Source organism: Micromonospora sp. NPDC003197 (genome assembly GCF_053590565.1).
Genome location: NZ_JBSFTE010000008.1, coordinates 57046 through 172104, shown reverse-complemented (window position 1 = coordinate 172104; position 115059 = coordinate 57046). Strand labels below are relative to the sequence as shown.

General features: G+C 69.5%; 99 protein-coding genes and 4 pseudogenes (2 of these 103 cut by a window edge). 58 read left to right on the top strand and 45 right to left on the bottom strand.

Features of this window, described 5'->3' with window-relative positions; translation table 11 throughout:
- A protein-coding gene (locus ACWDV4_RS11730) for a hypothetical protein (protein WP_449977063.1) crosses the window boundary here: on the top strand, positions 1-212 show its end. 1429 nt of this gene lie to the left of the window's left edge; 212 of the gene's 1641 nt are visible here — the last part of the coding sequence; its start codon lies beyond the left edge, outside the window; it ends in the stop codon at positions 210-212.
- A gap of 103 nt (positions 213-315) precedes the next feature.
- On the opposite strand, the gene lexA is transcribed toward ACWDV4_RS11730, so the two are convergent.
- Positions 316-1101: a transcriptional repressor LexA gene (lexA, locus tag ACWDV4_RS11725; protein WP_449977060.1), complete on the bottom strand. Its 786-nt coding sequence runs from the start codon at positions 1099-1101 to the stop codon at positions 316-318.
- 619 nt (positions 1102-1720) lie between these two features.
- Between lexA and nrdR the strand changes: the two genes are divergently transcribed.
- The 4 genes and pseudogenes from nrdR to ACWDV4_RS11705 all read left to right on the top strand — a co-directional run bounded on the left by nrdR (position 1721) and on the right by ACWDV4_RS11705 (position 6872).
- Complete coding sequence (nrdR, locus tag ACWDV4_RS11720) at positions 1721-2272, top strand: transcriptional regulator NrdR (protein WP_449977222.1); 552 nt, start codon at positions 1721-1723, stop codon at positions 2270-2272.
- 67 nt (positions 2273-2339) lie between these two features.
- Positions 2340-4319 (top strand): annotated as a pseudogene (locus tag ACWDV4_RS11715) (vitamin B12-dependent ribonucleotide reductase); the annotation flags it as partial.
- Positions 4293-6518: a TSCPD domain-containing protein gene (locus ACWDV4_RS11710; protein WP_449977220.1), complete on the top strand. Its 2226-nt coding sequence runs from the start codon at positions 4293-4295 to the stop codon at positions 6516-6518. The pseudogene ACWDV4_RS11715 and the gene ACWDV4_RS11710, both read left to right, overlap by 27 nt.
- A 129-nt stretch (positions 6519-6647) precedes the next feature.
- On the top strand, positions 6648-6872 hold the full coding sequence (locus tag ACWDV4_RS11705) for a hypothetical protein (RefSeq protein ID WP_449977058.1): 225 nt from the start codon (positions 6648-6650) through the stop codon (positions 6870-6872).
- 277 nt (positions 6873-7149) lie between these two features.
- Here ACWDV4_RS11705 and ACWDV4_RS11700 read toward each other — a convergent pair whose 3' ends face one another.
- Positions 7150-12648: an ATP-binding protein gene (locus tag ACWDV4_RS11700; protein WP_449977055.1), complete on the bottom strand. Its 5499-nt coding sequence runs from the start codon at positions 12646-12648 to the stop codon at positions 7150-7152.
- A gap of 303 nt (positions 12649-12951) precedes the next feature.
- Positions 12952-13626, bottom strand: a complete 675-nt coding sequence (locus ACWDV4_RS11695) for a C39 family peptidase (protein ID WP_449977052.1) — start codon at positions 13624-13626, stop codon at positions 12952-12954.
- Positions 13627-13895: 269 nt separating this feature from the next.
- On the opposite strand from ACWDV4_RS11695, the gene ACWDV4_RS11690 reads away from it, so the two are divergent.
- From ACWDV4_RS11690 to ACWDV4_RS11680, 3 genes are all read left to right on the top strand, one after another.
- Complete coding sequence (locus ACWDV4_RS11690; protein WP_449977049.1) at positions 13896-14189, top strand: DUF5522 domain-containing protein; 294 nt, start codon at positions 13896-13898, stop codon at positions 14187-14189.
- An 11-nt stretch (positions 14190-14200) separates the two neighbouring features.
- On the top strand, positions 14201-15400 hold the full coding sequence (gene lhgO, locus ACWDV4_RS11685) for an L-2-hydroxyglutarate oxidase (RefSeq protein WP_449977046.1): 1200 nt from the start codon (positions 14201-14203) through the stop codon (positions 15398-15400).
- 131 nt (positions 15401-15531) lie between these two features.
- Positions 15532-16083, top strand: a complete 552-nt coding sequence (locus ACWDV4_RS11680) for a hypothetical protein (RefSeq protein WP_449977043.1) — start codon at positions 15532-15534, stop codon at positions 16081-16083.
- Between the two features lie 40 nt (positions 16084-16123).
- On the opposite strand, the gene ACWDV4_RS11675 is transcribed toward ACWDV4_RS11680, so the two are convergent.
- Positions 16124-16807 (bottom strand): metal-dependent transcriptional regulator, encoded by a 684-nt coding sequence (locus ACWDV4_RS11675; RefSeq protein ID WP_449977041.1) that lies wholly within the window; start codon positions 16805-16807, stop codon positions 16124-16126.
- Positions 16808-16905: 98 nt separating this feature from the next.
- Here ACWDV4_RS11675 and ACWDV4_RS11670 point away from each other — a divergent pair, with 98 nt between their 5' ends.
- From ACWDV4_RS11670 to ACWDV4_RS11660, 3 genes are all read left to right on the top strand, one after another.
- A complete protein-coding gene (locus ACWDV4_RS11670; protein ID WP_449977038.1) occupies positions 16906-17772 on the top strand; it encodes a sulfurtransferase in 867 nt (288 codons plus the stop codon).
- A 112-nt stretch (positions 17773-17884) separates the two neighbouring features.
- Positions 17885-19066, top strand: a complete 1182-nt coding sequence (locus tag ACWDV4_RS11665) for an acetoin utilization protein AcuC (protein ID WP_449977035.1) — start codon at positions 17885-17887, stop codon at positions 19064-19066.
- 112 nt (positions 19067-19178) lie between these two features.
- On the top strand, positions 19179-21761 hold the full coding sequence (locus ACWDV4_RS11660) for a bifunctional acetate--CoA ligase family protein/GNAT family N-acetyltransferase (protein WP_449977032.1): 2583 nt from the start codon (positions 19179-19181) through the stop codon (positions 21759-21761).
- 61 nt (positions 21762-21822) lie between these two features.
- Here the strand turns inward: ACWDV4_RS11660 and ACWDV4_RS11655 are convergent, their stop codons facing one another.
- Positions 21823-22176, bottom strand: a complete 354-nt coding sequence (locus tag ACWDV4_RS11655; protein ID WP_449977029.1) for a DUF2568 domain-containing protein — start codon at positions 22174-22176, stop codon at positions 21823-21825.
- Positions 22177-22269: 93 nt separating this feature from the next.
- The gene (gene sigB / locus ACWDV4_RS11650) at positions 22270-23259 is read right to left on the bottom strand and encodes an RNA polymerase sigma factor SigB (RefSeq protein ID WP_449977217.1); all 990 of its coding nucleotides are present in this window, start codon (positions 23257-23259) and stop codon (positions 22270-22272) included.
- A gap of 297 nt (positions 23260-23556) precedes the next feature.
- Here sigB and ACWDV4_RS11645 point away from each other — a divergent pair, with 297 nt between their 5' ends.
- Positions 23557-24345, top strand: a complete 789-nt coding sequence (locus ACWDV4_RS11645) for a sporulation protein (protein WP_449977026.1) — start codon at positions 23557-23559, stop codon at positions 24343-24345.
- 148 nt (positions 24346-24493) lie between these two features.
- Here ACWDV4_RS11645 and dtd read toward each other — a convergent pair whose 3' ends face one another.
- Together dtd and ACWDV4_RS11635 are read right to left on the bottom strand one after the other, a co-directional pair.
- Positions 24494-24916: a D-aminoacyl-tRNA deacylase gene (gene dtd, locus ACWDV4_RS11640; RefSeq protein ID WP_449977025.1), complete on the bottom strand. Its 423-nt coding sequence runs from the start codon at positions 24914-24916 to the stop codon at positions 24494-24496.
- A gap of 42 nt (positions 24917-24958) precedes the next feature.
- Positions 24959-26440: a DUF7782 domain-containing protein gene (locus ACWDV4_RS11635; protein WP_449977022.1), complete on the bottom strand. Its 1482-nt coding sequence runs from the start codon at positions 26438-26440 to the stop codon at positions 24959-24961.
- Positions 26441-26661: 221 nt separating this feature from the next.
- Here ACWDV4_RS11635 and ACWDV4_RS11630 point away from each other — a divergent pair, with 221 nt between their 5' ends.
- Positions 26662-27267, top strand: coding sequence for an HhH-GPD-type base excision DNA repair protein (locus tag ACWDV4_RS11630; protein ID WP_449977019.1), 606 nt, complete (start codon positions 26662-26664; stop codon positions 27265-27267).
- Positions 27268-27457: 190 nt separating this feature from the next.
- Here the strand turns inward: ACWDV4_RS11630 and ACWDV4_RS11625 are convergent, their stop codons facing one another.
- Together ACWDV4_RS11625 and ACWDV4_RS11620 are read right to left on the bottom strand one after the other, a co-directional pair.
- On the bottom strand, positions 27458-27769 hold the full coding sequence (locus ACWDV4_RS11625) for a hypothetical protein (RefSeq protein ID WP_449977016.1): 312 nt from the start codon (positions 27767-27769) through the stop codon (positions 27458-27460).
- A 13-nt stretch (positions 27770-27782) separates the two neighbouring features.
- Positions 27783-28070: a hypothetical protein gene (locus ACWDV4_RS11620; RefSeq protein ID WP_449977014.1), complete on the bottom strand. Its 288-nt coding sequence runs from the start codon at positions 28068-28070 to the stop codon at positions 27783-27785.
- Between the two features lie 108 nt (positions 28071-28178).
- Between ACWDV4_RS11620 and ACWDV4_RS11615 the strand changes: the two genes are divergently transcribed.
- Positions 28179-28535, top strand: a complete 357-nt coding sequence (locus ACWDV4_RS11615; protein WP_449977214.1) for a DUF3099 domain-containing protein — start codon at positions 28179-28181, stop codon at positions 28533-28535.
- A gap of 117 nt (positions 28536-28652) precedes the next feature.
- Here ACWDV4_RS11615 and ACWDV4_RS11610 read toward each other — a convergent pair whose 3' ends face one another.
- A complete protein-coding gene (locus ACWDV4_RS11610) occupies positions 28653-29552 on the bottom strand; it encodes a carbohydrate kinase family protein (RefSeq protein ID WP_449977012.1) in 900 nt (299 codons plus the stop codon).
- Positions 29549-30484 (bottom strand): pseudouridine-5'-phosphate glycosidase, encoded by a 936-nt coding sequence (locus ACWDV4_RS11605; RefSeq protein WP_449977010.1) that lies wholly within the window; start codon positions 30482-30484, stop codon positions 29549-29551. Before ACWDV4_RS11605 ends, ACWDV4_RS11610 begins: the two co-directional genes overlap by 4 nt.
- 70 nt (positions 30485-30554) lie before the next feature.
- On the opposite strand from ACWDV4_RS11605, the gene ACWDV4_RS11600 reads away from it, so the two are divergent.
- From ACWDV4_RS11600 to ACWDV4_RS11590, 3 genes are all read left to right on the top strand, one after another.
- Positions 30555-30791 (top strand): DUF3039 domain-containing protein, encoded by a 237-nt coding sequence (locus ACWDV4_RS11600; RefSeq protein WP_449977007.1) that lies wholly within the window; start codon positions 30555-30557, stop codon positions 30789-30791.
- A gap of 40 nt (positions 30792-30831) precedes the next feature.
- Positions 30832-31584 (top strand): trimeric intracellular cation channel family protein, encoded by a 753-nt coding sequence (locus tag ACWDV4_RS11595; RefSeq protein ID WP_449977004.1) that lies wholly within the window; start codon positions 30832-30834, stop codon positions 31582-31584.
- 258 nt (positions 31585-31842) lie between these two features.
- Complete coding sequence (locus ACWDV4_RS11590; RefSeq protein WP_449977002.1) at positions 31843-33567, top strand: DEAD/DEAH box helicase; 1725 nt, start codon at positions 31843-31845, stop codon at positions 33565-33567.
- Between the two features lie 120 nt (positions 33568-33687).
- Here the strand turns inward: ACWDV4_RS11590 and ACWDV4_RS11585 are convergent, their stop codons facing one another.
- Positions 33688-33921 carry a DUF7455 domain-containing protein gene (locus ACWDV4_RS11585; RefSeq protein ID WP_036374862.1) on the bottom strand — a complete coding sequence of 78 codons (234 nt, stop codon included), beginning with the start codon at positions 33919-33921 and terminating at the stop codon, positions 33688-33690.
- 244 nt (positions 33922-34165) lie between these two features.
- The gene (locus ACWDV4_RS11580; RefSeq protein ID WP_449976999.1) at positions 34166-35758 is read right to left on the bottom strand and encodes an RNA polymerase sigma factor; all 1593 of its coding nucleotides are present in this window, start codon (positions 35756-35758) and stop codon (positions 34166-34168) included.
- Between the two features lie 287 nt (positions 35759-36045).
- Between ACWDV4_RS11580 and ACWDV4_RS11575 the strand changes: the two genes are divergently transcribed.
- Entirely contained in the window at positions 36046-36873 is an 828-nt protein-coding gene (locus tag ACWDV4_RS11575) for an inositol monophosphatase family protein (RefSeq protein WP_449977212.1), read from the top strand.
- Positions 36874-36995: 122 nt separating this feature from the next.
- Here ACWDV4_RS11575 and ACWDV4_RS11570 read toward each other — a convergent pair whose 3' ends face one another.
- Positions 36996-37511 carry a LytR C-terminal domain-containing protein gene (locus ACWDV4_RS11570; protein ID WP_449976998.1) on the bottom strand — a complete coding sequence of 172 codons (516 nt, stop codon included), beginning with the start codon at positions 37509-37511 and terminating at the stop codon, positions 36996-36998.
- Positions 37512-37950: 439 nt separating this feature from the next.
- Here ACWDV4_RS11570 and ACWDV4_RS11565 point away from each other — a divergent pair, with 439 nt between their 5' ends.
- Both ACWDV4_RS11565 and ACWDV4_RS11560 read left to right on the top strand, forming a co-directional pair.
- Complete coding sequence (locus ACWDV4_RS11565) at positions 37951-38247, top strand: DUF4193 domain-containing protein (RefSeq protein ID WP_449976996.1); 297 nt, start codon at positions 37951-37953, stop codon at positions 38245-38247.
- A 169-nt stretch (positions 38248-38416) separates the two neighbouring features.
- Positions 38417-39295, top strand: a complete 879-nt coding sequence (locus ACWDV4_RS11560; RefSeq protein WP_449976993.1) for a hypothetical protein — start codon at positions 38417-38419, stop codon at positions 39293-39295.
- A 74-nt stretch (positions 39296-39369) separates the two neighbouring features.
- Here the strand turns inward: ACWDV4_RS11560 and ACWDV4_RS11555 are convergent, their stop codons facing one another.
- Positions 39370-39870 carry a DUF3093 domain-containing protein gene (locus ACWDV4_RS11555; RefSeq protein WP_449976991.1) on the bottom strand — a complete coding sequence of 167 codons (501 nt, stop codon included), beginning with the start codon at positions 39868-39870 and terminating at the stop codon, positions 39370-39372.
- A gap of 83 nt (positions 39871-39953) precedes the next feature.
- On the opposite strand from ACWDV4_RS11555, the gene dut reads away from it, so the two are divergent.
- The 4 genes from dut (at position 39954) to ACWDV4_RS11535 (ending at position 42575) form a co-directional block, all read left to right on the top strand.
- A complete protein-coding gene (gene dut / locus ACWDV4_RS11550) occupies positions 39954-40439 on the top strand; it encodes a dUTP diphosphatase (protein WP_449976989.1) in 486 nt (161 codons plus the stop codon).
- Between the two features lie 79 nt (positions 40440-40518).
- The gene (locus ACWDV4_RS11545; protein ID WP_449977209.1) at positions 40519-41196 is read left to right on the top strand and encodes a DUF3710 domain-containing protein; all 678 of its coding nucleotides are present in this window, start codon (positions 40519-40521) and stop codon (positions 41194-41196) included.
- Positions 41197-41425: 229 nt separating this feature from the next.
- Complete coding sequence (locus tag ACWDV4_RS11540; protein WP_449976986.1) at positions 41426-41806, top strand: OB-fold nucleic acid binding domain-containing protein; 381 nt, start codon at positions 41426-41428, stop codon at positions 41804-41806.
- 91 nt (positions 41807-41897) lie between these two features.
- On the top strand, positions 41898-42575 hold the full coding sequence (locus ACWDV4_RS11535) for a DUF3159 domain-containing protein (protein WP_449976984.1): 678 nt from the start codon (positions 41898-41900) through the stop codon (positions 42573-42575).
- 11 nt (positions 42576-42586) lie between these two features.
- Here ACWDV4_RS11535 and ACWDV4_RS11530 read toward each other — a convergent pair whose 3' ends face one another.
- Positions 42587-43279: a potassium channel family protein gene (locus tag ACWDV4_RS11530; RefSeq protein WP_449976982.1), complete on the bottom strand. Its 693-nt coding sequence runs from the start codon at positions 43277-43279 to the stop codon at positions 42587-42589.
- A 2-nt stretch (positions 43280-43281) separates the two neighbouring features.
- On the bottom strand, positions 43282-43947 hold the full coding sequence (locus tag ACWDV4_RS11525; RefSeq protein ID WP_449977206.1) for a potassium channel family protein: 666 nt from the start codon (positions 43945-43947) through the stop codon (positions 43282-43284).
- 253 nt (positions 43948-44200) lie between these two features.
- On the opposite strand from ACWDV4_RS11525, the gene ACWDV4_RS11520 reads away from it, so the two are divergent.
- Positions 44201-46291, top strand: a complete 2091-nt coding sequence (locus ACWDV4_RS11520; RefSeq protein ID WP_449976979.1) for an APC family permease — start codon at positions 44201-44203, stop codon at positions 46289-46291.
- A complete protein-coding gene (locus ACWDV4_RS11515) occupies positions 46288-47643 on the top strand; it encodes a class I SAM-dependent RNA methyltransferase (protein WP_449976976.1) in 1356 nt (451 codons plus the stop codon). The genes ACWDV4_RS11520 and ACWDV4_RS11515 overlap by 4 nt, the downstream gene beginning before the upstream one ends.
- Positions 47644-47700: 57 nt before the next feature.
- Here ACWDV4_RS11515 and ACWDV4_RS11510 read toward each other — a convergent pair whose 3' ends face one another.
- The gene (locus ACWDV4_RS11510; protein ID WP_449976974.1) at positions 47701-47838 is read right to left on the bottom strand and encodes a hypothetical protein; all 138 of its coding nucleotides are present in this window, start codon (positions 47836-47838) and stop codon (positions 47701-47703) included.
- A 202-nt stretch (positions 47839-48040) separates the two neighbouring features.
- On the opposite strand from ACWDV4_RS11510, the gene dxs reads away from it, so the two are divergent.
- Entirely contained in the window at positions 48041-50008 is a 1968-nt protein-coding gene (dxs, locus tag ACWDV4_RS11505) for a 1-deoxy-D-xylulose-5-phosphate synthase (protein WP_449976972.1), read from the top strand.
- Positions 50009-50105: 97 nt separating this feature from the next.
- Here the strand turns inward: dxs and ACWDV4_RS11500 are convergent, their stop codons facing one another.
- Positions 50106-51296: a hypothetical protein gene (locus tag ACWDV4_RS11500; protein ID WP_449976970.1), complete on the bottom strand. Its 1191-nt coding sequence runs from the start codon at positions 51294-51296 to the stop codon at positions 50106-50108.
- A gap of 202 nt (positions 51297-51498) precedes the next feature.
- Here ACWDV4_RS11500 and ACWDV4_RS11495 point away from each other — a divergent pair, with 202 nt between their 5' ends.
- Both ACWDV4_RS11495 and ACWDV4_RS11490 read left to right on the top strand, forming a co-directional pair.
- Positions 51499-53427, top strand: a complete 1929-nt coding sequence (locus tag ACWDV4_RS11495) for a hypothetical protein (protein ID WP_449976969.1) — start codon at positions 51499-51501, stop codon at positions 53425-53427.
- Positions 53428-53484: 57 nt separating this feature from the next.
- Positions 53485-55416, top strand: a complete 1932-nt coding sequence (locus ACWDV4_RS11490) for a hypothetical protein (protein WP_449976967.1) — start codon at positions 53485-53487, stop codon at positions 55414-55416.
- Between the two features lie 45 nt (positions 55417-55461).
- Here the strand turns inward: ACWDV4_RS11490 and ACWDV4_RS11485 are convergent, their stop codons facing one another.
- Positions 55462-57306 carry a hypothetical protein gene (locus ACWDV4_RS11485; protein WP_449976964.1) on the bottom strand — a complete coding sequence of 615 codons (1845 nt, stop codon included), beginning with the start codon at positions 57304-57306 and terminating at the stop codon, positions 55462-55464.
- A 104-nt stretch (positions 57307-57410) separates the two neighbouring features.
- Between ACWDV4_RS11485 and ACWDV4_RS11480 the strand changes: the two genes are divergently transcribed.
- The gene (locus ACWDV4_RS11480) at positions 57411-58706 is read left to right on the top strand and encodes an outer membrane protein assembly factor BamB family protein (RefSeq protein ID WP_449976963.1); all 1296 of its coding nucleotides are present in this window, start codon (positions 57411-57413) and stop codon (positions 58704-58706) included.
- 79 nt (positions 58707-58785) lie between these two features.
- Here the strand turns inward: ACWDV4_RS11480 and ACWDV4_RS11475 are convergent, their stop codons facing one another.
- Complete coding sequence (locus ACWDV4_RS11475; protein ID WP_449976960.1) at positions 58786-59973, bottom strand: C39 family peptidase; 1188 nt, start codon at positions 59971-59973, stop codon at positions 58786-58788.
- A gap of 212 nt (positions 59974-60185) precedes the next feature.
- Here ACWDV4_RS11475 and ACWDV4_RS11470 point away from each other — a divergent pair, with 212 nt between their 5' ends.
- Positions 60186-60872: a response regulator gene (locus tag ACWDV4_RS11470; RefSeq protein WP_449976958.1), complete on the top strand. Its 687-nt coding sequence runs from the start codon at positions 60186-60188 to the stop codon at positions 60870-60872.
- Positions 60869-62041 (top strand): annotated as a pseudogene (locus ACWDV4_RS11465) (sensor histidine kinase); the annotation flags it as partial. The gene ACWDV4_RS11470 and the pseudogene ACWDV4_RS11465, both read left to right, overlap by 4 nt.
- 274 nt (positions 62042-62315) lie before the next feature.
- Here ACWDV4_RS11465 and ACWDV4_RS11460 read toward each other — a convergent pair.
- Positions 62316-62564, bottom strand: coding sequence for a hypothetical protein (locus ACWDV4_RS11460; RefSeq protein ID WP_449976955.1), 249 nt, complete (start codon positions 62562-62564; stop codon positions 62316-62318).
- Positions 62565-62916: 352 nt separating this feature from the next.
- A complete protein-coding gene (locus ACWDV4_RS11455; RefSeq protein WP_449976953.1) occupies positions 62917-63486 on the bottom strand; it encodes a DinB family protein in 570 nt (189 codons plus the stop codon).
- A gap of 160 nt (positions 63487-63646) precedes the next feature.
- Here ACWDV4_RS11455 and ACWDV4_RS11450 point away from each other — a divergent pair.
- Positions 63647-63999, top strand: a pseudogene (locus ACWDV4_RS11450) (transposase); the annotation flags it as partial.
- On the opposite strand, the pseudogene ACWDV4_RS11445 reads toward ACWDV4_RS11450, so the two are convergent.
- A pseudogene (locus tag ACWDV4_RS11445) lies at positions 63969-64349 on the bottom strand (helix-turn-helix domain-containing protein); the annotation flags it as partial. The pseudogenes ACWDV4_RS11450 and ACWDV4_RS11445 overlap by 31 nt on opposite strands.
- Before the next feature lie 129 nt (positions 64350-64478).
- Between ACWDV4_RS11445 and ACWDV4_RS11440 the strand changes: the two are divergent.
- On the top strand, positions 64479-64952 hold the full coding sequence (locus ACWDV4_RS11440) for a hypothetical protein (protein ID WP_449976951.1): 474 nt from the start codon (positions 64479-64481) through the stop codon (positions 64950-64952).
- Between the two features lie 58 nt (positions 64953-65010).
- Here ACWDV4_RS11440 and ACWDV4_RS11435 read toward each other — a convergent pair whose 3' ends face one another.
- Together ACWDV4_RS11435 and ACWDV4_RS11430 are read right to left on the bottom strand one after the other, a co-directional pair.
- Positions 65011-67077 (bottom strand): 3-hydroxyacyl-CoA dehydrogenase NAD-binding domain-containing protein, encoded by a 2067-nt coding sequence (locus ACWDV4_RS11435; RefSeq protein WP_449976949.1) that lies wholly within the window; start codon positions 67075-67077, stop codon positions 65011-65013.
- A gap of 114 nt (positions 67078-67191) precedes the next feature.
- Entirely contained in the window at positions 67192-68385 is a 1194-nt protein-coding gene (locus ACWDV4_RS11430; protein ID WP_449976946.1) for a thiolase family protein, read from the bottom strand.
- Between the two features lie 220 nt (positions 68386-68605).
- Between ACWDV4_RS11430 and galE the strand changes: the two genes are divergently transcribed.
- Entirely contained in the window at positions 68606-69619 is a 1014-nt protein-coding gene (gene galE / locus ACWDV4_RS11425) for a UDP-glucose 4-epimerase GalE (protein WP_449976944.1), read from the top strand.
- A gap of 68 nt (positions 69620-69687) precedes the next feature.
- Here galE and ACWDV4_RS11420 read toward each other — a convergent pair whose 3' ends face one another.
- Entirely contained in the window at positions 69688-70368 is a 681-nt protein-coding gene (locus tag ACWDV4_RS11420; RefSeq protein ID WP_449976941.1) for a response regulator transcription factor, read from the bottom strand.
- Positions 70359-71684, bottom strand: a complete 1326-nt coding sequence (locus ACWDV4_RS11415) for a sensor histidine kinase (protein ID WP_449976939.1) — start codon at positions 71682-71684, stop codon at positions 70359-70361. Before ACWDV4_RS11415 ends, ACWDV4_RS11420 begins: the two co-directional genes overlap by 10 nt.
- A gap of 168 nt (positions 71685-71852) precedes the next feature.
- On the opposite strand from ACWDV4_RS11415, the gene ACWDV4_RS11410 reads away from it, so the two are divergent.
- From ACWDV4_RS11410 to ACWDV4_RS11400, 3 genes are read left to right on the top strand one after another with little or no spacing between them, the layout of a single operon-like run.
- Positions 71853-72677 carry a hypothetical protein gene (locus ACWDV4_RS11410; protein ID WP_449976937.1) on the top strand — a complete coding sequence of 275 codons (825 nt, stop codon included), beginning with the start codon at positions 71853-71855 and terminating at the stop codon, positions 72675-72677.
- Positions 72678-72687: 10 nt separating this feature from the next.
- The gene (locus ACWDV4_RS11405) at positions 72688-73590 is read left to right on the top strand and encodes an ATP-binding cassette domain-containing protein (RefSeq protein ID WP_449976934.1); all 903 of its coding nucleotides are present in this window, start codon (positions 72688-72690) and stop codon (positions 73588-73590) included.
- Complete coding sequence (locus ACWDV4_RS11400) at positions 73587-75218, top strand: hypothetical protein (protein WP_449976932.1); 1632 nt, start codon at positions 73587-73589, stop codon at positions 75216-75218. Before ACWDV4_RS11405 ends, ACWDV4_RS11400 begins: the two co-directional genes overlap by 4 nt.
- Positions 75219-75293: 75 nt before the next feature.
- On the opposite strand, the gene ACWDV4_RS11395 is transcribed toward ACWDV4_RS11400, so the two are convergent.
- The gene (locus ACWDV4_RS11395) at positions 75294-76610 is read right to left on the bottom strand and encodes a ribonuclease D (protein ID WP_449976931.1); all 1317 of its coding nucleotides are present in this window, start codon (positions 76608-76610) and stop codon (positions 75294-75296) included.
- A gap of 801 nt (positions 76611-77411) precedes the next feature.
- Here ACWDV4_RS11395 and ACWDV4_RS11390 point away from each other — a divergent pair.
- Positions 77412-78164: a S1C family serine protease gene (locus ACWDV4_RS11390; RefSeq protein ID WP_449976929.1), complete on the top strand. Its 753-nt coding sequence runs from the start codon at positions 77412-77414 to the stop codon at positions 78162-78164.
- A gap of 75 nt (positions 78165-78239) precedes the next feature.
- The gene (locus tag ACWDV4_RS11385; protein ID WP_449976927.1) at positions 78240-79073 is read left to right on the top strand and encodes a hypothetical protein; all 834 of its coding nucleotides are present in this window, start codon (positions 78240-78242) and stop codon (positions 79071-79073) included.
- Between the two features lie 160 nt (positions 79074-79233).
- Here the strand turns inward: ACWDV4_RS11385 and ACWDV4_RS11380 are convergent, their stop codons facing one another.
- Complete coding sequence (locus tag ACWDV4_RS11380) at positions 79234-79806, bottom strand: DUF3000 domain-containing protein (protein ID WP_449976924.1); 573 nt, start codon at positions 79804-79806, stop codon at positions 79234-79236.
- Between the two features lie 166 nt (positions 79807-79972).
- On the opposite strand from ACWDV4_RS11380, the gene hemE reads away from it, so the two are divergent.
- From hemE to hemQ, 3 genes are all read left to right on the top strand, one after another.
- Positions 79973-81049, top strand: coding sequence for a uroporphyrinogen decarboxylase (gene hemE / locus ACWDV4_RS11375; protein ID WP_449977204.1), 1077 nt, complete (start codon positions 79973-79975; stop codon positions 81047-81049).
- Positions 81050-81190: 141 nt separating this feature from the next.
- Positions 81191-82657, top strand: coding sequence for a protoporphyrinogen oxidase (gene hemG / locus ACWDV4_RS11370; RefSeq protein ID WP_449976922.1), 1467 nt, complete (start codon positions 81191-81193; stop codon positions 82655-82657).
- A gap of 8 nt (positions 82658-82665) precedes the next feature.
- Positions 82666-83370, top strand: coding sequence for a hydrogen peroxide-dependent heme synthase (gene hemQ / locus ACWDV4_RS11365; RefSeq protein ID WP_449976920.1), 705 nt, complete (start codon positions 82666-82668; stop codon positions 83368-83370).
- A 27-nt stretch (positions 83371-83397) separates the two neighbouring features.
- Here the strand turns inward: hemQ and ACWDV4_RS11360 are convergent, their stop codons facing one another.
- Together ACWDV4_RS11360 and ACWDV4_RS11355 are read right to left on the bottom strand one after the other, a co-directional pair.
- Positions 83398-84294 (bottom strand): TrmH family RNA methyltransferase, encoded by an 897-nt coding sequence (locus ACWDV4_RS11360; RefSeq protein WP_449976917.1) that lies wholly within the window; start codon positions 84292-84294, stop codon positions 83398-83400.
- 285 nt (positions 84295-84579) lie between these two features.
- Positions 84580-85434, bottom strand: coding sequence for a MerR family transcriptional regulator (locus ACWDV4_RS11355; protein ID WP_449976914.1), 855 nt, complete (start codon positions 85432-85434; stop codon positions 84580-84582).
- 267 nt (positions 85435-85701) lie between these two features.
- Between ACWDV4_RS11355 and ACWDV4_RS11350 the strand changes: the two genes are divergently transcribed.
- Together ACWDV4_RS11350 and ACWDV4_RS11345 are read left to right on the top strand one after the other, a co-directional pair.
- Positions 85702-86577, top strand: coding sequence for a helix-turn-helix domain-containing protein (locus ACWDV4_RS11350; RefSeq protein WP_449976913.1), 876 nt, complete (start codon positions 85702-85704; stop codon positions 86575-86577).
- A complete protein-coding gene (locus tag ACWDV4_RS11345; RefSeq protein WP_449976911.1) occupies positions 86574-86810 on the top strand; it encodes a DUF397 domain-containing protein in 237 nt (78 codons plus the stop codon). The genes ACWDV4_RS11350 and ACWDV4_RS11345 overlap by 4 nt, the downstream gene beginning before the upstream one ends.
- 105 nt (positions 86811-86915) lie before the next feature.
- On the opposite strand, the gene ACWDV4_RS11340 is transcribed toward ACWDV4_RS11345, so the two are convergent.
- The 7 genes from ACWDV4_RS11340 to msrB all read right to left on the bottom strand — a co-directional run bounded on the left by ACWDV4_RS11340 (position 86916) and on the right by msrB (position 93308).
- The gene (locus ACWDV4_RS11340) at positions 86916-88400 is read right to left on the bottom strand and encodes a glycerophosphodiester phosphodiesterase (RefSeq protein ID WP_449976908.1); all 1485 of its coding nucleotides are present in this window, start codon (positions 88398-88400) and stop codon (positions 86916-86918) included.
- Between the two features lie 52 nt (positions 88401-88452).
- Complete coding sequence (locus ACWDV4_RS11335) at positions 88453-90849, bottom strand: ATP-binding cassette domain-containing protein (RefSeq protein WP_449976905.1); 2397 nt, start codon at positions 90847-90849, stop codon at positions 88453-88455.
- A gap of 204 nt (positions 90850-91053) precedes the next feature.
- Positions 91054-91464 (bottom strand): VOC family protein, encoded by a 411-nt coding sequence (locus ACWDV4_RS11330; protein ID WP_449976903.1) that lies wholly within the window; start codon positions 91462-91464, stop codon positions 91054-91056.
- A gap of 5 nt (positions 91465-91469) precedes the next feature.
- Positions 91470-91919, bottom strand: coding sequence for a helix-turn-helix transcriptional regulator (locus ACWDV4_RS11325; RefSeq protein ID WP_449976900.1), 450 nt, complete (start codon positions 91917-91919; stop codon positions 91470-91472).
- Complete coding sequence (locus ACWDV4_RS11320; protein WP_449976898.1) at positions 91916-92401, bottom strand: GNAT family N-acetyltransferase; 486 nt, start codon at positions 92399-92401, stop codon at positions 91916-91918. The genes ACWDV4_RS11325 and ACWDV4_RS11320 overlap by 4 nt, the downstream gene beginning before the upstream one ends.
- Before the next feature lie 97 nt (positions 92402-92498).
- Positions 92499-92759, bottom strand: coding sequence for a Prokaryotic metallothionein (locus ACWDV4_RS11315; RefSeq protein ID WP_449976895.1), 261 nt, complete (start codon positions 92757-92759; stop codon positions 92499-92501).
- Positions 92760-92894: 135 nt separating this feature from the next.
- Positions 92895-93308, bottom strand: a complete 414-nt coding sequence (gene msrB / locus ACWDV4_RS11310) for a peptide-methionine (R)-S-oxide reductase MsrB (protein ID WP_449976893.1) — start codon at positions 93306-93308, stop codon at positions 92895-92897.
- A gap of 112 nt (positions 93309-93420) precedes the next feature.
- Here msrB and ligD point away from each other — a divergent pair, with 112 nt between their 5' ends.
- Complete coding sequence (gene ligD / locus ACWDV4_RS11305) at positions 93421-94449, top strand: non-homologous end-joining DNA ligase (protein ID WP_449976891.1); 1029 nt, start codon at positions 93421-93423, stop codon at positions 94447-94449.
- Positions 94450-94478: 29 nt separating this feature from the next.
- Here the strand turns inward: ligD and ACWDV4_RS11300 are convergent, their stop codons facing one another.
- A complete protein-coding gene (locus ACWDV4_RS11300; RefSeq protein ID WP_449976889.1) occupies positions 94479-95810 on the bottom strand; it encodes an MFS transporter in 1332 nt (443 codons plus the stop codon).
- A 100-nt stretch (positions 95811-95910) separates the two neighbouring features.
- Between ACWDV4_RS11300 and ACWDV4_RS11295 the strand changes: the two genes are divergently transcribed.
- The 9 genes from ACWDV4_RS11295 to ACWDV4_RS11255 all read left to right on the top strand — a co-directional run bounded on the left by ACWDV4_RS11295 (position 95911) and on the right by ACWDV4_RS11255 (position 108852).
- The gene (locus ACWDV4_RS11295) at positions 95911-96552 is read left to right on the top strand and encodes a TetR/AcrR family transcriptional regulator (protein WP_449976887.1); all 642 of its coding nucleotides are present in this window, start codon (positions 95911-95913) and stop codon (positions 96550-96552) included.
- Between the two features lie 74 nt (positions 96553-96626).
- Positions 96627-97982 carry a flavin-containing monooxygenase gene (locus tag ACWDV4_RS11290; protein ID WP_449976885.1) on the top strand — a complete coding sequence of 452 codons (1356 nt, stop codon included), beginning with the start codon at positions 96627-96629 and terminating at the stop codon, positions 97980-97982.
- Positions 97979-98797 (top strand): SDR family NAD(P)-dependent oxidoreductase, encoded by an 819-nt coding sequence (locus ACWDV4_RS11285; protein WP_449976883.1) that lies wholly within the window; start codon positions 97979-97981, stop codon positions 98795-98797. Before ACWDV4_RS11290 ends, ACWDV4_RS11285 begins: the two co-directional genes overlap by 4 nt.
- Before the next feature lie 107 nt (positions 98798-98904).
- On the top strand, positions 98905-102093 hold the full coding sequence (locus ACWDV4_RS11280; RefSeq protein WP_449976880.1) for an FtsX-like permease family protein: 3189 nt from the start codon (positions 98905-98907) through the stop codon (positions 102091-102093).
- Complete coding sequence (locus tag ACWDV4_RS11275; RefSeq protein ID WP_449976878.1) at positions 102090-104762, top strand: FtsX-like permease family protein; 2673 nt, start codon at positions 102090-102092, stop codon at positions 104760-104762. The genes ACWDV4_RS11280 and ACWDV4_RS11275 overlap by 4 nt, the downstream gene beginning before the upstream one ends.
- On the top strand, positions 104759-105766 hold the full coding sequence (locus ACWDV4_RS11270) for an ABC transporter ATP-binding protein (RefSeq protein WP_449976876.1): 1008 nt from the start codon (positions 104759-104761) through the stop codon (positions 105764-105766). The genes ACWDV4_RS11275 and ACWDV4_RS11270 overlap by 4 nt, the downstream gene beginning before the upstream one ends.
- Positions 105763-106443: an ABC transporter ATP-binding protein gene (locus tag ACWDV4_RS11265; protein WP_449976873.1), complete on the top strand. Its 681-nt coding sequence runs from the start codon at positions 105763-105765 to the stop codon at positions 106441-106443. Before ACWDV4_RS11270 ends, ACWDV4_RS11265 begins: the two co-directional genes overlap by 4 nt.
- Positions 106444-106660: 217 nt before the next feature.
- A complete protein-coding gene (locus tag ACWDV4_RS11260) occupies positions 106661-108577 on the top strand; it encodes a LamG-like jellyroll fold domain-containing protein (protein ID WP_449976870.1) in 1917 nt (638 codons plus the stop codon).
- Between the two features lie 56 nt (positions 108578-108633).
- Complete coding sequence (locus tag ACWDV4_RS11255) at positions 108634-108852, top strand: DUF6767 domain-containing protein (RefSeq protein WP_449976868.1); 219 nt, start codon at positions 108634-108636, stop codon at positions 108850-108852.
- Positions 108853-109040: 188 nt separating this feature from the next.
- On the opposite strand, the gene ACWDV4_RS11250 is transcribed toward ACWDV4_RS11255, so the two are convergent.
- A complete protein-coding gene (locus ACWDV4_RS11250; RefSeq protein WP_449976866.1) occupies positions 109041-109499 on the bottom strand; it encodes a GNAT family N-acetyltransferase in 459 nt (152 codons plus the stop codon).
- A gap of 64 nt (positions 109500-109563) precedes the next feature.
- Here ACWDV4_RS11250 and ACWDV4_RS11245 point away from each other — a divergent pair, with 64 nt between their 5' ends.
- Positions 109564-109872, top strand: a complete 309-nt coding sequence (locus ACWDV4_RS11245; RefSeq protein ID WP_449976863.1) for a hypothetical protein — start codon at positions 109564-109566, stop codon at positions 109870-109872.
- 25 nt (positions 109873-109897) lie between these two features.
- Here the strand turns inward: ACWDV4_RS11245 and ACWDV4_RS11240 are convergent, their stop codons facing one another.
- Both ACWDV4_RS11240 and ACWDV4_RS11235 read right to left on the bottom strand, forming a co-directional pair.
- Positions 109898-111529, bottom strand: a complete 1632-nt coding sequence (locus tag ACWDV4_RS11240; RefSeq protein WP_449977203.1) for an alpha/beta hydrolase — start codon at positions 111527-111529, stop codon at positions 109898-109900.
- A gap of 34 nt (positions 111530-111563) precedes the next feature.
- Positions 111564-112655, bottom strand: coding sequence for an ATP-dependent DNA ligase (locus ACWDV4_RS11235; RefSeq protein WP_449976861.1), 1092 nt, complete (start codon positions 112653-112655; stop codon positions 111564-111566).
- A 181-nt stretch (positions 112656-112836) separates the two neighbouring features.
- Between ACWDV4_RS11235 and ACWDV4_RS11230 the strand changes: the two genes are divergently transcribed.
- Together ACWDV4_RS11230 and ACWDV4_RS11225 are read left to right on the top strand one after the other, a co-directional pair.
- Positions 112837-113049, top strand: a complete 213-nt coding sequence (locus ACWDV4_RS11230; protein WP_449976859.1) for a hypothetical protein — start codon at positions 112837-112839, stop codon at positions 113047-113049.
- Between the two features lie 41 nt (positions 113050-113090).
- A complete protein-coding gene (locus ACWDV4_RS11225; protein WP_449976856.1) occupies positions 113091-113522 on the top strand; it encodes an SRPBCC family protein in 432 nt (143 codons plus the stop codon).
- Between the two features lie 148 nt (positions 113523-113670).
- Here the strand turns inward: ACWDV4_RS11225 and ACWDV4_RS11220 are convergent, their stop codons facing one another.
- Positions 113671-115059, bottom strand: the 3' portion of a protein-coding gene (locus ACWDV4_RS11220; protein WP_449976853.1) for a right-handed parallel beta-helix repeat-containing protein. Its footprint extends 135 nt past the window's final position; 1389 of the gene's 1524 nt are visible here — the last part of the coding sequence; the start codon falls outside the window, past its right edge; its stop codon occupies positions 113671-113673.

Below are 115059 nucleotides of genomic sequence, written 5' to 3'. Positions count from 1 at the left end.
ACGGCGGTTCATCCCCCGGCGGGGTGTACGGGGGCAGTCAGGCTCCGGGGCGTACGCCCTCGGGCGGTTACCACGGCGACGGCCGACCGGCCGGTGGTGGGCGTGGCCCCGGCTCGGGGCGGCCGGGAGGCGGGCGCGGTCCTGACGACGGCGGCCGGCGCGGGCCGAACCCACCCGAGCCAGGCGGCTACCGCGACGAGCGTTATCGCTGACTTGGTAGCGGCGCGCCGAGCTACGTTCGGCGCGCCGCCCCAACGGTTGCCGATCCGGATCGCGGACGGGTCCGGTCGTCGGTCAGAAGAGTCGGCTCGAGGGTCAGATTCGGCGTAGTACCGCCACCACGCGGCCCATGATGGTCGCATCGTCACCGGGGATCGGGTCGAATGCGGAGTTCTGCGGCATCAACCAGACGTGCCCGTCCCGACGGCGGTAGGTCTTGACCGTCGCCTCACCGTCGAGCATCGCCGCGACGATGTCTCCGACGTCCGCCGTCGGCTGCTGGCGCACGACCACCCAGTCACCGTCGCAGATCGCGGCGTCCAGCATCGAGTCGCCCTTGACCTGGAGCATGAAGACCTCGCCCTCGCCGACGAGCTCGCGCGGCAGCGGGAAGATGTCCTCCACCGCCTGCTCTGCGAGGATCGGCCCACCAGCGGCGATCCGACCCAGCATCGGCACGTACGCCGGCTTGGGTCGCTGTGACCGGCTGTTCTCGTCGTCGAGCAGGTCGCTGGGTGGGCGTACGTCCACGGCCCGGGGGCGGTTGGGGTCGCGCCGCAGGAAGCCCTTCCGTTCCAATTCCTTGAGCTGGTAGGCGACGCTCGACGGGGAGACCAGTCCGACCGCCTCGCCGATCTCGCGAACGCTCGGCGGATAGCCGTGGCGTTCCACCCAGCTGCGGATGAACTCCAGGATCCGGCGCTGCCGGGTGGTCAGGTCGGTGCTGGCCGGGTCGGGAAATGTACTCACCACGGGGGTGACGGCCCGCAGCGTCGGCTCGGTGCTCCGGGCCCGGGCTCCGCTCCGACGGCGTGTGGTCACGGTGTCGGCGACGGTCTGCGGTGAGTGGTCCTGCCGGCTCGTCCGGTCGTCGGTCGACACGTCCGTCCTCCCTGGTCGGCGATGAATGCCTCGGCGGCTCGTGGTGCGTGATGGCAACGTGACGTCGGATCGCCGAATGAGCGGGCCGACGTTGGTTGTTCACGACCGTATAGGTGAGATCGGCTATTTTCAAACATCTGTACGACCTGCTGCGGCGTGTCGCAGGTCAAACGCCCACATTCGAACACCCGTTCTGATACGCCAATCGTACGTCGGGCTGTCCGGTTGGCGGTATTTGCCAGTAAGGGTCGACGTTTGTTTGCTCGCGGCAGGCCGATTGCCCAGCGGTAGCCGCGATTGTCCGGCGGCAGGCCGCGGGCGTTCTGTGGTGGGGCGAGGTTGTTTTGTGGCCATGGGTAACCGTCCGTTGGCCTGGGGTGTTGGGAGGGTGAAAGGCATGTCACGCCCACGCGGGTCAACTTGACCGGAAGTCCTCTGCGGCTTACGGTTCAAACCCAAGATGTAGTAGTCACAGGCGTGTAAGTTGCCCACTGGTTGGGGTTAACTACCCACCGCTCCCGCGTACAGTCAGCCCAACGGCGTACCACCATACCGGTGTCGCCGAGGCTTCCGGCTGCCCGGCGGGCGGTACGCCGTGCGCTAAGCGAGGAGGTCGATGATGCGGTGCCCGTACTGCCGCCATGCCGATTCCCGGGTCGTCGACTCGCGCGAGGCCGACGACGGTCAGCTGATCCGCCGCCGGCGGGCCTGCCCGGAGTGCGGCAAGCGGTTCACCACGGTCGAGGAGGCGGTGCTCGCCGTCGTCAAGCGCAGCGGGGTCACCGAGCCGTTCAGTCGGACCAAGATCGTCGGGGGGGTCCGCAAGGCCTGCCAGGGGCGACCCGTGGACGAGGATTCGATCGCCCTGCTCGCCCAGCGGGTGGAGGAGACGGTACGGGCCAAGGGGGCCGCCGAACTCCCCAGCCACGATGTGGGGCTGGCGATCCTCGGACCACTGCGCGAGCTGGACGAGGTCGCCTATCTGCGCTTCGCCAGCGTCTACCGCTCGTTCGACTCGCTGGCCGACTTCGAGCGCGAGATCGAGATGCTGCGAGCCGCTGCGGTGGCCCGAGCCCAGGCTGCTTCGGCCGACCAGACCGCGCCGACGGCCGGAGCCGACGCCGGGAGTGAACCGGCCGCCACGGCACCGGCCGCTGGTCGTACCAATTAGTTTCCGTTCTTTTTGATCAAGTCGATTGCGCGGCGGTCGGCCGCGCGCACGCGAGGGGGCGAATGAGATGGCGGGGGAAGGCGTGACAACAGGTAAGGGACGATCCCGGGCCGCGACGGGCCTGAAGGTCGAGCGGGTCTGGACCACCGAGGGGGTGCACCCGTACGACGAGGTGGCGTGGGAACGTCGCGACGTCGTGATGACCAACTGGCGGGACGGCTCGATCAACTTCGAGCAGCGCGGGGTCGAGTTCCCCGAGGCGTGGAGCGTCAACGCGGCCAACATCGTCACCACCAAGTACTTCCGGGGGGCCGTCGGTACGCCGGAGCGGGAGTGGTCGCTGCGGCAGCTCATCGACCGGGTGGTGAAGACCTACCGGGCGGCGGGGGAGCAGCACGGCTACTTCGCCAGCCCGGCCGACGCCGAGGTGTTCGAGCAGGAGCTGACCTGGATGCTGCTGCACCAGGTGTTCAGCTTCAACTCGCCGGTCTGGTTCAACGTGGGCACCACCTCGCCCCAGCAGGTATCCGCGTGTTTCATCCTTTCTGTGGATGATTCGATGGATTCCATCCTCGACTGGTACAAGGAGGAGGGGCTGATCTTCAAGGGCGGCTCCGGCTCCGGGGTCAACCTGTCTCGGATCCGGTCCTCCCGGGAGCTGCTCTCCAGCGGCGGCACCGCCTCCGGTCCGGTCAGCTTCATGCGCGGTGCGGACGCCTCGGCCGGCACCATCAAGTCCGGCGGGGCCACCCGGCGGGCGGCCAAGATGGTCATCCTCGACGTCGACCACCCGGACATCGAAGAGTTCGTGGTGACGAAGGCGCGCGAGGAGGACAAGATCCGCGCGTTGCGGGACGCCGGGTTCGACATGGACCTCGGTGGTTCGGACATCGTCAGCGTGCAATACCAGAACGCCAACAACTCGGTCCGGGTATCCGACGAGTTCATGCGGGCCGTGGACGAGCACGGCAAGTTCGACCTGCGCGGCCGGCTGGACGGCTCGGTCATCGAGACCATCGACGCCCGCGACCTGTTCCGCAAGATCTCGCAGGCCGCCTGGGAGTGCGCCGACCCGGGCCTGCAGTACGACGACACGATCAACGACTGGCACACCTGCCCGGAGACCGGCCGGATCACCGCCTCCAACCCGTGCTCCGAATACCTGCACCTGGACAACTCCTCGTGCAACCTGGCCTCGCTGAACCTGATGAAGTTCCTGCGGGCCGACGGCGGGTTCGAGGTGGAGAAGTTCGTCAAGTCGGTCGAGTTCGTCATCACCGCGATGGACATCTCGATCTGCTTCGCCGACTTCCCGACCGAGCGGATCGGTGAGACCACCCGGGCGTACCGGCAGCTCGGCATCGGCTACGCCAACCTCGGCGCGCTGCTGATGGCCTCGGCCCTGCCGTACGACTCGGAGGCCGGTCGTTCGCTGGCTGCCGCGATCACCTCGCTGATGACCGGTACGGCGTACCGCCGCTCGGCTGAGCTGGCCGGCGTCGTCGGCGCGTACGACGGCTACGCCCGTAACGCCGAGCCGCACAAGCGGGTCATGCGCAAGCACGCCGCCGCTAACGACGAGATCAAGCCGACCGGTGTGGTGGCCACCGAGATCGTCCGCGAGTCGACCAAGCAGTGGCAGCTCGGCAACAAGATCGGTGAGGTAAAAGGGTACAGAAACGCCCAAGCTAGCGTACTTGCACCAACTGGGACAATAGGTCTTATGATGGACTGTGACACCACCGGGGTCGAGCCGGACCTGGCGCTGGTCAAGTTCAAGAAGCTGGTCGGCGGCGGCTCGATGCAGATCGTCAACCAGACTGTGCCGCGCGCGCTGCGCAGCATTGGCTACCCGGAGGAGCAGGTCGAGGCGGTCGTCGAGTACATCGGTGACCACGGCCACGTTGTTGACGCGCCGGGCCTGAAGACCGAGCACTACGCCATCTTCGACTGCGCGATGGGCGAGCGCTCGATCGCGCCGATGGGCCACGTACGGATGATGGCGGCGGTCCAGCCGTTCATCTCCGGTGCCATCTCCAAATGCGTTGTCGGCGAGACGCTGATCGCCTCGGGTGAGGGGCTGATCCGCATCGGCGGCCTGCACCGGGGGGAGGCCGAGGACACCTTCCGCGCGGAGAACCTGGAGATTTCTTCGCTAGATGGTTACCGCAAGACCGACGCCTTCTACTATGGCGGCGTCCGTCCGGTGCGTACGGTGACCCTACGGTCGGGGCACACCGTAACCGGCACCTTCCCGCACCGCCTGCTGACCAGCGGCGATGAAGGCCTGACCTGGAAGACGCTGGGCGAGATCCAGCAGGGCGACTTCGTGGCCATCCAGTACGGAGCCGAGATGTGGGCGACACTGCCGGCCAGCCTGCGGGACATCGAGGTGTCCGCACCGTACGGCAACCAGAAGACGGTGACGCTTCCCCAGGAGATGAGCGAGGAGCTCGCCTTCCTGCTGGGTGCCTACGCTGCGGAGGGGCACACCACCCGCAGTACGTGGACCGTGACGATCACCAACTCGGTGGACGCGGTGCTGGAGCGGGTGCAGGCCGCGTGGCGTGACCTGTTCGGAGTGGCCGCCCGCATCGAGCGGCAGCCCGGCAAGTGCCCGGCGGTAGTGATGTCCTCGAAGGCCGTCGTGGAGTTCATGACGGCGTTGGGTTGTGGCTCGCGGGCATCGGAGAAGCGTATTCCGGATGCCGTGCTGCGTTCGCCCCGCTCGATGGTGCTCGCCTTCCTGCAGGGGCTGTCGTTGGACGCCTACGTGACCACCGCCACCGCACCCAAGTGGGCGATCTGCCTGGACAGCCCCGCCCTGCTGGACGATCTGCAGGCGGTGCTGACCAACTTGGGTATCGTCCACGGTCGGGTCAGCAAGTACAACGCCGAGTACGACAAGTCGTACGACGAGGTGTACGCGGCGGGATTCCAGGGCCAGCTCATGGCGAGCCTGGTGCCGTTCCTGGAGCCGGACAAGGCTACCGCTGCGGCGCGGTACCTCACCGAGTCCTACGGCTCAGGTACGGCGGATGTGGTGCCGGGGATTACCGGTCACGAGTTGTACGAGTTGATCCCGGCCGGTAAGCCGGGCCGCAACGGCGTCCGCGGTCAGCGGAGCGACTTCGCGTTCCTGCTCGACCCCCGTACAAAGCAGGTCACCCGCCGGACGGTGGAGCGAGTCGCGAGCCTGCCCGGCGTGGAACTACCGAAGTGGCTGCGTCAGGTACTCGAGGGCAACCTGCACTTCTCGCCGGTGGCCGCTGTGGTGGACGCGGGCGAGCGCGAGGTGTTCGACCTGTCTGTGCCGGAGACCCACGCATTCGTCGCCAACGGCATCATGAACCACAACACCGTCAACATGCCGGAGGCGGCGACGGTCGAGGACGTCGAGCAGATCTACTTCGAGGGCTGGAAGCTGGGCCTGAAGGCGCTGGCGATCTACCGGGACAACTGCAAGGTGGGCCAGCCGCTGTCAGTTGCCAAGCCGGCGAAGGCCGCCGAGGCGGCGAAGACGACCGAGGTGGTCTCGGCAGGGGCGGAGAAGACGGTCGAGAAGGTCGTCGAATACCGGCCGGTGCGCAAGCGGCTGCCGAAGAAGCGCCCGTCGTCGACGGTGTCCTTCTCGGTCGGCGGGGCCGAGGGCTACCTCACCGCGTCCTCCTACCCGGACGACGGGCTGGGCGAGGTCTTCCTCAAGATGTCCAAGCAGGGCTCGACGCTGGCCGGGGTGATGGACGCCTTCTCGGTGGCCATCTCGATCGGCCTCCAGTACGGCGTGCCGCTGGAGACGTACGTCAGCAAGTTCACCAACATGCGCTTCGAGCCGGCCGGGATGACCGACGACCCGGACATCCGGATGGCGGCCTCGGTGATGGACTACATCTTCCGTCGGCTGGCGCTGGACTTCCTGCCGTACGACGAGCGGGCCGAGTTGGGCATCTTCACCGCTGCCGAGCGGGCCGCGCAGGTCCGGGCGGAGGCCGAGGCGGAGAGCGGGTTGGACCTGACCGCGATGGCCGCGTCTGCGCCGGTGGCCGAGAAGTCCGACTCGGCGGCCGAGGTCGAGGTGGTCGCGGCCAGGCCGGCACCGCAGGTGGGTTCCTCCACCGAACTGCTGGAATCGGTGATCGGCAAGGCCGCCGACGCGCCGCTCTGCTTCACCTGCGGTACGAAGATGCGTCCGGCCGGTAGCTGCTACGTCTGCGAGGGCTGCGGCTCCACCTCCGGCTGCAGCTGAGCCTGATCAAAGGGATGTCCCCCGGACTGTTGACGTCCGGGGGACATCCCTTTGCTGTATGACGCAACAGACGCGTGTGCTGATCGATGCTCCGCAGGGACAGTTGCGGGATTCATCATTATCTTCGTTGTGTCGCTCGAACCTCTTGTGCTGACCGTGGATCTGTTGCTGGACTCGGCGCTGGCTGAGGAGCCGGTCGACCGGCCGTATGCCGTAACGACGCTGCTCCCCTACCTGGGGCAGTCGCAGTTGGAACGGGTGTGGGCGTTGGGGATGGACACCACCATGCAAGTCCAACGCGCGCGAGTGTTCAGGGAACTGGTGGATTATCTGGATGCGAGCGCGTGGGGGTAGTGCGTGAGGTCGCGCTGGTTCCGATGGCACTGGCCATGCCACACGACGATATCGAGGGACTGGCAGCCCTGGCCCCGAGACTCGACGGTGCCCAGCGGGATTCGACTAGCCGTAACAGGATTCACGTTACGAGGGCCCGGCTACTCCACGATGCTGCAGAGGCCCACCGCGCCGAGTCATAGCCGTTCAGCGCAGCAGATTTGCTGGCCACCTTTAGCAGCTGACCCTGAGCTGGGGGCCGTGCCGTGCTGGTCGAGCACGGCACGGCACGTACCACTCAGTGCCGGCGTAGTCGGGACTCGATCGCCTCGATGACGCGCGGGCGGAGTTCGGCGGCCCGGATGACGGCGTCGACCGAGCCGACCTTGACCGCGCGTTGGATGTTGTGCACTCGGTCGAACTCGGCGGCCACCTCGCCGAGCTTCTCCGCGCGGACCGACGACCGGAGTTCGTCGAGCTCGGCGGCCAACGCGGCGCGGTCGGCACCGGAGGCGGCCCCGACGCGGTCCGCCAACTCCCGTACCCGGGGGTCGGCGGCGGTGCGGGCGTTGACCTCGCCGGAGAACACCACTGCTGCGGCGGGGGCACCACCGAGCACCGAGGCGAACGACCCTTCCAGCGCGAGTACGGTCATGTTCGGGTTCAGTGCCTTGGAGAAGACCACGAACGCGCCGCCGTGGTAGCGGGAGATCACACAGAACACGATGGGCCCACGGAAGTTCACGATCGCGCGGCCGATCTCGGCGCCGTACTCCAGTTGGAGCTTGCGCATCGATTCGGGCGAGCCGTCGAAGCCGGAGAGGTTCGCCAGCACCACCAGTGGCCGGTTGCCACTGGCCGTGTTGATCGCCCGTGCGGCCTTCTTGGACGACTGCGGGAAGAGCGTGCCCGCGGTGTAGGTGTCCGGGCCGTCGGTGGGTGGGAAACCACGCCGGGGCACCGACCGGGATTCGATGCCGAGCAGGCACACCGGCATACCGCCCAGGTGTACGTCCTGCACCACTGCGGTATCCGCGTCGGCCATGCCCGCCCAGCGTTCCAGCACCGGGTGGTCCTGGTCGGAGAGCGCCCGCATCACCGTACGGATGTCGAATGGCTTCTTGCGGTCCGGGTTCGCCTCGGCGGAGAAGATCTCCCCGACGGTGGTGAAGTCACTGTCCGCCACGGCGTGCGGGAAGGTGGAGATGTCGCGGTCGACGGGGTCGGTGCTGGTCGCCCGTCGGGGCGCGTCCTCGCCGGGGGCGACGTACGTGTGCTCGTAGTGCGCCATCAGTACGTCCCGGGCGGCGGCCAGGTTCGGGGCCCAGTATTGTGCCTGCCCGTTCGGGCCCATCACCCGGTCGTAGCCGCCGATGCCGAAGTTGTCCTCGGCCGAGACGCCCCCGGAGAAGTCGAGCGACTGCTTGCCGGTGAGCACCATCGCCGAGTCCGGCGTCATCACCAGGATGCCCTTGGTGTGCATGAGCATCGTCGCCTCGGCGTTCCAGTACGGCTGCGCGCCGACGGTGATGCCCGCGACCACAATGTTGATCTCGCCGCCGTCCTGGGTGAACTCGACGATCCGCTTGAGCGCCGCAGCCACCCAGTCCATGTTCTCCGTGCCCGAGGACATGGAGATCCGGGCCCCGGAGGAGAGCGCGTACCACTCCAGCGGCACCCGCATCCGCTCGGCCAGGTCCAGCGCGGCGATCACGCGACGGCACTCCGGTTCCGACAGTGCACCGAGTGACTTTGTCGGGTCACCGAGCAGCACGACCCGGATGACGCCCTGCGGGTGTTGCGGGGTTGGCGTGGTGACCACCCCGGCGACGATCGCCGCGCTGTTGCGCCCCTTCGGCCGGTCGACCGGCACCAGTGCCGGAGCCGAGCGCAAACCATCGGGCGACACGTGGTCGTCGTCGAGGTCGTACTCGACGAAGTCGCCGAGCATCCCGGTCAGCTCGTACGGGTACACCGCGTTGCGGCTGCTGGCCCGCAGCACCTTCTGCCGGTAGTCGTCGAGCGGTTCGACCGGCTCGTCCGACGGCTCGCCGATGGTCAGCTCGGCGCCACCGGTGGCGTTGAAGGAGATCCGGATAGCGATCTTGGTCAGCTCGCTGGTCTGCTGGTCGCGCTGCCGGGCGATGAAGAGGATCTCCTCCAGTCCGGCACCTGCGGTCGTCGGTCGTACCCGCCCGGCGATCATCTCGATCTCCTCGCGGGTGAGGTCGATCGGCGGCCAGACGTAGACCACGATCCGGTTGGTGTGGAACCGCTTCTTCGACGGCCGCTGCGCCTGCGCCCGACGGATCGAGTCGAGACAGGTGGCGATGGTGTCCTCGGCGGTCGGCAGGGCGATCAGTCGGCCGTCGTGCTCACGCAACTCGGTCAGGTCGCGTACCTGGGCGAAGGCGACGAGCCGGTCGTCGGCCGGGTTCTCCCGGGCCACGCACTGGAAGAGGTATACCTCCTCGTCGGACGAGCGCAGCCGGGTGAGGTCGAACTTGCTCAGCCGCTCCAACTGCATCCGCTGCGCGATGTACGGGTGCAGGCCACGGATCAGCCGATCCTCGACCATTCCCGTCGTCGCCGGGCGGAACGTGAAGTGGTGGTGCATCACCGCACCGCTTCGGCCCGCGACGGTGGTGGTGAGCCGGCGGACCTGGTGCGGCAGCGGGCACGCGTCGATGACCTCGTGTAGGGCGGCGGCCGTCGCGTCGAGGTCGGCTGGCTGCTTCTCCCAGGCCAGGTAGATGTCGGCGTCGATGGCCTTCTCGTCGGTGGCCAGTTCGGCGAGGCCACGCAGCACGCTGTCCAACGCGTCGAAGCTCACCGCGGCGGAGACCACACACGAGTCGGCGCGCTCGGCGACCACGAACGTGCAGCCAGCGGCCACCCTGGTCCGGACGCTCACGAGGCCCTTGTTGCCGTAGTACCGCCGGGTCAGCACCTCCAACATCACCGCGTTGTCCAGGTCGGTACGGACCAGCCGTTGGCCGAGTAGCCGTACCAGTGGCTCGGTGCTGCGTACCATTTCGGCGATGCGCTCGGTGCGGTCCGCCGCGCCGGGGTGTGCGTCCAGGTGGCGCAGGTGCCGGCGGACGTCGGCGTAGACCCGGGCCCGGTTGCGGCGCAGCAGCGGCTGGGCGAACCAGGCGAACACCACGCCACGGGCGAGGTCGGCCACGACGGGGAAGCGGACCTGTGTCGCGGCCACCAGCCGCTCCAGCGCGAGACCGGCCGGCTCGCGCAGCACCTCGTCCGGCGGCGACTCCCGCAGCCAGGCACGCAGCAACGTCGCCACGACCGTGGCGTCGACGGACGCGCGTTGCTGGGCAAGGAAGATCCGGAACACGGCGGCTTCGAGCGCGGGGGAGCGTTCCAACTCGGTGACCCCGTAGTGCCCGAGCGCCTTGGCGAGCCTGGCCTGGAAGGTTGCCGGCAGCCCGGCCCGCTCCACGTCGAGGCACCGCAGATAGGCGTGGAAGTGCTCGCGGGCGCTGTGTACGTGCCCGTCACCGCCGTCGTCGCCGGCCGGCCGGTTGCGGCTCAGTTCGGCGAGGTCGGCGAAGAGGTCGACGAGTTCGAGTTCCTCGGTCAGCGGCCGGTAGCCGTCGGCGATGCCGGTCTGGCGTGCGTTGAGATAGTCATCGAGCACTCGGCGCTCGTCGTGTGGGTCCACATCGAAGCCGAGCAGCAGACTGCGCAGGTCCTCTTGGCCTCGGGTGGTGCGGGCGCGCGTCGGAACCGCTGCCGGCGCGGTGGGCAGGTCCAACTCGACGGTGGTGGTCTGCGGATCGTCGGTGGTTTCGGTGCTGTCGTCGGTGAGTGGCTCCAGCCGGAGCAGTGCGGCACCGGCCTCCACCTGGCTGCCCACGGACACGGCACATTCCTTGAGCCGCGCCCTGAACGGTGCCCGCAGCACCGTCTCCATCTTCATGGCCTCCACCACCAGCACCGGTGCGCCCGCCTCGACCTCGTCGCCGACCCGCAGCGGGGTGGCGACGACCAGCGCGGGCATGGGCGAGCGGACGACGCCGCCCTCGTCCCGACTGACCCGGTGCGTGACGCCGTCCACCTCGACCAGGTGGATCGGCCCGTGGGTGCCGGTGAGCAGGTGATGACGGCTGCCGTTGACGACGACCTGCCCGGTGTGCCGGTCGAAGCGGTCGAGATCGACGTCGGCGGTGTGCACCTCGCCGCCGGCCTCGATACCGACGCGGAACCGGTGCGCACCGATCCGCGCGACCCGGACGCGGTAGCCGACGCCCCGCAGTTTGAGGTCCAGTGGACGGCCGCTGGAGTGCTGCACCTGCGGGCGTCCGCCGGCCGCCGTCGACAGCAGCCGCTGTCGTTCGACCCGCTCCTCCTCCTCGTACGCCTCGATGGCGGCGGCGGCCAGCGCGACGGCGGAGTGCCGGTGCGAGACGAGTCGACCCTCGCCGCGTACCCGGTCGATCCAGCCGGTGTCGGCGCTGGCGTCGATCACCTCGGGCTGGTCGAGCAGGTCGAGTACGAAGCTCTTGTTGGTCGCGCCGCCCTCGATGACCACCGTGGTCTGCGCCATCGCCCGGCGCAGCCGCCCGAGTGCCTCGTCCCGGTCCCGCCCGTAGGCGATGATCTTCGCGATCATCGAGTCGAAGTCGGCGGGGATGGTGTCACCCTCGCTGACCCCGGTGTCCACCCGGATGCCCGGACCGGCGGGCAGGTCCAGCCGCGCGATACGGCCCGGTGACGGTGCAAAATCGCGGTCGGGGTCTTCGGCGTTCAGCCGAGCCTCGATGGCGTGCCCGCGCTCCACCGGCGGCTTGCCTTTGAGCCGGCCGCCGGCTGCCACTCGAAGTTGCGCCTTGACCAGGTCGAACCCGGTGGTGGACTCGGTGATCGGGTGCTCGACCTGCAGGCGGGTGTTGACCTCGAGGAACGCGAACAGCTTGTCGCCTGGGTGGTAGAGGAACTCGACGGTCGCCGCACCGCAGTAACCGACCGCGACGGCCAGGCGTTCGGCTGACGCCTTGAGTTCGGCTACCTGCGCCCGGCGGAGTACCGGGGATGCCGACTCCTCGATGACTTTCTGGTTGCGCCGCTGCACCGAGCAGTCGCGCACGCCGAGTGCCCACGCGGTGCCCTGGCCGTCGGCGATTACCTGGACCTCGACGTGCCGGGCACCGGTGACCAGGCGTTCCAGGAACACGACGCCGCTGCCGAACGCCCGCGCCGCCTCCTGGCTGGTGCGCTCGTACGCGTCGGCGAGCTCGGCCTCGTTGGTGATTACCCGGATGCCGCGTCCGCCGCCGCCCGCGGTTGCCTTCAGCATCAGCGGGTAGCCGACCTGGGCTGCCGAGGCCAGGGCGGCGTCCAGGGTCTCGACCGCGCCCCGGCTCCACGGTGCGACCGGTACGCCGACCTCCTCGGCGATCAGCTTCGCACCGATCTTGTCGCCCAGCTTGCGCATCGCCTCGGCGCTCGGCCCGACGAAGGTGACGCCGATCTGGTCGCAGAGTTCGGCGAAGGCCGGGTCCTCGGCGACGAAGCCCCAACCGACCCAGGCGGCATCGGCTCGGGTCTCCACCAGCGCCCGTTCCAGCACCTTCAGGTCGAGGTACGGCCGCGCGGAGGCGGGACCGAGGTCGTACGACAGATCCGCTTCGCGGACGAACGTGGCCGTCCGGTCGACGTCGGTGTGCAGGGCGACGGTCTCGATCCGGGTCCCGGTTTCGGCAGCCAGCTCCCGGACGGCGTGGATGAGCCGCATGGCGGCCTCACCACGGTTGACGATGGCGACACGAGTGAACACCCGAACGAGCCCCTCCGGTAGACCAACGATGTGCGCGCCGTAACACGGCGCCCCCCAGCACTGTTCACCCTTCCGTCTACCGGCTGGCAGCACCATGTCGCGGACAGCGAATGCTGCCCGGCCCATGTTGTAGGAAACGACCAAAAATCGTTGGCTGTCTACGCCCGGTGGTGGCGACGTCGTCCGGTGACCGGGGCAAAAGAAGCGTGCGTAACCGGGGAGAAGAAGAACGACCGGGGAGCCGGCGGGAAGCCAGCTCCCCGGTCGCGGGGTGTCGTACGACGGGCGTCGGCCCGGCCTGGGTCAGGAGGAGTAGCCGCGTTCGGCGATCCAGTGAGCCAGGTTGATGGTGCTCATCCAGTAGGTGCCGTCGCCCTGCGGGGCGGCCGGGTCAGCGACCCGCACCTTGCGCCCCTCGTCCTGGTAGCCGACCACGGTGACATAGTGGCCGCCCGGGTAGGAGCGGGTGGTTCCGTTGGTGTCGGTGCCGCTACCCCGTACGTTGGCGATGACGGCCTTGTCCTGGTCGATGGCTTCGGCGACGTCAGCCTGGAGGCGGTCCATCTCGGCCGGGGTGGCCGACGGCCCGGGGATGGCGGTGGTCTTGTAGTCCTTGCCGGTGACTTCCTCCAGCACCCGGGTGGTGTCCTCGGCGGAGTTGGTGCCGCTGGGGGTGGTGCCCAACTTGCGGGCCATGTCGTCCTGGCTGTGCGTGTGGCCGTTGGCGCTGGCCGCGATCCGGGCGGCGGCGGGGCCGCAGTAGTAGTAGTTCTCCTGGGCCCGGTACTCGTACCGGAGTTCCTTCTCCTTGGCCGACTCCTTGGCCGACTTCTTGGCGGTGCCGACACTCGGCGCGGCTTGTGCGGCGGCCGGGCCGGTGAGCGCGGCGGCGGTGACGGCGATGCCGACGGCGGTCAGTGCGGTCTTGGCGCTGGTGGCCCTGGTGATGGCCGGGAGCCATCGGGTGAGGCTGGTCACGATGGTTGCCCTTCCGTCCGGGGGATGGGAACTTGTCCCGGCTCGGCGAACACCGGTCCGGGGTACGGCGAACGCCCGGGCGGGTGCTCGGGCGTCACAGAGAGTGCAACCAGCAGCAGCGGTCCGCCATTCCAGGAAATTCCAGGAATGTTGCGCAATGTAGTGATCGGAGAGTGGCGGGGAAGTAGCCCACCCGGGCCGCAGGGCGGCTGGGCCGCAGCCCAACAGCCCGTCCGGGCGGCCGGGGGACATACCGTACGGTTGGCCGCATGCGGGGTGAGCAGGGACGGCGACTGCCGCTGGCGCCGCGACCGCTGGACCAGCCACATCCTTGCCGGCTGGCGCCGGACCACCCAGCCCGGGACCTGATTCTGGTGGCCCACGCCGCCGCGCTCGCCGCCGGCGAGGCTGGCTACCCCGATCCGGACACCGGCCTCTTCGTTCTCACCGCCGGCTTTCTGGCCCGTCGTGGGACCTGTTGCGGCCGGGGGTGCCGGCACTGCCCGTACGTCGCAGACGGGCCGGTCGGTGAGCGGACAGCCACCTTCCCGCCGGACCGGTAGCCTCCTGGCCCATGTCGAGGTACGTGGTGATCGGCGGGGGCATCGTCGGGCTGGCGACCGCGCATCGGATCCTCCTGGATCGGCCGGATGCCGAGGTGACCGTGCTGGAGAAGGAGCCGCGCCTGGCCGCCCACCAGACCGGCCACAACTCCGGGGTGATCCACGCCGGGGTCTACTACCGGCCGGGCAGCCTGAAGGCGCGGCTCTGCGCGGCCGGCAGTCGGTCGATGGTCGAGTTCTGCGCGGAAAACGACATACCGGTACAGATGTGTGGAAAGCTCATCGTTGCCACGGACGAGGGTGAACTGCCCAGACTGCGGGCGCTGCACGAGCGGGCGGTCGCCAACGGGCTGCCGGTACGCCTGATCGGCCCGGCCGAGGCCACTGAGCACGAGCCGGCCGTACGGTGTGTCGAGGCGCTGCACGTGGCCTCGACCGGCATCGTCGACTTCACCCGCGTCAGTCAGGCATTGGCAGGGCGAGCCGAACAGGCGGGCGCCCGGATCCGACTCGGGACTCGGGTCACCGGGATCGTCACCCGGGGTGACGAGCAGGTGATCCAGACCGCGGCTGGTGACGTGGTGGCCGATGTGCTGGTCAACTGCGCTGGGCTGCACGCCGATCGGGTGGCCCGGCTGGCCGGCGTGACCCCTTCTGCGTCGATCATCCCGTTTAGGGGTGAATATTACGAATTGCGGCCGGAACGGCGGGACCTGGTCCGAGGCCTGATCTATCCGGTACCGGACCCGAGGTTTCCCTTTCTCGGCGTACACCTCACCCGCATGATCGACGGCGGGGTGCATGCCGGCCCCAATGCCGTACTGGCGCTGGCCCGGGAGGGCTACTCGTGGCGGCGGATCGACCCGCGCGCGGTGGCCGAGCTGGCTACCCAACCGGGGCTGTGGCGACTGGCCCGCCGCCATCTGCACTACGGACTGACCGAGGTACGCCGTTCGCTGTCCCGTCGCCGGTTCGCGCGCAGCCTGGCCCGGCTGGTGCCCGAGCTGACCGAGCGGGACCTGATGCCCGCCCCCGCCGGGGTACGCGCTCAGGCGGTCGCCGCCGACGGCACGCTGATCGACGACTTCCTCATCGTCACCCGCCCCCGGCAGGTACACGTGCTCAACGCGCCGTCGCCAGCGGCGACCAGCTCGCTGGAGATCGCCCGACACATCGTGGCCCAGCTGCCGATCGACGGCTCAAATCGCTGAGCAGGGCGGTTGCCCGACGGTCGGCCAGCCGTGGAGACCGGGCTTTCGCTGTCGCCGGGCAACCCGTACGGTGTGCCACGGACCTACCGGCCAGGTGACCGTCGTGGCCGGTGCGAGCGGGAGGTACGGGTGTGCGCGGGCGGCTCTGTCTGATCGGTGCCGGGGTGGTCATGCTCGCCGGCTGTGGCGGCGAGGACGCCTCGCCAGCCCGGGTCGCCGTGCCCGTGCCCGAGGCCGTCGAGTTGCCGGCGTCCAACGCGGGCGGAGCGTGCGAGCTACTGGACTATCCAACCGTCGAGCAGGCCCTCAGCATCCGGTTCGATGTGGCGGCGGCCAGTCAGCGCAAGCAGACGTACACCTGTGTGTTGCGGACCGAGGCGGCAGACCAGCCCGACTTGACGCTGTCGGTCACCGACATCTCGATGGACGCCACCGGGTTCAAGGCCGACCTGGTGCCCCAGGGCGGGGCGTCCGTCAGTGGGCTGGGTAAGGCGGCATACCAGTTGACCGTGGCGCCGGCCGACGAGCACGGCGCGACGGCAGAGATCGGTTGGCTGAGCACGGACGGTCGGCCCGCCAGCCTTCACCACACGCTTCCCGCCGGCCAGGGACGGGACGCGGCTAAGGAACTGCTGCCCGCTCTCGTGGCGCTAGCCAAGAAGATCGACACCAGTAAGCTCTAGCCGCGCCGTCGACGAAACAATTAGGCGGCGGCCCCGCCGATCAGTGGGTGGCGACGAAGACGCGGGAGGCGACCTCGCGGGGGAGCCGGATCTTGTCGCCCGACCGGTTGATCGTTACCCCGTCGCGCTCCTGAGCGACGGTCACGGTCGCGCCCGGGTCGACACCTGCGGCGTGCAGCTGGCGTAGGACGTCGGCGTCGGTCTGCACGCTCTCGCAGATGCGACGCACCACGACCGGACCGGACAGCCCCGGGAAAGCCAGGTTGCGTTCACTGTCGGCGGCTTCGGTGCTGAGCGGGACGGAGTCCCCGAGCGCCTCAAGGCCGGGGATCGGGTTGCCGTAGGGCGACCGGGTGGGGCGGTTGAGCAGGTCGTAGACCTTCTTCTCCACCGCGTCGCTCATCACGTGCTCCCAGCGGCAGGCCTCCTCGTGGGCCTCCTCGTAGGGCATCCCGATCACGTTGACCAGCAACAGTTCGGCGAGGCGGTGCTTGCGCATGACGGCCACGGCGTTGGCCCGCCCGAGGTCGGTGAGTTGCAGGCTGCGGTCGTCCTCCACGGTCAGCAGGCCGTCCCGTTCCATCCGGGCGACGGTCTGGCTCACGGTGGGCCCGCTCTGGCTGAGCCGCTCCGCGATCCGCGCACGCAGCGGCGGCACCCCCTCCTCCTCCAGTTCGAGGATGGTGCGTAGGTACATCTCAGTGGTGTCGACAAGGTCGTTCACGTCAGCGGCCTCCTAGCCGTCGATGCTACCTCGCGGTACGGACATAAACCCGCAGCCGAAACGGGGGTTGTGCGCGCCGATGGTGTTGACTGGACAGCATGTCCGAATCCGATGACCTTCTGGTCTCCCCGAGCGCCCTCGCCGCGGAGCTGGTCACTGCCGATCCGCCCACCATCCTTGACGTCCGGTGGCGGCTCGGCGGTCCGTCCCAGCGCGACGAGTACGCCGTCGGGCACCTGCCCGGGGCGGTCTTCGTGGAGTTGGACGAGTTGTGCGGCCCGGCCGGGGTCGATGGGCGGCACCCGCTGCCGGATTCGGCAACACTGCGCGACGTGCTGCGAGCGGCCGGCGTACGGGCCGGGCATCCAGTGGTGGTCTACGACGGTGGCGAGGGTCTGCCGGCGGCCCGACTCTGGTGGACCCTGCGCTGGGCCGGACACCAGCAGGCCCGGATCCTCGACGGCGGATATCCGGCCTGGCAGGCGGCGGAGCTCCTGGTCAGCACCGACCTGCCCGAACCCGAACCGGGCGACATCGAAATTCGACCCGGTGCGCTGCCGGTGCTCGACGCCCGGACCGCCGCCGACCTGGCCGTCGACGCGGACGCCGTACTGATCGACGTGCGGGCACCCGAACGGTTCCGGGGCGAGACCGAGCCGATCGACCCGGTCGCCGGGCACATCCCGGGCGCGGTCAACCTGCCGGTGAACGAGCTGACCGGGCCGGACGGCCGCTGGCCTGACGTTGCCGAACTCCGGTCCCGGTTCGCCCGGGTCGGGGTCGCTCCCGAGGTACGCGTCGGCGCGTACTGCGGTTCTGGGGTGACTGCCGCGCATACCGTGTTCGCCCTGCACCTGGCCGGCCGGCCAGACGCCGCCCTCTACGTCGGCTCGTGGAGTGACTGGGTCACCGACCCGTCCCGCCCGGTGGCCACCGGACCCGCCGACGAGTCGCCGGCCACCTAGCGACTCACACCGCCACGACCCCCCGCCACCTAGCGACCCGCGCCACGCGACGCACCGCCCGGCGGCGGGGCGTACCCCCGGGGTCACCGGTCCGACGTGCGACGATGTGCCCATGTCGGACGGCACTGTGGTGATGTGGGACGAGGCGTTACTGGCCTACGACCTGGGTGACCATCCACTCGATCCGGTCCGGGTCGAGCTGACCATCGCACTTGCCCAGGAGTTGGGTGTCCTCGACCGGCCCGGCGTGCAGATGATGGCACCGTCACCGGCCGACGAGGCGGCGCTGAGCCGGGTGCACCGGCCGGAGTACCTCGACGCGGTGCGGGCCGCGCCGGACGACCCCTTCTTCTCCGGCTACGGCCTCGGTACGGCGGACAACCCGATCTTCGACGGGATGCACGAGTCGAGTGCCCTGATCGCCGGGGCCAGCCTGACCGCAGCCGAACTGGTCTGGCGTGGCGAGGCGCGGCGGGCGGTCAACGTGGCCGGTGGGCTGCACCACGCCATGGCCGGCCGGGCAGCTGGGTTCTGTGTCTACAACGACCCGGCGGTGGCCATCGCCCGGCTGCTGGACCTGGGGGCCGAGCGGGTTGCCTACGTCGACGTCGACGTGCACCACGGCGACGGGGTGCAGCAGATCTTCTACAACGACCCACGGGTGCTGACGGTCAGCCTGCACGAGACGCCGCTGGCGCTGTTCCCGGGCACCGGCTTCCCGGACGAGACGGGAGCCCCCGGTGCCGAAGGCAGCGCGGTCAATCTGCCCCTGCCGCCGAGCACCAGTGACGCCGGTTGGCTGCGCGCCTTCCACGCCGTTGTTCCGTCGGTGTTGCGGGCGTACCGGCCGCAGATCCTGGTGACCCAGTGTGGGGTGGACAGCCATCGCGCCGACCCCTTGGCCGACCTGCGGCTCTCGGTCGACGGGCAGCGCGCCAGCTACCTGGCGCTCCGGGCGCTCGCCGACGAGTTGTGCGAGGGCCGCTGGGTGGCTACCGGAGGTGGTGGGTACGCCCTGGTTGAGGTGGTGCCCCGGGCCTGGACCCATCTGCTCGCGGTGGCTACCGGCGAGCCCCTCGACCCGGCCACGCTGACCCCACCGGACTGGCGCAAACTGGCCCAGGTACGCCGGCCGCACCGGGAGGTGCCGCTGCGGATGACCGACGACGCGGACATCTCGTACGAGCCGTGGCAGCCCAGCGGCGAGCCGGATGCGGTGGACCGGGCCATCATCGCCACCCGTAAGGAGGTGTTCCCGCTGCTCGGTCTCGACCCGCACGATCCCCGGGACTGACCAGCACACGTCACAGATCACCTCAGGTCACTGCTCACCCCAAGTCACTGTTCACCCCACTCCCAGGACTGATCACCCCACCCTGGAACCGGTCACCCCGTACACCCCGACCATGGCTACGGAGGCTGAATCCGCCATGGACCGCTCCGCGAACGTCCTGCTCAGCGATGGCACCACCGTCCACCTGCGGCAGATCCACCCCGACGACGCCCCCGCCATCGTGGCGATGCACTCCCGGTTCTCCGAGCGCACCCGCTACCTACGTTATTTCTCGCCGTACCCGCGCATCCCGGACCGGGACCTGCGGCGGTTCGTGACCGTAGACCATCACGACCGAGAGGCGTTCGTGGTGCTCTCCGGCGAGGACATTCTCGCCGTCGGTCGCTACGACCGGCTCGGGCCGGAGGCTGTCGAGGCGGAGGTGGCCTTCGTGGTGGAGGACGCCTACCAGGGGCGGGGCATCGGGTCCGTACTACTGGAGTATCTGGCCGACGCCGCACGGCAGGAGGGGATCACCCGGTTCGTAGCCGAGGTGTTACCGGCCAACGCGAAGATGCTCCGGGTCTTCGCCGACTTCGGCTACCAGGTGACCCGTCAGTACGCCGACGGGGTGGTGCACCTGACCTTCCCCATCGCCCCCACCGAGCAGTCGCTGGAGGTGCAGCGGGACCGCGAACACCGTACCGAGGCCCGGTCCATCGCCCGGCTGCTGAATCCGCGAGCGGTCGCGGTCTACGGTGCCAGCAGCAGCGGGCAGGGGGTGGGCGCGGCGGTCCTGGGCCATCTGCGCGACGGCGGCTTCACCGGCGAGATCGTGCCCGTACACCCGCACGCGGACCGGGTCGGCGGGCTGCCGGCGTACCGGTCGGCGGGGGACGTCGAGTTCGACATCGACCTGGCGGTGGTCGCGGTACCGACCGAGGCAGTGGCCGACGCGGTCGCCGACGCCGGCAGCGCCAACGCGCACGGGCTGGTGGTGATCTCATCCGGCTTCGCCGAGTCCGGCCCGGCGGGAGCACTCGCGCAGGAGGCCCTGCTCCGGCAGGCGCACGCCGCCGGCATGCGGGTGGTCGGCCCGAACTGCCTGGGCATCGCCAACACCGACGAGCGGGTACGCCTCAACGCCACCCTCGCCCCGGCGTTGCCCGGTGCCGGGCGGGTCGGCTTCTTCAGCCAGTCCGGCACGTTCGGGGTGGCGTTGCTGGCCGAGGCGGATCGGCGCGGGCTTGGCCTGTCCAGCTTCGTCTCGGCGGGTAACCGGGCCGACGTCTCCGGCAACGATCTGCTGCAGTACTGGCAGGACGATCCGGGCACTGACGTGATCATGCTCTACCTGGAGAGCTTCGGAAACCCGCGTAAGTTCGCCCGGTTGGCCCGGCGGATCAGCCGGACGAAACCGGTGGTGGCGCTCGCCTCCCCGGCGCGCGAGCCGGGCTCGGCTCCGGGAACGGCCGTCGGACCGGACGCCAAGGCGGTGACCGAGTTGTTCGCCCGGTCCGGGGTGATCCGGGTGGACACCGTGGCCGAACTGTTCGACGCCGGGGTGCTGCTGGCCAACCAGCCGCTACCGGCCGGCCGGCGGGTCGGCATCGTCGGGAACTCCTCGGCGCTGTCCCGGCTGGCCGCGACCGCCTGTCGGGCCGGCGGGCTGACCGTCGCCGAGGGGCATCCGTTGGATGTCGGCTCCGAGGCGGGCGTCCCGGTCTTCGCTGCCGCACTCGACGCCGCGATGGCCGACGACGGTGTCGACGCCCTGGTCGTGGTCTTCGCCCCGCCGCTGCCGGGCCGCGCCGCCGACGAGGACGTCGACTTCGCCTCAGCGCTGGCCGGGGTGGCCCTGACCGGGGACAAACCGATCGTGGCAGCCTCCCTGGTGGACCGGCTGCCGGCCGGTGTGCCGGCGTACCCGTCGGTGGAGGAGGCGGTACGGGCCCTGGCCCGGGTGGTCGGCTACGCCGACTGGCTCCGGCGACCACCGGGCCAACTGCCCGAACTGTCCGATGCGGACCCGATGGCGGCCCGGACGGCGCTGGCCGAGGACCGCCCGGCGCTGGCCGAGCGGCTGCTGCGGGCGTACGGCGTGCCGGTCGTACCGTCGACCCGGGCAGGCTCGGCTGCGGAGGCGGTTGCGGCGGCGCGGCAGTGGGGGCTGCCGGTGGCGCTCAAGGCGGCCCGGGAGGGGCTGCGGCACCGGCTCGACCTGGGCGCGGTCCGCCTGGAACTGGCCACCGAGGCAGCGGTACGCCGGGCGTACGGCGAACTGGCCGGGCTGTTCGGCACCGACGTGCTGGTGCAGCCGATGGTGGCCCCGGGCGTCGCGTGCGTGGTGGAAATGGTCGAAGATCCAGCGTTCGGTTCGGTGGTCGGGTTCGGGCTGGGCGGGGTGGCGAGCGAACTGCTCGGAGATCGGGCCTGGCGGGCCGCGCCGCTGACCGACCGGGACGCGGCCGACCTGATCGACGAGCCGCGAGCCGCGCCGCTGCTGCACGGCTACCGGGGAGCCGAGGCGGTCGACCGGGCCGCGCTGACGAACCTGCTGCTGCGGGTGGGCCGGCTGGTCGACGAGCACCCCCAGGTGCGGGCACTGACCCTCAATCCGGTGCTGGTCCGGCCGCAGGGACTGTCGGTGCTGCACGCCACGGTACGGGTGGACGCGGCGGCGATACGTCCGGACACCGGCCCCCGGCGCCTGTGACCAGCTAGCGGTGTCGTCTGATCGGCTAGCGGTGTCCTGTGAGCAGAGTGGTGTCGCCTGATCAGCGCGTGGCAGCGTCGCCCGACTTTCGGTCCAGCCACCAGAGCACCAGCCGGTCCCCGGCGGCGAGGAGGGCGAGTGCCGCCCCGAGCCCGGGGAGGCCGGCGGTGACCAGAGCCAGTGCGCCGCCACCGAAGACGCACCACTCCGGGATCAGGCGGAGCGGGTCGGGCAGCACCTTCCGGCCCTTGGGGGCGACCCAGCGGGCCCAGATGGCCACGGCGGCCAGCGGGAGCAGTACGGCGAGGAGCAGCCGGCCCCAGACCGGGGCCGGGGCCTGCCATCCGCCGTACGCCAGCGCCGCCAGCGCGGCCAGTTCCAGCAGGAAGCGGAGGCCCAGAGCAGCGGTCATCATGCCAGCAGTCTGGCAGGGAAACTGTGTGCCAGGGAAACTGTCGGGCAGCCCCAGCCGGGGAGAGCAGGGGCCGCCACCAGTTCGGTTCCAGGGTCAGCTGGCGTACGTCTCCAGCCGCTGCGCCCGCGACGGTTGGCGGAGCTTGAGTAGCGTCACCTTCTCGATCTGGCGGATCCGCTCACGGGAGAGCCCGAACTCGCGACCCACCTCGTCCAGGGTGCGCTGCCGACCGTCGTCGAGCCCGAAGCGCAGCCGGATCACCGCCTGCTCCCGCTGCGACAGGGTGGCGAGGACGATCTCCACCTCGTTGCGAAGCTGCCCCTGGGTGGCTGTCTCGCCCGGGTCGCTGCTCGGATCCACGGCAGCCACGAAGTCACCCAGCGCGCTCTCGCCGTCCTCGCCGACGGCCTGGTCCAGGCTGACCGGCTCCCGGTCGTAGGAGATGAGCTCGATCACCTGGAACTCAGCGACGCCGAGGGCAGTGGCGATCTCGGCGACGGTGGGTTCCCGGCCCAGGGTGGTGGCGAGGTCCCGGCGGGTACGCACCATCCGGTTCACCTGCTCGACCATGTGCACCGGGATGCGGATGGTGCGGGCCTGGTCGGCCATGGCGCGGGTGATGGCCTGGCGGATCCACCAGGTGGCGTAGGTGGAGAACTTGTAGCCCTTGGTGTAGTCGAACTTTTCGACGGCGCGGATGAGGCCGAGGTTGCCCTCCTGGATGAGGTCGAGGAAGGCCATGCCCCGCCCGGTGTAGCGCTTGGCAATGCTGACCACCAGCCGCAGGTTCGCCTCCAGCAGGTGGTTCTTGGCGGCGCGACCCTGGTCGACGACGATCCCCAGCTCCGTACGCAAGGGCTCCGCCACCGAATCGGTGAGCTTCTCCTCGGCGTAGAGGCCGGCCTCGATTCGCTTGGCGAGCTCGACCTCCTGTACGGCGGTGAGCAGCTTGGTCCGGCCGATGCCGTTGAGGTAGGCCCGGACCAGATCGGCCGAGACGCCGCGCTCGTCGGTCGCGTCAAGATCGACCAGGTGCTCGTTGGCGATCCTGCCGGCATCGGCGTCTACCGCCGATCCCACCATGACGGCCGGCTTGAGTTCTTTCTCGGTCATCTGCAGGACCATCTCCAGTCGCCTCCCCGTGTCGGCGTGGCACGCGCTAGCACGAACCGCGCTAGTGGGTACCAGCTTGGCCGGTGAGGCGTGAAGCTGAGGTGAGGAGACGGCCGACGTGGCATGAATCCGGTATCAGACCGGAGGTCATTCGTCCGTTCTGGTGGCGTATCCGGGTAATGTCCAGCGAAGATTCGGCTTGCCGTCGCCGATTACTCTGCCACCCGTTCGCCACTGAGACACCACAGGAAAGCAACGGAGGACGTGATGGTCTTCAAGAGATTGATGCAGGCGATGGGCGTTGGCGGTCCGTCGGTGGAGACCGTGTTGAGCAACCCCAACTGCCGGCCCGGCGGATATCTGGAAGGGCAGATCCACGTCGCCGGCGGCGACCACGCGGTGGACATCGAGTACGTCGCACTGGGCCTGGTGACCCGCGTCGAGGTGGAGAGCGGCGACAGCGAGTACGACACGACCCAGGAATTCCACCGCCAGCGGATGACCGGCCCGTTCCGCCTGGAGGCGGGGCAGCGCCACGACATCCCGTTCCGGTTCGACGTGCCCTGGGAGACGCCGATCACCGAGGTCTACGGCCAGCACCTGCACGGCATGACGATGGGGCTGCGGACCGAGCTCGAAGTCGCCCGCTCCCTCGACAAGGGGGACCTCGACCCAGTGGCGGTGCATCCGCTCCCGGCCCAGGAACGCATCCTTGACGCGCTGCTGCGGCTCGGTTTCCGGTTCAGCCGGGCTGACGTCGAACGGGGCCACATCTACGGCGTACAGCAGACGCTGCCGTTCTACCAGGAGATCGAGTTCTACCCGCCACCCCAGTACGCCCGCGCGATCAACCAGCTGGAACTGACCTTCATCGGTACGCCCCAGCACCTCCAGGTCGTACTGGAGATCGACAAGCGGGGTGGAGTGTTCACTGAGGGACGGGACGCGTTCGGTCGGTTCACTGTGGACTATGCCACCGTCGAGCGGACCGACTGGGTGGCCCAACTCGACGGCTGGCTGCGACAGTCCATCCAGAAGCGCGGCCTGTTCTTCTGATCTGGAGTGTCGGGCCCGGCTACGGTCGAGGTGCGCCACGTCAGCTGCCGGTCGAAATGGCCACGAGTCAGCTGCGGTCGGTGCGGGCCACGTCGGCTCTCCGGCCAAGATGGGTCCGCTGGCCCGGTGCCAGCGGACCCGGTCTGGTTTACAGCTCCAGCAGCACGGTCCGGGGACCGACGTTGACGCTCTCGACCAGCATGTGTGCCCGGAACCGGCCAGTCTCCACCTTCGCGCCACGCGACCGCAGTGCCTCGGCGAACGCGGTCACCAGCGGTTCGGCCACCTCGGCCGGGGCCGCCGCACCCCAACTCGGCCGTCGCCCCTTGCGGGCGTCCCCGTAGAGGGTGAACTGGCTGACTACGAGGATCGGCGCGCCGATCTCGGCTGCCGACCGCTCGTCGTCGAGGATGCGCAGATCATGCACCTTGCGGGCCATGGTCGTGGCGGTGGCTCCGGTGTCGGCGTGGGTAACGCCGAGCAGCACCAGCAGACCATCGGAGATCGCCCCCACGACGGTCCCGTCCACCGTGACGCTGGCTCGGCTCACCGTTTGTACCACCGCACGCATGAGGAGCAGACTGCCACACCGGCCGCTCCGGGCCGCTTCAGGTCAGTCGGATACGGGCGCGATGATTCCCCGCTCGACCAGGTGGGCGATGATCGGCCCAGCCGCCTCGGCCAGGTCAGGCTCCGGGACCTCGTGGGCGACGGCGAGCAGGGCGAGTTGATCGCGTAGCGGCAGCCGTCCGTCGCAGCCCCCCACCAGCGCCAGCACCAGCGGGTCGACCTCCTCGGACCAGCGCAGCCCGTGGGGCATGGCGAGCACCTGCCGGTCGACCGTCCAGCCCTCCTCGCCCATGGTCGCCTCCTGCCGCAGCCGTAGCCCGTCGGCGGCCTGGTAACGGGCGGCGAGCAAGCCGTCGGTGTTGCGTACCCGAAGCCAGTCCTGGCGGTCGAACCAGGCCGCGACCTGGTCGCCCAGCGGCGGCTGCACCGGCTGACGCAGATCCTCCACCCGGACCACCGGATCGTCGTGGCCGCTGCGGCGCAGGTTGATCACACCGAAGCCGATCGCCTCGACCTTGTGCGCATCGAACCAGTCCAGCCAGTCGACCACCCGCTGCGGATCGGTGGCCTCGCTGGCGTCGGCCAGCCACAGGTCCACGTACGCCTTGGGGTCGGCCACCTCGCGCTGGATGACCCAGGCGTCCAGCCCGGTGCCGGCGAACCAGCCGGCTACCCGCTCGTCCCAGTCCTCGCCGGCGACGTGTACCCAGTTCGCCAGGTACTGCATGGTGCCGCCCTCGGTGAGCAGGCCCGGTGCCGCAGCGGCCAGTTCCGCCCCAACCCCGTCACCGACCCGACCAGAGTCCCGGTACGTGTGTGTGGTGGTGCCCGGCCCGACCACGAACGGGGGATTGCTCACCACCAGGTCGAAGCGCCGGCCGGCGACCGGTGCGACCAGATCCCCGGCCAACAGTTCCCACTGCTGTCCGCTCAGCCGGGCGGTGGTCGCCGCGAACCGCAGCGAGCGGGGGGAGAGGTCGGTGGCCGTGACCGCCTGCGCGTGGGTGGACAGGTGCAGCGCCTGCACCCCGGAACCGGTGCCGAGGTCGAGCGCGGTGCGGACCGGTCGGCGGATCGCCGCACCGACCAGGGTGGTGGAAGCACCTCCCACGCCCAGCACGTGGTCGCTGGCCAGCGGGCCGGGGCGGCTGCCGGCCGGCAGGTCGGAGAGCACCCACCAGGTGTCGCCGTACGGCTCCAGGTCGATGGCCTGACGTAGGCCGTCGACGTACCGCTCGACCAGACCTCCGGCGAGCGCGTCGGCCAGCGGCAGCGGAGCGAGTGCGGCGGCGACCGCCGGCTCTGGCTCGATCTGGGCGCAGACGAAGAGCCGGATCAGGGTGTCGAGGCGGTCCCCGCCTTCGGTGGCCCGTAACGCGGCCCGGTAGTCGTTTGCAGCCAGCGCTCCCGTGGCTATCGGTCCGAGCCGCTCGGCGATCCCGCTCGACGTGTATTCGGCGCTGATCAGCGCGTCTCTGAGCTGGTCGACCCCGGTGGGAGAGAGCAGCATGTCATGTACGTCCACGCCCCCATCCTGCCGGCTGTCGCCCGCCGTGTCGGCTGCAACCCCACGTCACCTGCCGGATGAGCTGATTTCGCTGGAGGAGTCCGGAGGGAAGATCCGACGTGTACGTCGGGGATGCGCCGGCCTCCCGGCTTCCCTCATCGCGTGGTGGGCAGCTGACCGACGGCCCGTATTGGTCACATCAGGATGGTCTGACGAATCACGTGCGGCATCATCGGACCATGGCGTTGTCCCTCCCTATTGACCCTGCGGCGAACGAACTCGTCGTTCGGAACCCGCTCGCGTTGCTGCTCGGAATGCTGCTTGATCAGCAGGTGTCCATGGAGAAGGCGTTCTCGGCGCCGTACGACCTGGCGCGGCGGCTGGGTCACGAGCCGGATGCGTACGAGCTGGCCAACTTCGACCCGGAAGCGCTGGTGGCGATCTTTTCCGAGCGACCCGCGCTGCACCGGTTTCCCAAGGCGATGGCCGCCCGTGTCCAGGAGATGTGCCGGATTCTCGTCGAGCGCTACGACGGTGAGGCGGCGCAGGTGTGGGCCGACGCTCCGGATGGTGCGACCGCGTTGCGGCGGATCGGGGAGCTGCCCGGGTTCGGTAAGCAGAAGGCGCAGATCTTTCTCGCCCTGCTCGGTAAGCAGTTCGACGTACGGCCACCCGGCTGGCAGGAGGCCGCTGGGGTGTACGGCGAGGATGGGGTGTATCGCTCGGTTGCCGACATTACCGATAGTTCAGCGTTGGCGCGGGTACGTGAGTACAAGCAGCAGATGAAGGCGGCTGCGCAAGGAACTGGTCCTCGCGGCGCTGCGCCGGGGACCACTGCCCGCTGAACTGCTGCGTCGGATACCCGCAACGCACCGGGTGACCCGGGAACTGCGCGCTGGCCTAGTCGCTCCGGCCTAGTCGCGCTGGCCGACCCGGGCTGGTCCCCTGCTGGCTGATGCTGGCTGGTCCCGCCGACATGCCGGCGCGTACCCGATGTGTCGTACGGATGTTAGGCGAGTGCCGTACGGCGGGGCGTCAGGCGGCGGTGGGCTGGGCGAGGCTGGCGAGCGCCCGGCGTACATCGGCCAGGGAGACGGTGGCGGACTCGTCGAGGTCGGCCAGCCCGGCCTCGATCCATTGCCGCATGAGGGTGGTGACTCCGATGCCCCGGGCGTCGGCAGCGGCCCGAACCCGCTCGTAGGTTTCGAGTGGCAACCGTACGGACCGGCTGACCATGGGTACGTCGGTGTCCGGAGTGGGCAGCTCGGCCGGTTGGCTGTCGTCGATCAGCTCGGCGAGCCGCTCGCCCCCGTCGTGGAACTGCTTGGTCGCGTCCTGCCGGTTCATCTCCGTCGCCTCCTCATCTTCGCCAGCCCTGCATCGCCTCGTCGTAGCGCTTGGACTCGCTGTCGCTCAGGTCCCGCGCCGAGAGGATGTCCCAGTCGTGGTCGACCCGGTCCGCCTCGGCGAGCAGGATGGCCAGACGTCGACCCCGGTGTGCGGCTGCATAGACAATCATCACGTCGTCGCCGAGATGTCGGATGATCCGCCGGGCGCTGTGCAGGGCTTCCCAGACTTCTGCCGGGGTAACGTCGTAAACCTTCAGGTTGCCCAGTGCCTCATCGGTGAAGCTGAACCTCCTGCCCACCTGCGGAGCGTACCACGCACGTAACACGTACCGGGTTGACCTGGTTGCCGACGGTGCTGGCCGCGGTAGATGCGAGGATGAACGGGCACCCCCGAGGAGGACCGCGTGGTGAAGCGTCAGGCGTTCGAGCCGATCCTGATCACCGATGCCTCGCGCAGCCAGGACGACCAGTTGCAGAGTCGCCAGGTGCGGTACCTCATCATGATGGGCATCCGCCTGCTCTGCCTGGTGCTGGGGGCGACTCTGGTCGTGGCCGAGGCACCGATGCTCTGGTTCTGGCTGCCGCTCTGCGGGGTTGGCATGATCCTCCTGCCGTGGTTGGCCGTGATCCTGGTCAACGACCGCCCGCCGAAGGACAAGCATCGTCTCGCCTACCGGTTCCAGCGGCGGGCCGCCACCGGAAGTGCGCCGCGCAGCCTGTCGGCCGAGGAACGGCCACACCCGATCATCGACGCCGAGCCCTGAGGCACCCATCCCGCTGCGGCGCCCATACTGCTGCGGTGCCCACGCCGCTGCGGCGCCCACGCCCTGCGGTTAGGAAGGGCCCCTTCCTATGCAAAAAGCGATAAGAAGGGGCCCTTCCTAACGAGAAGGCCGGGCGCCCACCGTCGACACCGCCACCGCCCCGGTCTCCCCGGCCCGCGCCAACGCCTCGGCCGGCGACGCCCCGGCCACCCAGGCGGCCAGCAGCCCGGCCGCGAACGCGTCGCCAGCCCCGGTCACGTCGACCACCGGCACCCGCCGCGCCGCCGCCCTGACCACCGACCCGGTCTGGCTGGCCCAGATCGCCCCGTCGGCCCCCCGCTTGACCACCGCGTTGCGGACCGCGCCGGCTAGCCACCGGGCCTGCGTCTCGGGCTCCTGTTCGCCGGCCAGGACGGTCGCCTCGTCGGAGTTGGCGAGCAGCAGGTCGACGTCGCGTACCCAGTCCAGGAAGGTCGCTGCCCCGACCTGCCGCAGCGGTGCCGCGGAGGCCGCGTCGACGCTGGTGGTCAGCCCGAGTTCGCGGGCGGCGGCCAGCGCGCGCAGGCCGGCGTCGCGGGACCCGGCGTCCAACAGGGTGTACGCGGACAGGTGCAGGTGCCGGGCGTCGGTTACCCCGGCCAGCGCGGCGTCCACGTCCGCCCCGGTCAGCCGCAGGTTCGCTCCCCGCTCGGTGACCATGGTCCGTTCGCCGTCATGGGCGAGGACGATCACTGTGCCGGTGGGGGTCTCCGGGTACTGCCGTACCGCGCAGTGCACCCCGAGGTCGTTGAGTTCCGATAGCCGGGCCCGGCCGGCGTCGTCCGCGCCGACCGCCCCGACCAGGGTCACCGTGCCGCCCAGCCAGCCGAGCCAGGCGGCGGTGTTGGCGGCTTGGCCGCCCCCGGTGGACCGGATGGCCGCCGCCGTGTCCGAGCCGGTGGCCAGCGGCCCGGTCAGCACCGCGAGTACGTCGGTGATGACGTCACCAACGGTGACGATCCGCGGCGACGCGGTCACCAGGCGGTGAGGCTGGGACGCGCTGCGACGGCGACCGCGATCTGGGCGGCCAGCGCGGCGTTGCGCAGGATGATCCGGACGTTTACGGCGAGGCTGGCACCTTCGGTGGCGGAGTGGAAGTGGGACAGCAGGAACGGCGTGACCGCCTTGCCGGTGACCCCCTCGCGTTCCAGCAGGGCCAGGCCCTCGGTCAGCGTCCGGTCGTGCAGCGCCGGGTCGAGTTGCTCGTCGACCGGCAGCGGGTTGGCCACGATCACGCCACCGGAGTGGGCGCCGTGCGCCGCTTGGGCGGCCAGTACCGCGGCCACCTGCTCGGGGGAGTCCACGGACCAGTCGAGGTCGAAGCCGCCGTCGGTGATGAAGAAGCCGGGGAAGCGGTGGGTGCGGTAGCCGAGGACGGTCACCCCGAGGGTTTCCATCCGTTCCAGGGTGGCTCCCACGTCGAGGATCGACTTGACCCCGGCGCAGACCACGGCGATGGGCGTACGGGCCAGGGTGGTCAGGTCGGCCGACTCGTCGAAGGTCTGGCTGGCCTCCCGGTGCACCCCGCCGAGCCCCCCGGTGGCGAAGACCCCGATTCCGGCGGCGGCGGCTACCGCGCTGGTGGCGGCTACCGTGGTCGCCCCGTCCGCGCCGGTCGCGGCGGCTGCCGCGAGGTCACGTACGGAGAGCTTGGCCACCCCGTCGGTGCTGGCCAGTCGGGTCAGTTGGGCGTCGTCGAGGCCGACCACCAGATCGCCGCCGACCATGCCGATGGTCGCCGGTACGGCTCCGCCGGCCCGTACCGCCTGTTCGATCTCCCGCGCGACCCGCAGGTTGTCGGGCCGGGGCAAGCCGTGGGAAACGATCGTGCTCTCCAGCGCCACGACGGGTCGCCCGTCGCGTCGCGCGTCGGCTACCTCGGCGCCGTACCGGATGTGGAAGTCGGTCACGTCTGACACGGTACGGCCCGCAGGTGGGCGGGGGTGCGGTGGACCGTGCGCTAGTGACCTGCCAAACTGGATGACCGGAGGTGTAGACGTGAGCACACAGGTTCTTGAGCGTCCGGAGCAGAAGGACGCCGACACCGGGCCGGAAATGTTTCATTATGTCCGGAAAGAGAAGATCGCCGAAAGTGCGGTCATGGGCACGTTCGTGATCGCCCTCTGCGGCGAGACGTTCCCCGTCACGAAGGCGGCCAAGCCCGGCTCACCCGTCTGCCCCAAGTGCAAGGAGATCTACGACTCGATGAAGGGCTGAGCCCGTGCGGGCCCCGCGAGTCGCTGCGTAGCCTTCGGCGGTGACCACCTCCACCGCCCTGCTCCTGGCCGACCTGGCCGGTGTCGCCGTCTTCGCCGCCTCGGGCGCCTCGGCCGGGGTGGCCAAGCGACTCGACCTCTTCGGCGTGATCTTCGTCGGGTTCGTCGCCGCGCTCGGTGGTGGGATCTTCCGAGACCTTGCCATCAACGAGGTGCCGCCCCTGGCCTTCGCCGACTGGCGATACGCCACTACCGCCGTGGTCACCTCCGCAGCCGTGTTCTGGCTACACCCGCAACTGGCCCGGCTGCGGACCACCGTACTGGTCCTGGACGCGGCGGGACTGGGTCTGTTCACCGTCGCCGGCACGCTCAAGGCGCTCTCGGCCGACGTGCCGCCCGTCGGTGCCTGCCTGATCGGGATGCTCACCGGCATCGGTGGTGGCCTCGGTCGGGATTTGCTCACCGGGGAGATTCCGGTGGTGTTACGACGAGAGATCTACGCGGTGGCGGCGCTCGTCGGGGCGGTTGCGGTGGCCGCCGTGGACTACGCCGGCGTCACCGGACCGGTCCCGCTGGTCGGGGCGGCGGTGTTGGTCTTCGTCGTACGTCTGGTCGCCCTACGCCGAAGTTGGTCGGCCCCGGTGGCCAACCTCCGTGAGTCAGCTTCGGTTCCGGACGGTTGGCGGGTACCCCGCCCGGGCAAGAGGCGCGGGAAGACGCTGCCGACCGGCGTAGCGGAGCGCTCGACCGATGCCCAGCTCTCCCGGTGGCACCGGCGACGGCCGCCCGGCTGACCGGTGACCAGCTGGATGACCTGGTAGTTCCCCCGGGCGACGCACCGGGCGACCTGCGGGGCGCTGGTGTCGGCTGGGGTCGAAGGCGACTCCTGGTTATGCTGGGACGGCCTTCGCCGGCCACCGGTCGCGGAGGCGTTTTCGTGGACCTGGTGACCGGTCCGGTCAGCGGTGAGGGTCGTGCTTGTGCGAGCTTCCGAACCGGCTGCCGCCAGTCCGCCGTGATCGTCGCCCTTCGGGCTGAGGAGGAGAGTTCGCATGGCCGCCTCGCCACCGTCGATAGATTCCTTCCCGGCGCTGCGGGCGTGGCAGCGTAAGGCCCTGGTCGAATACCTGCGCCGCCGCTCCGACGACTTCCTGGCCGTCGCCACCCCCGGCGCCGGCAAGACCACCTTCGCCCTACGCATCGCCGCCGAGCTGCTGGTCGACGGCACGATCGAGGCGGTCACCGTCGTTGCGCCCACCGAGCACCTCAAGACGCAGTGGGCACAGGCGGCGGCCCGGGTGGGCATCCAACTCGACTCGGCGTTCCGCAACTCCGACCTGCACTCGTCGGCCGACTTCCACGGCGCGGTGCTCACCTACGCCCAGGTCGGAATGGCCCCGCACGTGCACCGGCGGCGCACCATGACCCGGCGCACCCTGGTCATCCTCGATGAGATCCACCACGCCGGTGACTCGCGTACCTGGGGTGACGGGGTCCGGGACGCGTTTGAGCCGGCCGTACGGCGGCTGATGCTGACTGGGACGCCGTTCCGGTCCGACGACAACCCGATTCCGTTCGTGGAGTACGAGCGGGGCCAGGACGGCCTCCAGCGTTCCCGCGCCGACTCGGTGTACGGCTACTCCCACGCGCTACGCGACGGTGTCGTTCGCCCAGTGATCTTTCTCGCCTACTCGGGGGAGACCCGGTGGCGGACCAGTGCCGGCGACGAACTAGCGGCTCGGCTGGGCGAGCCGATGACCCAGGATCTGATCGGGCAGGCGTGGCGGACCGCGCTGGACCCGGCAGGGGACTGGATGCCCCAGGTGCTCCGGGCCGCCGACGCGCGGCTACAGGTGCTGCGCTCGGGTGGGATGCCCGATGCCGGTGGCCTGATCATCGCCAGTGACCAGCAGGCTGCCCGGGCCTACGCCCGGTTGATCGAGCGGGTGACCGGGGAGAAGGCCGTCGTGGTGCTCTCCGACGACGATGGTGCCTCGGCCCGGATCGCCGCCTTCGCTGCCTCCGAGCAGCGCTGGCTGGTGGCGGTCCGGATGGTCTCCGAGGGCGTCGACATTCCTCGGCTCGCCGTCGGTGTGTATGCCACCAGCGCCTCGACGCCGCTCTACTTCGCGCAGGCGATCGGTCGCTTCGTCCGGGCCCGACGGCCCGGCGAGACCGCGTCGGTCTTCGTGCCCAGCGTGCCGCACCTGCTCGGGCTGGCCAGCGAGCTGGAGGCGGAACGCGACCACGTACTCGGGGCGGCGAAGAAGCGGGAGGGGTTCGACGACGACCTGCTGGAGCGGGCGCAACGCAACGAGCAGGCGAGCGGGGAGCTGGAGAAGCGGTTCGAGGCACTGTCCGCCACCGCCGAACTGGACCAGGTCATCTTCGACGGCACCTCCTTCGGGACGGCCGCCCAGGCGGGCACCCCGGAGGAGGAGGAATACCTGGGCCTGCCGGGCCTGCTGACCGCCGATCAGGTGGCGTTGCTGCTCAACAAGCGGCAAGCGGAGCAGTTGGCGGCCCAGCGGCGGCGGAGGAACAACGAGTCGGCACCGCCAGCGCCCCGCGAGCCGGCTGCCCCCCGTAGCGCTGCGGAGCGGCGGGTGGCGCTGCGGCGGCAGCTCAACACCCTCGTCGCGGCCCGGCACCACAGCACCGGCTTGCCGCACGGCAAGATCCACGCTGAGCTGCGCCGGTTGTGTGGTGGTCCGCCCAGCGCTCAGGCCACCATCGAGCAGCTCGAGGAACGGATTGCCACCGTACAGAGCCTCTGAGGCCGTACGGCCGGCTGGGCGCTGAATGGGCTGCCTGGGCGGTTTACCTGGTAGTTGCTGGTACGGACATAGTTGACCGGAGGCACCCAAGTGGGTACCTCCGGTCAACTATGTCTATCTTTAGTTCGCCATCAGATCGGCGCCACGCCAGCTGAACTCCGGGTCGGTCGCGTACCGTACGGTGATCTTCACCAGATCCTCGGCGTACTTGTTCGCGTGGTGCCCACAGAACACCAGCTCGCTCCCACCCGCCAGAGTGATCCGGAGCTTGCCAGCAGCATTGCAGCGGTCGCACCGTTCATCGGCGGCTGGGGGAGCCACCGTCTCGGGCGGCGGCGTGAGGGTCGGGGTCATCGCCTTCCTCCTCGGGTCGTCACCGATGAACACTTTCTTCGGTCATTGCTCACCTATCGTGCAACACCCCGGCGGGGTGCGGCCTTCCCAGTGTGCCCTCGGGGGACCGAGGTCACACATGGTAGGCACAGTGTGCCGTGCACCCAGGGTGCCACGTCAACGATCGCCGGTGCGAAACCGGCCGATCACCATCAGCAGTTGTACACCTGGTGATCAAAGTGGCACAACTGGTTGACCAAACGGATCAGTCCAGGTAATCCCTCAGCACCTGCGACCGGGACGGGTGGCGCAGCTTCGACATCGTCTTCGACTCGATCTGCCGGATCCGTTCCCGGGTCACGCCGTATACCTGGCCGATCTCGTCCAGCGTACGGGGCTGGCCGTCGGTGAGCCCGAAGCGGAGGCGTACCACGCCCGCCTCACGCTCGGACAGGGTCTGGAGCACCTGCTGGAGCTGGTCCTGCAGGAGCGAGAAGGAGACCGCGTCGACCGCGACCACAGCCTCGGAGTCCTCGATGAAATCACCCAGCTGGCTGTCGCCCTCGTCACCGATGGTCTGGTCGAGTGAGATCGGCTCCCGGGCGTACTGCTGGATTTCCAGCACCTTCTCCGGCGTGATGTCCATCTCCTTGGCCAGCTCCTCCGGGGTGGGCTCGCGGCCCAGGTCCTGGAGCAGCTCGCGCTGGATTCGGCCCAGCTTGTTGATCACTTCGACCATGTGCACCGGGATGCGGATGGTGCGGGCCTGGTCGGCCATGGCGCGGGTGATGGCCTGGCGGATCCACCAGGTGGCGTAGGTGGAGAACTTGTAGCCCTTGGTGTAGTCGAACTTTTCGACGGCGCGGATGAGGCCGAGGTTGCCCTCCTGGATGAGGTCGAGGAAGGCCATGCCCCGCCCGGTGTAGCGCTTGGCCAGCGAGACCACCAGCCGCAGGTTCGCCTCCAGCAGGTGGTTCTTGGCCCGTTCGCCATCCCGCGAGATCCAGCCCAGGTCCCGGACCATCTCCCGGACCAGCTTCTCCTCGCCCTCGTCGGCAGCGCGCAACCGCTCGGCGGCGTAGAGCCCGGCCTCGATCCGCTTGGCCAGCTCGACCTCCTGCTCGGCGTTGAGCAGCGGGACCTTGCCGATCTGCTTGAGGTAGGCCCGGACCGAGTCGGCCGACGCGGTCAGCTCAGCATCCCGACGGGCCTGCTTGAGCGCCTCGGACTCCTCGTCGTCCCATTCGAAGTCGGTGCCGCCGGCCTCGGCCGCCTGCGTCAGCTCGGCCGGCTCTTCGACGACGACGTCCTCGATCTCGGCGGCAAGCTCCTCCGGATCGATGTCCCCGTCGACGCCGGGCTCCCCGCTCTTGGCCTTGGTGGCCTTCGTCGCCTTGGCGGGGCCGGTGCCCGGAGCAGCGGACTTGGCGCGGGTGGCCTTCGCGGGGGCCTTGGCGGCCGCCTCGGTGGACTTCGCGCCCACCCCAGCGGTCGCGCTGGCCTTCCGCGGTGCGGCCTTGCGGGCCGGAACCGCCTCGTCCCCGCCCGATGCCTGCTTCGGGGCCGGGGGGGAGGCCTTCTTGGTGGTCTTGGCGGTGGTCGCGCGGGATGCTGGCGTGGCCGATCGTGCGGCCGCGACCCGGCGGCGAGTGCTTGCCGAGCCGTCGACGACGACGGTGACACCCGCGTCCGAGAGCGCGCGCAGGATCTTCTTGGCCTGGGCCGGAGTCACCTCAGCGGTCTCGACCGTGCGTGCAAGCTCGGCCGAGGTGAGCTGGCCGCCAGCGTTCTGCGCGTGGGCGATCAGAGTGTCGGTGAGCGAGCGTACGTCGACGCCGGCGTGGCGGGGTTCTGTCACGAATGACCTTCCGGAGGCGATGAGCGAGCACGGCCGTGATCGGCCAGCGCAGCGCTAGGCGTCGTGCCGGGCCGATGTGGTTGAGGACCCTCGTGTCGCGGGCCGGCCGGTCGTCGGCGGTCCGTGGCGCGTGGGTAGGCGTGAATTGTAACGCCGTCTGCGGCGATCATCCCCCGCCGCACGCCAGAGAGGCGGCCAGGGCCGCCGACTCGAAGCGAATCTGGACTTTGTAAGGATGATACTCGCGCCCGGCTCGTCATGCCGTAGGCGTGCGGGAAGGGGACGACATGCTGGGCACCGGGCCGACACCGGCCGAACTGCTGGAAGTCGCACTGGGGGTGGCGCGTGACGCGGCCGACACTGCGCGGTCGATGCGGGCCGAGGGGGTCTCCGGGGTAACCACGAAGAGCACCAAGACCGACGTGGTCACAGCGGCGGACCGGGCGGTGGAGCGTCAGGTCGTGGCGGCCCTGCGGGCAGCCCGCCCGCAGGACACCGTCCTTGGCGAGGAGTACGGCGACTCCGGCGGCTCCGACCAGCCCGCCGCCCCAGGTGCGGTGCGGTGGATCGTGGACCCCATCGATGGCACCGTCAACTATCTCTACGGTCTACCCCAGTACGCGATTTCCTTGGCGGCGGAGATCGACGGCGTGGTGGTCGCCGGGGTGGTTCGGAACGCGGCGACCGGAGCCGAATGGACCGCCACCCGGGGCGGCGGGGCATTCCGTGCCGGTCAGCGGTTGCGGTGCTCCACCGAGACAGATCTTGGACAGGCCCTGATCGCCACCGGGTTCGGCTACGACGCGGGCCGGCGGGCCCATCAGGCGGCGGTACTGGCTCGGCTGATTCCGCAGGTTCGGGACATTCGCCGCTTCGGTGCCGCAGCGCTCGACCTGTGCCTGGCCGCCGAGGGGGCGGTCGACGCGTACTACGAGAAGGGGTTGGCCGCCTGGGACCTTGCCGCAGGCGGGCTGATCGCTGCTGAGGCCGGGCTGCAGGTCGCCGGTCTGGCCGGTGCCCCACCCGGTCCCGCCCTGGTCATCGCTGCCCCACCAGCGCTCTTCGAGCCGTTGCACGACCGGCTGGCGGAGTTGGATGCCGCTGGTGGGCCGTGAGCCGGCCGGCGGAGTTGGGTGCCGCTGGTGGGGCCGTGAGCCGGCCGGGCCGAGTCTGATGGATCATGACCTGGTCGGCCCGGGGGATCGCGTCGTGGCGACCCCCCGGCTGACTGGCTAGCTCACTTGTCCTTGGGAGCGGCGCAGGTGCCCGCCGGCAGTTCCGGCCGGCCGCCGATCTCACCCAACGACTGGTTGACCTCGGTCGTGGTGGCCAGCTGCTGGAACCGGCCGCCGATCACCACGTCCACCACGTCGTCCTCGCGCTTCGGGTCGAACTGCAGCGTCGCCTCGTTGAGGAAGTAGGCACGCAGCAGATGTCCCGAACCGACACCCTTGGGGCCGTACCGCAGCACCGCGACCGCATCCACGGGCTTTTCATTACCGGACTTCAGCACCTGGAACTTGCGGTTGCGGAAATCATCGGCGACGCTGCCCGCCAGCCCTGGTTCGTCGGTCGCGTTGTAGACGTTGACCTTGACGTCCTGGGCCATCCTCAGTTCGACGTCGACCAGAACGTACCCGTCCGGGCACCCCTCTGCCCCGGCTCGTCCGCTCTGGGTGTCCCGCACGAGTGCGACCACGACGAAGACCAGGGCGAGCACCACCAGTGCGCCGACGACAACGAGCGCTCGCACGCGCGCAAAGCTCATATTCGGGGGCTCCCCATGCAGTGTGATGGTTGGCTGCCGGGGGCGGGGTACGCCCGCCTGTGCCGGCTACCACGTATGCCGCTGAGGCTAGCGGGTGCCGGTTCGTTGTGTGGAAACCACCGATGGTGCCGGCGCGCCGACAGCGATCGGCTTACTCCTGCCCCTATCTTCGTGTCGCCTGAGTCACATTGGGAACAACTCCGCGCGCTCGGGCGTACAACCATGCCACGAGGGCGGTATACATGCCCTGCCCGAGGGGGGTAAGGTACCGCGCTCGCCGGGGGAGGTTCTCTGGCGGATGTGACCCGGCTGAAACAGGTCGGGGTGCAGGTCCGGAAAAAAGAAGGCCGGCCAGCGGAACCGAAACAGTGTCGTCCGGCGTTACAACCGGAAGCGACTATATCGATATGGGAGAGTGAAACCGATGGCCACCGACTACGACGCCCCGCGTCGCGACGAGGTCGACCTCGGCGAGGACAGCCTGGAAGAGCTCAAGGCACGGCGGGTCGACTCACAGTCCGGCGCCGTGGACGTCGACGAGGCCGAGGTGGCCGAGAGCTTTGAGCTACCGGGCGCCGACCTGGCCGATGAGGAGCTCACGGTAAAGGTGCTGCCGATGCAGTCGGACGAGTTCCGCTGCGGACGTTGCTTCCTCGTACATCATCGCAGTCAGCTCGCTACTGAGCGTAATGGCGATCTGATTTGTCGTGAGTGCGCCTGATTCTTAGTGGGGGGCTCGTGCGGCGGCCTCAACGGTGGAGGTCGCCGCAACCGACTCGGCATGCGCGGGGGGTGTCGAGCTGCTTGACTTGATTCAGGCAGCTCGATGCTGGACGGCGCGATCCGGCAGCCTCGACGTGCTCCGGAGCGATTCGTGCTGGAGGTCAACCATGAATGGGCCCGATGGGAAGCCGGAGACCCCACCCGCGGTGTCGACTGGGGTCGACGGGGACCTAGGCGCGACCGTCGTCGCTCTCAGTGACGGTGAGCTGGGGCAGGCCCAACGGCGGCGGCTGTTGCATGACCTGATCGGTCAGGTGCGTGGCCGTGGGCTGGGTGACCTGTTCAAGCCAAAGGCAGCCATCCGCTGGCTCGTCGACACGGTGAGCGACATCGTGCCGCACATCCCGATCCGGGACCGAGAGACGTTACGTCGGCACTTCGACGGCCTCGACGACGACGCGCTCGCCGAGCGGCTGATCCGCAACGCCGCCCGGGCCACCGCCGGAATCGGTGCCGCCAGTGGCGGGGTGGCAGCGGTGAAATGGGCGGCCACCCCGGCTCTGCTGTCGGCGCCGGTGCTGTTGGCCGCTGAGACGGTGGCGGTAGTCGCGATCGAGATCAAGCTAGTCGGCGAACTGCACGAGGTCTACGGCGTACGCTTCCCGGGCAGCGGCACCCAGCGTGCTGCCAGCATGATCCACTCTTGGGCGAGTCAACGTGGGATCAACCCGATGGTGCCCGGGGTCGGGGTGGGCACCGTGCTCGGAACGGCGGCCCGCAACGAGCTGCGGGAGACCCTGCTGCGCCGGTTCGGTCGGAACCTGACCACGTTGGGGCCATTCCTCACCGGTGCGGCCGTCGCGAGTTACCTCAACCGTCGCGCGACCCGGAAGCTGGGCGACCAGATCCGTACGGAACTGCGCGGTCGCTCCGGCATCGAGGCCGCCGGTCCGCCCGGCATCATCGGTGCAGTCGGCGTGATCGGTGCGGCCGGCGTCACCGGGCCAGGTGGGGCGACCATCGGGCAGGTCGTCAACGACCGCTGAGCGGCGTCCGGGCCCGCCAGAACGCGGGCCCGGTGCGGGCTAATGGACGTGGGATCCGGCGGCGTCTCGGGTGGTCAGGCGGCGTCTCGGGCGGCGAGGATCGCTGCGGCCAACTGGACCGGGTTGCGCGAACTGACCACCCAGTACGGCGTGGGATCGGCGGGGTCGTCGAGGACCACCTGTACGGCACCAGGCACCCACGGGCGCTGTACGACGAATGCCAGCGGATCGGCACCCACCCCCAGCACCTCGCGCCGTCCGTTCGCGTCCAACGCGATGGCGTCGGCGACGAACCGGACCGGCAGCCGGGCATCGTCGACCAGAAGCTCACCGTCCTGTACGGCGACCCTGATCCGACCGAGCCACCACAGGCCGATTCCGGTCAGCGGCAGCAGGATCGTGAACGGCAGCCAGGCTCGCAGCCCAGGCGCACCCATCCAGATCTCCGCCGCCATGAAGGCGGCGAAGCCGATCCCAAGCAGCCATGCCCACCAGGGCAGACGTAGCCGTTCGGCGTACCCGGAGGTGGCCGGTGTGGTCGAAACTACGGTGGACTGAGAGCGGGACGGTGTCACCCTCCGAGGGTACGGCGCGGCGCGGTGGTCGTACCCGGCAGGATGGGGACGACCACCGAATTCCCGGATGGAAGTAGGAGACCGTGACTCACGACGTGCCTGTGTCCGTACGGCAGCTGGACCCGGATCTGCCGCTGCCGGCGTACGCCCACCCGGGTGACGCTGGGGCCGATCTGGTGTCCGCCGAGGATGTGGAGCTTCCACCGGGTGCTCGGATGCTGGTCCGCACGGGTGTGGCGATCGCGCTACCGGACGGGTTCGTGGGGCTGGTGCACCCGCGATCCGGACTCGCCGCGCGATTGGGCGTGACGGTGCTCAACGCCCCCGGTACGGTCGACGCCGGCTACCGTGGCGAGATCCTGGTCAACCTGATAAACCATGATCGGGTCGACGCGGCGAAGATCTCCCGTGGTGATCGGATCGCCCAACTGGTGGTGCAGCGGGTGGAGCGGGCCCGGTTCCATGTCGTCGACGAGCTGCCCGACTCCTCTCGGGGCGTCGGCGGACACGGATCGACCGGTGGGCACGCGGACCTGCTCACGCCACGTGGCGCGAGCGACAAGAGCTGAGATACGGAAGGCGGGCAAAGTGATCTTCTCCCGAGGACGCCGTGACTCCGGGCGGCAGGCCCGGTCGGGGCAGCCGGACATCGATTCGGTGGCCCACGACGACGAGGTCGGGGCGGAGTCTGCCGGGCGCGGCCCGTACGACGTCACCGAGTCGGCACCCGACGTGCAGCGGCTCGATCTGGGCAGCCTGCGGATACCGGCGGTGGGGGGAGTGGAGGTTCGGGTCCAGGCCGACCCCGACGGCGTGATCCAGCAGGTCGTGCTGGTGCACGGGGAGAGCGCCCTGCAACTGGGGGTCTTCGCCGCTCCCCGATCAGAGGGGATCTGGGACGAGGTACGCGACGAGATTCGTACGTCCCTGACGAAGGAAGGCGCCGTCACGCAGGAGACCGACGGCGAGTACGGCGTCGAACTGTTGGCCCGGGTCAACACCCCGGACGGCCCGACCGAACTGCGGTTCGTCGGTGTGGACGGGCCCCGCTGGATGGTGCGCGGGGTGTACCAGGGCGCAGCGGCGAGCAGTTCGGCGGCGGCAGGCCCGCTCGGTGAGTGTCTGGCCGGCCTGGTGGTCGATCGGGGCAACGAGGCGAAGCCGGTGCGGGAGCCGCTGCCACTGCGGCTGCCCCGGGAGATGGCCCAGCAGGCCGCTCCGGCTGCTGAGGAGGAACCGACCGCTGCTCCGGTCAACGGCATGGTCTCCGGACATCAGACCCCGCATCGTGACAAACCATCACCGCGTCCGCGTGGCGCGATCTGATTCCGTACCCCCGTCCACGGCCGGCCCCGCAGGTGCCACTGCGCGGAGCCGGCCGTTCGGCGTACGCTTTCGGCACGGTCCCACCGGGGCCGGGCCGGATCGGGCGCGCCGGCAGTTGCGGGTCGCGCCAGGCAGTTGCGGGGCGCGGCGACACTTGCGGGTCGCGCCAGGCAGTTGCGGGTCGCGCCAGCAAGGGTGGGTCGCGCCGGGAAAGGGTGACACCGAGGTCATGGCGACCGACGAGGCTCGGGTGTCGCTGCGGCGGATGCTGCAGCGACTGACCGCGAGCGAGGCCGAGATCGAGGCGCAGGAGCTGCGGCGGGAGAGCGCCGAGTCCGGCGGCACGCCGGCCGGGCAGTGTCAGCGGGGTCAGGTGGTGTCGATCTCCGGGCGGCTCCGCACGGTGGTCTACACGCCGCGTACCAATCTGCCCACGCTGGAGGCCGACCTCTACGACGGCAGTGACGTGGTGACGCTGGTCTGGCTCGGCCGGCGGCACATCGCCGGCATCGAGCCGGGGCGGCAACTGACCGCTCGGGGCCGAGTGGCGGTGCGGGACGACCGTAAGGTCATCTACAACCCGTACTACGAGCTGGAGATGCCCCGGTGACGGCGCCGACGGCCCACCGACCCGCATTCAGCCACCAGGTTTTCGGCCGCCGCATGGTGGGGGAGACGACCAGCGCAGGGGAGAGGTGCAGATGACGACCGGACAGCATCGGGACGCCGAGGTCGACGCCGATCCGAAGGACGAGGCACCGCTACCTACCATCGCCGAGCAGGTCGCCGAGCAGTTGGGCGGCTGGCGCGGGCTGGCCGAGTCGAGTATCCCAGTAGCCGTCTTCGTGCTGGTCAACATTCTGACCGAGCTGCGCCCGGCGCTCATCGCGTCGGTCACCGTCGCGGTGGGGATCGCCGTAGTACGGCTGATCCAGCGCCGGCCCATTCGGCACGCGATCAATGGCCTGTTCGGTATCGGCGTCGGTGCGGTGATCGCCTGGAAGACCGGCAGCGAGAAGGACTTCCACCTACCCGGCATCCTCTACGGCATCGGCTACGGACTAGCCCTGCTGGGTTCGGCCGCGATCCGTCAGCCGCTGGTCGGTTGGCTCTGGTCGGTGCTCATGGCCGGTGGCAGCTCGCACTGGCGGCAGGATCCCCGGCTGGTCCGCACCTTCACCTGGCTCACCGTCCTGTGGGGCGTGGTCTGGCTGGCCAAGGTCGGGGTGCAGGCGGGCCTCTACCTGGCGGACATGGATACGGCGTTGGGCATTGCCCGGTTGGCACTGGGCTATCCGCCGTACGCCCTGCTGCTGGCGATCACCGGTTGGACGGTGCGCCGAGTCACCCGGACGATGCCCACCCCGCTTGCCGGCTGAGGCGTAGCCGTTCAGCCGGCGTTGTTGCGGGTGCGTTCGACACTGTCGGCACCCAGGATGACGGTGCGAACCGCGTCCTCGGTTTCCGCCGTACAAACGAAGATCAGCTCGTCGCCGACCTCCAGTGGATCGTCCGGGCTCGGTACCAGTACCCGCTTGCCCCGCAGGATGGCCACCAGGGCGGCATCCCTGGGCAGCGGTACGGCGTGGATGGGGTGCCCGACGTAGGGCGCGGACGGCGGCAGGGTGATCTCGACGAGGTTGGCCTCGCCCTGTCGGAAGGTCATCAGCCGGACCAGGTCGCCGACGGTGACCGCCTCCTCGACCAGCGCCGCCATCACCCGGGGTGTGCTGACCGCCACGTCGACACCCCACTGATCAGTGAAGAGCCACTCGTTCTCGGCCCGGTTGACCCGGGCAACCACCCGGGGGACGGCGAACTCGGTCTTGGCCAGCAACGAGACGACCAGGTTCGCCTTGTCGTCACCGGTGGCGGCCACCACCACGTCACAACTGGCGAGGTCGGCCTCCTCCAGGCTGGTCAGCTCGCATGCGTCGGCGAGCACCCACTCGGCGGCCGGTACGCGGTCCGGGCGCAACATCTTCGGCTGGCGCTCGATGAGCATCACCTGGTGGCCGTTCTCGATCAGTTCCTGGGCGATTGATCGCCCGACGTTGCCCGCCCCCGCGATGGCGACCCGCATGGTCACCGTCCCCCTTCCGGCGGCGCGCTCGCCACCGACGTAACCGGCCCGGCGATGTCATCGGTGACCAGCATGAATACCTGGTCGCCCTCCTGGATGACGGTGGACGCCGTGGGTAGCGTGCCGATGCCGAACCGCATCAGGTATGCCGTCCGCGCGCCGGTCGTCTCCTCCAGCAGCCGTAGCGGTCGACCGATCCAGTCGTCATGCATGGGAACCTCGATGATCGACACCGTGCTGGTGGGATCTCGGAAGATCTCCACGTTGCCCTCGGGCACCAGGTGCCGGACCATTCGGTCGGCGGTCCAGCGGACGGTGGCCACGGTCGGGATGCCGAGCCGCTCGTAGACCTGCGCCCGCCGCTGGTCGTAGATGCGGGCCACCACCCGGGCCACACCGAACGTCTCCCGGGCGAGCCGGGCCGAGATGATGTTGGAGTTGTCACCGCTGGACACAGCGGCGAAGGCGTCGGCGCGTTCGATGCCGGCCTGCCGGAGGACCTCGCCGTCGAAGCCGATGCCGGTGACGGTGAGCCCACCGAAGTCGGCTCCGAGCCGGCGGAACGAGTCCGCGTCCTGGTCGATGACGGCGACCGTGTGCCCTCGGGACTCCAGGCTGTGGGCGAGCGTCGAGCCGACCCGGCCACAACCCATGATCACGATGTGCACGGTGCTCCTCCCGCAGACCGCGTGCCCCATCCGTTCCCGGTGGGCTTCCACCAAGAGCGTGCCACGCCGCCGCTCGGCGTGACGACCGACCGTACCGGCAGTCCGCCACGGGCAGCCGTCCGGCACCCCGGAACGCGTCACACCGGTCTGGCCGGTGCTCCCGGCCGGTGTGTCGCCGCTGGCCCGGTACCCGTTGCCGCCGCCCCCGGTACCCATCGGCGGCGCGGCCGTGGCGGTCGTACGCTTAGCGGTTGTGGCCAGTCCCACCTCCCTGCTGAAGAGGCTGCTTGTCGGGCGACCGTTCCGGTCCGACCGGCTCAAGCACACCCTCCTGCCGAAGCGCATCGCGTTGCCGGTCTTCGCTTCCGACGCGCTGTCCAGCGTGGCGTACGCGCCGGACGAGATTCTGCTGACCCTGTCGATTGCGGGCGCCTCGGCCTTCGTCTTCTCGCCCTGGGTTGCCCTGGCGGTCGTCGTGGTCATGCTGACCGTGGTGGCGAGCTACCGGCAGAACGTGCACGCCTACCCCTCCGGTGGCGGTGACTACGAGGTGGCCACGGTCAACCTCGGGCCGAAGTTCGGGGTGGGGGTGGCCAGCGCCCTGATGGTGGACTACGTGTTGACCGTCGCGGTGTCGATCTCCTCCGGGGTGGCCAACCTCGGCTCGGTGGTGCCGTTCGTGGCCACCCACAAGGTGGGCATCGCTGTTCTGGCGGTCATCGTCCTGACCGCGGTCAACCTGCGCGGCCTGAAGGAGTCCGGCACCGCGTTCGCCATCCCGACCTACGGCTTCATGATCGTGATCATCGGCATGATCCTGACCGGGCTGGTCCGGGTCTTCGTGCTCGGCCACGACCTCCAGGCACCCAGCGCCGGGCTGGAGATCCGGGCCGAGCACAGCGTCACCGGTTTCGCACTGGTCTTCCTGCTGCTGCGGGCGTTCTCCTCGGGCAGCGCCGCACTGACCGGTGTGGAGGCCATCTCCAACGGCGTACCGGCGTTCAAGGCACCGAAGAGCCGCAACGCCGCCGCCACCCTGTTGATGCTCGGCATGATCGCGATCACCATGCTGCTCGGCATCGTCTGGCTGGCCCGGCTGACCAGGCTGCAGTTCGTCGAGGACCCGGCGTGGCAGATCGTCTCCGGCCCGCCCGGCTATGTGCAGAAGACCGTCACCACCCAGCTCGGTGAGGCGGTCTTCGGCTCCGGCTCGGTGCTGCTCTTCGTGGTCGCCGGAATGACCGCGCTGATCCTCTTCCTGGCCGCCAACACCGCCTTCAACGGGTTCCCGGTGCTCGGCTCGATCCTGGCGCAGGACCGCTACCTGCCCCGCCAACTGCACACCCGGGGCGACCGGCTGGCCTTCTCCAACGGGATCGTCCTGCTGGCCCTCTTCGCGGTGGTGTTGATCGTCGCCTTCCAGGCCGAGGTGACCAAGCTCATCCAGCTCTACATCGTCGGGGTGTTCGTTTCCTTCACGCTCTCCCAGGCCGGCATGATCCGGCACTGGAACCGGCTGCTGCGTACCGAGCGGGACCCGTTGGCGCGACGCCGAATGTTCCGGTCCCGGGCGATCAACACCTTCGGCATGGTGCTCACCGGCGCGGTCCTGATCATCGTGCTGGTCACCAAGTTCCTGCTCGGTGCGTGGATCGCGATCGTCGCGATGGCGGTCATCTTCCTGCTCATGCTCGGTATCCGCCGGCACTACGACACTGTCGCCGCAGAACTGGCACCGGCCGACGGGCGGCCGGTGCTGCCCGCCCGCAACCACGCGATCGTGCTGGTCAGCAAGGTGCACCAGCCGACCCTGCGGGCGTTGGCCTACGCCCAGGCCACCCGACCGGACAGCTTGACCGCGGTGACCGTCAACGTCGACGAGTCGGAGACCCGGGCGTTGCAGAAGGAATGGGAGCGGCGCGGGATACCAGTGCCGCTGACGGTCGTCGACTCGCCGTATCGGGAGATCACCCGGCCGATCCTCAACTTTGTTGCGCGGACCCGTCGGGACGCACCCCGGGACGTGGTCACGGTCTTCGTTCCCGAGTACGTCGTCGGACGGTGGTGGGAGAACTTGCTGCACAACCAGAGTGCCTTGCGGCTCAAGACCCGGCTGCTGTTCGAGCCGGGCGTGATGGTGACCAGTGTGCCCTGGCAGCTGGCCTCCACCGCGAACAAGAACCTGGACCGGTTCGACGCCACACTCAGCCAGGGCCCGGCCCGGGGACCACGCAGCGCGAGCCTGGGCGGACAGCTCGCGGGCCCGACCCCGCCGCCGGCTCCGACCGGTGTGGCCACTGGCGGCGGCCAGTCGAGTTCCAGTACAGAGGGAGACGAACGATGACCGAGCGGTACGAGGCCGACCGGGTCGAGCTGACCGTCGACGCGGTGGCCCCCGGCGGGCACTGCGTGGCCCGGCTGGATGGTCAGGTCGTCTTCGTCCGGCACGCGTTGCCCGGGGAACGGGTCGTGGCCGAGATCACCGAGGTGCATCGGGGCTATTTGCGGGCGGACGCGGTGGAGATCCTTGCCGCCAGCCCCGATCGGGTCACCCCGCCCTGTCCGTACGCCGGCCCGAACCGGTGCGGTGGCTGCGACCTTCAGCACGTCGCGCCCGCCGCCCAGCGGGAGTGGAAGGAAACCGTCGTACGTGAGCAGTTGCGCCGCCTCGGCGGTCTTTCGGCGAACGAGGTGGACCAGCTCGGCGTACGGGTCGAGGCGTTGCCCGGCGGAATGACCGGCTGGCGGTCCCGGGTCCGGTACGCGGTGGACGCCGCCGGCCGGGCCGGCCTGCTCAAGCATCGTTCGCACGAGGTCGTCCCGGTCGACCGGTGCCTGATCGCCCACCCCGCGATCCAGGAATTGCCGGTGTTGGCGGCCAGCGGTCAGCGCTGGCCGTCGGCGGACGCGGTGGAGGCGGTCGCCTCCACCGGCGGGGACGTTGTGGTGAGCGAGATCGCCGCCGGAGTCACCGGGTTCGGCGACCTGCTCGGCGACGGTGGTGACTTCGGTGACACCGCCGGTGCCGCCGGTGGCGGTCCTCGGAGAGCCGGCAGCGGCACTCGGGAAGCCAGCGGCGGCTCTCGGGGGGTCGGTGGCGGGTTCGAGACACCGGTCGACGCGGAGAGCGCCGTGGTCCGGGAATTGGCCGCCGGCCGGGAGTGGACGATCCCGGCGGAGGCGTTCTGGCAGGTGCACCCAGCCGCCGCCGACACTCTCGTGGCGGCGGTGCTGGAACTTCTCAAGCCGGTGGCCGGAGAGTCGGCCTGGGACCTCTACGGCGGGGCGGGACTCTTCGCCGGGGCGCTCGCCGAGCGGGTCGGCCCGACCGGTCGGGTCACCCTGGTCGAGGCGGCGGCGCTGGGCGTGTCCGCCGCCCGGGACAACCTGCGGGACCTGCCCCAGGTGGAGGTGGTGTCAGCGAAGGTGGAGACGGCGCTGGCCCGTCGTCGGGTCATCGGCCCGGTCGACCTGGTGGTGCTTGATCCGCCGCGGACCGGGGCGGGTGGCCCGGTGGCTCGGGCGGTGGCCGCCTCCGGTGCCCGGGCGGTGGCGTACGTGGCCTGTGATCCGGCGGCGTTCGCCCGGGACGTCCGCACCTTCCGGGAGGCCGGGTGGCGCCTTACCGAGCTGCGCGGATACGACCTGTTCCCGATGACCCAGCACGTGGAGCTGGTCGGGCTGCTGGTCCCGTAGCCGGTCGAGCCGACCGTGGTGCCCCGCCCTGCTAACGGGCGGGGCGAGGAGACTCGGTCAGCAGCAATAAAGCTCGGCTACGGTACTGGTTGTGGGCGCGCTGGCCTGCGCCGCGCCGACCCCGGTGATGGCCGCAGCGGCGACCAGGGCCAATACAGCCACGAAACGGGCGATCTTGTTCGAAAGTCGGGACATCGAACTACTCCTCTCACGAAGCGGCAGGTGCTGGTCGATGCGTTCGACCAACTTCAGTGGAACAGGGCTGCCGTCGGTGAGGAAGCTCGATGGTTGTTCGGAACAGTTCCGTACAGGTCAGCGGTCCGGAGTTGGGGAAGATTGGTGAAGACGATCTCGGCTCGGGCTGCATGACCGGCCGGGGCCGATAGACTCTCCCGTCATGAGTGTTGAAGAGGGTTCGGCCAACCACGGCCGACTGCTGACCACGGTCCGCGGTCCCCAGGACGTCAAGCGGATGTCCGCCGAGGAGTTGGACGTCCTCGCCGCCGAGATCCGGGACTTCCTGGTCGCCAAGGTGTCCCGCACCGGTGGGCACCTCGGGCCCAACCTCGGAGTGGTCGAGTTGACCCTCGCGATGCACCGGGTCTTCGACTCGCCCAGGGACCGCTTTCTGTTCGATACCGGACACCAGGCGTACGTGCACAAGATGCTGACCGGGCGGCTGGACGGATTCGACAAGCTCCGCCAGCGCGGTGGCCTCTCCGGCTACCCGAGCCAGGCCGAGAGCGAACACGACATCATCGAGAACTCGCACGCCTCGACCGCCCTCTCCTACGCCGACGGGCTGGCCAAGGCGTACGCCCTACGCGGTGAGCAGCGCAGCGTCGTCGCTGTCGTCGGCGACGGGGCCCTGACCGGCGGCATGTGCTGGGAGGCGCTCAACAACATCGCCGCCGCCCGTAATCCGTTGGTCATCGTGGTCAACGACAACGGTCGGTCGTACGCGCCGACCATCGGGGGCCTGGCCGACCACCTGTCGAACCTGCGCCTCAACCCCGGCTACGAGAAGATCCTCGACACGGTCAAGGACGCCCTCGGGTCGACGCCGCTGGTCGGCAAGCCGATGTACGAGGTGCTGCACGCCGTCAAGAAGGGCATCAAGGACGTAGTCGCCCCGCAGGCGATGTTCGAGGACCTGGGCATCAAGTACGTCGGTCCGGTCGACGGCCACGACCAGGCCGCCATCGAGTCGGCACTACGGGCGGCGAAGAACTTCGGCGGTCCGGTCATCGTGCACGCGGTGACCCGCAAGGGCTACGGCTACCGCCCGGCCGAGGAGGACGAGGCGGACTGCCTGCACGGCCCGGGCAGCGCCTTCGACGTCGAGACCGGCAAGCTGCTCGCCGCGCCGTCGGTGAAGTGGACGCACATATTCTCCGACGAGCTGGTGGCGATCGCCGACGAGCGGCCCGATGTGGTGGGGATCACCGCCGCGATGGCCGAGCCGACCGGTATCGCCGCGCTGGCCCGCAAGTATCCGAACCGGGTCTACGACGTCGGCATCGCCGAGCAGCATGCCGCGACGTCGGCGGCCGGGCTCGCGCTGGGCGGTCTGCATCCGGTGGTGGCGGTCTACGCGACCTTCCTCAACCGCGCCTTCGACCAGGTACTGCTCGACATCGCGATGCACAAGCTGCCGGTGACCTTCGTGCTGGACCGGGCGGGGATCACCGGACCGGATGGGCCAAGCCACTACGGCATCTGGGACATGTCGGTCTTCGGGGTCGTGCCCGGGCTGCGGATCGCCGCCCCCCGGGACACCGCCACGCTGCGCGAGGAGTTGCGCGAGGCGGTCGCCGTCGACGACGGGCCGACCATCCTGCGCTTCCCCACCGGTTCGGTCGCCAAGGACCTGCCCGCCGTCCGCCGGGTGGGCCAGGTCGACGTACTCGCCGAGTCGGACCGTAACGACGTGCTGCTGGTGGCGGTCGGCGCGTTCGCCCAGCTCGGTGTCGAGGTGGCCGCCCGGGTCGCCGAACACGGCTACGGCGTGACCGTGGTCGACCCGCGCTGGGTGCGGCCGATCGCCGACGAACTGGTCGAGCTGGCCGGCACGCACCGGCTCGTGGTCACCGTCGAGGACGGCGTACGCGCCGGCGGAGTCGGTGACGCGCTGGCCAAGGCGATGCGCGACGCCGACCTGCACGTTCCGATGCGGGACCTGGGCGTGCCCTCGGTCTGGCAGCCGCACGGCACCCGGGCCCAGATCCTGGGTGACCTCGGGCTGACCGCCCAGGACGTGGCCCGGGACGTCACCGGTTGGCTCTCCCGCCTCGACGAGAAGAGCGAGCCGGTACCGGTCTCGGTCAACGGCAACGGGAGCCGACGCACCGCTGGGCGCGGCTGAGCCCCGTACGAATCACAGACGCGCCGGGTGGTGATCCACCCGGCGCGTCACCGTCTGGGCCTGGCCGGTGCCGGCCCGCTGGCCAGTCTTGCCCGGGTCAGTCCTTGCCCTCGCCGCCCAGCGAGCGGTAGTGCGTCTTGTCCGGGGTGGCCAGGCTGAAGCTCTCCTTCTTCGCCGGCCTCGGGGTCACCAGCAGCCCTGGCTTGTCGACCAGTCGATTCGTGCCGGCCGGTACGGACAGGGAGTTGTCCGAGTTGGGCCGCCAGGTCAGTACGACGAGCGGCTGGTCCGGGAAGCGCAGCACGTAGGCCTGGAGCACGTTCAGCCGATCCGCCGCCGAAACCACCGGTGTGCCCTGCTCGGGGCGGAAGATGACAGCGCTCATGTTGCCGGAGTCGGTGTGCCAGGTGATCTGGTCGAGTTTGCCGGCGGGTTGACCGGGCAGGGAGACGTCCCCCAGGGATCGGCTGGTGATCCGGTCGATCGGCCACGACGCGGGTACGAGGCCGGGGGCATCCTGGTTGTGCCAGCGTTCCAGGATGCTGCCGAACGGGCCCGTCTCCGCAGCCAGCGCGCAGGTGTCGAGCCCGTTGAGGACCTTGTAGCCGGTGCCGGACTCGTCGCCCACCAGCGGATAGCGCGGCCCGGTGATCGCGGTGCCGAGGTCGAGCAACCGGTTCGACTTGCCCTGCGGGAGCGATTCGGTGGCGACCAGGGTGGCGGTGAGCTGGATGGCCGTGCAGCCGGGTACGTCCGTCGGGGCGCTCAGCCCGTCGGTGATCGCCAGCGCGGTGTCACCCGGGCCGACCAGCCGCTGCACCCGGTTGGAGGTGAGATAGCGCCGCCCAGCGGACAGCTGCACCGGCAGCACATCGGAGTAGACCAGGTAGCCCGGGTCGGTGTACTCGGTCGCGTGGGTGACCTCGTAGGTCCCACCCTTACCGGCCAACTGCAACAGCCAGGAGGCCGATTCGCCCGGCACACTGGCCGCGACCAGGGCCAGGGGTGCGCCCTCGACCTCGCCGAGCCAGAGGATGCCCGAGGACGGCAGGTGGACCCGATCGTCGATCGGGGACCGCCAGTTTCGGATGGTCTCGGTGACCGCCGCTGTCGCCTGGGCGTCGGTGATGAGTCCGCCCCGGGCGGGCCAGACCGGCAGGGTGCCGTCCAGGGTGTCGTAGCCGACGCGGAGGGTCGGATCCTTCCGTTCCTCCAGCGGGCCGCAGCCTGTCGCGAGTAGTCCTAGCGTCAACGCGACGCTCAACATGCCGCGACGGACTGAACGCACCTGCGCCCCCGATCGGTTCGACTACCAAAGCGGAGCCCACATCGTACGAGATCTCCGACGGCGGACCGGGGCGACCTAGGTAAGCTCGACCCATGGGGGGTAAGCGTGCCGTGGCGGGCCGTACACCGGCTTTCTTCGTACTTCCGGGGAGGCCCTGTGCGACTCCGGCGGGCAGTCCGTGCTCGGGTAGACTCCGCCGACTGTGACGCCTCCCGAGTCCCGTCTCGATTCCACGCCCGGTCCGGAAATGCCCGACTCGGGCGACCGCTCGGCCACCGATACAGATAGCGCGTCGGAGCCCGACGCGGAGGCTACGACGAGTCGTACCGGGGCCTCAGCCAGCTCAGCACCGGAGAGCGAGGGAACGGAACGACCGCCCGCCCGGGGACGCCGGTGGCCCACCTGGCGGCGTGACCTCGCGGTGTATGGATTCTTCCTGCTCGCCGCGCTCTGGGTGACCAGCCAGATCTGGATCAATCCGGCCGGTCGGGTCGCCGCGCTCTACAGCAGCGACCCAGCGCAGGTGCAATATTTCCTCGCCCACTCGGTACGGGTGGTGTTGCACGGCGAGTTCCCGTTCTTCACCGAGCAGCTCAACTATCCCGACGGCGTCAACCTGATGGCCAATACGGCCATCCTGGGGCTGGGCATCCCCATGGTGCCGGTGACCCTGCTCTTCGGCCCCGCGGTCTCCTTCGCGGTCCTGGTCACGCTCGGTCTCGCCGGCACTGCATCCGCCTGGTACTACGTGATCTCGCGACACCTGGTCAGCTCGCCGGTCGCCGCGATCGTGGGCGGCTGGTTCTGCGGGTTCTCGCCGGCGATGCTCTCGCACGCCAACTGGCACCCGAACATCATTTCCCAGTTTCTGCTGCCGTTCATCGTCTGGCGGGTCGTGGTGATGACCCGCTCCACCCGGCCGATCCGCGACGGCCTGGTGCTCGCGCTGCTGGTCACCTACCAGGCCTTCATCAACGAGGAGATCCTGCTCTTCACCGCCATGGCGTGCGCGGTGTTCCTGCTCGCCGTGCTGGTCCAGCAGCCCCAGCGGTGGCGTACCGCCTGGCGGCCACTGGGCGTCAGCCTCGCGGTGTGTGCGGTCGTGGCCGGGGCGTTGCTGGCCTTCCCGCTCTACGTCCAGTTTGCCGGCCCGCAGGCTTACCACGGCCTGAGCGACGCCGTGCAGGACTACGGCAACGACATCGCCGCGTTCTTCAACCCGGGCTCGCCGACGATCGGCGGCAACGAGCGGGCCAACACCGGTCTCGCGCCGAACTACTCCGAAGAGAACGCCTTCTTCGGCTGGGGCCTCTCGGTCCTTGTCGTGGCGATCGTGGTCTGGCTGCGCCGCGAGGTGCTCGTCCGGGCGTTCGCCTTCACCGGCCTCTTCTTCGCCGTACTGTCGCTGGGCGAGCGGATCACCTACTGGGACCGGGACCTCCTCTGGGGGCCGTGGGACCTACTGGTCAAGCTCCCGCTGCTGGACGCCGTGGTGCCCACCCGGTTTGGGATGATCACCAGTGTCTTCGTGGGACTGCTGCTGGCCATGGCCGTCGACCGGGCGAAGAAGCTGGAGACGGTCAACCGGCGGGCGGTTCGCGGCGTGACCGTCGCCGCCCTGGCCATCGCGCTGGTGCCGATCGTCCCCATGCCGCTGAAGGTGACCTCCCGACCGCCGGTACCCAAGTTCATCACCTCCGGACAGTGGCGGCCCTACGTCGCCGAGGACCAGACGCTGGTGGCGGTCCCCATCCCGGCGATGGGCAGCACGCACAGCATGCGCTGGGCGGCGGCGGTGAACCTGGACTTCAAGATCCCGGGGGGCTACTTCCTGGCACCACGCAACGGCAACACCGGGGATCGCGGCCGCTTCGGTGGTCGCCCCCAGGGCCTCGAAGGCATCCTCGACGACGTTGCCACCACCGGTCACACCCCGACCCTGACCGAAGAGCAGCGGCGCCGGTCACTGGACGAGTTGCGGCACTGGAACGCGGCGATCATGGTCCTGCCGTTGCGGCAACACCACGTGGAGCCGTTGCGCGAGACGGTCGAACAGTTGCTCGGTCCCGGCCGCAAGGAGGCCGACGTGTGGGTCTGGGACGTCCGCGAGCTGAGCAGTAGGAAAGCCTGATGAGTCGGCCGGACGCCGTACGTCCACCGGTGGTGGCGGTCTCCCGTACGGGTGATCGTGGCTGAAGCAGGCCCCACCACCGAGCCCGCCGGGCGGGTCGATGCCTCCGAAGGAGCCGACCCGACCGGGGAGCGGGCGAGGGCTGGTGGCTGGCGGCGGTTCGGTGCCTGGTGGCAGCGCCGACCGTGGCGGATAGACACGGTGGTCGTTGCGGGCTATCTGCTCGTCGCCTCCTACGTCACCAGCCGGCTGTGGCATCCCGAGCGGATGGTCCACATGGAAAACGACCAGATGCTGCTGGAGTGGATGCTGGCCCGAGCCGCGCAGGCGGTGACCCAGGGGGAGAACCCGTTCTACAGCAACCAACTCAACGCGCCCGACGGCATCAACCTGATGGCGAACATCTCCGTGCTCGGGTTCGGTATCCCGCTGACCCCGGTGACGGTGTTGTTCGGCTCGCAGACCACGTTCGTACTCTCGTTGATCCTCTCTCTGGGCGGCACCGCTGCCGCCTGGTACCTGTTCCTGTCCCGCCGGCTGGTCCGGTCCCGGTTCGCCGCCGCGCTCGGCGGGCTGTTCTGCGGCTTCGCCCCCGGGATGATCGCGCAGGCCGGTGGGCACCTGCACATGGTCGCCCAGTTTCTGGTGCCAGCCATTCTGTGGATCGTCTTCAGTCCGGTGACCAACAAAATTCTGCGGCAGGGGGTGCTGCTCGGCCTGCTGGTCAGCTATCAGGTGTTCCTCGCTGAGGAAGTGCTGCTCTTCCTGGTGCTGGCCTGCGGCCTGTTCACGGTCGTGCACGTGCTGGTCGACCGGAGCGGGGCGCGGCGACTGGCCCGAGCGTTCCTGAGCCGGATCGCGGTGGGGGCAGGCATCGCCCTGGTGCTGCTGGCCTATCCGCTCTGGTACCAGTTCTTCGGGCCGGGCCACTATCGCGGACTGCCGTTCAACAAGGAGTCGTACGCGCTGGACCTGAGCTCGTTCACCACCTCGGGCCAACAGTCCATTACCGGTCATGAGCAGGCGTCGCGGCTGCTGGCACCGAACGCGACCGAGGAGAACTCCTTCTTCGGCCTGGCCCTGATCGTGCTCTGCGTCGTGGTGGTGATCTGGCTGTGGCGCCGCCCGATGGTCAAGGCACTCGCGGTCTGTGGGCTCATCTTCGCGGTGCTCTCCCTGGGCGTGCAGGTTCGGGTCAACGGTGAGTTGACCGACCTGCCGGGACTGTACCGGTTGATCTCCGCGATCCCGCTGATCGACCTGGCGGTGCCGGCCCGCTTCCCGCTGATCTGCATCCCGATCGTGGCGATCCTGCTGGCGCTCTCCCTCGACCAGGTGTTCCGATCCGCGTCAGCCGCCGGAGCCAGCCCGGCCGGCGACGTGAGGCCCGCCAGCGAGGCTGCCCCGGCCGGCGCAGCCAGCCCGGCCATCGGGGCCACCGCGCGGGAAGGCGTGCCGGTGCGGCTGCTCTGGACCGGGGCGGTCCTCGCCGTACTGCTACCGCTGGTGCCAACGCCGATCCGGGCCGACCCGGTGTGGCCGGTGCCGGAGTTCGTGGCCAGTGGCCAGTGGCGGTCGTACGTCCCGCCGGGCCGGACCCTGGTGCCGGTGCCGCCCTCCGGGGGTGGGGAGGCGACCGCCGGAATGTACTGGTCGGCGCGGACCCGACTGGCCTTCACCGCACCAGGCGGCTACTTCATCGGCCCCACCAGCCCGGACGATCCGACCGGCCGCTGGGGACCCGTCGACCGACCGACCGCGGTACTGCTCAACGAGGTGGCCCGCACCGGTCAGATCCCACCCATCACCGACGAGCATCGCCGGCAGGCGATCGAGGACCTGCGGCACTGGCGGGCGGCGATCGTGGTGCAGGGCGGCCTGCACCGGGGCTACCCGGTCAAGGAGACCGTCGACCTGCTACTCGGCCCCGGCCAGGAGATATCCGGAGCCTGGGTGTGGGACGTCCGGGACCGGGTCAGCGTCAACTGACCCGGTCCGATCAGCGCCGGTGCCCAGGGCACCAGCGGCTGGTGGTCAGGACACCAGCGAACGGACATCCCAGAGCCAGACGTCGTCGACGCGCTGGCCAGGGCCGAGCAGTTCGGTCAGCAACTGGTGCAGCACCTGGTCGTCCGGGTGCTCGCCGAGCACCACCACCGAGGCCCGCCAGAAGCGCAGGTCCTCGATCGCCTGCCGGCGGTTCTCCTCGGTGATCGGCGGCACCTGGTCGGTGTCCATCGTCGTGTAGATCAGGCCGCTGGTCGGCCGGAGCGGAGCCCCGAAGATGCCCTCACCCTCCGGGCCGGGGCCGATGAAGTAGCCACCCGGCACCGGGAACTCGTGCTGGGTCAGGGCGCTCCAGCGCAGCGTGGAGAGGCCGTGCACGTTGCTGGGGATGGGCACCGGCACCAACGTACGGCCCTCCGGCACGTACGGCCGCCACGCGCCCGAGGTGATGAACTCCGGGGGCGAGTCGACGTGCTCGGCCGGCAGCGGCCGGGGGATCAGCGGCACCACGGCGACCAGGACGGCCGCGTACGCCACGGCACCGCGCCACCGTCCGCTGCGCCACCAGCCGCCCGTCGGGTTGCCGCTGCTGCGGCGCACGGTGGCGGCCCGGTCCCACACCAGGGCCAGCAGTACCCCCACCGCGCCGGTGACGATCAGCGCCATCCGGGTCGGCATCATCATCTCGACCAGGGGCAGGTCCTTCGGCAGGTAGTGCCACGGCCCGGCGATCTCGGTCACCTCACCGTCGAACCGCAGGTACGGTCCGAGCGAGGCGACGGTGAAGAAGAGGGCCACGATGCCGGTGATCCGGGCGGCCAGCGAGGCCCGCCAGAGGACGACGATCGCCACCAGCGCGAGGATGACCAGGGGCCAGCCGAACCAGGAGTTCTGTTCGGTCATCCCGATGGTCTTCTCCACCTCCGGCGTGCCGGCGAGGGTGTCCCGGGCATAGGTCACGTACGCCTTCAGGTCCTCGCCCCAACTGTGGAAGACCCCACCCTGGAGTCCCCGTGAGGACTGCCGCCCGTTGAACTGGAACCAGATCGGGTAGCCGGTCAGCAGCAGCGCGATGCCGCCACCGAGCCCGAGGGAGAGCAGGAACGGACGCAGCTTGGCCCGCGCGTCGGACCAGCGCATCACCGTGTACACCACGACCACGACCAGCAGGGTCAGCGCGGTGAGCAGCAGCATCTCCTCGTTGACGAAGATCTGGTACGCCACGAGGAGGCCGAGGGCGATGCCGTTGCGTACCCAGCGCTTCGGACCCGGCTCGCCGAGCCGCAGCACCCGGGCGACGATCACCGGAAGCAGAAAGTTGGAGACGAAGTTGGGCTGGCCGTTGGCGTGGTGGATGACGCCGGGGGCGAAGCCGAGGAAGCCGCCACCGATGAACGCGGCCGTCCGCGAGCTGACCAGGTAGCGGGAGAGCATCCAGTACGAGGTGGCGGCCGTCGCTGCCAGCGCGCCGCCGAGGTAGAGCGTGTAGGAGACCTGTGGCCCGAAGAGCATGGTGATCGGGGCCATCGGGATGGTGACGCCCAGGATCGAGGTGTTGGCGATCATGTTGACGCCGTCGGGCGCGTTCTGCCGCAGCGACAACAGCGGATTTTCCAGATGGCGCACCGAGTAGGCCCCGTGTGAGAACAACCACTCGAACCAGCTGTGGTCGGTGGGCAGGTGAGATGACACTCGGTGATCGATGTCTGCCCAGTAGTTGGCACACACGAAAACCCCGAGCAGGACGTACGCTCCGATGGCCAGCAGATCGGCGCGCGCCGGAGCGCGGAGTCGCCTTCGCCAACCGGGCCGGGTGGACTCGGTAGGGACGGACTCGGCATCCGAAGAATTGTCGATTACTGGGACAGCCACGACGCGCCATCGTACAGGCGTGAGTTGGGCGTTTTGCCGGGACCGGTGTGCTTGCCGGGGGGTACGGGTACGGGGTCGCCCCGACCTGAAGGAGGCGGTGCGCGTTGGCGATCATCGACCTGGGGGAGCGCAACGACGAGTTGTCCCCCGACACCGGTCCGAGGCCGCCCCAGTGGATTACCGCCCGCTGGCCCCGAGTCGGCACGGTGTTGATCGTTTTGCTCGCGACCGTTGCGGCCAGCGCCCCAGCGTCGTCGCTCCAGCCCGAGCTGGTCATTCCGGCCGGCTTGGCCAGCCGCCTGACGGTCGACCGGGACCAACTCTACGTAGTGGAGAAGGTCGATGTTGAGGGGCAGATCACGGCTCGGCGAGTAACTGATGGTCGAGTGCTGTGGCAGGTCCCCTCGCCGGTACAGGGACAGCCGGGGATCTTCGGCCCGGTCGGTGGAACGTTGATCCTGACCGGCGGTAACGAGACAGGTGAGGTCGGCGAAATCGCGGGCCTGGACCGCGCGAGCGGCTCGCTCTCCTGGCGATATCAAGCCAGCATGACTGGCGTCGGCATTAGCGGTGAGCTCCTGCTCTGGACTGGAACGGTCAGGCAATCGGCGCCGAGCGATCTGTTCGCGGTGGATCCGGCGACGGGGGCGATCCGCTGGACACACCCGGTGCCCGCCAACGCCCAACTCGTCTACGACTACCAGAGGGAACGGCTCTCGCTGATCGCGCTGGGGCTGCCCACCGGGCGGGTGGAGGTGCGGGACGTCGGGTCGGCCGGCCTGCGCGGAGCCGTCGACCTGCCGGCTCCGCCGCCCCACCAACCGGGTGAACCCGGCTGGACCGTGAACATCGTGGATGATCTGTTGCTCGTCTTCGACGGGCGGGGCGCGACCACCGCGTACGGGTTGGACCGGTTGGACCTTCGCTGGACGATCCCGGACAACGGCCGGGGCTGGATGTCCAGCTGTGGCGGATGGTTGTGTGCCTCCAGCCTGTCCGACGGGATCCAGGTGTACGACCGGTCGACCGGACAGCCCCGATGGGCCGACCGCCGCTGGCCGATTGCGTGGCCGGTCGGCGACCATCTGGTGGCCGTCGAGGAGGAGGCGAGAAGACCGGCTCCCCTGGTGGTGCTCGACCTCGCCACCGGCCACAAGCTTGGCGACCTGGGCAGGTGGGAGCTGATCCCGCCGAGGACCGAGGACCGGGTCCTTATCGGGTTACGGGTGGCTCCAGATGGTCGGGCCTGGGTGGCTCGGCTGGACCCGGCGACCCGGACCGTTCGGATCCTGGCAGTGCTGCGTGACATCTCCGGCGACTGCGACGTGTACCTGACGGAGAAGCTGGTCGGCTGCCGGCAGTTGGACGGGGCACTGGCGATGTGGCGGCTGTCGGATTAGCTGGCTGTTGGCCCGCTACCGGTTCGCCGGGGCCGATACCGGGCCCGACTCCCGGTTTGTCTGGCCCGTGCCGAGCTCGCTACCAGTTCGCCTGGGCCGGTGCCGGGGGCAGCGGCACCGAGGCCGGGCGGATCACGTAGACCAGCCCACCGTTGGCGGTCAGCCACCGCGCCTCGAACCGGGCCCGGTTCACCGGCTTGCGTACCGCCTGGTCATCCGGCGAGTACGGGTCGTTGAGTACCGGATCCCCGGTCGCGGTGAACCCGACCAACACCAGCAGGTGACCCTTGGTGTCGTAGTCCAGCCCAGGCACGTCGCCCCGACGGTAGGACGCGGAGACGACCAGCGGCACGCCAGCGGCGATGAACCACTCCGCCTCGGCGAGCGAACGTAACCGGGTGACGAAGGCGTCCAAGCCGTACCGCCCGGCGTAGGCGGTGTTGAAGGGCCAGTTGCCCGCGCCCTGGTAGGCGTAGTCGAAACACTGGCGTGCGGCATGGTCGACCAGCGGTCGAGGATCGCTCGGATCGACCCAGGCGTAGTCGTCGGGAGCCGGACCAACCCCCCAGTAGGCGAGCACCATCGAGGTCGACGTGGGGCTGCACCACGAATCCCCACCGCCGTCCCACTGCGGGTAGTGCCCCATGTGGGTGCGCTGGGAGAAGGGCGGGACGTCCAGGATCCGCCCTCGGGCGGTCGGCGAACCGCCGTCGGTGGCGACGTCGACGGTCCCCGCCGGTCGGGAGGCGGCAGCGCCGACCGAGCGCAGGACGGGCGTCAGCGGCGTACCGGCTGGGCGGAGCAGGGTGACCCGCAGCTGCCAGCTGGTCAGCCCGTAGCCCGTGCCCATGGTGAGGGTGTCGGCGGCGACCGAACCGTGGGCGTCGGTTTGGTCCGGAACCGAGGTCCGACGCAGTGTGCCGTCGTCGGCCGCCCACCGGGCCAGGGTGTACCAGCCGGTGGTGGTGCCGGCCTCGGTCGTGCCACGTACGTCGATCTGGAGCCAGCAACCGCCAGGGGTGTCCCCGGTCCAGGAGGGGATGACCTCGGTGGCGACGAAGCCAGGATCGACCGGGGGTGAGGTCCAGGTGGCGAGGTCGTACGTCCCGGTGGCACCGGTGTGCGGGTCGGTGTGCACGAGCTGGTCCACCGCGCTGCTGAGGGCGACGCCGTCGGGGCGCAGTCTCGTCCCAAGGAAATCGCCGGTGCCGAACTCCGGCGCGGTACGAAAGCCCCGGTAGGCGATGTGTGGGCAGACCGGCTCCACCGTGTCTCCTGTTCGACCGATTCGATTGTGGAGATGAACGTCGCGAAGCTTTCCGTACCGGAAAGTTTTTGGCAATGGTCCATGGTCGCCGCAGCCGACCTGGGTTTTGTCGGCGGTGACTAGGTTGTTTTTCACCACCCACTAGCGTGTGGGACGGGATCGGCTCCGGGCTGGGGTCGATGCTCGACGGAGATAAATTCAGGAGGACCGCGGTGCGGGTACTGGTGGTCGAGGACGAGCGGAACCTCGCCGACGCGATCGCGCGCGGCCTGCGTCGCCGAGGAATGGCGGTGGACGTCGCCTACGACGGCTCCGTCGGACATGAAATGGCCTTCGTCACCCGGTACGACGTGCTGGTCCTTGACCGGGACCTGCCCGGCATGCACGGTGACCAGATCTGCGCCGACATGGTCAGCTCGGGCACCCTGACCCGGGTGCTGATGCTCACCGCGAGCGGCACCGTCGCCGACCGGGTCGAAGGGCTGCAACTCGGGGCCGACGACTATCTGCCCAAGCCGTTCGCCTTCGACGAGTTGGTCGCCCGGGTACAGGCCCTGGGACGGCGGGCCACCCCGCCCGCGCCGCCGGTGCTGGCCGTCGCCGACCTGGTCGTCGACCCGGCCCGTCGGATGGCCACCCGGGCCGGCGCACCGGTCGAGTTGACCAACAAGGAGTTCGGCGTGCTGGAGGAACTGCTCAAGGCCCGGGGCGCGGTGGTCTCCAGCGAGGAACTGCTGGAACGGGTCTGGGACGCCAACACCGACCCGTTCACCACCACCGTACGGGTCACCGTGCGGACCCTCCGTAAGAAGATCGGTGACCCACCGCTGATCGAGACCGTGGTCGGTGCCGGATATCGGATGCCCGTGGACGGACTGCCGGGCCAGGTGACCGCATGACCGTATATCTGACCAACCGGCGGCCGTGGCTGCGGCCGACGTTGCGGCTACGGCTGACCATGCTCAACGGTGTCCTGCTGGTGGGTGCCGGGGCAACCCTGATCCTGCTCGCCTGGCTGCTGGTCGGCGACGCGCTGCGGCCAACCGACGAGTTGCAGCCAGGCACCACGGTGGTGCTCGCCGACGGTGCGACGATGGACGCCCGACAGTGGCAGCAGCGGCTGGTGGAGAACGCGACCAGCGAACTGCTGGCCAAGGGGCTGGTGGCGCTGCTGGCGATCAGCGTCGTCGGGGTGGCTGGTGCGTACGCCGTGGCGGGTCGCTCGCTGCGCTCGTTGCACCAGGTCACCGCGACCGCTCGGCGGCTCGGTGAGGAGACCCTGGACCAGCGCATCCGGTATTCCGGGGCGGACGACGAGGTGGCCGAACTGGCCGGCACCTTCGACGCGATGCTGGACCGGATAGCCGAGGCGTTCGAGGCACAGAAACGGTTCGTCGCCAACGCCTCGCACGAGTTGCGTACCCCGCTGGCGGTGATGCGTACCGAGATCGACGTGACGCTCTCCGACGACGAGGCGGACGTGGCCGAGTTCCGGCGGATGGCGATCGTGGTCCGGGATGCCTCCGAGCGGGCCAACGGTCTGGTCGACGCGTTGCTGGTGCTGGCCCGCAGCGAGGCCCAGACGGGGCGGCGGTTGGGGCGTAAGGTGCCCGTTGACCTGGCCGACGGGGTGGCCGCCGCGCTCTCCGCGGTACGGCACGAGGCCACCCGGCTCAAGTTGGACATCAGCCGGACGCTGGAGCCGGCTCCGGTGGTCGGCGACCCCGGGCTGTTGGAGCGGCTGGCCGGCAACCTGGTGGAGAACGCGGTGCGTTACAACCACCTGCACGGCCGGATCTGGGCGCGTACCGGCTCGGACGACGAGCAGGTGTGGCTGGTCGTCGGCAACACCGGCTTCGAGGTGGACCAGGCGGACGTACCAGGGCTGTTCGAGCCGTTCCGGCGCGGTGGTCGGGAGCGTACCGGTGCGCGGGGCTCCGGCCTGGGGCTGTCGATCGTACGGGCGGTCTGTGACGCGCACGGCGGCACGGTGAACGTGGTCGCCCAGCCGGGCGGAGGGCTGGAGGTGACGGTGACGTTGCCGGCAGCCGGGGCCACCCCGGTCGTGGCCGCCTCGGCGCCGGTTGGCGCTGGTACGACCGATACCGCCCCGACCGATCCGCGCGCTCAACTGCTGTCGTCGGCGGGCACCACGGAGACGCCGGCAGGCTGAAAGCCTGTTGCGTCCATCTCCGATCACGTGTCAGGCTGCCCGCCGGTCAGCCTGACAGAGGAGAGGAGGTGCGGTCGATGCCCGTCACTATCATTCCCGCGCCCCGCCTCGACCACTGCTGACGTATCCGTTCTTCGCGGGCGTACATCTTTCATCCATTGTGGAGGATTTACCAGCAGCCCTTTCTGCCGCTCGCGGTGACCAGCATGGTGGCCGGGACGCTGTTGGCCCTGCTAGTTAGCAGAGTGTCACCTTGCAGCTTGGCGACGGGGAGTTGCCGGGCGAGCCGTGGTCGGCCCGGATCCGGCAGGCCAGCGACCGGCGCGGCAAGCGAGCCCTGCCAACGCAACCAGCTTCGCGGTATGCCGCCCTCGATCAACCGCCGTCCGAACGCCCCGCCAGCAGCTGGAACAGCCACGCTCCGTCACCTGCTTCAAATCTGACGACGTCCGGAACTGCCGATGGTAATGCTTTCCGCGATTGCGCCGAACAAGAAACCGACCCCGCAACGAATCCCTTGAATCACCGCGCTGCCCAGTCTGTTCAGGCCCTATGCCAGAAGGAAGTCGTAGGTCACAGCGCCGGACATGCTCTCAGCGGTGTCGCCAGGAGGCATATCGGCGACGGAAGATGACGCTGTCCTGCGCCGAAGGAGAACGTAGGGAAGGCAGAACGGCGGTTAAAGATCGTGAGGCCTATCGGCGGCAGCAGCCATGGAGCGTCACGGACTCCACGTAAGTCTCCGAAGCTCGATCGCCGGTTACCGAAAGTCATATTCGGTGCGGTCCGGCTCCGTCCTGCCAGCGGTAGAGGTCGCGCAGCAGGGAGATCTCGGCACCGTGATGGATCAGTTCCCTGTTGACGTGCAGGACCCTGTTCTCCATGGAAAACCGCTCGGGACCCACCGTGGGCGGATTGTCCAGGTCAGCGTCCGAGAGCTCGCGGACTCCCGCGTTCCATCTCCCATACATCTCATCGAGCTGTTTCAGCGCCTCGTCAGCGGTCCCCGCGTAGGCGAATGTCTCAGAGTCGACATCCTGGCCGCCGAAATACCATCCGACCCGATAGCCCAGGCAGGAGACGATGATGTGCGCCAGCCGCCAGGCAATCGTGGTCACCGGCGCGGGCGTCGGCACCAGGTCAGGGGACGCGTTGTCCAACGTCCATTTCCCCGAACCTGTCGACATCGGTGCGGCCGACGTGCCACGTGGGCGGATGCTCCAGCAGTCACGCACCGGCTCCCAGAAGTACTCCTCGTCGGTAAGACCGTCCAGCCGTGGCCGCAGGTTCTTGCGCCAGTACCAATCCAACTGCTCCGCGAGCCGCTCGCTTCTTGTCATTGCCGCATACTACGGACCCGTCGAGCAGAGTGATCGTCGCCGTCTGCGGTCATCCTCCATTGTCACAAACCTCACAGGCAGTCATTCCTAAATGGCATAGAAGTCAATCCATCGGCCTTCGCTGGCAATCGATCAACACCCACTGACACAGGTCAGTCACAAGACATGGGTGGACGACGCAGGCTTCAAGAACCAGTTCGTCGAACACGCCGCCACCCTCGGTGTCGACGCCGAGGTCGTACCGAGGAACACCGAGACCAGAGGCTTCCACGTGGTCAAACGGCGCTGGGTCGTGGAGAGAACCCTGGGCTGGCTGATGCTGCACCGCAGACTCGTCCGCGACTACGAGACCCTGCCGGCCAGCTCCGAGCCATGATCCATATCGCGATGATCGACAACATCAGCCGCCGCATAACGGACGAATCAACGCCTATGGTTTTGGTGGCCTGCCAGGACACGCCGCGTTCGTGCAGGATCCGCCGCACGGTTTCGACGCTGATCGTGGTGACGTGATCGGTCTCGATCAGGTAGTCGCGCAGCTTTGTCAGGGACCAGCAGGAGAAGGGTTTGCCGAGGAAGCGGGGGGTCGCACCGGCGATGACGCAGATCCAGTCACGGGTCTGCTCATCGATCTGTTTCGGTGCGCCCCCGCTCCATTTTGGGTCGAGTGCGGTGAATCCCTGCTCGTTGAAGGCGTGGATCACGTCGCGGACGTAGTCCTCGCTGGTGTGGAGTAGGTGGGCGATGTCCGGGGCTGGTTGGCCTTGGGCGGACATCAGGACCACGATCGCCCGGCGTAGCTTGACCGGGTCCTTCGCGCTGCGGCTGATCCGCTGTAAGCGCTGGCCTTCGGCCGTCGACACTTGCCGGACGAACACCTCTGGGCGTCTGCCCACCGGCCATCACCTCCCACATGGACCGTAGGGAGACAGCTGTCGGGCATCGAGCCGTCCGTGGCCGGGGGCGTCGACCCGGCAGAGCAGAGAAGCCCTGTGCCGGCGCCGGTTGCCACTACCGTCGTACGTCGGGAGGGGAGCCGGCGACGAGGGCTGACGCGAGGGCTCGCAGCTGCCTTGGCCCTCGCCATAGTCGTACTCGGTGGGTTTCTTCTGCGGGCCGATGGTGAGCGGCGGGACCAGCAGCGCCGGGCGGCGGACCTCGCCGTTCGGAATACGGCCCAGGAACAGCAGTCGGCGGCGCTGCGGACCCAGCTTGCCGCCCGGGACCAGCAGCTCGCCGACGAGCGGGCCCGGTTCACGGCGGTGGAGCCCTGCCTACGCGAACTCGTCGCGCCGCCACTGGCTGAGCCGCTTACCGAAGCGGAGAAACGTCGAATCCTGGAAGAGGCGATGCGGCAATTGCCGCCGGGAAGCCGTACCGGGCCGATCGAGATCGGCGGCACCGGGCGGAGTCTGAAGGAGTTGCTGCCGGCCTGCAAGAACGTGGAGGAGAACCTGCGGCGTTAGGAAGGGCCCCTTCCTATGCAAAAAGCGATAAGAAGGGGCCCTTCCTTACATCAACACGTCAGGCGGGGAGGCTGGCCACGCCCTGCGGGAGGAAGCGCTGGCCGGTGACCTGCTCGGCGGTGCCGGTCCGGTCCAGGTACGGCGTCACGCCGCCCAGGTGGAACGGCCAACCCGCACCGAGGATCATGCACAGGTCGATGTCCTGCGCCTCGGCCACCACGCCCTCGTCCAGCATCAGCCGGACCTCCTGGGCGAGCGCGTCCAGGGCGCGCTGACGTACCTGCTCGGCGGTGAGCGGCTGGTCGCCGACCTCCAGCAGCGCGGCCACCTCGGCGTTGACCTCGTCGTCCACCATGATCGGCTTGCCGGACTCGGCGATCCGCTTGAGGTTGTCGCTGACCCCGAACCGGTCCGGGAACGCCCCGTGTAGTGTGCCGCCCACGTGGTAGGCGATCGCCGGCCCCACCAACTGCAGCAGCGCGAGCGGCCGCATCGGCAGACCCAGCGGGTCCAGCGCGCTGTCAGCCACCGCCAGCGGCGTGCCGGCATCCACGGCGGCGAAGATCTCGCCGAGGAACCGGGTCAGCAGCCGGTTGACCACGAACGCCGGGGCATCCTTGACCAGTACGCAGGACTTGCGCAGCTGCTTGCCGACCGCGAAGGCGGTGGCCAGCGAGGCGTCGTCGGTCTGCTCGCCCCGGACGATCTCCAGCAGCGGCAGTACGGCGACCGGGTTGAAGAAGTGGAAGCCGACCACCCGCTCCGGGTGCTTCAGCTCCGCCGCCATCGCGCTGACCGACAGCGACGAGGTGTTGGTGGCGAGCACCGTCTCCGGGGAGACGATCTGCTCCAACTCGGCCCAGACCTGCTTCTTGACCTTGAGGTCCTCGAAGACGGCCTCGATGACGAAGTTCGCGTCGGCGAAGACGGACTTGTCCACCGAGCCGGTGACCAGGCCACGCAGCTTGGCCGCCGTACCCTCGTCGAGCCGGCCCTTGCCGAGCAGCTTGTCGATCTCCTTGTGTACGTACGCCACACCGGCGTCCACCCGGGCCTGGTCCAGGTCGGTGAGGACCACCGGCACCTGGAGGCGGCGGGCGAAGAGCAGTGCGAGCTGGGAGGCCATCAGGCCGGCACCGACGATGCCCACCTTGGTGACCTTGCGGGCCAGCTCCTTGTCCGGTGCGCCGACCGGCTTCTTGGCCCGCCGCTGTACCAGGTCGAACGAGTAGAGGCTGCTGCGCAGCTCCTCGCTCATCAGCAGGTCGGCCAGGGCCTCGTCCTCGGCGGCGGTACCGTCGGCGAACGACGCCTCCTTGGCCAGGCCGAGCAGCTCCAGCGCCCGGTTCGCGGACGGCACCGCGCCGTGCAGGCGCTGGTCGAGCTGCTGCTTGGCGAAGTAGAGAACGCCGTCCCACATGTCCTTGTCGACCTCGGGCCGGGACACGGTGATCTCGCCCTTGACCACTCCCGCGGCCCACTCCAGGGAGCGCTCCAGGAAGTCGGCCGGCTCCAGCAGGATGTCGGCGATGCCGTACTCCGCGGCCTGCTTCGGCTTGAGCGTCTTCTGGGTCAGCGGGTTCTGGATGATGATCTGGGCGGCCATCGGGATGCCGATCAGGTTGGGCAGCAGCTGCGTGCCGCCCCAGCCGGGCACCAGGCCGAGGGAGACCTCGGGCAGGGCCAGCGCCGCCGCGCCGCCGGAGACCGTCCGGTAGTGGCAGTGCAGCGCCAGTTCCAGGCCGCCGCCGAGCGCCGCGCCGTTGACGAACGCGAACGTCGGTACGGTGCTGTCCTTGAGCCGGGCGTAGACCCGGTGGCCCAGCCGGCCGATCTCCAGGGCCTGCTCGTGGGTGGTGATCAGCGGCATGCCGGTCAGGTCCGCGCCGACACAGAAGATGTACGGCTTACCGGTGATCGCGACGAACGCCGGCTCGGCCGCGAGCGCCTCGGTGATCGCGCTGTCCAGGCTGGCCAGACCGGCCGGCCCGAGTGAGTTGGGCTTCTTGTGGTCGAAGCCGTTGTCCAGCGTGATCAGCGCGGCCGGCCGGTCCAGCCCGGGTACGTTCACCAGGCGTACCAGCGCCTTGGTCACGACCTCGTTCGGAAACGCGAGTGCGCTCACTGTGCCACCTTCCGTTCGCACTGCGGGGCTCGCAGACCCGGCTCGCTCCTCGTGCTCACTGTGCCACCTTCCGTTCGCACTGCGGGGCTCGCAGACCCGGCTCGCTCCTCGTGCTCACTTGTTGCCCTCCCAGTTCGGGTTCTCCCAGATGACCGTGCCGCCCATGCCGATGCCGATGCACATGGCGGTGAGGCCGTACCGCACCTCGGGGTGCTCGGCGAACTGCCGGGCGAGCTGGGTCATCAGCCGTACGCCGGAGGAGGCCAACGGGTGGCCGATGGCGATCGCGCCGCCCCACTGGTTGACCCGGGGGTCGTCGTCGGCGATGCCGAAGTGGTCGAGGAAGGCGAGCACCTGTACGGCAAACGCCTCGTTCAGCTCGAACAGGCCGATGTCGTCGATGCTCAGTCCGGCGATCCGCAGCGCCTTCTCGGTGGAGGGGATCGGGCCGACGCCCATCACCTCGGGCTCGACGCCGACGAAGCCGTACGAGACCAGCCGCATCGAGATCGGCAGGCCCAGTTCGCGGGCGACGTCCTCGGCGGCCAGCAGGCTGGCGGTGGCCCCGTCGTTGAGGCCGGCGGCGTTACCCGCGGTGACCTTGCCGTGCGGGCGGAACGGGGTCTTGAGGGTGGCCAGCTTCTCCAGCGACGTGTCGCGGGGCGCCTCGTCGACGGTGGCCAGACCCCAGCCGGTCTCCGGGTCGCGGGTCGCGACCGGCACCAGGTCGGGCTGGAACTTGCCGTTGGCGTACGCCTTGGCGGTCTTCTGCTGGGAGGCGAGCGCGTACGCGTCGGTGCGCTCCTTGGTGATGTGCGGGACCCGGTCGTGCAGGTTCTCCGCGGTCGCGCCCATGACCAGCGCGGACGGGTCGACCAGCTTCTCGGCCACGATGCGCGGGTTGGGGTCGACCCCTTCGCCCATCGGGTGGCGGCCCATGTGCTCGACGCCACCGGCGATGGCAACGTCGACCGCGCCCATGGCGATGCTGCTGGCCACGGTGGTGACCGCGGTCATCGCGCCGGCGCACATCCGGTCGATGGAGTAGCCGGGGACCGTCTTGGGCAGGCCGGAGAGCAGGGCGGCGGTACGGCCGAGGGTCAGGCCCTGGTCGCCGATCTGGGTGGTGGCGGCGACGGCCACCTCCTCGACCCGCTCGGGTGGCAGCTGCGGGTTGCGTCGCAGCAGCTCACGGATGCAGCGGATGACAAGGTCGTCGGCGCGGGTGTTGGCATACATGCCACCCGCCTTGCCGAACGGGGTGCGGACGCCGTCCACGAAGACGACATCCCGGACTTCACGGGGCACTGGAGCCTCCTTTTCGACCATAATTCGGCCTCCGCGCCGACAGGCGGCACTACGAGCCGAATGTAGGTCGCCGGCACGGGCGTTCCCTCGAATGCTACTCGTCGGTAACTAGGGGTGGGTAGGCGCGGTATGTGGTCCAGGACACATCGAGTAGGTCTAGCGACATCGTCCGGTCCGGTACGTTGAGCGCGGAACGTCGGAAGCGACCCGGAGGTGGGCGTTGAAGGTACTGGTTGCGGGCGGTGCCGGTTTCATCGGTAGTACGGTGGCCTCGGCCTGCCTGGACGACGGTCTACAGCCGGTGATCCTGGACAACCTGTGCACCGGCCGGATCGAGTTCACCCGGGACCGGATCTTCTACCAGGGAGATATCGCCGACGGGACGCTGATCGACCGGATCTTCACCGAGCATCCCGAGATCTCGGCGGTGGTGCACGCGGCGGCGCTGATCGTGGTGCCGGAGTCGGTGGCCCAGCCACTGCGCTACTACCGGGAGAACGTGGCCAAGTCCGTCGACTTCATCGAGCACGTGTTGCGCAACGGCTGCCAGCGCTACCTGTTCAGCTCCTCCGCCGCGATCTACCAGCCGGGGGACGACTTCTCCGTCGACGAGACCTCCCCGCTCGCGCCGACCAGCCCGTACGCGCACACGAAGGCGATGATGGAGCAGGTGCTCGCCGACACTGCGGGCGCCACCAGGTTGCGGGCCCTTTCGTTGCGCTACTTCAACCCGATCGGGGCCGACCCGCAGCTGCGGACCGGGTTGCAGATCCGCACGCCGAGCCACGTACTCGGAAAGTTGATCACTGCCGTCGAGCAGGACGAGGAGTTCCTGGTCACCGGGGTCGACTGGCCCACGCGGGACGGTTCCGGCATCCGCGACTACATCCACGTCTGGGACCTGGCCCGGGCACACGTCGCGGCGCTGCGGCGGTTCGACGACGTGCTGCCGGTCGGCGGTGACCGGTCCTACGAGGTGATCAACCTCGGCACCGGCAACGGCACCACCGTGCGGGAGTTCGTTGACGCCTTCCAGGCCGTCGCGGACCGGCCGCTGCGGGTACGGGAGACCGTCGCTCGACCTGGGGACTCGGCCGGTTCGTACACCCGCAGCAGCCGGGCGCGGACGCTGCTCGACTGGAAGCCGGAGTACTCCATCGCCGACGGCATCCGGCACTCTCTGGAGTGGTCTGCCCAGCGGGACCGAATCCTGGCCGACCCACAGCCGGCCTGACCAGCAGACCACCGGGCCAGCAGACCGGCCGAACCGCAGCCGGCCTCTGACAGCAGACCGGCCGCCCCTCACTGTTCGGCGGTGCCGCCGCTACGCAGATAGGTCAGCACCGCCAGGACCCGCCGGTTGCTGTCATCGGTCGGCGGCAGGTCGAGCTTGGCCAGGATGTTGCCGACGTGCTTGCCCACCGCCGCCTCGGAGACGACCAACAGACGGGCGATGGCCGCGTTGGAGTGTCCCTCGGCCACCAACGCGAGCACCTCCCGCTCGCGGGCCGACAGTCGGGCCACCGGATCGTTGCGGCGGCGCAGCAACTGGCGTACGACCTGCGGGTCGACCACCGTGCCGCCGTCGACCACCTGACGGAGTGCGGCGACGAACTCCTCGACGTCGACCACCCGGTCCTTCAACAGGTAGCCGACCCGGCGGCCGTCCCCGGAGTCGAGCAGGTCGGCGGCGTAGCCCTGCTGCACGTACTGGCTGAGGGCGACCACCGCCAGCCCCGGATAGGCCCGGCGCAACCACACGGCGGCCCGCAGCCCCTCGTCGGTGTGCTCCGGCGGCATCCGGATGTCCGTCACCACCAGGTCGGGCCGGTGCTCGGCGACGGCGTCCAGGAGGGCGTCGGCGTCGCCGACCGCCGCGACGACCTCGAACCCGAACCGGCTCAGCAGACCGGCCAGCCCCTCCCGCAGAAGCACACCGTCCTCGGCGAGGACTACCCGTACCGGAGTCTGATCTAGCCGCACGGCAGCTCCACACGTATTCGGGTCGGGCCACCGACCGGACTGGACAGCAACATTCTCCCGTCGACCACCGCGACCCGGTCGGCCAGGCCGGTGAGGCCAGTGCCACCTGCCGGATCGGCCCCGCCCCGGCCGTCATCCTCGATCTCAATGATCAACCGGTCGGGCTGCTGCCGTACGGTCACCGCCGCCCGGCTGGCACCACTGTGCTTGGCGACGTTGGTCAACGCCTCGGCGACCACGAAGTAGGCCGTCGCCTCGATGTGGTCCGCTAGCCGTGTGGCCAACTCACTGTCCACCACCACCTCGATCGTGGCCTGGCTGGCGAGTTCCTGTATCGCGGCGGTCAGCCCAAGGTCGGTGAGCACCTGCGGGTGGATGCCGTGGATGAGTTCCCGCAACTCGGCCATGAGCTGTTTGGCCTGCTCGTGGGCGTTGGCCACGGCCTGCGCCGAGGCGGAACCGGGCGGCAGGTCGAGCCGGGCCAGCCCCAGTTGCAGGGTCAGGCTGACGAGTCGCTGCTGGGCCCCATCGTGCAGGTCCCGCTCGATCCGGCGGCGTTCCGCCTCGAAGGCGGCCACCAGTCGGGCCCGGGACCGGGACACCTCGACGAGTTCGGCACGCAGCCGCTCGTCGGAGCCGCCATGCAGCAGGGTCCGCGCCAGCGCGCCATGCACCCCGGCGAGGCCGGTCAGCAGGTAGGGCACCAGCGTGGGGAGCAGCAGCAGGCCGATCAGCGCGTACGGCAGGCTTTCGCCGACAGTGGTGACCTCTCCGAAGCCGAGCGTCACCGCCTCACCGTCGTGGACCAGCAGCGGGCTCACCGTGTACACCCCGAGCAGGAGCACCATCAGCCCGACGACGCCGTACAGCACCGGGACCACGGTGGCCATCAGGCAGAGGTAACCCAGCTCGCGCCAGGTGGCCGCCTCGGTGTAGCGGGTCCGTAGCCACGCCCAGGGGGTGGCCTCTGGCGGTCGGCGGTGTCCGGCGGTGATCGGCCGGTCATCGATCAGGCGCAGCCGCAACCGTTCCAGCGTGGCCAGCGGCATCGCACCGAGCGGACCGATGGTCACGATCAGCCCGGTGCCGAGCAGAGCGAGGAAGAGCAGTTGCCCGAGGGGCTGATCGGCGCGGGTGGTCAACCAGCGCACGAGCACCGCCCAGGGGAGCCCGAAGACGGTCAGCAGGACGATCGCGGTGAGCGCCGAAGGCAGGGTGGTCGACAGGTAGGCCAGCGACCGCCACGGCCACGCGGTGCGCAGGAAGCGTCGTTCGCCGATCGCTGCCAGCGCGGTCTGTGGATGGGAGGTGGTCACTCACAGCACGTTATTGCGTGGGCCCGGCGGCGCTCCATCCCCGTGGGGATAGTCACCGGGTATGCCTGGCCCTACCTCGGTTTGGGGAACTGCTGGTAGTGCCCGCGCCATGCCCCGGCTGGTCTGCTGAACCGGCGATGTTGGGTCAGCGGAAAGGGTGCATCGGTGATGCCGGAGACAACAGTGGGCCGAGGGCGACTGCCCGTTCGAGTGTGGGGGCGTACCGGTCTGCCGGTACGACGCGGGGCAGGTCGGTTGCTGCTGGTGCCCGCCGTCGCGGCAGCCCTGGTCGGGGCGTCCGGTTGCGGTGACCTGGCGGCGCGGGACGAGCAACGGGAGGACACGCAGAGTTTCCCGTTCTCCGGCCCGAAACTGACCATCGAAAACAGCCTCGCCGACCTGCGCCTGGTGGCCGGTGCCAGCGACGGGGTCGAGGTGCAGCGGTCGCTCACCGGCAAGGCCGCCACCGGGAAGAACGCGAACTGGTCGCTGACCGACGGCACGCTGAAGTTGACGATCACCTGTAGCGGCCTGGTCCTGAACTGCGGTGGGCGGCACATCGTCAAGGTGCCGCCCGGGGTCACGGTGGACGTGCGTAGCGATGCGCCGGTGCGGGCCGTGGCCATCCCCGGTGACCTCACGATCAAGGTGACGGACAACTGGATCCGGGTCGAGGACCCGTCCGGCAAGCTGCGGTTGACCGGTTCGGGCGCGAACATCACGGTCACCGGCTCGCGGTCGGCTGAGGTCACCACCCAGGTGACGAATGGCGGCGTCGACCTGTCGTTCGCCGCCGCGCCGACCCGGGTCGAGGCCCGGTCCAGCACCGGGCCCGTCAAGGTCACCCTCCCGGCGGGAGCCGAGACCTATCGCGTCACCACTGCCAGCGACACCGGTACGGCGAAGTCGGACGTGCCCAACGATCCGGCGAGTCCCCGGGTGATCAACGCGATAGCCGAGAACGGCAACGCCACGGTACGGAAAGCCGGATAGGGAGCAGAACGTGCAACTGGAATTGATCGATGTCGTGAAGGTCTATCGAGGGCAGAAGCGGGCCATCGACGGACTGACGTTGCAGATCGGCAGCGGGCTGCTGGGACTGCTGGGCCCCAACGGTGCGGGCAAGTCGTCCCTGCTGCGGATCGCCGCGACGGTGACCCGGCCGAGCAGCGGAAAGATCCTGTTCAACGGCACGGATGTGGTGGCCCGGCCGAACGAGCTACGGCAGACGCTGGGCTTCCTCCCGCAGGACTTCGGTGTCTACCCCCACCTGTCCGCCCGGGAGTTTCTGTCCTATCTGGCCGCGGTCAAGGGACTGTCGGCCCGGTCCGCCCGGATCCGTATCGACGAACTGTTGGAGCTGGTCAACCTGACCGAGGCAGCCAAGCGGCCACTGGGCGGGTACTCCGGCGGCATGCTGCGCCGGGTCGGCATCGCCCAGGCGCTGCTGGCCGACCCTCGGGTGATCATCGTGGACGAGCCGACCGCCGGACTGGACCCGGAGGAGCGGGTACGGTTCCGCAACCTGCTCAGCGACCTGGCGGCGGACCGGATCGTGCTGCTCTCCACGCACATCGTCTCCGACATCGAGTCGGTGGCGAACGACATCGCGATCATGGCGCAGGGGCGGTTGCGGCGACGGGGCACCCCGGAGGAGTTGCTGGCCACGATGACCGGGCAGGTCTGGGAGACGGTGGTCGGCCCGGCCGAGGCAGCCCAGCTCCAGGCACGGTACGTGGTCAGCCGCACGGTACGGACCGCTGCCGGCGTACGGGTCCGACTGCTGTCCAGCGGGCCGCCCACCTCGGACGCGATCGCTGTGCCACCCGACCTGGAGGACGTCTACCTCGGGGTGGTCCCCGGGCCCGGGGCGCGGACCGGCGAGCTGCCGGCGGTGCCCCGATGAGGGCGGGCGTACTCGGCGCACTCGCCCTGGCGGACTTCCGCGAGCGGGTACGCCGGCCGGCGTACCTGGTGACCCTGGTGGCGGCGATCGGCCTGGGCTACCTGGCGGCGCCGGCTGCCGACGGACGCTGGGTGATCCTGAATGCCGGCAACTTCCGGGGCGTCTACGACAGCGCCTACGTCGGTACGGTGACCGCGCTCGCCGGCATGCTCTGGCTCACCCTCGGCGGGTTCTACGTCGTACGCAACGCCGTCGCCCGGGACGAGCAGACCCGGGTCGGCCAACTGCTTGCCGCGACGCCGCTGCGGATGGCCACCTACCTGGCCGGGAAGTGGCTCAGCAACCTGTTGGTGTTCGGCTCGATGCTGCTGGCCCTGGCCGGTACGGCGCTGATGATGCAGTTGATGCGCGGTGAGTCCCGGATCGTCGATCCGGTCGCGTTGCTGTCGCCGTTCGTGTTGATCGCGCTGCCGGTCCTGGCGGTGACCGCTGCGGCAGCGGTGTTCTTCGAGACGGTCCGGCCACTGCGAGGCGGCTTCGGCAACATCGTCTGGTTCTTCGGGTGGCTGGTCTTCGTCTTTGTGGGACAGGGCGCCGATGCCCTCTTCGGTGGGTTCGGCATCGGCGAGATCCGGGAGTCGATGCGGGCCGACATCATCGCCCAGTACGGCGATCGCGCCAACGGCGAGTTCGCCCTGGGACTGATGTATGTGGACCATCCGCTGCGGACGTTCACCTGGTCCGGGCTGGACTTCTCCGCCGCCTTCGTCGGGCAACGGCTCGTGTTCCTCCTGGTCGCGGTGGTGCTGGCGACACTGGGGGCGCTGTGGTTCGGCCGGTTCGACCCGGCCCGGGGTCGGCTGCGGGCCCAGCCCGGTGTCGGTGCCGGGGCGGCCGATGGTAGTGCCGGTGCCGGTGCCGGTGCCGGGCCGGCTGGTGCTCTGGTCGCGCCGACCATGACCGCGGCCCCGAGCCGATCGACGGCCTACGGTGGGCTGCCGCGCGGCGAGGTCCGTACGGGTGCCACCTTCGGTCGATTGGTTCTCGGCGAGCTGCGCATCCTCGCCCGGGGCGGGTCCCGCTGGTGGTGGCTCGGTGTCCTGGCGCTGACCGTCGTCAGCCTCCTGGTGCCGGTCACTGTGGCCGCCACTCCGCTGCTGCTCCTGGTCTGGGTATGGCCGATTCTGGTCTGGTCCCGGCTCGGCACCCAGCGGCCCGAGAACGGGGTCGAGTCGCTGCTCGGGGCGTACCCCCTGATCCACCGCCGGTTCCTCGCGGAATGGGCGGCCGGGGTCGGCTTCACCGCGCTGGTCGGACTCGGGCCGGTGCTGAAGCTGGCGATGGCCGCTGACTGGCCAGGCGTGGCGGCCTGGGTTGGCGGGGCGTTCTTCATCCCGTCCCTTGCGCTGGTGCTGGGCCTGGTCAGCCGGACCAGCCGACTCTTCCAGGCGCTCTACCTTCCGCTGTGGTTCCTCTTGGTCAACGGCGTCGCCGCCGTCGACTACCTCGGCGCGGTACGGGTCGACGGGCAACCGGCCGGACCGTCGCCCCTGCTGGTCGGGGGAGCGGCACTGGTTCTGCTCGCGGCAGGGATCGCCGTCGAGGCGACCCGACAGGCCAGGCGGTGAGCCCCTGGTGGATAGGCACGCCGGTGGCGTCGACCCGATTTCCGGGCCGACGCCACCGGGGCGCACCACCAGCGGTCAGGGCTCGCGCAGGGCGACCGTGAGTTCCTCGACGATCAGGCCGATCTGCCAGTTCCGGGCCCCGTAGCCGCCGAGCGTCTCGGCGACGCTCTCCGGCGTGATCTCCACGGGCGGCAGCCAGGCCAGTCGGCGTACCGAGTCCGGGGTGATCAGGTTTTCCGGGGGCAGGGTGTGCTCGGCGGCGAGCCGGGTCACCACCTCCCGGCACCGGGCCAGCCGGGCCGCCGCCACCGGGTCGCGTTCCGCCCACCGGTGGGGCGGGGGCGGTCCCTCGATCGGTGGGCTGACCGGTAGGGCGGAGTCCGGTAGCCGGCGGGCCTCGTCCAGCGCCTCCAGCCAGGTTCGGGCGAGCCGACGCACCGACCGACCGCCGAACCCGGGCAGGGTGAGCAGGGTGTGCTCGTCCTTCGGATCCAACTCGGCGGCGGCGATGATCGCGGCGTCCGGCAGCACCCGGCCCGGGGCCGAGTCGCGTCGGGCGGCGATCGTGTCCCGGGCGTACCACATCGCCCGGACCCGGGCCTGGGCGCGCGCCCCCCGGACCCGGTGGATGCCGGAGGTACGCCGCCAGGGGTCCGCCCGAGGCCGGGGTGGCTGCGCGCCCCACCGGATCAGCGCGGCGAACTCCTCGGCCGCCCAGCCTTCCTTGCCCTGCCGGGCCAACTCGACAGCGAGCGCGTCCCGCAGGTCGGTGAGCATCTCCACGTCGAGAGCGGCGTAGGTCAACCAGGACTCGGGCAGTGGTCGGCTCGACCAGTCGGCCGCACTGTGGTGCTTCTCCAGGGTGAAACCGAGTAACTGTTCGGTTAGTGCGGCCAACCCGACTCGCTCGAATCCGGCCAGCCGGGCGGCTAGTTCCGTGTCGAAGAGGCGGCGTGGCCGCAACCCCAACTCGGCCAGGCAGGCGAGGTCCTGGCTGGCCGCGTGCAAGACCCACTCGGCCTCGGCGATGGCCTGGTCGAGGGAGCTGAGATCATCCAGCGGCAGCGGGTCGATCAGTGTGGTACCGGCACCGGCCCGCCGGAGTTGGACGAGATAGGCGCGTTGGCTGTAACGGTATCCAGAGGCCCGTTCGGCGTCGATGGCGACAGGACCGGTGCCCGCCGCGAAGCGGGCGACTACTTCGGCCAGTTCGTCCGGGGTCTGGACTGGGGCAGGAGTGCCGTCACGAGGGGCGAGGAGCGGGACGGGCCCGCCAGGCGTTGGGTCGTGCCCCACGGTCTCGGGCTCCGACGCGGAGGCCGGCAGGCTGTGCGGCTCGTTCCCTGCTTGGCGTTGCGCGGCCCGACGGCGCAGGGGTGGTTCGTCGGTCACCTGACAACTCTAGTGCGCGCCGCTGACCCCCTCGTGCAGCCGGGCCGGCGCGTCGAGTGGCGCGCTCGGCGAACGAGCGGTTTACCCCTTGTCCGAACGGTCTATCACCAGCGTCGCGAAGCCGGACATCGGGGAAGACAAAGACACACCGTGCGGGTACGGTGCCTCGTGCTACAGGTCCCTCTGGGCGGGTTGTCCGGTGGTGCGATCGTAGAAACCAATGACTACGGGAGGCGTCCATTCATGACCTCTGGGTACGAGCCGTATGCGGGGCAGCCCGGAACACCGAATCCCGGCCTGCCACATGCATCCGACGGTCCGCCGCCGAGCGGGTCGCGCCCTGCCGTACCGGGACAGCCGCCCGCATCGAGCCAGCCGTCGATGCCGGCGCCGCGCCCCGGTGACGACGTGCATGCCCAGGTCCGGCCGGGCCCGATGCCACCGCGAATGGTGCCGTCCCAGCCGATGACCGCCGGTGCCCCAGGGACCCCGCCGATGACGGGAGTGCCGGGTTACCAACCCGGTGTCACTCCGCCACCGCCACCGGGAGCCGGCTGGCCAGGGCGGCAACCGTCCGCGCCGCCTGTGGGACCGGGCGTTCCACCGCCGTACTCCGGTGCCGCGCCGGCTGTGCCGACAGCGCCGCAGAGTTCTCCGCCCGGTCTGCCAGGCTTTGGCGGGACGACCGGTGTCCCACCGCAGGCCGGTCCGGTGGGCGTCGGGATGTCGGGCGGACCGCCCGCTTTCCCCGCGCCGGCCGGAACCTGGCCCGGCTCGGGGCGCCGTCCCGCGTGGCCCGGGGTGACCGCACTGGTGCTGGTCTTCATTCTGCTGGTGGTGGCCGGTGTGCAGGCCTTCCAGCTCAACCAGCTCTCCGACCAGCTCGACAAGGCCGATCGGAAACAGGCCGAGGCGCAGGCCGGTGACACCCAGCGGCTCGACGGCCTGGAGGGGCGGACCGAGACGCTGGAGAAGCAAGCCGGCAACGTCTTCAACCCGGAGGCGATCGCCGCCGCGGTACTGCCGAGCGTCTTCCGGGTCCGGGCCGGCCAGTTCACCGGCACCGCCTTCGCGGTCGGTAAGCCGACCGCCAGCGGCGGCGCGAACCTTTTCACCAACTTCCACGTTGTCGAGTCGGTGTGGAACAGCGGCGGTCGAGAGGTCTTCCTGGAGCGTACGGACCAGCGTTATCCCGCCACGATCGTGGACGTCGACAAGGAGAACGACGTCGCCCACCTCAGGAGCGACGCCAAGTTCACCGGGCTGGTGACGGCGCAGGCGGCGGTGAAGTCCGGCCAGCAGATCGTCGTGGTCGGTGCCCCGCTCGGCCTGGAAGACAGCGTGACCAGCGGTGTGGTCAGCGCCTCCCGTAAGGACGGCAACAGCTCGGTGATCCAGTTCGACGCGCCGATCAACCCGGGCAACTCCGGTGGTCCGGTGATCAACGGATCGAAGGAGGTGGTCGGCATCGCCACCGCCAAGGCCCGCAACGCCGAGGGCATCGGCCTGGCCGTACCTATCAAGATCGCCTGCGACAAGTTCCGAATCTGCTGATTTACCAGCCGGGCGGGCTTTCCGGCCCGGCACCCCCCAGATCATCGCGGTTGCCGCCTTCACTGGAGGAACAAGATGTCCTACCCACCGCCCGGTTACGGCGGCACCACGCCGCCGGGCAATCCCCCGCAGCCGGGAGTACCCGGCGGGGCCGGGTATCCGACCCCCAACACCGGCTCGGTCTATGGCGCGCCGGCCTCCGGCGCGCCGACCTCGGGGACGCCAGCCCCCACGGCACCGATGCCGGCCTTCCACCAGACCGCCTACCCGCCGGCAGAGAACCCGGGGGTGCCCGCCTCGGGCGGCTACCCCGGGGCAGCCGGTCCGGTTTCCACGCCCCCGTTCGGCGCCGGCCCGGTCTCCAGCCCGCCGGTGCCCAGCCAGCAGGCCTACTCGACGGGTCAAGCCTCGGCACCGCCGTTCGGCCAGCCGATGTCCGGACCACCCGGCCCGCCCACCCCGTACGGCGCCCCGGCTCCGGGCGCGGGCGGTGGAGGCGGGGGCCGGAAGGTCCTCGTCCTGGCGATCGTCGCCGGACTGCTCTTCGTGATCGGTGGCGTCATGACCGGCCTCTTCGTGGCCAAGTCGAGTGAGTTGAGCCGCACCGAGAAGGAGTTGACCGCTCAGGTCGCCGACCGGGACGGCAAGATCACTCTGAACAATGCGGAGATCGAGAAGCTCAAGCAGGATCTGCAGGCCGCCAACGACAAGGTCAAGAGCGTCGAGCAGGACCTGACCGGCACCAAGAACGACCGGGACGAGCAGGCCCGGCAGAAGAAGGTCATCGGTGACTGCCTGAACAAGCTCACCGCCGCCCTCAGTGCGGCGGCGGCCAACAACAAGGCCGCCTACGACCAGGCGATGAAGGGCCTCAACACGATCTGCAACGAAGCGGAGAAGTACCTCTAGTCGAGTCCGATCGTACCGATACCGTTCGTACCGAGGGCCGTCCCGCTTCCGCGGGGCGGCCCTCGCCGGTTGTGGTGCCCTGCGTGCGTCAGGCACGCACCGGTTGTGATGCCCCGCCTCCGTCGGACGCGCGCCGATTGTTGTCCCGGTCGCGTCCGCGTCAGCGGGTGCCGATGGAGCGCGTCTCGGGTAGTGGGGTGATCCCGGGTGGCGGCAGGCCGGCCGTGGAGGCCAGCAGTGCGCACCAGGCCAGCAGATGACCGCCGAGGTCCTCATCCAATGGCGTCCAGGATGCCCGGATCTCGATGTCGCCGGCCGGAGGTGGCCCGGCCAGATCGCCGAACCGCGTCGACATCGTCTGGGTGACCGTGCCGCCGACCGCCCGGTAGCTGGCGTCCTGCGCGTCGAGCGCGTCGGTCAACCAGGCCCAGCCCACCGTTGGGAGCAGGGGATCAGCAGCCAGGTCGACCTCAAGGTCGGCGGTCACATAGGTGACCATCCGCAGGAAACCCTGCCAACCCTCGTGGCCCGCCGGGTCGTGCAGCAGGATGAGCCGGCCGGTGGCCACCTCCTCGCCGTCGCGCAGGACCGTCGCGCTGAGCGCGAAGGCGTACGGCGCCAGTCGTTTCGGAGCACCCACCTCTTCGAGCACGATCTCCGGGCGGGGTGCCACGCTCCGCAACCCGGCCACCGCACGGGCGAAGGTCTCGGGAAGTACGGTCGGGGGCACCATGTTCGCAGCCTAAGCCGACTGTCGGCGAGGTGGTGGATCGCCGCGCCGGCCGACCCGCGCCATAACCGTCGCCACGGGTGCCACAACGGTCGGACGGGCGTCACAAAAGCCGGCGGTGCCCGTCGCGCCGATCTGATCACGTGGCACGATGACGGCGATGACCAACATGTTTACCGGCCCGGTCGCGCAGGGCGAAGAACCGTCACCGGGCGGACCTTCCGATTCACCGTTCGTGCGGGCCTGCCGGCGCGAGCCGGTGCCCCACACACCTGTCTGGTTCATGCGGCAGGCCGGCCGGTCGTTGCCGGAATACCGCGAGATCCGTGCCGGTATCCCGATGTTGGAGTCGTGCCGCCGTCCGGATCTGGTGTGTGAGATCACCATGCAGCCGGTACGCCGACACGGCGTGGACGCGGCCATCCTGTTCAGCGACATCGTCGTACCGGTGGCGGCGGCCGGGATCGACCTGGACATCGTGCCCGGAACCGGACCGGTGGTGGCCGAACCGGTACGTACCGCCGCCGATGTGGAACGGATCCGGCCGATCACGCTTGCCGACGTCTCCTTTGTGGACGAGGCGGTCCGGCTGCTCGTCGCAGAACTCGGGGACACCCCGCTGATCGGTTTCGCCGGTGCGCCGTTCACCCTGGCGAGCTACCTGGTCGAGGGCGGCCCCTCGCGTACCCACGCCAAGACCAAGGCGCTGATGTACGGCGCACCCGAGGTGTGGCACGCCCTCTGCGGCCGCCTGGCCGAGGTCACCGCCGAGTTCCTCCGGGTGCAGATCCGGGCCGGTGTCTCCGCGGTGCAACTCTTCGACTCCTGGGCCGGCACCCTCTCCGAGGCCGACTACCGCCGCTACGTGCTGCCACACTCCACTGCCGTGCTGACCGGACTGGCCGACACCGGGGTGCCCCGCATCCACTTCGGGGTCGGTACCGCCGAGCTGCTCGGGGCGATGGGAGAAGCCGGCGCGGACGTGGTCGGCGTCGACTGGCGTACGCCGTTGGACGCGGCCACCGTACGGATCGGGCCGGACAAGGCGGTGCAGGGCAACCTGGACCCGTGCCTGCTGTTCGCACCCTGGCCGGTGATCGAGGCCGAGGTACGGCGCATCCTGATCGAAGGACAGGTCGCTCCCGGTCACGTGTTCAACCTCGGACACGGGGTACTCCCCGAGACCGACCCCGAGGTACTGACCCGGGTGGTCGACCTGGTGCACCGCGTCTCCGCACGAGGATGACCCATAACGCCGCTGGTCAGCCCCGCTGATCAGCGGGCGCCGGTCAGCCCCGCTGGCAAGGGCCATTGGTCCCGGGCCGCGAATGTCACAACCGTGTGCCCGGGTGCGGAGCCGGACATCGGACCTGACAGGCTGGGAAGCATGCGGACACCGTCCAGGATCGCTGTAGTGGGTGGCGGTATCACCGGGTTGACCGCCGCGCTTCGGCTGCGCGACCGCGCGCCCGCCGGCACCCAGATCACCATCTACGAGCAGTCCGGTGCGCTCGGCGGCAAGCTGCGCACCGGTTCGTTGGCCGGTTCACCGGTCGAAACCGGCGCCGAGGCGTTCCTGATGCGGGACCCGACCGGCGCGGACTCCGCGGTGCTCACCCTGGCCCGTCGACTCGGGTTGGCGGATTCGCTGGTGCACCCGACGACCGGGCAGGCGGGACTGCTCATCGGCGGGGAGCTGAAGCCCGTACCCGGGGGCACCCTGGTCGGCGTACCCGGGGATCTGGCGAAGGTGGCCACGGTCGCCCAGCCGGCGGCGGACCGGGACCTCGACGAGGGCCGGCCGTTGCTCGGCCCGGACGAGGACCTGTCGGTCGGTGAGCTGGTCCGGCGGCGGCTGGGCGACGAGGTGGTCGACCGGCTGGTCGACCCGATGCTGGGCGGGGTGTACGCCGGGCGGGCCGACAGCCTGTCGCTGACCGCGACCATGCCCGGCCTGGCCCGCGCCGCGCGCACCGAACACACCCTGACCGGGGCGGTACGGGCGGCGCAGGCCGCCGCCCCCCGTCCCACCGGCGCTCCGGTCTTCGCCACCGTGGCCGGTGGCCTGAGTCGGCTGGTCGCCGCCGCCGTCGACGCGTTCGAGGCGCGGGACACCGGCGACGGGGTCGACACGCGGATCCGGCTGGACGCGGCGGTACGTGAACTCACCCCCACCCCGGATGGCGGCTGGCAGCTGGTGGTCGGCCCGACCCGCGACCCGGAGCTGGTCGAGGTCGACGCGGTGGTGCTCGCCCTGCCGGCCCGCCCGGCCGGGCGACTGCTCGCCGGGGTCGACGTTCGGGTGGCAGCCCTGGTCGGGGCGCTCGACTACGCCAGCGTCGGGTTGGTCGCCATGGCCCTGCCGGCGACGCCGCTGCCGGAGCTCTCCGGCTTTCTGGTGCCAGCCACCGAGGGCACCCTGATCAAGGCGGCCACCTTCTTCACCACCAAGTGGGCGCACCTGAGTCGGCCGGACGGCATGGTTTTGGTCCGCGCCTCGATCGGCCGGTACGGCGAGGAGCACCTGCTGCAACGCGCCGACGACGAGCTGATCGCCGAGGTGCACGCGGAACTGTCGACGATCGTTGCCCGAGCGCTGGGCTCGGCCGGGTCGTCGGGGGGCGGGGCGGGACTGCCCGCGCCGGTCGCCGCTCACGTGCAACGGTGGGGCGGCGCGTTGCCGCAGTACACTCCGGGCCACCCGGACCGGGTGGCCGCCGCCCGGGCCACCCTGCGGGCGGATCACCCCACGCTCACCCTGGCCGGTGCCGGCTACGACGGGGTGGGCATCCCGATCTGCGTACGCTCCGGCGAGACAGCGGCCGACGAGATCATCAAAGCCCTGGAAGGATGAGATCAATCATGACTGCGGAACAGTCCAACGCAGCCCGGCTGCGCGAGTTGAACGACACCATCCGCTACACGATGTGGTCGGTGTTCCGGGCCAGCCAGCCGCTGCCCGCACTGCGCGACGGTGTCGCCTCCGAGGTAGACGCCCTCTTCGAGCAGTTGGCCAGCAAGGACGTGGTAGTGCGCGGCACCTACGACGTGTCCGGGCTGCGGGCCGACGCGGATCTGATGATCTGGTGGCACTCGCCCTCCAGCGACGCCCTCCAGGAGGCGTACGGCCTGCTGCGCCGTACCGCACTGGGCCGGGCGCTGACCCCGGTCTGGTCGCAGATGGCGCTGCACCGGCCGGCCGAGTTCAACAAGAGCCACATTCCGGCGTTTCTGGCCGGTGAGCAGGCCCGCGACTACCTCTGCGTCTACCCGTTCGTCCGCTCCTACGAGTGGTACCTGCTGCCGGACGAGGAGCGTCGGGACATGCTGGCCGAGCACGGCCGGCAGGCTCGGGGCTACGCCGACGTACGGGCCAACACGGTTGCCTCGTTCGCGCTCGGCGACTACGAGTGGATGCTCGCCTTCGAGGCCGACGAGCTGCACCGGATCGTGGACCTGATGCGCGACCTACGTGCCTCCCGGGCCCGTCGGCACGTCCGCGAGGAGACCCCGTTCTACACCGGCCGCCGCCGTTCGGTCGCCGAGCTGGTCGCCGCGCTGCCCTAGCTTTTGCTTGTTAGGAAGGGCCCCTTCTTATCGCTTTTTGTATAAGAAGGGGCCCTTCCTAACACCCGGAGCGGGCGGTTCGGCCGCCGTCCGGTTTCGGCGTTCATAGAGCGCGATCGCGGCTGCGACGGAGACGTTGAGCGATTCGACGTCAGGGCTCGTCGGCACGTGGTACCGGCGCGCCGCGCTCTTCTCCAGGCTCTCCGAGGCACCCCGGCGCTCGCTGCCCAGCAACAGGGCCAGGCGTCGGCCGATGCGGCCCGCCGTACTGAGGGGCGCGGATGCGTGGGGGCTGAGGCTCACCAGCGGGATGTCCTGCCGGTGCAGGTAGCTCTGCAACTGCTGCCGGGTGGCGAGGATGACGGGCAGCGCGAAGACCATTCCCCGACTGGCGCGGATCAGCCTGCGGTCGACGGTCGAGGTGAGACCGCTGTCGACGAGTACGACCCCGGCCGCGTCGAACGCGCACGCCGTACGGGTCACGGCGCCGATGTTGCCCATCAGTCGTACCCCGTCGAGCACCACGATGTCGCCGGGACGGTCCGTCAGGTCCGACAGTTCCGGCAGGGCTGGCCGGTAAGCGAGGGCGAAGACACGTGATCGTTTGTCGGCACCGAAGAGCGCCCGTGCCACGTCGTCGGTGAGCACCTGGCACGGGACTCCGGCGGGGATCGCGGTGAGGAGTGCTCCACCCATGGCTGCCTGACCCATCGTGCGGTAGACGCTGTCGAGGCGTACCCCGCATCGGATGGCCTGTTTGATGTTCTCCTCGTCGTCGATCAGGAAGATTCGCTGGTTTCCCCCGGAGGCCCGGAGGACGTCAGCGACCCGGCGGGCTACCCGATGGCGTGCCTCGTCGATGACCGTGCCGTCGATTGCTGCGCTTTCGATGACCGAGCCGGAGGGAGTCGCGTGCTGCCTCATCGGCGGTCGCCTTGGATGCGTCGTCTCCGTCATGGCACCCAGGCTTCGCCATGACGCGACGTGAGAGTCAAGCCGATGGACCTTGACGCGACGTGAGGACTTAAGTTCCCGGCATGGTGGTTTCCTCCTCATCGGAATCGCGCCTCCGGCGAGACCGGAGGATCCGGCTGCCCCCGTGGGAATCGGTCGCTACCGTCGTCCGGCTGGCGGCCTTGGCCGGTGTCGGCATCGACCGCCAGCCGGATTTTGCGACGACCTATCTACGGGCAGAGGCGTCGTACGGGACTATTCCCAGGTTGCCGTCTCCGGGTCGACGCCGTGGCTGCGGGCGTTGGCCCCGATCACCTCACGCAGCCAGACCGCCAGGCCCGGCTCGATCTTTTCGTAGAACGCGGTGAAGCGCGGGTCCTCGACGTACATCCTGGTCAGGCACACCTGCATCGAGTGCGTGCAGTCGTAGGACTGGCTGATCATGGCGCGGTGCCGTTCGGCCAGCGCGTTGGCCTCGGCCGATCCGGCCTGAACGCCAGCGCGCTTGGCAGCGCCCAGGTCGGCGTTGAGCGTTTCGCCGGCTGCCCGGGCCTGCTCGCGTTCCTCCCGGGACATTGCCGCCATACGTTGTTGCGACTGCGCCCACTGGGGGCTGTTGCCCCACCGTTCCTCGGCCTCCTGGGCCCATTCGGGGCGCCAGTCGGTTCCGAAGATCTCGCTCTGCTGCTCCGGGGTAAGTGGTGTGCCCATCTGCTTCGCCTCCAACATGCGATCGACTGCCGAGACCATCTCGCGCAGGTGGGAGATCCGGCCGCTGAGCAGTGCGCGCTGCCGACGCAGGTGTGCGACCTCGTCGACCTCGGGGTCGTCGAGCAACCGGGCGACCTCGGCCAGATGCAGCCCCAGTTCGCGGTAGACGAGCACCCGGTGGATCCGGCTGATATCGCTGCCGGAGTACACCCGGTAGTCCGCGCGGGTACGTCCGCTGGGGCGTACCAGGCCGATCTCGTCCCAGTGGTGCAGCGTCCGTACGCTCACCCCGACCAGCGCCGCGACCTGCCCGACGGTCAGGTCTGCCGGTACGTCGGCGCCAGCGTCGGCCGCCCGGCGGAACGGGCCGGGGTTGCGGTGTCGGAACGGTGTGGTCACTGTTCCAGGATCTCTCACCTGTCCGAGGATCGAGCCTCACGTCGCGTCAGGGTCAACTCCGATTCGTCAGCATCAAGCCCGGCCGGAGTCACGCAGGCCGAAAACGCGCCGTTGCTGGCCCCTCCCAAACCGCGCGATAGCCACTAACATTCCGCGCGACGAACTGGTCACCGACCGTGTTTTGGCCTGCTTGACGGCCTGATATCGGCGGTGAACCCCATCCTGCAACGTCCCCACGTTGCGCGATGTAACACGGAGGATCGCGTCATGAAACAGACGGCCTCGGGCATGCCGAGAAGGCAACTCGGTCGCTATCTCCAGCGACTGCGGGACGAGGGCAATCTGTCACTCAACACGGTCAGCGACGCCCTGGACTGCACCCGGCAGAAGATCTGGCGGATCGAACAGGGCCTCGGCACGGTACGCCCGCTCGACGTACAGACGCTCTGCGATCTCTACAACGCGCCGCCGCCGCTGACCGCCATGCTCATCGACCTGGCCCGGCAGGGCACGGCCAAGGGCTGGTGGCAGGCGTACGACGACATCATGCCGGAGTGGTTCGAGCCGTACGTGGTGATGGAGTCCGAGGCGGCCCGAATCCGTTTCTACGACGGTGAGCTGGTGCACGGGCTGCTCCAGACACCGGCCTACATGGCCGAGGTGATCCGGATCGGCCGACCGGAGCTGACCGACGAGAAACGGGAGCGCCGGATGCGGTTGCGCCAGCGGCGGCAGCGGTTGCTGCGCCGGCGGGGGCTGACCGCGCCGAGCCTTGAGTTCGTCCTCAGCGAGGCGGTGCTGCGTCGGCCGCTCGCCGACCACGTGGCGATGGTGGAGCAGTTGCGGCACCTGCTCCGCCTCAGCGAGCAGGAGAACATCAGCATCCGGGTGTTGCCGCTCTGGGCTGGTCCGCACGCCGCCTCGGTCGCCGGCACCTTCGCCCTGCTGGACTTTCCCGAGCCGAGGATGCACGAGCGGGAGCCGAGCGTCGTCTATCAGGAGGGGCCGACCGGTGCGCTCTATCTGGACCGTCCCCAGGAGCTGGAGTGCTACGAGGCCATCTGGTCGGGGATAGCGGCGGTCGCGTTGGACGAGAAAGAATCCCGTCAACTGATCGCATCGTTCTCAGGGGAGGCACGATGACCAAAGGCATGACGACCAAGGGCAAGATGACCACGCCGACCGAGCTGACCGGCGCAGTCTGGCGCAAGAGCAGCCGCAGCGGGGCCGACGGTAGCTGCGTAGAGGTGGCGGAAAACCTGCCCGGCCTGGTCGCCGTACGGGACAGCAAGGACCCGGCGGGTCCGGCGCTCGCCTTCGCCCCGACCCACTGGGCCCGGTTCGTGGCGGGTGTCCGGGCCACCGCGCTCGCCTGACCTACCACAGTTGTTCGTCGTTCTGGTCGGGTGCGTGGCCGGATGCCCGGTCGGGTGCGTGGCCGGATATCCGGAGCGCACCCGACCAGGACGACGGGTGGGTTGCTAGCCCTGGAGGAAGGCCGCGTTCCAGCCGGCCAGCTCGGCCGGACGGTTGGTGACGATCCCGTCGACACCGAGCTGTTCGAGCTGCTGCCAGGAGCCGGCCGTGTCGACCGTCCAGACCATCATCGCGACGCCGGCCCGGTGCAGGTCGGCGATGATTGCCGGCTTGGTGAGCAGCGCGGCGTTCGACGGGTTGTACGCGGCGAGGCCGAGTTCCGTGGCGGTGGCCACCGGGTCGGCGTCGAGGGTGCTGCGGATCAACCCGAGCGGCAGCTCCGGGGCCAGTTCACGGGCGTAGCGCAGGGCGTCAACGTCGAAGCTCTGCACCAGCACCCGCTCGGTCATGCTCTGCTGGCGGATCACCGAGACGATCTGCGACACCTCGGCCTTGGTGTGCCCACTCTTGATCTCCAGGAACATGTTGCCGCCCCGGTCGCGCAGGTCAGCTAACTGTTCGGCCAGGGTGGGCAGCCGTACTCCGGCGTAGTACGGCGCGAACCAGCTGCCCGCGTCCAGCGCCTTGAGCTGGGTGCTGGTCAGCGTACGAATCGCGCCCGTGCCGTTGGTGGTCCGGTCCACAGTGCTGTCGTGCAGGATGAACGGGACGCCGTCCTTGCTGGGCTGCACGTCCGTCTCGATCCAGTTGGCACCGCCCCGCCGGGCGACGTCCTGCGCGATCAGGGTGTTCTCCGGGGCGGCCGAGGACGCGCCACGGTGGGCGATCACCGTCAACGGGCTGTCCGGCGTACGGATGAAGCTGTTCGGTGCGAGTTCGGTGACCCGTACGTTGTCGAACGAGACGGTGGCACCGTTGACGAAGAACGCCTGTCCGCCGCTGCCGGAGCGGCGCAGGCTGCTGGTGCGCAGTGCCTCCCGACCGTTGTAGATCCAGCGGGCCTGGCTGCCGTGTACCTCGATGCTGACCTGTACGTCCCGGCCGGTGCCCGCAGCGCTCGGTGCGGCACCGGTGTTGGTTACGTTCCAGGCGTTGGCGGTGGTGCGCTCACCGAATTCGAGGCCGTTGGCGGCGGTGGTGCCGCTGCGCATGGTGGCGATCCACCACGGGGTGCTTCCGTTGGCCGGTACGTCCATGCCGACCGAGGTCCACCGGGTGCTGGAGACGACCGACTCGAAGCGGACGGTGGCGTCGACGCGGAAGTGCTCCAGGTACGTGCCGAAGGTGATTTTGAAGTTGTCGCCGGAGGCAGGGGAGGTGCCGACCAGGCGACCGTTCTGGACCTTCCAGGTGCCGTCGATGATCCGCCAACCCGTCGGGATGCTGCCCGAATCGAAGTTCTCCGAGACGTGCACCTTGCCCGGCTCGGCGGACGCCGGAGCGGGGGCGGCGACGGAGGCGGTGACGGTGGCGGCCGAGGCGGCGAGCACCGTGAGGGCGAGGGACGCTCGGAGCGATCGGCTCCGAGGCCGCGAACGCGTACTCGGAGCCGTACCCCGACCAGTTGCCAAAACGTAGAAGTTCTTCATGAATTGGCATGCTAGGCGATATTCACGAAGATAAGACTATGTTTCTTTCGGCTCAGTCGCCGGTGCCGACGTAGGCCGCGAGGTGCTCGCCGGTGAGGGTGGATCGGGCGGCGACCAGGTCGGCGGGAGTGCCTTCGAAGACGATCCGACCGCCGTCGTGACCTGCACCGGGGCCGAGGTCGATGATCCAGTCGGCGTGCGCCATGACCGCCTGGTGGTGCTCGATGACGATCACCGACTTGCCCGAGTCGACGAGCCGGTCGAGCAGGCCGAGCAGTTGTTCCACATCGGCGAGGTGCAGGCCGGTGGTCGGCTCGTCGAGGACGTAGACGCCGCCCTTCTCGGCCATGTGCGTGGCCAACTTGAGCCGCTGCCGCTCGCCGCCGGAGAGGGTGGTGAGCGGCTGACCGAGGCTGAGGTAGCCGAGCCCGACGTCGGCGAGCCGGTCGAGGATGGCGTGCGCCGCCGGCACCCGAGCCTCCCCGGTGCCGAAGAACTCCTTGGCCTCGGCCACCGACATCCCGAGCACCTCGCTGATGTTGCGACCGCCGAGGTGGTATTCCAGCACCGACGCCTGGAACCGCTTTCCCTCACACTCCTCACAGGTGGTGGCGACGCCGGCCATCATCGCCAGGTCGGTGTAGATGACACCAGCACCGTTGCAGGTGGGGCAGGCACCCTCGGAGTTGGCGCTGAACAGGGCCGGCTTCACGCCGTTGGCCTTCGCGAACGCCTTGCGGATCGGCTCGAGCAGTCCGGTGTACGTCGCCGGGTTGCTCCGCCGTGAGCCGCGGATCGCGCCCTGGTCGATCGACACCACATCGGCATCGGCGGGAATCGACCCGTGTACGAGTGAACTCTTGCCGGAGCCGGCGACGCCGGTGATGACGGTGAGCACCCCGAGCGGAATGTCGACGTCGACGTCCTGGAGGTTGTGGGTGTTCGCGCCACGGATCGCCAACTTGCCGGTGGGGGTGCGTACGGTCTCCTTGACGGTGGCCCGGTCATCGAGGTGGCGGCCGGTGAGGGTGCCGCTGGCCCGCAGTTTCTCGACGGGGCCTTCGAAGCAGACGGAGCCACCCGCCGTACCGGCACCGGGGCCGAGGTCGACGACGTGGTCGGCGATCGCGATCGTCTCCGGCTTGTGCTCCACCACGAGCACCGTGTTGCCCTTGTCCCGCAGCCGCAGCAGCAGGTCGTTCATCCGCTGGATGTCGTGGGGGTGCAGACCGATGGTGGGCTCGTCGAAGACGTAGGTGACGTCGGTGAGTGCGGAGCCGAGGTGCCGGATCAGTTTCGTACGCTGCGCCTCGCCGCCCGACAGCGTCCCCGATGGCCGGTCGAGCGAGAGGTAGCCCAGCCCGATCTCCACGAACGAGTCGAGGGTGTGCTGCAGCGTGGTGAGCAGTGGTGCCACCGACGGCTCGTCGAGGCCCCGAACCCACTTGGCGAGGTCACTGATCTGCATCGCACACGCGTCGGCGATGTTGATTCCATTGATCTTCGACGAGCGGGCGGCCTCGCTGAGTCGGGTACCGCCGCAATCGGGGCAGGTGGTGAAGGTGACCGCCCGGTCCACGAAAGCCCGGATGTGTGGCTGCATCGCCTCCCGGTCCTTGACCAGCATCGACTTCTGGATTTTCGGGATCAGCCCCTCGTAGGTCAGGTTGATCCCGTCGACCTTGATCTTCGTCGGCTCCTTGTACAGCAGGTCGTGCAGCTCGCGCTTGTTGAACTTGCCGATTGGCTTGTCCGGGTCGAAGAACCCGCAGCCGCTGAAGATACGGCCGTACCAGCCGTCCACGCTGTAACCGGGGATCGTCAGCGCACCCTCGTTGAGCGACTTGCTGTCGTCGTACAAGGCGGACAGGTCGAAGTCGGTCACCTTGCCCATGCCCTCGCAGCGCGGGCACATGCCGCCGATCTGATTGAAGGTCGCCTTCTCGGCCTTCGTCTTACCGCCGCGCTCGACGGTGATCGCACCGCTGCCGCTCACCGAGGGGACGTTGAACGAGAAGGCCTGGGCTGAACCGACGTGCGGCTGGCCGAGCCGGCTGAAGAGGATGCGCAGCATCGCGTTGGCATCGGTCACGGTGCCGACGGTGGAGCGAGGATTGGCACCCAGGCGCTCCTGGTCAACGATGATCGCCGTGGTGAGCCCTGCCAGCAGATCGACCTCCGGCCGGGCCAGCGTCGGCATGAAACCCTGTACGAAGGCACTGTAGGTCTCGTTGATCATCCGCTGTGACTCGGCGGCGATCGTGCCGAACACCAGCGAACTCTTGCCCGAGCCGGAGACACCGGTGAAGACCGTCAGCCGCCGCTTCGGGATCTCGACGCTGACATTCTTGAGGTTGTTCTCGCGTGCGCCCTGGACGCGGATCAGATCGTGACTGTCGGCAACAGGCAGCGCGGGCGGCTGACTATCCGTCCTCGTGGCCCTGTTCATCGTGTCTCCCCCCGTTACGCGGGCCGCCTTCGCGGTCACCGCCTGCGTTGCCCAGCTTGAGCCAAGCCGCCTGGCTCGATCTAACCAGCTTCCCGCCGTACACCTGGTTTGCTGTTGTCGGGTCTGCCGTTGTTGGGTTTGTCGTTTTCGGCGGCGTCGCGTTTCGCGTTCACCGCCCCACGCCCGACTGTGGTGCCGGACGGCTCAGCGCGACTCCTGGATGCGGATCATGTTGCCGGCGGGATCGCGGAAGGCACAGTCGCGGACGCCGTACGGCTGCTCCGTCGGTTCCTGGACGACCTCGGCGTCGCTGGCCTGCAACCGTGCGAAGGTGTCGTCGAGGTCCTTGGTGGCCAGGTTGACGCCGAAGAAGCTGCCCTTGGCCATCAGTTCCAGGATGGTGCGGCGCTCGTCGTCGGTGAGACCGGGGGTGGCGGTTGGCGGGTGCAGGACGATGGACGTGTCGGGCTGGCCGGCCGGGCCGACCGTGATCCAGCGCATTCCCTCGTATCCGACGTCGTTGCGGACCTCGAAGCCGAGCGTGTCGCGGTAGAAGACCAGGGAGGCGTCCGGGTCGGTATGCGGGAGGAAGCTCGAGTGAATGGTGATGTTCATGGCAGTCACGCTAGTTGCGGCCCGCCGGCCGGTGCTTCTCGATTCCTGACCGGTCTGGTCACCTGTTTCGTCACACAGGCCGGCAGCCCCGCCGTCGCGTGCGTCACCTGACGCCGGTAGACGCTGGGCGGTACCCCGACCAGTTCGGTGAAGCGACTACTGAAGGTGCCCAGTGACGAACAGCCGACCGCGAAACAGACCTCGGTGACGTTGAGATCACCCCGCCGCAGCAGCGCCATCGCGCGCTCGATGCGCCGGGTCATCAGATAGGAGTACGGCGACTCGCCGTAGGCGAGCCGGAACTGACGACTGAGGTGCCCGGCCGACATGTGCTCCCCACGAGCGAGCGCCTCGACGTCCAGCGGCTGTGCGTACTCCCGGTCGATCCGGTCGCGGACGCGGCGCAGCCGGACGAGGTCGCCCAGCCGCTGCGCCGAGATGGAACCGCTGCTCACCTGCGAGATTGTGCCTCAACAGGGCCGGAATGTGGGGCACGTCGCATGGGCAGATGCGGGATGCCGTCCTCGACGTACTCCGGGCCGGTCACGGTGAACCCGTGCCGCTGATAGAAGGCGACCAGGTACGACTGCGCTTCCAGCACGCACGGCTGGGCCCCGACCAGGGCGAGCGCCTCGATCATCAGCCGGTCGGCGTACCCGTGACCCCGGGCCACCTTCGCCACCGCGACCCGGCCGATCCGTCGTACGCCCCCGGGGTCGGTGAGCAGGCGTAGGTAGGCCACCGGGGTGCTGTCCCGGTCCCAGGTCAGCCAGAGATGCTGGGTGCCCGGTTCGACGTCCCGTCCGTCGAGTTCGGGATACGGGCACTCCTGCTCGACCACGAACACGTCGATCCGGAGCCGAATCAGATCGTGGAAGGTACGGGCGTCCAGGTCGGCGAAGTGCGCCGCGTGGAACTGGGCGGGCTGGGACGGCATTCCGCGATGGTAGGCGGTGGTGGGCCACCCCCGCTCCGGGGTGTTAGGAAGGGGCCCTTCCTATACAGAAAGCGATAACAAGGGGCCCTTCCTAACATCACACCGGGTGGGCGCCGACCGCGTCGCGGAGCTTGGCGCCCTCGACGGTTTCTACGTTGCGGGCGCAGTGCGCGCAGCAGAAGAACCGGCCGGAGACCTCGACGCCGTGCCCGAGGATGCGGCACTGGCAGTGTTCGCAGATTGGCGCCAACCGATGGGCGGCGCACTCGAACGAGTCGAAGACGTGCACGTCGCCGCTGACGGTGTGTACCTCGAACGACATCCAGTAGTCGTTACCGCAGACCTCGCAGGTAGCCATGACAAACCCCCCGATTCACCGCAACCTGTGTCGAGGGTGCGGGACGGGGACGGCATCCGGGGCCAGAACGGCGAAATCCGCCCATCGCGGGTGACCGGCAGAACCGTCATGCCACGGGTGACCGGCGAGATCAGCTCAGCCGCGTTCGTTTGGGTCGAGACGGAGGGAGACGGAGTTGATGCAGTACCGCATGTTCGCCGGGGTGAAACCCTCACCCTCGAACCGGTGACCGAGATGCGAGTCGCAGTTGGCGCACCGGACCTCCGTACGGACCATGCCGAGTGAGCGGTCCTCGACGTACCGGATCGCGCCCGGCAGCGCCTGGTCGAAACTCGGCCAGCCACAGTGCGAGTCGAACTTCGTGTCACTGGAGAAGAGCTCGGCACCACACGCCCGGCAGTGGTAGACGCCCGGGGTCTTCGTCTCGACGTACTCGCCGGTCCACGGGCGCTCGGTGCCGGCTTGGCGCAGCACCCGGAACTCCTCCGGGGAGAGCCGTACCCGCCATTCGTCCTCGGAAGTGGGCAGATCGTTGCGGTCAACAGCCATGCCCCAACGGTACGACGATCGGTGATCATCGGCTGGCGAGGTGGGGCAGTTGCTGTCCGGCGCTGCCGGGCGTTACCTGGTTTCTGTCCTACCGGTGCCCTATGGTCGCGAAATGGGTGGTAGCACGAAGGCGCGGGCCGTCGAGGTCGAGGTGGCCGGGCACACCGTACGACTGAGCAGCCCGGATCGGGTCGTGTTTCCGGAGCGCGGCTTCACCAAACAGGATGTCTTCGACTACTACCTGGTGGTGGGCGATGGCATCCTGCGCGCCCTGCGGGACCGCCCCACCATGCTGCAACGCTTCCCGGACGGGCTCGGCGGGGAGATGTTCTTCCAGAAGCGGGTGCCGGCTCGGGGCGTCCCGCCGTGGCTACGCACTGCGGAGATCAGGTTCCCGAGTGGTCGTACCGCCGACGAACTGTGCCCGGTAGATCTGGCGCATGTGGCCTGGGCGGTGCAGATGAGCACCATCGTGTTCCATCCCTGGCCGGTGCGGGCCGCTGCGGTCGACCACCCCGACGAGTTGCGCATCGACCTGGACCCACAACCCGGCACCGACTTCGCCGACGCGGTGACGGCGGCCGGTGAGGTGCGTCAGATCCTCGCCGAGCTGGGGGCGACCGGCTATCCGAAGACCTCCGGTGGTCGTGGGGTGCACATCTACGTGCGTATCCACCCCCGGTGGACGTTCACCGAGGTGCGTCGGGCGGTGATCGCATTCGCCCGGGAGGTGGAGCGGCGCCGGCCGGAGTTGGTGACCACCGCCTGGTGGAAGGAGGAGCGCGGCGAGCGGGTGTTTCTGGACTACAACCAGATGGCCCGGGACCGCACGATCGCCTGCGCCTATTCGCTGCGGGCCAACGCCCGCGCCACCGTCTCCACCCCGGTCACCTGGGACGAGCTGACGGAGGTGGAGCCGGACGACTTCGACCTGGTCACGGTCCCGCAGCGGCTGGCGAAGCTCGGCGACCCGCATGCCGGCATCGACGACACCCCGTGGGACATCACGCCGTTGCTGGAGTGGGCCGAGCGCGACGACCGCGCCGGTTCGGGCGACCTGCCCTACCCGCCGGACCACCCGAAGATGCCCGGCGAACCGAAGCGGGTCCAGCCGTCGAAGGACCGTGACCGCAGGTCGTAACGATTCGAGTCCCGGCCGGAACGGAATGCTCAGCGCAGCGTGCGGTCCAGCGTGTACCGGCGTTGCAGCAGCATCGCCGCGACCATCAGCGCTGCGGGGGCCAGCCCGAACCCGAGCCGGATCATCGTGTGCGCCGACTCGGGCTGTACCACCTGGGTGCCGGCAGTGCTGGCGATGAACCCGCCGATGGCCAGGCAGGCGGAGTAGACGTAGGGGCCGAGCGCCCCGCCGATGGCCTCGGCCGCAGTCCACACACCGGTGTACGTCCCGGCGCGGGTGGTGCCGTCGGTACCGCCGGCCTGGATGACGTCCGGGACCATCGAGAAGGGCAGCAACTGCATGGCGGCGAACGCGATGCCAAGCACCGCGACCGCGCCGATGAGCACGGGCAGGCCGACCGTGTTGCCGAAGGCCAGCACGAGCGAGCCGAGCACGAAGGCACCCTGCGCGACGAGCAGACCGGGTTGCTTACCGATGCGTCGGGCCACGACGACCCATACCGGGGTGGCGACCAGCGCCGGTGCGACGAACGCGGCGACCAGCACCGTGGTCAGACCGGGGCGGCCGAGTTCGTACTGGGCGTAGTAGGGCACCGCGGCCAGCACCAGGTGGGTGGTGGTGGACATGGCCAGGTAGGAGCCGACCAGCCAACGGAACTGTCGGTCGCGCAACGCGACGAGCAGGGTACGCAGACCGGCCTTGCCGGGTGCGGCGGCGGTGACCGGGGTGGGGGCGGCTGCGTTCAGTCGCCGGGTACCGGCGACGCCGATCAGCATGGCGACCAGCATCGTCGCGCCGAGGATCAGGCCCATCCACGCGTACCCGTCGCGGGTCGGGTTCTCCCGGCCCGTCAGGATCGGTGCGAGCACGCCGCTGAGCAGGATGCCGATGGTGAGCACCACCATCCGGAAGCCCATCAGCCGGGTGCGCTCGTGGTAGCCGATGGCGAGATCGGCGGGGGTGGACAGGTAGGGCACCTGGTAGGCCGCGAACAGCAGATTACCGGCGATGAACGCCACCGTGACCCAGGCGGCGGCCGGGGTGCCGGTGAGCCCGCCGGGCACCGCGAACAGCGCGGCGAAGGCCAGCGGCAGTGCGCAACCTATCGTCAACAGCAACCGGCGGTGGCCCCGGCGGGCCAGGTCTACATCCGACACATGGCCGATCCACGGGTGCAGTAGTACGTCGGCGATCTTGGGGGCCAGCAGGACCAGCCCGGCGACCAGCGGTGTCACGGCCAGCACGTCGGTGAGGAAGTAGAGAAGCAGCAGGCCTGGCACAGTGACCCAGGTGCCCATGCCCAGCGATCCGCTGGCGAAGGCCAGCATGCCGCGGCGGGGTAGTCGTGCCGTGTCGACCATGCCGTCTCCTCGCCAAGCGGGTCCTTGTCTCCAACGCGCGCTGGATGCCGAGCGGGGTCCTTATCCAACGTGCGCTGGATATTAGGGCACGATGGAGCCCATGACCACACCCCGGAGAGGGCCCGGCCGCCCACCGCGCGCCGAGCGGCGGGCGACCGCAGAGTTGATCGTCGAAACCGCGTCGGTCCTGTTCGCTCGACGCGGGTTCGACGCGGTCGGCATGCGGGAGATCGCGGCCGCCTGCGGGGTGGACGTCGCGACCGTGCATCACCACGTGGGGACGAAGGCGGCACTGTACGAGCGCTGCTTCGAGCGGGTGTTCACCGCCGAGAGCGAGGCACTGGCCGCGACCGTGGCCGCCGCCCGGGGTGCGTTGGCGGCCGGGCCGGAAGCCGTCCTGGCCGCGCTGCACGAGGTGGTGGACGTCTTCGTCGACTTCCTGGAGGACCACCCCGAGACCACCGGCCTGTGGCTCCGTCGCTGGCAGGAGCCAGACCGGCACACCGAACTCGACGAGCGCTACTCCGCGCCGCTCTACCGGGCCGTCGAGCAGATGCTGACCGAGGCCGACGCCGCCGGCTTCCTCAACGAACCCCAGCCGCACCTCGCCGTACGCAGTCTGGTCTGGTCCGTGCACGCCCACGTCGTGGGGCTGCTCGCTGGCGCGGACAGTGCCCGGCGCCGTCGCGAGTTCCGCGCCTTCGCCCATCGCTGGCTCGACCGGATGTACCCCGTTCGCTGACTGTCGGCGGCTTGACGTGAGATCGCCTCGGGCGCACTATCCATCAGGCGTTGGATTAAATTAGGGGGCGGGGTATGCGGCCACGGGTTGCGGTGATCGGGGCGGGACCGTCCGGGCTGGCCACCCTCAAGGCACTGGCCGACCAGGGGGTCCCGGCCATCGGCTTCGACGCCGCGCCGCAGGTCGGTGGACTGTGGGTGTACGGCGCCCCGCACTCGTCGGCGTACCGCACCCTGCACCTGAACACCTCGCGGAGCCGTACCGAGTTCGCCGACCTGCCCATGCCCGCCGACTGGCCGGACTACCCCGACCACACCCGCGTCGCCGGCTACCTGCGCGACTATGCCCAGCGTTTCCACCTGTTGGATGCGGTACGGCTGGGACACACCGTGACCGAGGTCGCCCGCGACGGCGCGGGCTGGCGGGTCACCGCAGCGGGCCCCGACACGGTAACCACCACGCAGGTCGAGGCGGTCGTCGTCGCCAACGGCCACAACAGCCGACCAAGGCTGCCCTCGCCGCCCTACCCCGGTGAGCTGAGCGCCACCCAGTTGCACAGCCACGACTACCGTGACCCCGCACAACTCGCCGGGCGGCGGGTACTGGTCGTCGGCGGCGGCAACTCCGCCATGGATATCGCCGTCGACGCCTCACACGTGGCGGCGGGCACCCTGCTGTCCCTGCGTCGCGGCGTGTGGATCGTGCCCAAACATCTGCTCGGCAGGCCGTCGGACACCCTCAACGGCGCGCTGGCCAGGCGCCTGCCGTGGCGAATACGCCAGCGGATCAGCCAGACCATGCTGCGCGTGGTGGTCGGTCCGCCGCAGCGCTACGGTCTCCCCGCGCCCCGGCACGGCTTCCTGCAGGACCACCCGACCCTGTCGGACTCGTTGCTGTCCCGGATCAGCCACGGCGAGATCGGCGTACGCCCGGCCATCGCCCGTTTCGACGGCGAGCGCGTCCACTTCGCCGACGGTCGTACCGACGAGATCGACCTGGTCGTCTGGTGCACCGGGTACGACATCGACCTGCCGTTCCTCGACCCAGGGCTGCTCGGTGCCGGTGCCGACCGGTTGCCGCTGTTCCGGCACGTGTTCCACCAACAGGAACCCGGACTGATGTTCGTCGGGCTGATGCAGTCCACCGGTGCTGCGCTGCCCGTGGTCGAGGCGCAGGCCCGGCTCGTCGCCGCCTACCTGGCCGGGCGGTACGCCTTGCCCGACGCCGCCGTGCAGGCTGCCGACATCGCCGCCGAACTGCGGGCCGCCCAGGAGCGCTGGGGCGACCGTCGCCCCGCCATGCGTATCGACTTCGACGCCTACCTCGCGCTCGCGGCCGAGGAACTGACCGACGGCGCGGCCCGGGTTCGCCATGGTCAGGGCATGCGCTGGCCGGGCGCGGTCAATGTTCAGGAGGAGGCGGCCGGATGAGCACCCTTGCGGGTAGGCGGGTCATCGTCACCGGAGCGGGCGGCACCTTCGGCCGGCTGCTCTGCGCACGGCTGGAAGGAGCCGGTGCCGCTGTTGTCGGCATCGATCTGCGCGCCGACGGGGAGGGGACGACTCCGGTGATCGCCTGCGACCTCACCGATGGTGCCGCCGTGCCCGGCGCAGTGGGGCAGGCGGTCGACCTTCTGGGCGGTCTCGACCTGCTGATCAACAACGCCGGTGTCGGTGGACCCGCCCCGGCCGAACTGCCCCCCGACGACGCGGTCCGCCAGCAGTTCGAGGTGAACCTGATGGCGGCGTGGCACACCACCGCCGCTGCCGTACCAGCGTTGGAACGCAGTCGCGGCCGGGTCGTCTTCGTCTCCAGCCGGATGGCTCTGCTGCCGCTGCCGCTGGCCGCCAGTTACGGCGCCAGCAAGCGCGCCCTGGTCGCGTACGCCGATGCGTTACGTATGGAGGTCGGCACCCACATCGGGGTCAGCGTGGTCTACCCGAGCATGGTCGCGTCACCGATCCACGACGCCACGGCCGCTGCCGGCCTGTCCCTGCGGGGCGTCTCCCGGTATGAGCCGGTCGACGGTGTGGTCGACGCAATTTTGCGTGCGGCGACCGCCCGCAAGGCACCCCGGGACGTGGCCACCACCCCCCGTGGCCGCGTCGAGTTGTTCCTGGCCCGGCATCTGCCGTCGGTGGCGGCGGCCGTGGTGAGTCGCACCGTTGCGAGGCGCATCGCCGCCGGCGACCTGGACCAGGCTCCGCTGGCCGAGGGGATGCGTCGCCGCGCCGGCCGCAGGTAAGCCGCGCAGATCTTGCGTAGGTAACGATCAAGTAACGCGTCCAACCTTCCTCGCCGGATGCCGAGTCTCTTCGGCGTCGGCTCCGTGGGGAGCCCGGAGAGGCGTACATGAGGCTGGTCTTACGACGGGCACGCCAGGCGAGGGGACTTCTGCTGGCAGCCGGGGTGGCGGCGGCTGTCGCGACCGTGCTGGTCACCGGGTTGGCCAGTTACAACCAACAGGCGATCGAAGCCGGTCAGCGCAATGTGGTGCAGGCCGCGCCCGCAGCTGAGCGCAGCCTGCTGATCAGTGGATCCAGTGGCCGGACCCCGGCGGACTTCGCTGGTCGGGACACCGCGGTCCGGGCCCGGTTCACCGCAGGGTTGGGCGGCCAGCCGACGACGGTGACCGCCGCCCGGTACGGCACCGGTCGGGAATTGACCGGGGACCTCGGCGCGGCGGCACCCAGCAACGGCGAACCGGTCTTCGCCGCGATGGTGACCCTCGAAGGGCTGCCGGAGCACGCCGAACTTCTCGCCGGTACCTGGCCGGCCCCGGGCGGCACCCCGATGCAGGTTGCGCTGCCGGAGCGGGTCGCCGCTGGGCTGGGGCTGACCGTCGGCAGCCGGATTCCGCTCACCGATCGGGCCACCAAGCAGGCCAGCGAGGTCGTGGTGGCCGGCATCTGGCAGCCCCGGGACGTACAGGATCCGTACTGGCTGCTCGCCCCGGATGCGGTCAGCTCGTCCATCGCGTACGGGCCGTTCGTGCTGGACCCCGCAGACTTCGCCCGGACCTTCACCGGTACGACCTCGGTGAGCTGGCTGGTGGAACCGGACTTTCGGGGTGCTGATGCGGCCGTGCTCGCCGATGTCGTGCGGGACGCGGAGGCCGCTGCCGCCGACCTGCCTGCCCAGGCCGGCCTCGGTTCCTCCGGACAGGCGCTCACCGCCATTGATCGGCTCGGCGAGCGGCTGGCCCGGGCCGACCTGGTCGGCCGGTCCGCTCTGCTCACCCCACTGTTGCTCATTGTCGTCATCGGCGGGTACGCGCTGCTGCTCGTTGCGGCACTGCTCAACGAGGACCGGCGGGCCCAGAACGCCCTGCTGCGGGCCCGGGGCGCGGCCCGACACCAACTGGCCGGGTTCGCCGCCCGGGAAGCGGCGCTGGTGGTGCTGCCGGGTGCGCTGCTCGCCCCGCTGCTGACCAGCCAGGTGTTGCGGTACGCCGACCGCAGCAGCCTGCTCTCCGGGCTGGCGCTCGATCCGCAGCTCACCCTGCTCACCTGGCTGGTGGCCGGCGTGGCCGGGGGCGGGTGTCTGTTGATGATGCTCGGCCCGGCGTTGCGGCGGGGCACCACCTACATCGCGGACCTGGCCGCCCGGTCCCGGCCGGACCGGTCGGCGACGGTCCAGCGGGCCAGTGTCGACATCGCGCTGGTGGCGCTGGCGCTCCTGGCCTGGTTCCAGCTGCGGCAGTATTCCTCCCCGTTGGCCGGCACCGGCGACAGCCTCGGGATCGACCCGCTGCTCGCTGCCGCGCCTATCCTGGGCGTGCTCGCCGGTGCGGTGATCGCGCTGCGCCTGTTGCCGCCGGCGACCCGGTTCGCGGAGCGGTTCGTGGACCGGAGGCCCTGGACCGCGACCATGATCGGCATGTGGCAGGCGGGTCGCCGGCCGCACGCTGGTCCGGTGCTGCTGCTGGCGCTCGCCGTTGGCAGCAGCACCCTGGCCTTCTCGCTGAGCGCCACCTGGGAACGCTCGCTGACCGACCAGGCCGACCATCGGATCGGCGCGGACCTGCGGGTCACCGAGCGGGGCGGGGTCGCTCCCGTCGAGCGCTCCACCCAACTCGCCGGGCTGTCCGGGGTTCGGGCGGTGGCACCGGCCTGGCGGGACGATGTCCGACTCGGCTCGACGGAGAGCCCGGCCACCGTACTGGCGCTCGACGCCGCCACCGTCGACCAGGTGATGCGGTTCAGTAATCGGCTGGTCGACGACACCCCCCGAGCACTCTTCGACCGGATGACGGCGGCCCGGGTCACCGCCACCGGGGTCGACCTCTCCCCGGAGGACCGGAAGCTCACCGGTGTGGCCAGCATCGTGGCGTGGGAGGCCACCCAGTCGCAGTTGGTGACCACCAGCGCCCTCTTCACCAGCCCGGACGGCCGGCTGCTGCGCATACCACTGGCCCGTACCGACAGCGCAGGCAGCAAGGTCCGGTTCGCCGTCGACCTGCCGGACGCCGGAGGCCAGCCGCTGCGGCTCGTCGGGTTCGACATCGATGTCGGGGTCGCGTTGGCACGCGGCTACGGGCTACGCCTGACCGAGCTGAGCCTGTCCCGGTCGGACGGTACGAGTCAACCGGTCGACCTGGGGACCGGCAAGTGGTCAGTGGTGGACGGGAGGCAGTACGACCTGGCGCTGACCGGTGCCACCCCGGGCGTGGTGAGCACCAACTACCCCGTGCCGCTGGACAGAGAGGGTCGGTACCAGGGTTACCTCCGGTTTGTGGTGACCGGCGACCCAGGGGAGGCCCCGGTGCCGGCGGTGGTCACCCCGGCTGTGCTCAGTGCCTTGAGTGTGGAGGTGGGCGAGACCGTGACGGTGCGGCTCTCCGGGGCCTCGGTGCCGATCGTCGTGTTGGGGGTGGCGGAGGCGCTGCCGGGTACTGACGACGACTCCGCTGCCCTGCTGCTGGACCTGCCGTCGGCGGTGGTCCGGATGCTGCACGGCAGCATGACGGTGCGACCACCGTCGGAGTGGTGGCTCGCCACCAACCCGGGGCAGCACACCGAGGCGGCCGAGGCGGCGGCGAGACTTGCGGGGGCGACGGTGCAGGACCGGCTGGCGGTAGCCCGTGAGGCGGGGCGGGAGCCGTACTGGTTGGGGGCCCGGGGCGGCCTGCTCACTGCCGCCCTCGGTGCGGTCCTGCTCGCCCTGGTGGGGCTCGGGGTCGACGTGTGGGCGACCGCCCGACGACGACTGGCCGAACTGACGGTGCTGCACACCCTTGGCGCGGGGCCCCGGCTGCTGGCCCGGGCCCTCGTCACCGAGCAGGCGTTCCTTGCCAGCATCGGGGTCGTGGTGGGCCTGGTGGTTGGCGGCGCGGTCAGCGCGACTGTGGCACCGATGGTGATTCTGACCCCGGCCGCTGGTCGGCCGGTGCCGGAGCCGGCGTTCGAACTGCCCTGGCTGCCGGTTGGCGCGATCGGAATCGGGCTGTTGCTGGTCGCCATGCTGTTCAGCGGCCTGATCGCCGCCACTGTCCGGCAGCGCGTCGCCGCTGCCCAACTACGAATCGGGGGAGAACGATGACGGGGCGTGGGGGCGGCATGGGCGCGCTACGCCGGGTCTGGGCGTTCCGGGGGCACTACCTGTTGGTGGCGGTGCTCGCGATGGCGGTCGCCCTGCTGGTGACCTCGGTGCCCCGGATCGCCAACCGGCTGACCGACGAGGGGCTGCGCGAGCAGATGGCCGGCCAGCCACCCACCAGTCGGGACATCACCTACACGATGGCCACGCCGATGCGTGATCAGGTCGGACCGGAGCGGTTGGCGGTGCTGCGGAAGCAGATGTCGCCGGAGGTGAGTCGACTGGTGGGGGAGGAGTGGTTCACCGCCCAGACCCCGCCGAGCGTGGTCGAGCGACTCGACCCGGACAGCAAGGGTTTCTGGACCGAACTGGCGCTGCGCGCGTCGAGCGGGATCGAGACTGCCGCCACCATCGTGGACGGACGCTGGCCGGACACCAATCCGAGTTCTGGTGAGCCGGTCGAGGTGGCGATGGCCGAGAGCGCCGCAGCTGAGTTGGGCATGCGGGCTGGTCACCGGTTACGGACGAACAAGCCGGGCGTACCGGCGCTCGACTTGAAGATCGTCGGGATATTTCGGCCGCACGATCCGGGCAACGGGGTCTGGGATTCGCTGCCGCCCACCCTGCAGGTGGTCCCACCACCGGATGACGGAATGCCCTACACCGCCGTGGTGGTGACCAACTTCGTCCGGCTCCAAGCGCTGATGAACCTCCTACCGACCAGTTTCGAGTGGCGCTACCGGGTCGACCCGGCCCGGTTCGACGCGGCCCAGGCCGAAGCGGTCATCGACGCCCTGGTACGTCTCAACCGCACACTGCCGGGCGAGCTGAAGGTGACCCAGGGCATCGACAAGATGCTGCGCGAGTTCCTGGCGGCCCTCGCCTCGGCTCGGACCGTGCTCGCGATCATCTCGGCCGGGGTACTCGCCACCCTCGCCGGCCTGATCGGGCTATCCGCCGGGCTGATCGTCCGTCGTCGCCGCGAGGAGTTCGGCCTGCTCCGGGCCCGGGGTGGCGGGTGGCGCTCGATCGCGGGTCGGAGTCTCGCCGAAGCGCTACTGGTGGTGCCGCTGGCCATGGCGCTCGGCTGGGCGGTCGGGCTGGCCGTACCGGGGCGGGCCAGCGGCACCGCCTGGTACGTCGTACTCGGAGCTGTGTTGATCACACTCGCCGTACCGTTGGCGGTCGGGTTGAGCCGGCCCAGCCACGTCCAGCGCCGCCAGACGCGCGGCCCGGCCGGGCTGACCCGGCGGTTGACGGTGGAGATCTCCGTGCTGGTGCTCGCCGTACTCGGCACCGTCCTGCTCTATCGGCGCGGGTTGACCAGCGGAGCTGTGGATCCGTTGCTGATGTTGGTGCCGGTGCTGCTCGCCGTCGGTGTGGCCCTGGTCGTGCTGCGCGTCTACCCCTGGCCGGTACGACTCTTCGGGCGGTTGTCGGCACGTGGCCGGGGCACCGTCGCCTTCCTTGGCCTGGCCCGGGCCAGCCGATCGGTCGCCAGCACCCCGTTGATCGTGGTGATCCTCGCGGTGGCCACCACCGGGTTCTGTGCGGTCGCCAGGACTGCCATCGAGGACGGCCGGGACCGAGCCGCCGATCATGTGGTGCCGGCTGATGCCCTGCTCACCGCTGACCGGCTCGCACCGGACACCGCCGAGGCGCTGGCCGCGTTGCCGGGCGTTCGTGCGGTGACCGGGCTGACCAGCCAGTCGGGGCAGCGGATCATGCTTACCGACGGTGGGGCGAGTGGCCTCGACGAGGTGCAGGTGATGGTGCTGGACCTGCCGGCGTTCCGGCGGTTGGCGGCCGAGGCGGGCATCATGGTCGAACTGCCGGCAACGCTGACCGGCGCGGTCGCCGGATCCGGACCGGTGCCCGCCCTGGCGTCTCCCGAGGTCGCCGCCGAACTCTCCGGACCCGCCGCGATCTCGGTCCAGAACCGGCGTTACGAGTTCCAGATCGCCGCGGTCGAGGAGACGTTCCCGATGATCGCCCGATCCAGCGAGCGGTTCCTGGTGTTGCCCGCGCAGGCGCTGCCGTCCACACCGGACCAGCAACTCGTCCCGACCGGCTTCCTGGTCGCCGGGGAAGGCTACGATCCGGCTGCATTGCAGCAGGCCGGCGTCGAGGGACAGCAGCGCTACTACAGCAGCGGCCTGGGCACCGGTCGGCTGCCGGGGAGTCCTCCGACGCTCACGGAATGGTCCAGGGTCCGTGCCGAGTTGGCCGCGGGCGGGGCCAACGGGCTGCTCTTCTTCGGGTTTGGTGCCGGGGCGGTCGGGGGCGGCGTTCTTGGGCTGCTGGCCGTCGCCTTCGTGGTGCTCGCCGGAGCCGGGGCCCGGGGACGGGTGCTGTCTCGGCTGCGGACCATGGGGTTGTCCGCCCGACAGTGGCGGGGCCTGTTGTTGATGGAACTTGCCCCGCTGCTGGGGGTCTCGCTGCTGACCGGGGCGGCGGTCGGCGCGCTGCTGCCACTGGTGTTGACCCCGGTGCTCGGGTTGTCCACCTTCACCGACGGCCTCCCGGTACGGATCAGTTTCGAACCCACGCTGGTGGTCGGAATCGCCGTCTTCGGGGTGCTCGCCCTGCTCGTCGCCACCGTGCTGGAAACCACGATCAACCGTCGGATGCGTCTCGGTGACGTGCTCCGGCTCGGAGAGGAGACACCGTGACAACCACCGCAGAGCGAAATGCCGTACCCGATCTCGCCTCCCTGCAGCAGCGCGCGGCGGAGCAGGCCGCCGCGCGGGCCGGCGGGGCCGACCGGCTGCGGGGACACATCGTCTGCGACGGACTGGTGCGGATCTTCAAGACCGAGGGGGTGGAGGTGGTCGCCCTCCAGGGGCTCGACCTGGTGATCGACCGGGGCGAGCTGCTGGCCATCGTGGGTGCCTCCGGATCGGGCAAGTCGACGCTGCTCAACATCCTCTCCGGGCTGGACACCCCCACCGCCGGGATCGCCCGGGTGGCCGACTTCGACCTGCTCACCATGTCCACCAAGAGCCGACTGCGCTACCGCCGGCACACCGTCGGGTTCGTCTGGCAGCAGACCGGCCGCAACCTGCTGCCCTATCTGACCGCGCTGGAAAACGTCGAGCTGCCGATGCAACTGGCCGGCCGGCGCTCCCGTCGGGCCCGCCGGGAGCGGGCCCGGGAACTGCTGGACCTGGTCGGCGTGGGCTACTGCGCCGACCGTCGGCCGGGCCAGCTCAGCGGTGGTGAGCAGCAGCGGTGCGCGGTGGCGGTAGCGGTGGCCAACGACCCGGAGGTGCTCTTCGCCGACGAACCCACCGGCGAACTGGACGAGGCGACCGGTGCCGAGGTGTTCGGCGCACTACAGATGATCAACGCAGAGCTGGGGGTCACCGTCGTCGTGGTCACCCACGACCATGCCGTGGCCGACCATGTCCGTCGAACCGTTGCGATCCGCGACGGCCGGACCGCCTCGGAGGTACGCCGTACCGCCCGGACGGCCGCCGACGGCAGCACCGAGCTGGTCAGCGAGGAGTACGCGGTGCTCGACCGGACCGGGCGGCTGCAGTTGCCGGCGGCTTTTGTCGACGCGCTGTCGTTGCGCGACCGGGTCCGACTGAACCTGGAACCCGATCACGTTGAGGTAAGACCCGGTGAGCGGGACGACGTACGACCCGGCGAGCGAAACGAGACAACAGCATGAGTACGGAAATGGTCTGCGTCGAGAAGGTCAGCCGCACCTTCGGCAGTGGTGAACGGGCGGTGCACGCCGTACGGGAGGTGTCCTTCAGCGCCCGGCAGGGGGAGCTGGTGGCGGTCCGGGGCCGGTCCGGGGCGGGCAAGACCACGCTGCTCAACCTGATCGGCGGGCTGGACCGGCCCAACACCGGCCGGGTGGTGGTGGCCGGGCAGGACGTCACCGCCGCCAGCGAACAGGAACTGTTGGACCTGCGCCGAACCAAGGTCAGTTACGTCTTCCAGACCTTCGGCCTGATCCCGATCCTGTCGGCCGCCGAGAACGTGGGTGTTCCGCTGCGGCTGACCAAGGTGCCCCCGGCGCAGCGGGAGGAGCGGGTGGCCGTACTCCTGGAACTCGTCGGGTTGGGCGCGCACGCGGCGCAGCGCCCCAACGAGCTCTCCGGCGGTCAGCAGCAGCGGGTGGCGGTGGCCCGCGCCCTGGCCAACGATCCGGCCCTGCTCATCGCCGATGAGCCGACTGGTCAGCTCGACTCGGAAACCGGGCGGTCCATCATGGACCTGCTGCGGGCCGTGGTGCACGCCCGGAAGATGACCGCCCTGGTGGCGACGCACGATCCGGCGCTGATCGATCTGGCCGACCGGACCCTGGTGCTGCGGGACGGGCGGCTGGTCGAGGGGTAGCGGCGGGGGCGGTGCTCTCCTCGCCGGGTGGAGCCCTCGCTCTGACAGGTGGCCGATCAACTTAAATATCGGAGGGCATCGCTTTCTCGGGTACTGTGGCCACGCCATGCTGTGCTGTAGATGGACCATGGGGGACTGCATGCTCCGCGAACGTGTTTGGCTGTCTTGTTCTTACTTGCGGATCGGCCGAGGACGAGCAGCACTGATGGTCCTTGCCATGGCTGGTGTCGTGGTGCTGCCCGCTTCGCCTGCGGCGGCATCCGTCCCGAATGCCCCCACCAATCAACTGTCCGACGGGAAGCCTTGTGTTACCGGCCCAGGCCGGCCCTATGTGTTGACCACGACCCCGGTACTGGCCGCGATGCAGGGCGACCCGGATTCCGGTCAGCAGTCGTTGACCACGTCGTTCTACTGGTGGCCGCAGGGTGGGGCACGTAACGAGACGGACAAGCTGTCCCAGTCGGCGGGCAATCCGTCATCGGTGTCGGTGACAATCCCGTCGGGGCGGCTGACCGACGGCTCGACCTACGTCTGGCAGTCCCGTACCTGGGATGGTCTTGAATTCGGTGGCTGGTCGGACACCTGCGAGTTCACTGTGGATACGACGCCGCCACCGGCACCAGGAACCGTGACGTCGGTCGACTATCCGGCCGACGGAGCGCCACACGGTGGGGTGGGGCTTCCGGGAGCCTTCGAGGTGGCCCCGCCGTCGGAGCGTGCACATGAGGTGAAGGAGTACGCCTGGACGCTTGACTCGGGTGTGTTTGCCGGTGCCCCAACTGTGCCCGCTCGCCCCACGGATCATGGTGCGACGATCACGATCAACCCGGTGCACGACGGAGTCAACACGCTTCGGGTGTGGGCGAAGGACGATGCCGGCCGGTTCTCGACGACCCCACAGACCTACACCTTCACCGTACGGGCCCCGGCTGGCCCGGCAGCCACCTGGAACTTCGACGAGGCCAGTGGCGACGCTACCGATGGGCGGCAGCACGGCAACACGGCGACGTTGACCGGTGGTGCGACCCGGACCACCGGCCGGGGCGGCGTGGGTGGTGCGTTGTCGCTCAATGGATCAACGGCGTACGCGACCACCACCGGACCGGCAATGACGCCACATCCGGACACTGCGGTGATGACACCGGTGCGTACCGACACCAGCTTCACCGTCACTGCTCGGGTACGCCTTGCCGCCACCGGTGGGGCCGGGCAGTCCACGGTCGTGGCTGCCAACGGTTCCCGGACGGCTGCCTACGCCCTGGGCTATTCGGGGCTGGACAACCGGTGGCGTTTCCACATGGCCGGCGCGGACGCGGACGATCCAGCGCTGTTCAGCGTATTTTCCGATGCGGTGCCGACGGCCGGTAGCTGGACCCATCTGGCGGCGGTGTACGACGCGGCGACCGGGCAGTTGACCCTCTATGTCAACGGCGTGGCCCAGAGTTCAACTTCGGTCTTGACCGGTGGGTTCAACGCCACCGGCGACGTCACGATCGGCAAGAGCAGGTGGAACGGTGTCGATGCCGGCTACTTCGACGGGGCCGTCGACGACGTACGGATCTACAACTACGTCGAGACCCCGACCAACCTGGCCCAGATGGCTGTGCCACTGCAACCGTCGATCTCGTTCCCCAACGGCAGCACCGCATCGGTGGGTGGTCAGCTCATCGTCGTACTCGACGCTGGCGGCGACAGTAACGTGACGAAGTTCCGCTACAGCGTCGGCGGCACCACCTTGAACACGGAGGTGGTCGCGACCACACCCGGTGGCACCGCCAGCGTGACGATCGACGTTGGCAGCGTCACCGGTCAGCGGCCGTTGTATGCGATCGCCGTTGACGACGGCAACCGCGTTGGCCATATGTCCGCAGGGCAGTTCACCGTGACAACGGACGTGAGCTTGACCGGCACGGTGTTCGACACGTCGACCTTCATGCCGGTGGCCGGGGCCGTCGTCCAGCTTGCCCCGGGTGGAATGCAGGCCGTTACCGGCCCAGACGGGGTCTACACCTTCCGTGGCATCGCCCCGGGGACGTACGAGCTGTCCTGCACCTACGGTGGCATGTCGAGCAGTAGTCAGGTGACGATCGAGGGACAGGGCGGCCAGTGGTGGGACATCTACCTCTTCCCGTAACCGGCCGGGTCGAAAGGCCCTACCAGCAGGGCAAACTCGCCTGGCATCGTAGATGCATGGGTAGTCGTTCGGGGATCCGGCCGGATGCGAAGTGCCCGATTCGGCCAGGAGAGCCGTGCACCCTGTGCCAGGTCGACGTGACCGGCCCCCAGGACTGCGGTCTCGTCTACCTGGTCATGTCCGACGACGAACTGCGCGAGGGGCTGCGGCAGGCCCGGCTGAACAGTCGCCGTCCGTCGCCGCAGCGAACAAGCCTCCTCGATGCCGGTAGGTAGAGTCCCGGGTAGCTCACCAGCACCGGCACGGGGGCAGCCATGGCAGGGATGAAGGAAATCGCGCTCTTCGGAAATCTGCTTTTGAGCACGTTTCTGGCCGCGTGGGTGTGTTCGTGCTGATCTCCGGGTGGGCTCCCCAGCGCGGGCTCGTTCCATTCAGGTCGGTCCGGGCGTACGGCCTCCACTGACTACAGGTTCAGCTTCATGCCCTCGTGGCTGGCCTGGAACCCCAGCGACGCGTAGAACCGGTGCGCGTCGCCCCGGCGCTTGTCGGTGGTGAGTTGGACCAGGTTGCAGCCGTGCTCGCGGGCCTGGTCCACCGCCCACTTGATCATGGTGCGGCCGAGGCCGGCCCCGCGCTGGTCGGCGCGTACCCGGACGCCCTCGATCTGGGCGCGCAACCCACCCCGGCGGGTGAGGGAGCGGATGTAGGTCAGTTGCAGGGTGCCGACCACCTCGCCGCCGGCCTCCACGACGACCTGGATGTTGTTCGGGTCGTCGGCCATCTCGGCGAAGGCGGCCCAGTAGGCGGCGTCCACCTCCTCGCCCACGACCTCGCGGCCCTTGCCGAGCCCGTCGTCGGCCAGCATCGCCACGATCGCCGGCACGTCGTCCCGCTGGGCGGTCCGGAAGGTGAGCTTCTCCATGATCTACAGCCTGGCACAGCTATGTATGTTGATGGCTCCGCCACCGGATTGAGGAAGAAGCGACATGGAGCTGACGAGAAACATCGCACTGCTGGCCACTTCACTCTGGGCCGTTGCCAGCCTGGCCTGGGCGGTCTTCGTACTGGTAACCGGCCGGGCACCACAGCGGTGGCTGGCCCCGTTCCCTTCCGCACGGGCGTACGCGTACCACTGGCTGCTCTTCGGTGCCGCGTTCGGGTTCCTGGCGGTGGCCCAGATCGTGCCGCCCGGCCCGGTCATCCTGGTCTTCGTCGCCGCCGGGCTAGGTCTCATGATCTGGCTCAACCAGCGCGGATTCCGGCTACCGAAGGAAGATGCCCAACGCAAGTCCTGAGGGGACTGTCGATGGGCCGACCGGTTTACCGGGCCGGGCAGCGTAGTCCTTCGCGGGGGACCGTCAGGCCGACCAGGTACGCGTCGACAGCATCGGTGATGCACTTGGTCTGCGGATAGGCGGTGTGCCCCTCACCCTCCCAGGTGAGCACCCGCCCCACTCCGAGCATCTCGGCGAGCTTCGGCGTCTGCTCGTACGGCGTTGCCGGGTCGCCGGTCGTACCGACCACCAGGATCGGTGGCGCTCCGGTGGCCGGGCCGGTCGGGTACGGGTCCCGCTGCCCCGGCCACTCCGTGCAGCCGAGCATGCCCACCGCCAGCGAGGCACCGAAGAGCGGATACTTCTGCCGCCAGCGGGACTGCAGGTCCCGGACCTGGGCCAGCGTCGGCTTGGCCTCCTCGTCGGCGCAGTTGATCGCCAGGTTGGCGTCGAACATGTTCGAGTAGGTCCCGTCCGGGTCGCGCTCGGCGTACTGGTCGGCGAGGTTGAACACGCCCTTCGGGTCGCCGTTCTCCAGGTCCTCGATGGCGGTGGCCAGCCGGGGCCAGCTCGCCTCGGTGTAGAGCGAGGAGATCACCGCGTAGAAGACCCAACCGGGGGTGGCCTCCCGGCGGCCCGCACCGCGTACCGGTGAGGACCGTGCCTTGTCGATGGCGCTGGTCACCGCCGCGCGGGCATCCGGGGCGATCGGGCAACTGCCCGGCGTCCGCGTACACCACTCGGCGAAGTTGTCGAATGCCCGCTCGAAGCCCTTGGCCTGGCCTTCCGAACCGGCGAGGAAGTCCTCCTGCGGGTCGATCGCGCCGTCGAGCACCATCGCCCGGATGTTGCGCGGGAAGAGTTGTGCGTACGTCGCGCCGAGCAGGGTGCCATAGGAGTAGCCGAGATAGGTCAACTTCTCGTCGCCGACGGCGGCGCGTATCGCGTCCATGTCCCGAGCCGTCTGCTCGGTGGAGTAGAGACGCAGAGTGTCGCCGTACTTGTCGCCGCAGCCGGTGCCGATCCGCTTGTTGAGCGCCAACAGTTCGTTGAACTCGGCCTGGTCGTCCGGGTCCGGGTCAGCGCCGAAGGAGGCGTCCAGGTCGGCGTCGGGGATGCACTTGATCGGACTGGACCGTTTCACGCCGCGCGGGTCGAAGCCGACGATGTCGAACCGCCGGGTCACCTCGTCGGGCAGCCCGCCGAAGCTGGGGCCGAACGAGAGGTAGACCGCCATGTCGACGCCCGAGCCGCCCGGACCGCCCGGGTTGAGCACCAGCGAACCGATCCGGTCCCGCTGCTTGCTCGATCGGGCCCGGAGCAGGGCGATCTCGAAGGTGTCGGGGGCGCCGGGGCTCGCGGTGGCACCGGCCGTGCCGGCGGCAAGCCAATCCCGGGGTACGGCGATGGTGGCGCACTCGTACGTCATGTCGGGCGCGGTGCGGCCGGTCAGCTCCCGAGCGGTCTCCGGGCACGGTCGCCACTGTGGGCCGCTCCCGGATTGTGGCCGGGAGCGGGCGTCCCCACCGTCGCGACCGAGCTTCGGCAGGGTGCAGCCGGAGACGGCCAGGGTGGCGGCGAGTACGCCGGCCAGCGCCGACCGGGTGCCACGGCGGGTACGCGACTGCCTCCCAGGGCGGGTACGGCGAGTTGGGGACACCTGACTCCTCCAGATCATCTCGATCATCAGGCTAACCCGTGCTGCCGGTTGGTTAGGCCGTCGCGGTCGGATCGCCGGCAAGCACGTGGTCGACGTCGAAGCGGAGCGGGCGGTCGAGTTGGGCGTACCCGCAGGAGCGTGGCTGGCGGTCCGGCCGCCAGCGGACGAACTGGGCGGTGTGCCGGAACCGGTCGCCCTCCATCGCGTCGTAGCCGACCTCCGCCACCAGTTCCGGCCGCAGCGGCTCCCACTCCAGGTTCTTGGTGCCGGTCCACCGGCTCGGCGCGCCGGGAATCCGCTGGCCGCCGGTCTCGTCGCCGCCCACCCAGGGGTGGTCGACCACGTCGCTGCGGTAGGGGGCCAACTCGTCGAGCAGTTCGGCGCGACGGGCGGCGGTGAACGAGGCGCAGACCCCCACGTGGTGCAGGGTGCCCGCCTCGTCGTAGAGGCCGAGCAGCAGCGAGCCGACCACCGGGCCGGACTTGTGCCAGCGGAACCCGGCCACCACCACGTCGGCGGTACGGGCGTGCTTGACCTTGAACATGAGCCGCTTGCCCGGCGTGTACGGCAGATCGGCCGGTTTGGCGATCACCCCGTCCAGGCCGGCGCCCTCGAAGATCTCGAACCAGCGCCGGGCGGTGCCCAGGTCGGTGGTGACCGGGGTGAGGTGTACTGGCGCGACGGCACCCTTCAGCGCGGCCTCCAGGCGGGCCCGGCGAGCCGGGTAGGGCCGGTCGACCAGGGATTCGTCGTCCAGGGCGAGTACGTCGAAGGCGACGAAGTCGGCCGGGGTGGTCTCGGCCAGCATGCGCACCCGGGACGCGGCCGGATGGATGCGCTGGCTGAGCAGCTCGAAGTCGAGTCGGGGAGCGCCGTCCGGGCCGTCGCGCCGGATCAGGATCAGCTCGCCGTCGATCGCGCACCGGGTCGGGAACTGCTGCTTGACCTGTGCGACGACCTCGGGGAAGTAGCGGGTCAGGGTCTTGCCGCCTCGGCTGGCCAGCTCGACCTCGTCACTGTCACGGAAGACGATGCACCGGAACCCGTCCCACTTCGGTTCGTAGGTCATGCCGTCGGAGGTGGGAAGCTGCGGCACGCTCTTGGCGAGCATCGGTTCGACCGGTGGGTTGATCGGCAGCTGCATTCCGCCAGTGAACCAGACAGGTGCGTCAAGAAACGGCATTGTGTGCCGAATATTCGCAGCTGGGGCCGGTGTCGGAGATCGTGTCGCAGGTCACTAGGCGCATTTTTCTCATTTGTCACACCAGCCCCGTTCGACTCCCGAGCCCCTCGGTGTAGCTGCTGGTCGGAGCTATCTTCGCCCGGTGCGGGGATGGGTCTGCGACTGCTGCGGACGCTGGCAGGTCAGCGTCGAGCAGATCCATGGGCGGTACCTCTATCGCCTGGTCCGGTGCTATCGCGCCGAATTCGGTGGTGGTCGGGACGTGCTCGGTGAGGTGGCTACGGTCATCGACCTGGAGGCGCTGCTGCGGGCCCGTACGCCGTTGACCCTGGCCGATCTGCATGAGGTCGGCTGACCCGACGGCTGGCGTCGATTCTGCGACGTTAATCTATGGGCATGCGAGCGGAGAAGTCCGTCGATATTGCCGCCCCCGCCGACCTTGTCTGGACGGTCTGGGTCGACGTCGAACAGTGGCCCCAGTGGGCGGAGTCGGTCTCCCGGGTGCGGCGCCTCGACGAGGGGCCGTTGACCGTGGGCAGTCGGACCCGACTGGAGCAGCCTCGACTCCGTCCGGCGATCTGGCAGGTCACCGAACTGGATCCGGGGAACAGGTTCGTCTGGACAGCCACCAGCGGCGGGGTGACCACCGTGGCAGGTCATCGGATCGTGCCGGTCGCCCCCAACCGGGTACGCGCCGAGTTGACGATCGAACACTCCGGCCTGCTCGCCCCGTTGGTCGGTTGGTTGACCTCCTCGTTGACCCGCCGCTATCTGCACTTGGAGGCGGAGGGGCTCAAGCACCGTTGCGAGTCCGGTGAGGTGACCTAGTCGTACGCGAAACGGCGCATCCGGCTCCGCCAGCGGGCCGATCTGGCTGATCAGCCCGGACGGAGCCGGATGCGCCTGTTACTCGTGCGGTGGTAGCGACCGTCTCTCCGGCGGTCCTATCCGACCGTCATACCTCGCCTGAGCCGGCTCAGCCGAAGCAGTTGGGCACCGCGGCGGGGCTACCGACGCAGTTGGTGGGCCGGTTCTTGATGATGACCGACTTCCGGTCCACCGTCGGCGTGATGTTGGTCCAGATGCCACCGGGCTTCTTGTTGGCGTTGTTCTCGATCACCTTGGTCTGGGTGAGCGAGAGCGCGCTGTTCAGGTTGTAGATTCCGCCAGCCTGGGAGTACGAACCGTTCGCGCTGTTGTACTCGATCTTGCTTTCGTGTAGGACGACGCTGCCCCCGGTGCTGTTGATACCAGCGCCGTTGCCCTGGGTGGTGTTGCCGTTGATCTCGCTCTTCTCGGCCACGAACGTGCCGTTGTTGGCGACGCCACCACCACCATTCGTGGCCGTGTTGCGGCTCACCTTGCTGTCGCGCAGCTTGGTGGTCGAGCTGTTGTTGGCGAGACCACCACCGGTGCCGCTGGTGTTGTTGCTGAGACTGCTGTGCTTGATGATGCTGGTGGCCCCGTTGCCGCTGAAGAGGCCACCACCGGCGCCGTTGTTCGCGTTGTTGTGGATGATCTCGGTCTTGCTCACCGTGGCGTACCCGTTGTAGTTCGCCAGGCCACCGCCGTTGTCGCCGGTGCTGTTGGACGTCAGCCAGGAGTCCTCGACGACCAGGTCGCTGGAGGGGCCGGTGTAGACACCGCCACCCGAGTCGCCTGCACTGTTGTTGGCGATGGCGGTCTTGACCAGGGTGGTGGTGCCCTGGTTGGAGATCGCGCCGCCGGAGTTGGTGGCGTTGTTGCGCTTGAAGATGCTGTCGATCACCTTGGCGCGGCCGCCGGTCTGGACCAACATCCCGCCGCCACCGTACGAGGTGGTGTCGAAGCCACCCTCCACGGTGGTCTTGATCAGGGTGAGCTGGCCAGCACCGCCAACGGTGAAGATCCGGAACTTGGCGGCGTTGGCGGCGCGGACGATCTTCGAGTCGTTGCCCTTGATGGTGATGGGCTGGACGATCGTCGGGAGACCGCTGTCGTACTGGTACGCGGTGAGGGTGTAGGTGCACTTCTCGGCGAGCTTGAGCGTGGCACCATCACCCGCGTTCGCCTTGACGATGGCGGCGATGAGGTCGTCGGAGTTGCAGCGCACCTCCTTGGCGTACTTGTCCTCCTCGTCGCCGTGGTTCGAGCCGTGGCCCTGGCCACCCTGGCGCGGGTCCTTGCCCTTGCCCTTGCCGTTCCACTCGCCACCGTTGCGCGAGCCCTCGTCGTTCCCGCGCTCGTCGCCCTGGTTGTCGGCGTGCTTGTTCTTCTGGTCCTGACCGCCCTCTGCGTCGCCCGCCGGGCGGGCGCTGTTGAAGACGTCGGGCAGGTTCGGCAGCCCCAGGTTCTTCGTGCTATCCGGTCCGCCCAGCGCCAGTAC

What these genes read in the sequence shown, in the direction of transcription:
- nrdR (WP_449977222.1), top strand. Translation starts at nt 1,721, where the DNA reads ATGCGGTGCCCGTACTGCCGCCATGCCGATTCCCGGGTCGTCGACTCG.
- ACWDV4_RS11690 (WP_449977049.1), top strand. Translation starts at nt 13,896, where the DNA reads ATGCGGGGTGAGCAGGGACGGCGACTGCCGCTGGCGCCGCGACCGCTG.
- lhgO (WP_449977046.1), top strand. Translation starts at nt 14,201, where the DNA reads ATGTCGAGGTACGTGGTGATCGGCGGGGGCATCGTCGGGCTGGCGACC.
- ACWDV4_RS11670 (WP_449977038.1), top strand. Translation starts at nt 16,906, where the DNA reads ATGTCCGAATCCGATGACCTTCTGGTCTCCCCGAGCGCCCTCGCCGCG.
- ACWDV4_RS11665 (WP_449977035.1), top strand. Translation starts at nt 17,885, where the DNA reads ATGTCGGACGGCACTGTGGTGATGTGGGACGAGGCGTTACTGGCCTAC.
- ACWDV4_RS11660 (WP_449977032.1), top strand. Translation starts at nt 19,179, where the DNA reads ATGGCTACGGAGGCTGAATCCGCCATGGACCGCTCCGCGAACGTCCTG.
- ACWDV4_RS11655 (WP_449977029.1), bottom strand. Translation starts at nt 22,176, where the DNA reads ATGATGACCGCTGCTCTGGGCCTCCGCTTCCTGCTGGAACTGGCCGCG.
- sigB (WP_449977217.1), bottom strand. Translation starts at nt 23,259, where the DNA reads ATGGTGGGATCGGCGGTAGACGCCGATGCCGGCAGGATCGCCAACGAG.
- ACWDV4_RS11645 (WP_449977026.1), top strand. Translation starts at nt 23,557, where the DNA reads ATGGTCTTCAAGAGATTGATGCAGGCGATGGGCGTTGGCGGTCCGTCG.
- dtd (WP_449977025.1), bottom strand. Translation starts at nt 24,916, where the DNA reads ATGCGTGCGGTGGTACAAACGGTGAGCCGAGCCAGCGTCACGGTGGAC.
- ACWDV4_RS11630 (WP_449977019.1), top strand. Translation starts at nt 26,662, where the DNA reads ATGGCGTTGTCCCTCCCTATTGACCCTGCGGCGAACGAACTCGTCGTT.
- ACWDV4_RS11625 (WP_449977016.1), bottom strand. Translation starts at nt 27,769, where the DNA reads ATGAACCGGCAGGACGCGACCAAGCAGTTCCACGACGGGGGCGAGCGG.
- ACWDV4_RS11600 (WP_449977007.1), top strand. Translation starts at nt 30,555, where the DNA reads ATGACCGGAGGTGTAGACGTGAGCACACAGGTTCTTGAGCGTCCGGAG.
- ACWDV4_RS11590 (WP_449977002.1), top strand. Translation starts at nt 31,843, where the DNA reads ATGGCCGCCTCGCCACCGTCGATAGATTCCTTCCCGGCGCTGCGGGCG.
- ACWDV4_RS11585 (WP_036374862.1), bottom strand. Translation starts at nt 33,921, where the DNA reads ATGACCCCGACCCTCACGCCGCCGCCCGAGACGGTGGCTCCCCCAGCC.
- ACWDV4_RS11575 (WP_449977212.1), top strand. Translation starts at nt 36,046, where the DNA reads ATGCTGGGCACCGGGCCGACACCGGCCGAACTGCTGGAAGTCGCACTG.
- ACWDV4_RS11565 (WP_449976996.1), top strand. Translation starts at nt 37,951, where the DNA reads ATGGCCACCGACTACGACGCCCCGCGTCGCGACGAGGTCGACCTCGGC.
- ACWDV4_RS11560 (WP_449976993.1), top strand. Translation starts at nt 38,417, where the DNA reads ATGAATGGGCCCGATGGGAAGCCGGAGACCCCACCCGCGGTGTCGACT.
- ACWDV4_RS11540 (WP_449976986.1), top strand. Translation starts at nt 41,426, where the DNA reads ATGGCGACCGACGAGGCTCGGGTGTCGCTGCGGCGGATGCTGCAGCGA.
- ACWDV4_RS11535 (WP_449976984.1), top strand. Translation starts at nt 41,898, where the DNA reads ATGACGACCGGACAGCATCGGGACGCCGAGGTCGACGCCGATCCGAAG.
- ACWDV4_RS11530 (WP_449976982.1), bottom strand. Translation starts at nt 43,279, where the DNA reads ATGCGGGTCGCCATCGCGGGGGCGGGCAACGTCGGGCGATCAATCGCC.
- ACWDV4_RS11515 (WP_449976976.1), top strand. Translation starts at nt 46,288, where the DNA reads ATGACCGAGCGGTACGAGGCCGACCGGGTCGAGCTGACCGTCGACGCG.
- ACWDV4_RS11510 (WP_449976974.1), bottom strand. Translation starts at nt 47,838, where the DNA reads ATGTCCCGACTTTCGAACAAGATCGCCCGTTTCGTGGCTGTATTGGCC.
- dxs (WP_449976972.1), top strand. Translation starts at nt 48,041, where the DNA reads ATGAGTGTTGAAGAGGGTTCGGCCAACCACGGCCGACTGCTGACCACG.
- ACWDV4_RS11455 (WP_449976953.1), bottom strand. Translation starts at nt 63,486, where the DNA reads ATGACAAGAAGCGAGCGGCTCGCGGAGCAGTTGGATTGGTACTGGCGC.
- ACWDV4_RS11410 (WP_449976937.1), top strand. Translation starts at nt 71,853, where the DNA reads ATGCCGGAGACAACAGTGGGCCGAGGGCGACTGCCCGTTCGAGTGTGG.
- ACWDV4_RS11400 (WP_449976932.1), top strand. Translation starts at nt 73,587, where the DNA reads ATGAGGGCGGGCGTACTCGGCGCACTCGCCCTGGCGGACTTCCGCGAG.
- ACWDV4_RS11385 (WP_449976927.1), top strand. Translation starts at nt 78,240, where the DNA reads ATGTCCTACCCACCGCCCGGTTACGGCGGCACCACGCCGCCGGGCAAT.
- ACWDV4_RS11380 (WP_449976924.1), bottom strand. Translation starts at nt 79,806, where the DNA reads ATGGTGCCCCCGACCGTACTTCCCGAGACCTTCGCCCGTGCGGTGGCC.
- hemE (WP_449977204.1), top strand. Translation starts at nt 79,973, where the DNA reads ATGTTTACCGGCCCGGTCGCGCAGGGCGAAGAACCGTCACCGGGCGGA.
- hemG (WP_449976922.1), top strand. Translation starts at nt 81,191, where the DNA reads ATGCGGACACCGTCCAGGATCGCTGTAGTGGGTGGCGGTATCACCGGG.
- hemQ (WP_449976920.1), top strand. Translation starts at nt 82,666, where the DNA reads ATGACTGCGGAACAGTCCAACGCAGCCCGGCTGCGCGAGTTGAACGAC.
- ACWDV4_RS11360 (WP_449976917.1), bottom strand. Translation starts at nt 84,294, where the DNA reads ATGAGGCAGCACGCGACTCCCTCCGGCTCGGTCATCGAAAGCGCAGCA.
- ACWDV4_RS11350 (WP_449976913.1), top strand. Translation starts at nt 85,702, where the DNA reads ATGAAACAGACGGCCTCGGGCATGCCGAGAAGGCAACTCGGTCGCTAT.
- ACWDV4_RS11345 (WP_449976911.1), top strand. Translation starts at nt 86,574, where the DNA reads ATGACCAAAGGCATGACGACCAAGGGCAAGATGACCACGCCGACCGAG.
- ACWDV4_RS11340 (WP_449976908.1), bottom strand. Translation starts at nt 88,400, where the DNA reads ATGAAGAACTTCTACGTTTTGGCAACTGGTCGGGGTACGGCTCCGAGT.
- ACWDV4_RS11335 (WP_449976905.1), bottom strand. Translation starts at nt 90,849, where the DNA reads ATGAACAGGGCCACGAGGACGGATAGTCAGCCGCCCGCGCTGCCTGTT.
- ACWDV4_RS11330 (WP_449976903.1), bottom strand. Translation starts at nt 91,464, where the DNA reads ATGAACATCACCATTCACTCGAGCTTCCTCCCGCATACCGACCCGGAC.
- ACWDV4_RS11320 (WP_449976898.1), bottom strand. Translation starts at nt 92,401, where the DNA reads ATGCCGTCCCAGCCCGCCCAGTTCCACGCGGCGCACTTCGCCGACCTG.
- ACWDV4_RS11315 (WP_449976895.1), bottom strand. Translation starts at nt 92,759, where the DNA reads ATGGCTACCTGCGAGGTCTGCGGTAACGACTACTGGATGTCGTTCGAG.
- msrB (WP_449976893.1), bottom strand. Translation starts at nt 93,308, where the DNA reads ATGGCTGTTGACCGCAACGATCTGCCCACTTCCGAGGACGAATGGCGG.
- ligD (WP_449976891.1), top strand. Translation starts at nt 93,421, where the DNA reads ATGGGTGGTAGCACGAAGGCGCGGGCCGTCGAGGTCGAGGTGGCCGGG.
- ACWDV4_RS11300 (WP_449976889.1), bottom strand. Translation starts at nt 95,810, where the DNA reads ATGGTCGACACGGCACGACTACCCCGCCGCGGCATGCTGGCCTTCGCC.
- ACWDV4_RS11295 (WP_449976887.1), top strand. Translation starts at nt 95,911, where the DNA reads ATGACCACACCCCGGAGAGGGCCCGGCCGCCCACCGCGCGCCGAGCGG.
- ACWDV4_RS11290 (WP_449976885.1), top strand. Translation starts at nt 96,627, where the DNA reads ATGCGGCCACGGGTTGCGGTGATCGGGGCGGGACCGTCCGGGCTGGCC.
- ACWDV4_RS11285 (WP_449976883.1), top strand. Translation starts at nt 97,979, where the DNA reads ATGAGCACCCTTGCGGGTAGGCGGGTCATCGTCACCGGAGCGGGCGGC.
- ACWDV4_RS11280 (WP_449976880.1), top strand. Translation starts at nt 98,905, where the DNA reads ATGAGGCTGGTCTTACGACGGGCACGCCAGGCGAGGGGACTTCTGCTG.
- ACWDV4_RS11275 (WP_449976878.1), top strand. Translation starts at nt 102,090, where the DNA reads ATGACGGGGCGTGGGGGCGGCATGGGCGCGCTACGCCGGGTCTGGGCG.
- ACWDV4_RS11265 (WP_449976873.1), top strand. Translation starts at nt 105,763, where the DNA reads ATGAGTACGGAAATGGTCTGCGTCGAGAAGGTCAGCCGCACCTTCGGC.
- ACWDV4_RS11260 (WP_449976870.1), top strand. Translation starts at nt 106,661, where the DNA reads ATGGCTGGTGTCGTGGTGCTGCCCGCTTCGCCTGCGGCGGCATCCGTC.
- ACWDV4_RS11255 (WP_449976868.1), top strand. Translation starts at nt 108,634, where the DNA reads ATGGGTAGTCGTTCGGGGATCCGGCCGGATGCGAAGTGCCCGATTCGG.
- ACWDV4_RS11250 (WP_449976866.1), bottom strand. Translation starts at nt 109,499, where the DNA reads ATGGAGAAGCTCACCTTCCGGACCGCCCAGCGGGACGACGTGCCGGCG.
- ACWDV4_RS11245 (WP_449976863.1), top strand. Translation starts at nt 109,564, where the DNA reads ATGGAGCTGACGAGAAACATCGCACTGCTGGCCACTTCACTCTGGGCC.
- ACWDV4_RS11240 (WP_449977203.1), bottom strand. Translation starts at nt 111,529, where the DNA reads ATGATCTGGAGGAGTCAGGTGTCCCCAACTCGCCGTACCCGCCCTGGG.
- ACWDV4_RS11235 (WP_449976861.1), bottom strand. Translation starts at nt 112,655, where the DNA reads ATGCAGCTGCCGATCAACCCACCGGTCGAACCGATGCTCGCCAAGAGC.
- ACWDV4_RS11225 (WP_449976856.1), top strand. Translation starts at nt 113,091, where the DNA reads ATGCGAGCGGAGAAGTCCGTCGATATTGCCGCCCCCGCCGACCTTGTC.